The sequence below is a fragment of the Rahnella sp. CG8 genome (assembly GCF_023701875.1).
In the GTDB taxonomy this organism is placed as follows: domain Bacteria; phylum Pseudomonadota; class Gammaproteobacteria; order Enterobacterales; family Enterobacteriaceae; genus Rahnella; species Rahnella aceris.
Genome location: NZ_JABAED010000012.1, coordinates 57,672 through 157,537 on the forward strand (window position 1 = coordinate 57,672; position 99,866 = coordinate 157,537).

85 protein-coding genes and 4 tRNA genes (1 of these 89 only partly in view) are annotated in these 99,866 nt (G+C 50.4%); 41 read left to right on the plus strand and 48 right to left on the minus strand.

Translation table 11 applies throughout. From position 1 onward, the window contains the following. From HGO41_RS13135 to serB, 4 genes are all read right to left on the minus strand, one after another. Positions 1-1,330, minus strand: partial view of a DUF3300 domain-containing protein gene (locus HGO41_RS13135; protein WP_112197256.1) — the 5' portion only. It extends 209 nt beyond the left edge of the window; the window shows 1,330 of its 1,539 coding nt (coding positions 1-1,330); the start codon lies at positions 1,328-1,330; its stop codon lies beyond the left edge, outside the window. A 346-nt stretch (positions 1,331-1,676) separates the two neighbouring features. Next, positions 1,677-2,936: a multifunctional transcriptional regulator/nicotinamide-nucleotide adenylyltransferase/ribosylnicotinamide kinase NadR gene (nadR, locus tag HGO41_RS13140; protein WP_013577093.1), complete on the minus strand. Its 1,260-nt coding sequence runs from the start codon at positions 2,934-2,936 to the stop codon at positions 1,677-1,679. 72 nt (positions 2,937-3,008) lie between these two features. Further along, complete coding sequence (gene radA, locus HGO41_RS13145) at positions 3,009-4,391, minus strand: DNA repair protein RadA (RefSeq protein WP_013577094.1); 1,383 nt, start codon at positions 4,389-4,391, stop codon at positions 3,009-3,011. 20 nt (positions 4,392-4,411) lie between these two features. Continuing rightward, complete coding sequence (serB, locus tag HGO41_RS13150; protein ID WP_013577095.1) at positions 4,412-5,377, minus strand: phosphoserine phosphatase; 966 nt, start codon at positions 5,375-5,377, stop codon at positions 4,412-4,414. Positions 5,378-5,611: 234 nt separating this feature from the next. On the opposite strand from serB, the gene HGO41_RS13155 reads away from it, so the two are divergent. Continuing rightward, positions 5,612-6,400 (plus strand): YtjB family periplasmic protein, encoded by a 789-nt coding sequence (locus HGO41_RS13155; RefSeq protein WP_013577096.1) that lies wholly within the window; start codon positions 5,612-5,614, stop codon positions 6,398-6,400. Between the two features lies 1 nt (position 6,401). Here the strand turns inward: HGO41_RS13155 and yjjJ are convergent, their stop codons facing one another. The 15 genes from yjjJ to HGO41_RS13235 all read right to left on the minus strand — a co-directional run bounded on the left by yjjJ (position 6,402) and on the right by HGO41_RS13235 (position 23,879). Then, a complete protein-coding gene (gene yjjJ / locus HGO41_RS13160) occupies positions 6,402-7,748 on the minus strand; it encodes a type II toxin-antitoxin system HipA family toxin YjjJ (RefSeq protein ID WP_250981094.1) in 1,347 nt (448 codons plus the stop codon). Positions 7,749-7,921: 173 nt separating this feature from the next. Beyond that, positions 7,922-8,641, minus strand: a complete 720-nt coding sequence (gene deoD / locus HGO41_RS13165) for a purine-nucleoside phosphorylase (RefSeq protein WP_013577098.1) — start codon at positions 8,639-8,641, stop codon at positions 7,922-7,924. An 83-nt stretch (positions 8,642-8,724) separates the two neighbouring features. After that, positions 8,725-9,948 (minus strand): phosphopentomutase, encoded by a 1,224-nt coding sequence (gene deoB / locus HGO41_RS13170; protein ID WP_013577099.1) that lies wholly within the window; start codon positions 9,946-9,948, stop codon positions 8,725-8,727. An 88-nt stretch (positions 9,949-10,036) separates the two neighbouring features. Then, entirely contained in the window at positions 10,037-11,365 is a 1,329-nt protein-coding gene (gene deoA / locus HGO41_RS13175) for a thymidine phosphorylase (RefSeq protein WP_112151011.1), read from the minus strand. Between the two features lie 90 nt (positions 11,366-11,455). Beyond that, entirely contained in the window at positions 11,456-12,235 is a 780-nt protein-coding gene (gene deoC, locus HGO41_RS13180; protein ID WP_013577101.1) for a deoxyribose-phosphate aldolase, read from the minus strand. Between the two features lie 548 nt (positions 12,236-12,783). Beyond that, positions 12,784-13,569: a TatD family hydrolase gene (locus HGO41_RS13185; protein WP_037033489.1), complete on the minus strand. Its 786-nt coding sequence runs from the start codon at positions 13,567-13,569 to the stop codon at positions 12,784-12,786. Beyond that, on the minus strand, positions 13,566-14,744 hold the full coding sequence (locus tag HGO41_RS13190) for a patatin-like phospholipase family protein (RefSeq protein WP_447868357.1): 1,179 nt from the start codon (positions 14,742-14,744) through the stop codon (positions 13,566-13,568). The genes HGO41_RS13185 and HGO41_RS13190 overlap by 4 nt, the downstream gene beginning before the upstream one ends. A 273-nt stretch (positions 14,745-15,017) precedes the next feature. Then, positions 15,018-15,179, minus strand: a complete 162-nt coding sequence (locus tag HGO41_RS13195) for a DUF1328 domain-containing protein (RefSeq protein WP_013577105.1) — start codon at positions 15,177-15,179, stop codon at positions 15,018-15,020. A gap of 318 nt (positions 15,180-15,497) precedes the next feature. Further along, a complete protein-coding gene (gene osmY / locus HGO41_RS13200; RefSeq protein ID WP_013577106.1) occupies positions 15,498-16,091 on the minus strand; it encodes a molecular chaperone OsmY in 594 nt (197 codons plus the stop codon). A 423-nt stretch (positions 16,092-16,514) separates the two neighbouring features. Continuing rightward, complete coding sequence (locus HGO41_RS13210; RefSeq protein WP_285427201.1) at positions 16,515-19,070, minus strand: PKD domain-containing protein; 2,556 nt, start codon at positions 19,068-19,070, stop codon at positions 16,515-16,517. Between the two features lie 412 nt (positions 19,071-19,482). Further along, positions 19,483-21,072, minus strand: coding sequence for a peptide chain release factor 3 (prfC, locus tag HGO41_RS13215; RefSeq protein ID WP_013577108.1), 1,590 nt, complete (start codon positions 21,070-21,072; stop codon positions 19,483-19,485). 164 nt (positions 21,073-21,236) lie between these two features. Further along, the gene (locus HGO41_RS13220) at positions 21,237-22,496 is read right to left on the minus strand and encodes a type II toxin-antitoxin system HipA family toxin (protein ID WP_013577109.1); all 1,260 of its coding nucleotides are present in this window, start codon (positions 22,494-22,496) and stop codon (positions 21,237-21,239) included. Between the two features lie 2 nt (positions 22,497-22,498). Beyond that, on the minus strand, positions 22,499-22,822 hold the full coding sequence (locus HGO41_RS13225; protein ID WP_013577110.1) for a helix-turn-helix domain-containing protein: 324 nt from the start codon (positions 22,820-22,822) through the stop codon (positions 22,499-22,501). 231 nt (positions 22,823-23,053) lie between these two features. Beyond that, complete coding sequence (rimI, locus tag HGO41_RS13230) at positions 23,054-23,497, minus strand: ribosomal protein S18-alanine N-acetyltransferase (RefSeq protein WP_013577111.1); 444 nt, start codon at positions 23,495-23,497, stop codon at positions 23,054-23,056. After that, positions 23,466-23,879 carry a DNA polymerase III subunit psi gene (locus HGO41_RS13235; protein ID WP_013577112.1) on the minus strand — a complete coding sequence of 138 codons (414 nt, stop codon included), beginning with the start codon at positions 23,877-23,879 and terminating at the stop codon, positions 23,466-23,468. The genes rimI and HGO41_RS13235 overlap by 32 nt, the downstream gene beginning before the upstream one ends. Before the next feature lie 139 nt (positions 23,880-24,018). Between HGO41_RS13235 and rsmC the strand changes: the two genes are divergently transcribed. Next, entirely contained in the window at positions 24,019-25,065 is a 1,047-nt protein-coding gene (rsmC, locus tag HGO41_RS13240) for a 16S rRNA (guanine(1207)-N(2))-methyltransferase RsmC (protein WP_037033500.1), read from the plus strand. A 4-nt stretch (positions 25,066-25,069) separates the two neighbouring features. Here rsmC and HGO41_RS13245 read toward each other — a convergent pair whose 3' ends face one another. Further along, positions 25,070-26,062, minus strand: a complete 993-nt coding sequence (locus HGO41_RS13245) for an aldo/keto reductase (protein WP_153376522.1) — start codon at positions 26,060-26,062, stop codon at positions 25,070-25,072. Between the two features lie 125 nt (positions 26,063-26,187). On the opposite strand from HGO41_RS13245, the gene HGO41_RS13250 reads away from it, so the two are divergent. The 4 genes from HGO41_RS13250 (at position 26,188) to HGO41_RS13265 (ending at position 27,661) form a co-directional block, all read left to right on the plus strand. Further along, a complete protein-coding gene (locus HGO41_RS13250; protein WP_112151017.1) occupies positions 26,188-27,126 on the plus strand; it encodes a LysR family transcriptional regulator in 939 nt (312 codons plus the stop codon). A 194-nt stretch (positions 27,127-27,320) separates the two neighbouring features. Next, positions 27,321-27,406: transfer RNA gene (locus HGO41_RS13255), tRNA-Leu, on the plus strand. Between the two features lie 36 nt (positions 27,407-27,442). Further along, positions 27,443-27,528, plus strand: a tRNA-Leu gene (locus HGO41_RS13260). 46 nt (positions 27,529-27,574) lie between these two features. After that, a tRNA-Leu gene (locus HGO41_RS13265) sits at positions 27,575-27,661 on the plus strand. 115 nt (positions 27,662-27,776) lie between these two features. Here HGO41_RS13265 and HGO41_RS13270 read toward each other — a convergent pair. Further along, positions 27,777-28,061: a DUF1435 domain-containing protein gene (locus HGO41_RS13270; protein WP_013577116.1), complete on the minus strand. Its 285-nt coding sequence runs from the start codon at positions 28,059-28,061 to the stop codon at positions 27,777-27,779. 302 nt (positions 28,062-28,363) lie between these two features. Between HGO41_RS13270 and HGO41_RS13275 the strand changes: the two genes are divergently transcribed. Then, a complete protein-coding gene (locus HGO41_RS13275) occupies positions 28,364-29,458 on the plus strand; it encodes a GGDEF domain-containing protein (protein ID WP_250981107.1) in 1,095 nt (364 codons plus the stop codon). A 600-nt stretch (positions 29,459-30,058) separates the two neighbouring features. Continuing rightward, complete coding sequence (rhaT, locus tag HGO41_RS13280; RefSeq protein ID WP_131638380.1) at positions 30,059-31,093, plus strand: L-rhamnose/proton symporter RhaT; 1,035 nt, start codon at positions 30,059-30,061, stop codon at positions 31,091-31,093. 28 nt (positions 31,094-31,121) lie between these two features. Here rhaT and rhaR read toward each other — a convergent pair whose 3' ends face one another. Both rhaR and rhaS read right to left on the minus strand, forming a co-directional pair. Then, positions 31,122-31,994 carry an HTH-type transcriptional activator RhaR gene (gene rhaR, locus HGO41_RS13285; protein ID WP_013577119.1) on the minus strand — a complete coding sequence of 291 codons (873 nt, stop codon included), beginning with the start codon at positions 31,992-31,994 and terminating at the stop codon, positions 31,122-31,124. Between the two features lie 83 nt (positions 31,995-32,077). Next, on the minus strand, positions 32,078-32,905 hold the full coding sequence (gene rhaS, locus HGO41_RS13290) for an HTH-type transcriptional activator RhaS (protein WP_217244638.1): 828 nt from the start codon (positions 32,903-32,905) through the stop codon (positions 32,078-32,080). Between the two features lie 340 nt (positions 32,906-33,245). Here rhaS and rhaB point away from each other — a divergent pair, with 340 nt between their 5' ends. From rhaB to rhaM, 5 genes are all read left to right on the plus strand, one after another. After that, complete coding sequence (rhaB, locus tag HGO41_RS13295) at positions 33,246-34,730, plus strand: rhamnulokinase (RefSeq protein WP_250981096.1); 1,485 nt, start codon at positions 33,246-33,248, stop codon at positions 34,728-34,730. Further along, on the plus strand, positions 34,727-35,983 hold the full coding sequence (locus tag HGO41_RS13300) for an L-rhamnose isomerase (RefSeq protein ID WP_250981097.1): 1,257 nt from the start codon (positions 34,727-34,729) through the stop codon (positions 35,981-35,983). The genes rhaB and HGO41_RS13300 overlap by 4 nt, the downstream gene beginning before the upstream one ends. Before the next feature lie 52 nt (positions 35,984-36,035). After that, positions 36,036-36,860, plus strand: a complete 825-nt coding sequence (rhaD, locus tag HGO41_RS13305) for a rhamnulose-1-phosphate aldolase (RefSeq protein ID WP_013577123.1) — start codon at positions 36,036-36,038, stop codon at positions 36,858-36,860. Positions 36,861-36,996: 136 nt separating this feature from the next. Then, positions 36,997-38,145, plus strand: coding sequence for a lactaldehyde reductase (gene fucO / locus HGO41_RS13310; RefSeq protein ID WP_112198611.1), 1,149 nt, complete (start codon positions 36,997-36,999; stop codon positions 38,143-38,145). A gap of 214 nt (positions 38,146-38,359) precedes the next feature. Further along, positions 38,360-38,674 carry an L-rhamnose mutarotase gene (rhaM, locus tag HGO41_RS13315; RefSeq protein WP_013577125.1) on the plus strand — a complete coding sequence of 105 codons (315 nt, stop codon included), beginning with the start codon at positions 38,360-38,362 and terminating at the stop codon, positions 38,672-38,674. On the opposite strand, the gene HGO41_RS13320 is transcribed toward rhaM, so the two are convergent. Further along, positions 38,649-40,823: a YgiQ family radical SAM protein gene (locus HGO41_RS13320; RefSeq protein ID WP_013577126.1), complete on the minus strand. Its 2,175-nt coding sequence runs from the start codon at positions 40,821-40,823 to the stop codon at positions 38,649-38,651. The genes rhaM and HGO41_RS13320 overlap by 26 nt on opposite strands. Before the next feature lie 259 nt (positions 40,824-41,082). Between HGO41_RS13320 and HGO41_RS13325 the strand changes: the two genes are divergently transcribed. Next, entirely contained in the window at positions 41,083-41,814 is a 732-nt protein-coding gene (locus tag HGO41_RS13325) for a hypothetical protein (RefSeq protein ID WP_013577127.1), read from the plus strand. Between the two features lie 67 nt (positions 41,815-41,881). Here the strand turns inward: HGO41_RS13325 and HGO41_RS13330 are convergent, their stop codons facing one another. From HGO41_RS13330 to HGO41_RS13340, 3 genes are all read right to left on the minus strand, one after another. Further along, positions 41,882-43,534: a dihydroxyacetone kinase subunit DhaK gene (locus HGO41_RS13330; RefSeq protein ID WP_112197406.1), complete on the minus strand. Its 1,653-nt coding sequence runs from the start codon at positions 43,532-43,534 to the stop codon at positions 41,882-41,884. Positions 43,535-43,678: 144 nt separating this feature from the next. Then, complete coding sequence (locus HGO41_RS13335) at positions 43,679-45,046, minus strand: L-serine ammonia-lyase (RefSeq protein WP_037033510.1); 1,368 nt, start codon at positions 45,044-45,046, stop codon at positions 43,679-43,681. Between the two features lie 103 nt (positions 45,047-45,149). After that, entirely contained in the window at positions 45,150-46,433 is a 1,284-nt protein-coding gene (locus tag HGO41_RS13340) for an HAAAP family serine/threonine permease (RefSeq protein ID WP_121019685.1), read from the minus strand. 587 nt (positions 46,434-47,020) lie between these two features. On the opposite strand from HGO41_RS13340, the gene yfiR reads away from it, so the two are divergent. Genes yfiR through yfiB form a run of 3 tightly spaced genes read left to right on the plus strand, consistent with a single transcriptional unit; the run spans position 47,021 to position 49,404 of the window. Further along, complete coding sequence (gene yfiR, locus HGO41_RS13345; protein WP_228389031.1) at positions 47,021-47,608, plus strand: regulatory sequestration protein YfiR; 588 nt, start codon at positions 47,021-47,023, stop codon at positions 47,606-47,608. A gap of 2 nt (positions 47,609-47,610) precedes the next feature. Continuing rightward, a complete protein-coding gene (dgcN, locus tag HGO41_RS13350; RefSeq protein ID WP_013577132.1) occupies positions 47,611-48,891 on the plus strand; it encodes a diguanylate cyclase DgcN/YfiN in 1,281 nt (426 codons plus the stop codon). A 15-nt stretch (positions 48,892-48,906) separates the two neighbouring features. Continuing rightward, complete coding sequence (gene yfiB / locus HGO41_RS13355; protein WP_013577133.1) at positions 48,907-49,404, plus strand: outer membrane lipoprotein YfiB; 498 nt, start codon at positions 48,907-48,909, stop codon at positions 49,402-49,404. A gap of 1 nt (position 49,405) precedes the next feature. Here yfiB and HGO41_RS13360 read toward each other — a convergent pair whose 3' ends face one another. Then, on the minus strand, positions 49,406-50,278 hold the full coding sequence (locus HGO41_RS13360) for a LysR family transcriptional regulator (RefSeq protein WP_013577134.1): 873 nt from the start codon (positions 50,276-50,278) through the stop codon (positions 49,406-49,408). 104 nt (positions 50,279-50,382) lie between these two features. Here HGO41_RS13360 and budA point away from each other — a divergent pair, with 104 nt between their 5' ends. From budA to HGO41_RS13385, 5 genes are all read left to right on the plus strand, one after another. Next, positions 50,383-51,165 (plus strand): acetolactate decarboxylase, encoded by a 783-nt coding sequence (budA, locus tag HGO41_RS13365; protein ID WP_013577135.1) that lies wholly within the window; start codon positions 50,383-50,385, stop codon positions 51,163-51,165. Positions 51,166-51,192: 27 nt separating this feature from the next. Further along, positions 51,193-52,869, plus strand: a complete 1,677-nt coding sequence (gene alsS, locus HGO41_RS13370) for an acetolactate synthase AlsS (RefSeq protein WP_037033516.1) — start codon at positions 51,193-51,195, stop codon at positions 52,867-52,869. Positions 52,870-53,081: 212 nt separating this feature from the next. Then, positions 53,082-54,506 (plus strand): DNA cytosine methyltransferase, encoded by a 1,425-nt coding sequence (locus tag HGO41_RS13375; protein ID WP_285427202.1) that lies wholly within the window; start codon positions 53,082-53,084, stop codon positions 54,504-54,506. A 5-nt stretch (positions 54,507-54,511) separates the two neighbouring features. After that, positions 54,512-54,985: a very short patch repair endonuclease gene (locus HGO41_RS13380; protein WP_250981098.1), complete on the plus strand. Its 474-nt coding sequence runs from the start codon at positions 54,512-54,514 to the stop codon at positions 54,983-54,985. Continuing rightward, positions 54,978-56,210 (plus strand): type II restriction endonuclease, encoded by a 1,233-nt coding sequence (locus HGO41_RS13385; RefSeq protein ID WP_250981099.1) that lies wholly within the window; start codon positions 54,978-54,980, stop codon positions 56,208-56,210. Before HGO41_RS13380 ends, HGO41_RS13385 begins: the two co-directional genes overlap by 8 nt. Positions 56,211-56,276: 66 nt before the next feature. On the opposite strand, the gene HGO41_RS13390 is transcribed toward HGO41_RS13385, so the two are convergent. Next, complete coding sequence (locus tag HGO41_RS13390) at positions 56,277-57,413, minus strand: porin (RefSeq protein WP_250981100.1); 1,137 nt, start codon at positions 57,411-57,413, stop codon at positions 56,277-56,279. Positions 57,414-58,042: 629 nt separating this feature from the next. Between HGO41_RS13390 and HGO41_RS13395 the strand changes: the two genes are divergently transcribed. Further along, positions 58,043-58,378 carry a hypothetical protein gene (locus HGO41_RS13395; RefSeq protein WP_013577141.1) on the plus strand — a complete coding sequence of 112 codons (336 nt, stop codon included), beginning with the start codon at positions 58,043-58,045 and terminating at the stop codon, positions 58,376-58,378. Here the strand turns inward: HGO41_RS13395 and HGO41_RS13400 are convergent. Next, positions 58,356-59,276, minus strand: coding sequence for an alpha/beta hydrolase (locus HGO41_RS13400; protein ID WP_250981101.1), 921 nt, complete (start codon positions 59,274-59,276; stop codon positions 58,356-58,358). The two genes, HGO41_RS13395 and HGO41_RS13400, sit on opposite strands and share 23 nt — an antisense overlap. Positions 59,277-59,418: 142 nt before the next feature. Next, positions 59,419-59,503 (minus strand) — tRNA-Leu (locus tag HGO41_RS13405). A gap of 219 nt (positions 59,504-59,722) precedes the next feature. On the opposite strand from HGO41_RS13405, the gene ampH reads away from it, so the two are divergent. Then, entirely contained in the window at positions 59,723-60,862 is a 1,140-nt protein-coding gene (ampH, locus tag HGO41_RS13410) for a D-alanyl-D-alanine-carboxypeptidase/endopeptidase AmpH (protein ID WP_037033544.1), read from the plus strand. Between the two features lie 86 nt (positions 60,863-60,948). On the opposite strand, the gene lptG is transcribed toward ampH, so the two are convergent. Next, the gene (gene lptG, locus HGO41_RS13415; protein WP_013577144.1) at positions 60,949-62,019 is read right to left on the minus strand and encodes an LPS export ABC transporter permease LptG; all 1,071 of its coding nucleotides are present in this window, start codon (positions 62,017-62,019) and stop codon (positions 60,949-60,951) included. Beyond that, on the minus strand, positions 62,019-63,113 hold the full coding sequence (lptF, locus tag HGO41_RS13420) for an LPS export ABC transporter permease LptF (RefSeq protein WP_013577145.1): 1,095 nt from the start codon (positions 63,111-63,113) through the stop codon (positions 62,019-62,021). The genes lptG and lptF overlap by 1 nt, the downstream gene beginning before the upstream one ends. A gap of 278 nt (positions 63,114-63,391) precedes the next feature. Between lptF and pepA the strand changes: the two genes are divergently transcribed. From pepA to HGO41_RS13435, 3 genes are all read left to right on the plus strand, one after another. Beyond that, positions 63,392-64,903 (plus strand): leucyl aminopeptidase, encoded by a 1,512-nt coding sequence (gene pepA / locus HGO41_RS13425; protein ID WP_013577146.1) that lies wholly within the window; start codon positions 63,392-63,394, stop codon positions 64,901-64,903. Positions 64,904-65,018: 115 nt separating this feature from the next. Continuing rightward, a complete protein-coding gene (locus HGO41_RS13430; RefSeq protein WP_013577147.1) occupies positions 65,019-65,504 on the plus strand; it encodes a DNA polymerase III subunit chi in 486 nt (161 codons plus the stop codon). Continuing rightward, positions 65,497-68,352 carry a valine--tRNA ligase gene (locus HGO41_RS13435; RefSeq protein WP_112151030.1) on the plus strand — a complete coding sequence of 952 codons (2,856 nt, stop codon included), beginning with the start codon at positions 65,497-65,499 and terminating at the stop codon, positions 68,350-68,352. Before HGO41_RS13430 ends, HGO41_RS13435 begins: the two co-directional genes overlap by 8 nt. Before the next feature lie 89 nt (positions 68,353-68,441). Here the strand turns inward: HGO41_RS13435 and HGO41_RS13440 are convergent, their stop codons facing one another. From HGO41_RS13440 to HGO41_RS13475, 8 genes are all read right to left on the minus strand, one after another. Then, on the minus strand, positions 68,442-69,473 hold the full coding sequence (locus HGO41_RS13440) for a LysR family transcriptional regulator (RefSeq protein ID WP_205569701.1): 1,032 nt from the start codon (positions 69,471-69,473) through the stop codon (positions 68,442-68,444). 494 nt (positions 69,474-69,967) lie between these two features. Beyond that, on the minus strand, positions 69,968-70,924 hold the full coding sequence (locus HGO41_RS13445; RefSeq protein ID WP_162906081.1) for a fimbrial protein: 957 nt from the start codon (positions 70,922-70,924) through the stop codon (positions 69,968-69,970). 51 nt (positions 70,925-70,975) lie between these two features. After that, positions 70,976-73,546 carry a fimbria/pilus outer membrane usher protein gene (locus tag HGO41_RS13450; RefSeq protein WP_250981102.1) on the minus strand — a complete coding sequence of 857 codons (2,571 nt, stop codon included), beginning with the start codon at positions 73,544-73,546 and terminating at the stop codon, positions 70,976-70,978. Between the two features lie 47 nt (positions 73,547-73,593). Then, a complete protein-coding gene (locus tag HGO41_RS13455; RefSeq protein ID WP_112197436.1) occupies positions 73,594-74,283 on the minus strand; it encodes a fimbrial biogenesis chaperone in 690 nt (229 codons plus the stop codon). Positions 74,284-74,345: 62 nt separating this feature from the next. Beyond that, the gene (locus tag HGO41_RS13460; RefSeq protein WP_013577153.1) at positions 74,346-74,855 is read right to left on the minus strand and encodes a fimbrial protein; all 510 of its coding nucleotides are present in this window, start codon (positions 74,853-74,855) and stop codon (positions 74,346-74,348) included. A 54-nt stretch (positions 74,856-74,909) separates the two neighbouring features. After that, the gene (locus tag HGO41_RS13465; RefSeq protein WP_015690498.1) at positions 74,910-75,425 is read right to left on the minus strand and encodes a fimbrial protein; all 516 of its coding nucleotides are present in this window, start codon (positions 75,423-75,425) and stop codon (positions 74,910-74,912) included. Positions 75,426-76,179: 754 nt separating this feature from the next. Then, positions 76,180-77,205 carry a M48 family metallopeptidase gene (locus tag HGO41_RS13470; RefSeq protein ID WP_013577155.1) on the minus strand — a complete coding sequence of 342 codons (1,026 nt, stop codon included), beginning with the start codon at positions 77,203-77,205 and terminating at the stop codon, positions 76,180-76,182. 3 nt (positions 77,206-77,208) lie between these two features. Next, on the minus strand, positions 77,209-78,399 hold the full coding sequence (locus HGO41_RS13475) for a YjgN family protein (RefSeq protein ID WP_013577156.1): 1,191 nt from the start codon (positions 78,397-78,399) through the stop codon (positions 77,209-77,211). A gap of 260 nt (positions 78,400-78,659) precedes the next feature. Between HGO41_RS13475 and HGO41_RS13480 the strand changes: the two genes are divergently transcribed. From HGO41_RS13480 to HGO41_RS13495, 4 genes are all read left to right on the plus strand, one after another. Then, entirely contained in the window at positions 78,660-79,163 is a 504-nt protein-coding gene (locus HGO41_RS13480) for a GNAT family N-acetyltransferase (RefSeq protein ID WP_013577157.1), read from the plus strand. Positions 79,164-79,207: 44 nt separating this feature from the next. Further along, positions 79,208-79,948, plus strand: coding sequence for a MurR/RpiR family transcriptional regulator (locus tag HGO41_RS13485; RefSeq protein WP_013577158.1), 741 nt, complete (start codon positions 79,208-79,210; stop codon positions 79,946-79,948). Between the two features lie 147 nt (positions 79,949-80,095). Continuing rightward, entirely contained in the window at positions 80,096-81,628 is a 1,533-nt protein-coding gene (locus tag HGO41_RS13490; RefSeq protein ID WP_250981103.1) for a PTS transporter subunit EIIC, read from the plus strand. Positions 81,629-81,692: 64 nt separating this feature from the next. Next, positions 81,693-83,126, plus strand: a complete 1,434-nt coding sequence (locus tag HGO41_RS13495; protein WP_013577160.1) for a 6-phospho-beta-glucosidase — start codon at positions 81,693-81,695, stop codon at positions 83,124-83,126. Positions 83,127-83,162: 36 nt separating this feature from the next. Here HGO41_RS13495 and rraB read toward each other — a convergent pair whose 3' ends face one another. Next, positions 83,163-83,588, minus strand: a complete 426-nt coding sequence (gene rraB / locus HGO41_RS13500; RefSeq protein WP_037035103.1) for a ribonuclease E inhibitor RraB — start codon at positions 83,586-83,588, stop codon at positions 83,163-83,165. A 168-nt stretch (positions 83,589-83,756) separates the two neighbouring features. Here rraB and argF (HGO41_RS13505) point away from each other — a divergent pair, with 168 nt between their 5' ends. Together argF (HGO41_RS13505) and HGO41_RS13510 are read left to right on the plus strand one after the other, a co-directional pair. After that, complete coding sequence (argF, locus tag HGO41_RS13505) at positions 83,757-84,764, plus strand: ornithine carbamoyltransferase (RefSeq protein ID WP_013577162.1); 1,008 nt, start codon at positions 83,757-83,759, stop codon at positions 84,762-84,764. A 160-nt stretch (positions 84,765-84,924) separates the two neighbouring features. After that, positions 84,925-86,727, plus strand: coding sequence for a sugar phosphorylase (locus HGO41_RS13510; protein WP_013577163.1), 1,803 nt, complete (start codon positions 84,925-84,927; stop codon positions 86,725-86,727). On the opposite strand, the gene HGO41_RS13515 is transcribed toward HGO41_RS13510, so the two are convergent. Then, on the minus strand, positions 86,708-87,178 hold the full coding sequence (locus tag HGO41_RS13515; protein WP_013577164.1) for a NanQ anomerase/TabA/YiaL family protein: 471 nt from the start codon (positions 87,176-87,178) through the stop codon (positions 86,708-86,710). The two genes, HGO41_RS13510 and HGO41_RS13515, sit on opposite strands and share 20 nt — an antisense overlap. A 688-nt stretch (positions 87,179-87,866) precedes the next feature. On the opposite strand from HGO41_RS13515, the gene arcA reads away from it, so the two are divergent. The 8 genes from arcA (at position 87,867) to ridA (ending at position 95,196) form a co-directional block, all read left to right on the plus strand. Next, positions 87,867-89,087 carry an arginine deiminase gene (arcA, locus tag HGO41_RS13520; RefSeq protein WP_013577165.1) on the plus strand — a complete coding sequence of 407 codons (1,221 nt, stop codon included), beginning with the start codon at positions 87,867-87,869 and terminating at the stop codon, positions 89,085-89,087. A 22-nt stretch (positions 89,088-89,109) separates the two neighbouring features. After that, positions 89,110-90,021: a carbamate kinase gene (arcC, locus tag HGO41_RS13525; RefSeq protein WP_013577166.1), complete on the plus strand. Its 912-nt coding sequence runs from the start codon at positions 89,110-89,112 to the stop codon at positions 90,019-90,021. Positions 90,022-90,054: 33 nt separating this feature from the next. Further along, on the plus strand, positions 90,055-91,062 hold the full coding sequence (gene argF / locus HGO41_RS13530) for an ornithine carbamoyltransferase (RefSeq protein ID WP_153376721.1): 1,008 nt from the start codon (positions 90,055-90,057) through the stop codon (positions 91,060-91,062). Positions 91,063-91,114: 52 nt separating this feature from the next. Beyond that, complete coding sequence (locus HGO41_RS13535; RefSeq protein WP_013577168.1) at positions 91,115-92,518, plus strand: YfcC family protein; 1,404 nt, start codon at positions 91,115-91,117, stop codon at positions 92,516-92,518. 61 nt (positions 92,519-92,579) lie between these two features. Beyond that, entirely contained in the window at positions 92,580-93,086 is a 507-nt protein-coding gene (locus tag HGO41_RS13540) for an arginine repressor (RefSeq protein ID WP_013577169.1), read from the plus strand. A gap of 248 nt (positions 93,087-93,334) precedes the next feature. Next, entirely contained in the window at positions 93,335-94,270 is a 936-nt protein-coding gene (gene pyrB, locus HGO41_RS13545) for an aspartate carbamoyltransferase (protein ID WP_013577171.1), read from the plus strand. Between the two features lie 19 nt (positions 94,271-94,289). Next, on the plus strand, positions 94,290-94,754 hold the full coding sequence (gene pyrI / locus HGO41_RS13550; protein ID WP_013577172.1) for an aspartate carbamoyltransferase regulatory subunit: 465 nt from the start codon (positions 94,290-94,292) through the stop codon (positions 94,752-94,754). Between the two features lie 55 nt (positions 94,755-94,809). Next, positions 94,810-95,196, plus strand: coding sequence for a 2-iminobutanoate/2-iminopropanoate deaminase (ridA, locus tag HGO41_RS13555; RefSeq protein WP_013577173.1), 387 nt, complete (start codon positions 94,810-94,812; stop codon positions 95,194-95,196). Positions 95,197-95,278: 82 nt separating this feature from the next. On the opposite strand, the gene HGO41_RS13560 is transcribed toward ridA, so the two are convergent. The 5 genes from HGO41_RS13560 to HGO41_RS13580 all read right to left on the minus strand — a co-directional run. Next, a complete protein-coding gene (locus HGO41_RS13560) occupies positions 95,279-95,809 on the minus strand; it encodes a hypothetical protein (protein WP_112197440.1) in 531 nt (176 codons plus the stop codon). Between the two features lie 306 nt (positions 95,810-96,115). After that, the gene (locus HGO41_RS13565; RefSeq protein WP_228389047.1) at positions 96,116-96,469 is read right to left on the minus strand and encodes a hypothetical protein; all 354 of its coding nucleotides are present in this window, start codon (positions 96,467-96,469) and stop codon (positions 96,116-96,118) included. A gap of 491 nt (positions 96,470-96,960) precedes the next feature. Then, entirely contained in the window at positions 96,961-97,491 is a 531-nt protein-coding gene (locus HGO41_RS13570) for a hypothetical protein (RefSeq protein WP_015690501.1), read from the minus strand. Beyond that, positions 97,488-99,521: a M23 family metallopeptidase gene (locus tag HGO41_RS13575; protein WP_250981104.1), complete on the minus strand. Its 2,034-nt coding sequence runs from the start codon at positions 99,519-99,521 to the stop codon at positions 97,488-97,490. The genes HGO41_RS13570 and HGO41_RS13575 overlap by 4 nt, the downstream gene beginning before the upstream one ends. A gap of 72 nt (positions 99,522-99,593) precedes the next feature. Next, the coding region (locus HGO41_RS13580; RefSeq protein ID WP_250981105.1) for a DUF2345 domain-containing protein at positions 99,594-99,866 on the minus strand (273 nt) is incomplete at its 5' end.

Here is a 99,866-nt window from a genome sequence, read left to right on the forward strand (position 1 = left end):
TGTGTTGAGACAGTGGCTGGTGCTGCGGCACCTGACGACTGGCCGGATTATGCATACCGGCAGCCGGTGCTGAATGCGGCAGGTTTCGCTGCTGGGTATGCCCCTGTGTCTGCAGCGTATTCTGATGCTGATTCATCACCGATGCCGCCTGTTGACGGCGCTGATCCAGATTTTGATTCTGCACACCGCCGTTGTTACGCCCGACCGCGTTGTTGTCGAAACCACGATAGTTATTACGCTGCGCCGCCTTGCTCAGCACCTGGTTTTGTGTCGCACCGTTCAGGTTTGCGCCGTGATTTGGCAGCCCTGCGTTGTAGGTCGGATTGTGCTGCCAGCCCGTGGTATTCGCATTTCCAGCAGGGTTGATCCCATTATTGTTGCCCGAGATACGGTTGTAATTGTTGACGTTCACATTGACATAATTGTTCTGCGAACCACCGTGATGATCATAATCATCGTGATGATGATCATCATCGTCCCAGTCAATACTACCGAAAATGGCATAAGTCGCTGCCACACCGACACCAAACCCGATGCCAGACGCCACACCGTTAACAAACTGCTGTCCCGGAGGAGGTGGCAGATACACCGGCGGATAGGCTGGTGTCGGCCATGCGCCATACACCACATTCGGGTTGTAGCTCGGTACGTAAACAACCTGAGGATCCGCTGGCTCAATCACGATGGTTTGCTGCGCAGGCGCACTTTTCACCACAGTGGTTGAGCTGCTTTGTGCCGCCGGTTTAGGTTTGACTGTCACGGTCTGCTGCGGCGTGCTTTTCAGTGCCCCGCTGCTTTGTGCCACCTGACGGAATTTCTGCACGGTATTCATCACGTCGTCCGGTTGTGCCAGAAACGCGTTACCCAGATTCTGCACCCATGCCGGATCTTCTCCCATCAGCGCCAGCAATTGCGGGAAAGCCACCAGCGATTTCACACTCGGATCCCACGGCTCATTCGCCACCTGAGCGACGGCAGCGTCGCCCTGGTTTTGCGGATGGTCGCGTGACCATTGTACTGCCTGAATCACGTTAGTGGGATAAGTCGATGCCATGAGTACCTGTGAAAGCAGGCTGTCAGGATAAAGCGCAACAGGAGCCACCCACTGGTCGAGCTGAGCTTGTGTAAATGCCGCAGGTGCAACGGGTGCAGGAACCGGGGCTGCTGGCGGAGGAACGGCGGCTGATGCAGGCGGAGGCGCAGTCTGCGCCGTGGTTTCGGCCTGACTGCTGACCGGAAGCCAGCCTTGTATAAACATCACACTGGCCAGAGCAAATGCCCCTGCGCCGCACAATACTGCGATACCCCAGGGCTTGAATGATAAATTCATTCGGATCACCTTAGAAAGCCTCAGCGGGAATGAGAGGCAGATTGAATGAGTATAATCGGATAAATAAAACTCAACGGCCGCCACTGTATTTTTATTTCATGTCAGGGATTTACGCATAAAATGCGCAATAAAAAGCCTTAAAAAAAGCACACACACAATCCAATGAATAATAAGGATATTTAATTTTACAGTGTTACAAACTGAATTAATAAAATGACCAGAAAAGATAATCAGATCAATTAATTAATAACTGTGAGAGATAAATAATATATAAAACATTCATAGTGTGAATAATAAAAAAGCGCGTATTCCGGAGAACACACGCTTTCTTATTGCTGCTTGTTGATCAGCTCACAGGCGGCTCATTCAGCCGGCTGGTATCTGCTGCCAGCATATTCTGCACCAGCTCCACACATTCGAGAAAACGCTGGTCATAATCCGATGATTCAACGTGAACATAATCGACGTTGTTCTGTTTCAGCATGTCGATCAGCAGGTTCTGGAAAGACATCCGGTCAGACGTACTTCCCAGACTACGCAGGCCATCAGCGACCCACGGTGTATTGTTTTCAAGCAAGATAACCAGATCAAACCGGTATTCATCCATCAGCGCCTGCACGAACGGATGCTCACGCCCTTCATATTTTTTGCAGAAGGCCTGCGTGGTCAGAAAATCGGTATCAATAAACGCCACTTTATTGGCATATTTCACCGCGAAATCAATGTACTGCGCCTGACCGAGCGCGATTTTATCGTAATCTGAATATTGCAGCGCCATTTCGTCGCCACCAAGATGCGAGAAAACATAATCGCGGCCATATTCCCAGGCGCTGGTAGTGTTGAAGATATTGGCTAACTTGTTGACCAGCGTGGATTTTCCGCTGGATTCGCCACCTAAAATCGCCACGGTACGCACGAAGAACGGCTTCACTTCTGTCGGAATATAATCCCAGTAACGGAACGGATCCTGACGGATCTGGCGGCCACTGATATTCATAAAGGAGCGTTTCGGGTCAATCAGCACCGTTTCAATACCCAGATGTTCACGGTACTGCGGCGCATCAGCTTCTTCGCTGGAATAAATGGTATTGGGTTCAATGCCTTTCTGGCTCATGAACTCTTTAATGCCACGGCCCCAGACGTCCCAGCCGTGCGGATACGGCTCCATCCCCTCTTCGTTAAAGGCATGAATACGGATGTTTTTCTGGTATTTGAAGGTCTGTAATAACCAGCGCAGGCGGTCGCTGACTGTAGGCTGCTGAGACATCGAACTGTTCTCAAACAGCTCGCGATCACGCGGCTCGTCATAGCCCATGATGATATGCAGTTCATCAACCTGACTGCAGGCGCGCTGGATCAGATAGATATGGCCGGTGTGCAGCGGATAAAACTTACCGAACACCACGCCGATATTCTTCTCGCGACGGGGAAACTCAAGATCCAGAAAGCGGTGCAACGCCTCGAGCTTTTGGGCGCTGGGACTTTTTATCTTTGCATTCAACAACTGGCTGAGATAACCCTTGGTCATCCCGCTGGCTTCGGCCACCTGTTGCAGCGTGCGTCCCTGTTGTTTTATCGCGGTTTTTAGATAGTCGAACTGTGACATGCCTTGTCCTCAGGTTTTTTTTACTAAACAAAAAATAGCACAAAGGCACTGAGCTGCGACAGCGGTTAACCGTTACAAATCGTCGAGGATCGCCAGCGCATCAGCCAGTTTTTTGACGCCAAACACCTGCATACCGGCGGGCACTTTTTTTGGCACGTTCGCATGCGGCACAATGGCGCGTTTAAAACCGTGCTTCGCCGCTTCGGTGATCCGCTCCTGACCGCTCGGTACCGGGCGAATTTCCCCCGCCAGCCCGACTTCGCCGAACACCACTAAATCCTGCGGCAGCGGACGGTCACGCAGGCTGGACACCAGCGACATCAGCAGCGCCAGGTCAGCACTGGTTTCGGTGACTTTCACGCCGCCGACCACGTTAACAAACACATCCTGATCCGCCATCTGCAAGCCGCCATGACGGTGCAGCACGGCCAGTAATATCGCCAGACGATTTTGCTCAAGACCGACCGCCACACGACGCGGATTGCCCATCATCGACTGATCGACCAGCGCCTGAACCTCAACCAGCAACGGACGCGTCCCTTCCCACAGCACCATCACGGAACTGCCGGAGGTGATTTCATCGCCACGGCTGAGGAAAATCGCCGACGGGTTGCTGACTTCACGCAATCCCTGCTCGGTCATGGCAAATACGCCCAGTTCGTTCACGGCACCAAAGCGGTTTTTGTGGCTGCGCAGCGTACGGAAACGCGAATCAGCATCGCCGTCGAGCAGCACGGAACAGTCGATACAGTGCTCGAGCACTTTCGGCCCCGCCAGTGAACCGTCTTTAGTGACATGGCCGACCATGACGATCGCCACGCCGCGCGTTTTAGCGAAACGGGTGAGGTAAGCCGCCGTTTCACGCACCTGCGCAACCGTCCCCGGCGACGACTGGATATCCGCCATGTGCATCACCTGAATGGAGTCGATCACCATCAGTTTCGGCTGTTCTTTATCCGCTATTTCGCAAATTTGCTCGATGCTGGTTTCCGACAACATATTCATGTTAGCCGTCGGCAGACCCAGACGGTGTGCACGCATCGCCACCTGCTGCAAAGATTCTTCCCCGGTGACGTACAGGGTTTTCATGTTTTCGCTGAGATGACACAGAATTTGCAGCAGCAGCGTACTTTTACCTGCGCCGGGGTTACCACCAATCAGAATCGCACTGCCCGGCACTACGCCGCCGCCTAATACACGGTCAAACTCTTTAAAACCGGTGCTGAAACGCGGAAGTTCATCAAGGCTGATATCAGAAAGTTTCTGTACGCGGCTGACGCCCGCATCACCGGCGTAACCGGTGAGACGTTCATTACGCGCTACAGTCGGAGAAGCGGCCAAACGGATTTCAGTAATGCTGTTCCAGGCCTGACAGGCACTACACTGCCCTTGCCAGCGCGGATAGTCTGCGCCACATTCATTACACACAAATGCACGTTTTGCTGCTTTTGCCACAACTTACCTCTTTGTATTGATTAAGACTGACTACCACTTAAAATGCAGAGAACGCCAAGAAGATCGGCATGACGGATGCATACTGCGGCCTGTTCGTAGACTTTCGGTTTGGCGTGATAAGCAATGCCCATGCCCGCTACCGCCATCATTTTCAGGTCATTCGCGCCGTCGCCGATAGCGACGGTTTGCTCATGGGAAATACCCAGTTTTTCCGCCAGTTTCAGCAGGGTATCTGCTTTATATTGCGCATCGACGATTGGCCCGATCACACGGCCGGTCAGTTTACCTTCACGGATTTCCAGCTCGTTCGCGGCCACGTCGACCAGATTCAGCTGATCACGCAGGTATTCGGCATAATACGTAAAACCACCGGAAGCAATCGCCACATGCCAGCCCGCTTCCTGCAGACGCTGAACCATGACGGTCAGGCCCGGCATCAGCGGCAGGGTTTCACGCACCTGCTGGAGAATGCTGGCATCCGCATCTTTCAGTGTCGCGACACGCTGACGCAGACTCGCGGCGAAATCCAGTTCGCCGCGCATGGCGCGCTCAGTGACTTCAGCCACCTGCTCACCGACGCCAGCCAGTTTGGCAATTTCATCGATGCATTCAATCTCAATCGCGGTAGAATCCATGTCCATAACCAGCAGGCCCGGTGCACGCAGATACGGCACTTTCCCCAGCTGAGCAACATCAAATTCAAAGGATTCGGCGAGAAGCTGTACATCAGCGGTGAGTGAACCGGCCAGACGCACAACTTGATAACCTTCGACTGCCCAGGCGCTCACAATCACCAAAGCGCGGCCTAACCGGCGCTGGAACAGCGTAATACTCTTCTTATCGAGTTTTCTTCCATAAAGGAGCCATCCGGTATGCCCCGCCCGGTAATCCAGCGGCATGACTTCGTCACCGCTCAGTGAAAGGGGAAGTCCCGGCCATTGGTGGATCTCCGCAGGAAGATCGCAATAGGTCAGACTGTTTGGCATGATGGCTCCTGTAGGGCGTTATGGCATTAAGAAAAACAAATATCACGATTTACCCAAAATCATTCAGTTGACTCAAGGCAGCAACTGAATGCACCTCCGGGAACTGACACGGGTCAGTGACCGGTATAAATGAAAGCAGCAGCTTGAAGGATGCCGGGTAAAAACTGGCATCAAGCTACCTTATCGTAGCGGCTTCTGGCAACATAAAGTCATCGAAATACGCAAGGAAACAGAATGGCCAAGGCCAAACTTAAATTTCGCCTGCACAGAGCAGCTATCGTATTGATAAGTCTGGCATTATTAGTCATCCTGATGCAAGGCGCATCCTATTTCAGTCTGGGACACCAACTGGCCCGTTCAACGCAGGTGGAACAGCTTGCTCAGACGCTCGCCAGACAGGTGGCGTTTTCCCTCGCGCCACTGATGGACAGCGACAATGATGGCGCTGATATCGCACAAATTTCCACTATTTTGAGTCAGCTTACCGATAGCAGTCGCATTCTTGACGCCAGTGTTTATGAGTCCGACGGTTCTCTGGTGGCGCATGCCGGTGAACAGGTGCCGGTTCGCGACCGTTTGTCGCTGGATGGCAAACGTGCGGGCAGCTACTTCAATCATCAGATTGTGGTGCCGATCGAAGATAAAAACGGTCCGAGCGGATTTTTACGCATTACGCTGGATACGCACGTGCTGGCGACAGAATCCAAACAGGTGGATAACACCACCAACCTGCTGCGTCTGATGATGCTCGCCGCGCTGGGCGTCGGTATTATTCTGGCCCGCACCCTGTTGCAAGGCCGCCGTTCGCGCTGGCAGCAATCTCCGTTCCTGCTGACCGCCAGCAAGCCGGTGAAAGAAGATGATGAACAGGAAGAAGAGCCGGATGAATTCGGCCCGCCGCCGGTGCTGAACATTCCCGAGCCGGAATCTGAGGTCGCGCCGGCAAAACCTGCCACCGAAGCGCAAACGAAAGAAGCCGCACAAGCCGCTTACCGCAGCCTGAAACGCAGCAGACCGAAGTGATTCAGGCCAGCCGCTGAATAATTGATGTTAACCCTTCCACCTGCGCCAGCATTCCGCTGGCCAGTTGGCGAAATTCAGGACTGATTGCCATATCGTTTTCTACCTTCCGCCAGAACTCACTCGCCCAATCCTGTGCATTCAACCACTTTTCTTTAGACACTAAAGGGTCGGGCGTTAAGGGTAAGGTTTCACGACGCATGGAACCGGCGTTGGTCGGTGCAAAAGCCATCGGCAGCATGTCATACACAGGCGATATCGAAAGAGCCTGCTTTAAAGGGTCAATGGCAGGATCGATAAATGACAGATTTCCCTGGTGCATATCGCTGTTGGCGATCAGTTTTCCGAAGGCATAAATCTGCTCAATTTTGTCGACTGTAGCGGCTGTAATGACCTTGCTTTGGCGTAACCGCTGCGCGGTCAAAAACCAGTTGCTGTTTCCTCCGCCAAACTCAGCAGAGACGGCCTCAAGGGAAACCAGCCCGCGACGCCCGCGCTCACCTGTCCGGTCAAATCTTTCGACCTCAAGGAAAACCTCGCCCTTTCTGCCGGTAAAAATTTCGGCTGTTGCCGCCGGAATGCCGGCCTCCTGCAAAACGCTTAACGCATGAGCTTCAGAGCGCAGTAAATCGCCCCAGCGGGAGGCGTTTTCATTGACAGCCGGAGGCGAAAATTTAACTAGAACCTGAGAGGCGTCCCGGCCTGCATGTTCTGCATAGCAGCTGAATTTAGGCTGCTCGCCTCCCGCAGATGATCCGACTTCCTCCCCTGCCAGACTTCTCTGTGCCAGCCGTTCATACACCTGAATTTTGTCTTCACGGGGAACGGGAATATCTTCAGGTTTATGAAACCATCGCTGATAGGCCATTTCTCCAATGACAAAATTCCCGACCGTTTCATCCCCCGCTCTTGCGAGAGCCACCAGCGTCTGGGATTCGGTCCACCTTTTAATGTCATCCGGAAAATGCAGGGCAGCGTTAATATCACGTCCCCACGCCCGACCTAAAAAGCCCTGAGGCCGCATATCGGTGATAAACCACGGCAGACCGTCGTAAATCAGCGACTGGCCGCTGACAACTTCCACTGCACAACTTTCACCCGGCCAGATGGAATATAGCGTCCCGACCTTTTCGGCATTTCCTGCCTCATTAATTTGGTAAAGCGGGAAGCTCCATTGGCCTTCCAGCGGACGCGGCAGAATATAACGGGTCGAGCGGCTTTGCCCGATTTTGACGATCTCAGGAATTTTAGTCAGCCGCCTTGAGAGCGTTGACTGGGTGATGTGCAGTTGCTCCGTGATCTCTTTTGCCGTCAGACTGCCCTGACGCAGTAAATCTACAAGTTCAGACATGAGCGGCTCAGTGATGAATAGGAAAATGCATAGCTAATAGCATAGATAAAAAATGAAAATAAGTCGATATATCCTGAAGATATAAATATGAATACGCAAAAAAATACGAAAAAACGCATAGCAAAACGGGCGCCATCCGGCGCCCGTTTTAGTGACTGCAATATTTGCAGAATTTATTCTTTGTCGCCCAGCAGAACGGATTCCAGCGCGATTTCGATCATGTCGTTGAAGGTTGTCTGACGTTCAGCGGCAGTGGTTTGCTCATGCGTACGGATATGGTCGGAAACGGTACAGATGGTCAGTGCTTTCGCACCGAATTCTGCAGCCACGCCGTAGATACCAGCGGCTTCCATTTCCACACCCAGAATGCCGTATTTTTCCATCACGTCGAACATTTGCGGGTCCGGCGTGTAGAACAGGTCAGCGGAGAAGATGTTACCCACGCGGGCATTGATGCCTTTGGCTTTCGCCGCGTCAGCCGCGTTACGCACCATGTCGTAATCGGCAATAGCCGCGTAATCGTGATCTTTAAAACGCATGCGGTTCACTTTGGAATCGGTACAGGCACCCATGCCGATCACGATGTCGCGCAGTTTGATGTCGGCACGCACAGCACCACAAGAACCCACGCGGATGATTTTTTTCACGCCGAATTCAGTGATCAGCTCTTTGGCATAAATTGAGCAGGAAGGAATGCCCATGCCGTGGCCCATCACGGAGATTTTGCGGCCTTTATAGGTGCCGGTGAAACCCAACATGCCACGCACGTCGTTCACCTGCTTAACATCCTGAAGGAAAGTTTCCGCGATGTGCTTGGCGCGAAGCGGATCGCCCGGCATCAGCACGACGTCAGCGAAGTCGCCCATTTCAGCATTAATGTGTGGAGTTGCCATCTTCTTATTCCTTAATCAGCGAGGTGTCATATTCATTATAAAAAACGCGGCCAGTATAAGAGACTGGCCGCGTAAGAAAAGTATCAGAGCATGGATTTGCCGTAATCCATCGGTGACAGGTCGAAGTATTTAGCGACTGTCTGGCCGATGTCCGCGAAGGTTTCACGGTGACCTAATGAACCTGGTTTTACTTTCGGGCCATAGATTAAGACCGGAATGTGCTCACGGGTATGGTCGGTGCCGCGCCAGGTCGGGTCACAACCGTGGTCAGCGGTGAAGATGATGATGTCATCTTCTTTCACCAGTTCCAGCAATTCCGGCATACGGCGGTCAAACAGTTCCAGCGCGGCAGCGTAGCCTGGTACGTCACGGCGGTGGCCGTAAGAGGAGTCGAAATCAACAAAGTTGGTGAAGACGATGGTCTTGTCACCCGCTTCTTTCATCTCTTTGATCGTCGCGTCAAACAACGCATCCAGGCCGGTAGCTTTCACTTTTTTAGTGATACCAACCTGCGCGTAGATGTCAGCGATTTTACCGACAGACACCACATGGCCGTCTTTCTCATCCACCAGCTTTTTCAGGATGGTCGGAGCCGGTGGTTCAACCGCTAAATCATGACGGTTACCGGTACGTTCGAAGTGACCGGCTTTGTCACCGATGAACGGACGGGCAATCACGCGACCAATATTGTAGCCACCTTCAGTCAGCTCTTCACGGGCGATTTCACACAGTTCATACAGGCGATCCAGCCCGAAGGTTTCTTCGTGACAGGCAATCTGGAAGACGGAGTCGGCTGAGGTGTAGAAAATCGGCTTGCCGGTTTTCATGTGCTCTTCGCCCAAATCATCCAGTACCACGGTACCGGAAGAATGGCAGTTGCCGAGATAACCCGGCAGATTAGCGCGCTCAACCAGTTTATCCAGCAGTTCCTGCGGGAAGCTGTTGGTCGTGTCACTAAAGTAGCCCCAGTCAAACAGAACCGGCACACCGGCGATTTCCCAGTGGCCTGATGGGGTGTCCTTACCGGAAGACAGTTCGCTGGCATAAGCATACGCCCCGGTAATTTCAGCATTACCGTCCATGCCGTCAGGAATTTTACCGGTAGATTCTTCCGCAGCTTTCGCCAGCCCCAGACGGGTCAGGTTAGGCAGATTCAGAGGGCCTTTGCGGCCTTTGTCCGCATCGCCACGCGCACAGGCAGCTGCGATATGGCCCAGCGTGTCAGAACCGGCATCGCCAAAGCGCTCGGCATCTTCACTGGCACCGATACCGAATGAGTCTAACACCATGATAAATGTACGTTTCATTTTGCTCTCCTGCGAATGGTTACGCATTGGGTCACGCGGAACTGCCGCGCACCTGATCAATCTTAAATGGGGGCGATTTGGCCTGAAATCAAGCGTTACCACCGATCCGGCGGTAAACCACCGACGTGCTTTCCGGCGCTTTGTCGCTCAGGACAATGGCCGCACGCACTTCCTGCGCCGCCTGCTGCCAGGCCGCTTCACTGTTCGCGTGGATCATCGCCAGTGGCTGACGGGTATCCACTTGCTGGCCAAGCTGCGCCATATGGGTCAGACCGACGCTGTAGTCGATAGCATCGCTGGCGCGGCGACGTCCGCCACCCAGTGAAACGACGGCCATGCCCAGCGCACGGGTGTCCATCGCGCTGACAATCCCGTTGCCTTCGGCGTAAACCGGTTTGCTCAGCGTGGCCTGTTGCAGATAACGATCGTAATTCTCGATGAAATCGGTTGGGCCTTTCTGGGCGGCAATCATGCGGCCAAAGACTTCTGCGGCTTTGCCGTTATCCAGCACGGCCTGCAACTGACTGCGGGCGTCGGCGTCATCTTTTGCCAGCCCGCCGGACAGCAGCATTTCAACACAGAGCGCCATTGTCACTTCCAGCAGACGCGGATTCCGGTATTCACCCGTCAGGAAGCGCACGGCTTCGCGCACTTCCACCGCATTCCCTGCGCTGGATGCCAGCACCTGATTCATGTCGGTCAGCAGCGCCGTGGTTTTACAACCTGCGCCATTGGCCACATCGACAATCGCCTGCGCCAGATCTTCGGATAGCTGGTAAGTCGGCATGAAGGCCCCGGAGCCGACTTTGACGTCCATCACTAACGCATCAAGGCCTTCGGCCAGTTTTTTGGCGAGAATCGAAGCAGTGATCAGCGGGATAGAATCGACAGTTGCGGTGATATCACGTGTCGCATAGAAACGCTTATCCGCCGGAGCCAGCGAGCTGGTCTGGCCGATAATTGCCACGCCGACATCCTGAATGATGCGGCGAAAACGGCTGTCATCCGGGAAAATATCGAAGCCCGGGATGGCTTCAAGTTTATCCAGCGTACCGCCGGTATGACCGAGGCCGCGGCCGGAAATCATCGGCACATAACCGCCGCATGCCGCCACCATCGGCCCCAGCATCAGGGACGTCACGTCACCCACACCGCCGGTCGAATGTTTATCAACGATCGGGCCGTTGAGGTTGAGCGATTTCCAGTCCAGTACGGTACCGGAGTCACGCATTGCCATGGTCAGCGACACACGCTCATTCATGGTCATATCATTGAAATAGATAGTCATTGCCAGCGCGGCAATCTGGCCTTCTGAAACCTGACTGTCGCGAATACCATTAACAAAGAAACGAATTTCTTCATCGCTTAAAGGCTGACCGTCACGTTTTTTACGAATAATTTCTTGTGCGAGAAACAAGGTATCCCCCTGCCTGAGCTGAACGCTAAATGTAGATGCGAATACCGGACGCTGTAAAACAGCGCCACGGTATTCGCATAACAACAGTGATTAGTAGCTGCTGGTGGCTTTCTGGCCAGCGTGACCGAGAGTGGTGAGCAGGCTTGCCAGCAGACTGGATGCGCCGAAACGGAAGTGACGTGCGTCAGCCCATTCGCGGCCCAGCAGGCGATCAGCCAGTGCCAGATATTGCGCAGCGTCTTCAGCGGTTTTCACGCCACCGGCCGGTTTAAAACCGACAGCTTTGCCCACGCCCATCTCAGCAATCACGCTCATCATCAACTCAGCGCTGTGCAGCGTGGCGTTTTCTGGCACTTTACCGGTAGAGGTTTTGATGAAGTCAGCGCCTGCGTTGATGGCGATTTCAGAGGCTTTGCGGATCAGCGCATCCTGCTTCAGCTCACCGGTTTCGATGATCACTTTCAGCAGCACATTGGCAGCCGCACAGGCTTCTTTGCACTGTTTCACCATCTCAAAACCAATCTGCTCGTTACCGGCGATCAGCGCGCGGTACGGGAAGACCACGTCAACCTCATCGGCACCGTAAGCAATTGCCGCGCGGGTTTCTGCCAGCGCAATCTCAAGATCGTCATTACCGTGCGGGAAGTTGGTGACGGTGGCAATACGGATGTCCGGCGTGCCTTGCTCGCGCAGGGTTTTACGGGCAACAGGAATAAAACGAGGATAAATACAGACAGCAGCGGTGTTACCTGCCGGGCTTTTCGCCTGATGACAAAGCGCGATCACTTTTGCATCAGTGTCGTCTTCGTTCAGGGTGGTTAAATCCATCAGGTTCAGCGCACGTTGCGCTGCGGCGGTTAAATCGGTCATATAACTCTCCAACAATTTTCAATTCCAGCGACCGGCCGGGACTGAGCATACAGTCATGAATTCGTTCCGGCGTTTAACGTCGGCAAGAGAATTCTGCACGTTGGCGAGCGGACTTGGTTCCTTGAAGATAGCGTGCGTAAGCGGCGTGGAACGGCTTACGTGGCAACTGAGATCCTTCTCACCGCGCTTGGACTGGCTGACGCCAGTTCGTTGTGACTATTTGAACACGTCACATCAGGTTCCTGTGTGCATTATTTCACACAAAATGAAAACCGATTGCAACGTTGCTTGGCTAAATGAGACCTTGGTCACAATTCTTAGCCCTTATGCTCAGTATTCGACCCTTAATAAGAGTGTATACCCGAATCATGACAAACGGAGTTCGGGTGGCCACACCGCGATCACCAACCGGCGATCTTACGAGCAATGTTATAATAATAACATTTTAAAGAGAAATGAAATCGCAATACGCCAGAAACCCTTTCTGGAAAGGTTTCTATACGTCAGGGTAAATGTTATTTAAATCACAAAATTAAAATTTCGACGGTTTACCGGGAAGGGAGATTAAAGATGCGGCGGGTATTGTCGAGCAGTGCAAGAGCAATCTGTTCCGGCGTTTCACTGCGCAGGCTGCACAGAATGTCGAACACGGTTGCCGCCCGTTCCGGGCGATTAGGCTGCCCCTGAAACCCCTGCAACGGCATATCCGGCGCATCGGTTTCCAGCAACAATGACGAAAGCGGTAATTCTGCCATCACATGACGGGTTTTCTGCGCGCGTTCGTAGCTGATAGTGCCACCCACGCCTATCGCAAAACCCAGTTTGATAAACGCCTGCGCCTGAGAAAGACTGCCTGCAAATCCGTGCACTACCCCGGTTGCCGGCAGTTTTGCCTGACGCAGCAGCGCCGCCAGCTGATCGTGGCTGCGACGGGAGTGCAGGATCACCGGCAACATCTCACGCTTTGCCAGCGCGAACTGCGCTTTCAGCAACCGCTGTTGTTGCTCAAACTTCGGCGCTTCCATGTATAAATCCAGGCCGATTTCCCCGACTGCCACCAGGCGTGGATCCCGCTGGCTGAGCAGTGAATCCAGTAAATCCAGACAACTGTCTTTATGTTCGGCGATATAAAGCGGATGCAAGCCCAGCGCGGCGTGCAATTGCGGGAATTTTTCGGCCAGTGTGAGAATGCCGCTGAAACGGTCAGACGTGACCGCCGGAACAATAATCTGCCCTACACCAGCTTCTGCAGCGAGGCGCAGGCTTTCAGTTTCCGCACCGGTAAACGGCGGAAAATCGAAATGACAATGCGTATCGACGAAGGTGAAACTCACAGATTTTCGCCCTCACTGGACGGATAATTTTCTGATGACGCCGGACTTTCCGGTGGCGGCATGTCTGAGGATGCGTGCTGCGGTTGCGGTTGCGGCGCACTGACCACGTTGTCTTTAAATGCTGCCGGACGCACCATACCGCCGTCGGCGACCATATCCGTCAACACGGCTGGATCCAGAATGATTTGCTCAACCGTACTGACCGAAGCAGCCAGCGGGATCACATTTTCCGGTTCATCCTGCGGCACGATAACCTGTTTTGGCTGGCGGAATATCCGTGGTTCGATTTGCGGATGAGGGCGCTCGTTTTCACGCGGTAACAGCCAGTGTGCCGCAGCAGAAAGGAAGTACCGTCCGCAGCGACGGCCAAGATGGTAATCCTGATTAAGCGCAGGCAGACGACTGCCAAGCGCGTGGCTGGCCAGCGGTTTTGGCGGGAAGATTTCGAAAATACGCACATCGTCCGGCGGATTCTCAATAAATTGCTGAATGCGGTGATAACTTTCTTCGTGGTGCTGCATCATGCGCACCAGTTGTTGCAGGCTGCTTTCACTCAGCCATTGTTCCATGCGCTTCATCCATTGCGGTGTATAGAACATCGCCGAAGGCACGGTACGGATGACCACAATGGTATCCGCGCCACGGCGGTACGCTTCTTCAACTGGGATCGCGTCACTGATGCCTCCGTCCTGATAGCTGACACCATCCAGATCCACACCCATGCGGTAAAAGCCCGGAATAGCACTTGAGGCTTTGATCACGGGTAGCCAGTTTTCCCGCGTCGGCGAGAAATAATTGGCCGCATAATCATCACTGCGACAGGCGCACATCAGGAATTCCCGGCCGTCGATCAAAAGCTTTTCAGCACTGTCCATCGCCAGCGGCATGTTTTTAGCCGTTTCTTCAACCAGCCAGTCGAGATCGATAAGATGTCCGCCGCGCACAAAACGCAGCGGGTTGAAAAAGTCAGGGCTGGTGGTGTAGCGGGTGATCACCCTTCTGGCATAGCCGGGCTGCCCGCAGACGAAAGCAGAGAGATTTTGCGCACCCGCAGAGGTGCCCAGATATAAATCAAAGGGATTGAAACGCGCGCGCTGAAACTCATCCAGCACGCCTGCCGTAAAAATGCCTCTCTGCCCGCCGCCTTCGCACACCAGGGCAATCTTCCCCGGCATATAGGGTTTGTACGCCAGCGGTTCTATATTCCCCAGCGTGACAGGTATTCTGTATCCCAACGCATCGTCCTCACGCAAATGGCCCCACTCAGTTGGCCTTCATTTCAGAGCATACCTCGTCTTCCTGCTTTGCGTAGATTTCTTGCCAAAATCGGGCGACAAAATCGTTACGTCCTGTTAACGGCCAGATTGTACACATAAAAGAATCGCCCCCTTCAGTGAAGGGGGCGATGTCATTAATTAACACATTTTGGCATCACTGGAATGATGCGGTCAGAGTCGTTTACGACCGGTAAACAGGCTGACAAGAAACAGAATGATACCGACTACGAAGACGATTTTTGCAGCCCAGGCCGCTGTACCCGCCAAACCACCAAAACCGAGAGCCGCCGCGATCAACGCGATGATTAGAAAAATAATGCCCCAACGAAACATAAGCTTCTCCTTTACCCTATTTTCACTTTGCCATTTTAAAAGGTTGTGCCCCGCTTCGGGCCGGACTCATTGTGAAACATTTGCCTTATGACGCTTTATCAACCGGCAGCATGCCGGTAACAAAAAATGCTTACCTAATAAAGGTAGTCGAAAAATGAAAGTCTTAGCGTTTCCGACACAATATTTTTCCGACCGCAGGCAAATCTCGTCCAACACAAATCTTCAGCGGGCAACGTAAATGTAATTATGTGTTATTCAAAAAATGAAGCGCCCTGCCCGTGGGAAGGCGCTTCGTACAACAGACAGAGCACGTGATCGTTATGGTGCGACTTTCAGATCATTTTTGACGCTTTTCACGCCATCAACGGTTTTCGCAACGCTTTCAGCACGGTCAGACTGTGCCTGATCTTTCACTGCGCCTGAGAGCTGTACCACGCCGTCGGTCGTTTCGACTTTCACGTTACGTGACGGGACAATGTCATCCGCCAGCAATTTGGCTTTTACAGAAGCCGTGGTCGCGCTGTCACCGGCATAGGCTTTAACGCTTTGATCTTTGCTGTCTTTGGTATGCAGTTTGTCGCTGACGGATTTAACACCTTCAACTTTGGTTGCCGCAGCAACAGCCTGCTCGGCTTCAGCCTGCGAACCGACAAAACCACTCAGCGTAACAACACCGGAATTCGTCGTGACGGAAATATCGCTACTTTTAATGGCTTTATCATCTACCAGAGCACTTTTCACTTTCGCGGTGATAGCGCTGTCGCCCATGTAGTTATCAACTTTCTTCATGGAACTATCGATTTTTGCACCTGCGCTATCTGTAGTCGTCGTTGCTGCCAGAGCGCTACCGCTCATCAGTGCGGTACCCAGAACTACGGCCATCATTGAATAGGCAAATTTAGAATTTTTCATCGATTTCTTCCTTTTGGTTTATGAGCCTTGTTGCGACTCTGCACGCCACATTCTTGGTGACGCCTTATAACAAATTGTATTGCTGCTGTTTTTACTTCCGTTGTAGCAGAGTACATCGTTTTATTCTGGCTTTTAATCACCATCCGACATAACTCTCTATTGAGTGACTTTAAAGTAGTGCTTTAAGCCACCCTGTCCTGAACACACATTTAATATAGTCAAGAATGTTCAGATTAGTAGGGAGATCGTCGAATATGGCCTCTAATGCAGACAAGTCCGAAGGTTTACGCCAAAATTTGCGCAAAATATCGGCATGTTGATAACAAAGCGTAAGATCCGGAAGGATATCAGATAAAAAAATGGCTCCCTTTACAGGAGCCATTGGAAAATTATTGCGTTATAAATCAGTCTTCGGTGGTGAAATTACTGTTTATCCCACGCATCCTGCCAGTTAGTGCCGGTCGCAGGAGCATACGCCCAGGCCGCCTGACTACACCAACCGGAGTATGGGAAAGGCTTACATTGATAGATGCCACCATCACTGCCTAATACCCGGGTTCCCGCGACGTATTTCTCACTACTTTGCGGATAAACATACTCATAATCCCCTGCCGCTGTTTTGGCTTTCACCAGAATCGTGGTCGTTGCGGTATCGGTTAAACGGGTGTTATCAGTGACGGTCACGTCAACAGTAAAGCGCGTATCAACTGTCACTTGTGGTGCATTGATCACTTCAGTGTTGGATGCTGCCCCCTGAGCCGGTGCGACTGGCAATCCAGCCGGATTAGTCCACTGATAATGTAAATCAGCAGCCTGCGTATCCGGATCTGTCACTTTTGCTGTCAGCGTCAGCGATTCACCTGAAGTCACGGTATACGTGGATTCAAGGGTAACGGACGGTGCAACAGGCTTAGACGCATCAATCACATTCACGCTGGTTTGCGCTGTGGTGCGGCCTTCGCCGTCACTCACGGTCAGCGAGAAGGTATACACCGCATTGGTCACCGGTTGCGCCACGCTGAATGTCGCTTTTGCCGCGTCGCTGTTTTGCAGCGTCACTGCTGGCCCGGAAACTTGCTTCCACTGATACGTCAGGGTGTCGCCTTCTTTATCGGTGCTGGCTGAACCGTCAAGCGTGATAACAGCGGTTCCATTAACCTGCTGAGCAATACCGGCATTAGCGACCGGCGGCGTATTGGTTTCTACCGGTGCCGGTGAACCGCTGGTGATTGGCGCAAAGATTTCGCTGTAAGCGTACATCGGAGCCTGTTCCGGCGTCATACCACTGTGTTCCGCAGAAACTTGCCCTGAAACACCCGGCTGATCACGCGCCACAGACCACGCACCGATCATACCCAGGCCATAATCTTTTGCCTGCTGATAAACCAGACGCGCATCGGAAAGATAGAACACTTCTCCCTGCACATCGTTATAGCCAATCATCGGCGTTGTCCCCAGCATGGCGTAAACCTGTGCGGCGCTCTTCTCAGGGTATAAACCTTTCACCTGAGTGAACAGATTATCGATGGCAGAAGTGGCACATTTACCGTGAATATTCTGACCTTCAGTGTTGGCTGACTGGCATTGTACGTTGCCGTAATCCATCGCCATCACGTTAATCCCGGTCAGCACGACGCCCTGATCTTTGGCATCCTGCAACACTTCCATCCCTTCATGGGTTAAACCGGTTGGCAGAACAGGCAGGGTATACCAGACACCGATGTGACGGCCTTCGGCAGCCCAGCGATCCTGTACTAATTTGACGGCGGCATTGCGGCGCTGAATAGATTCTTTATCAGCCAGCCAGTTTCCTTCGATATCGAAGTCAAGCACCTGCAGGTTCAGGTTTTCGACAATGTCATAATAATGCTGTTGCAGATCATTCACGTTATTACAGGCTGCGGCCAGAGGCGCATTGTTCGCGCCGCCGATCGACACCATGATATCGCCGCCTGCTTCACGTAATGCTTTGATTTTGCTGTATTGCGCGTAGTTGGTAACACTGTAAGCGGTGCCCCACGTCGGTACACAGGTGTTAGCATCTTTAGCGACCATAAAGGCCATGGTGAAGTGGTTAACGTTCTGGTTTTTCGCCAGACCGACAAGGTCAGGCTGCATATTTAAGGTGAAATCGACATAAGGCGCATAGAACTGAGCAGGCCACGGATTTTTCGGCGTACCCACGCGCTCTTTCGTGCCGCTCCAGTCCATATACACAGCCCACGGTGAAACATCGTCAGGTTTAACTTTCTGAACTATTACAGAAGACTGATAATTTTTGCCGTTATATTTCACTAATGAATTAGCAGGATATAAGGTATCGATATTCAGCGTTGGCGCGTTATCAATTTGATCCTGAGAGTAGATTTGAACCGGACCTAGAGGTTTCCACGGATGGCCGTTATTTCCGTCCGGGTTCTGATTAGCCGTCAGCGACGGATCATTATTAATGGTGTAAAACAGAGCTTCATACATAACTCCGTCTTTCTGAACTTTATCGCCCTGATTATAGGTTGCACTGCTGCTCCAGATCGGTGTCGGTGCATACACTACCCACGGGTTATTTTCTGCTGGTGCGAAACTGTGAGCCGGCGTTGGTTTAGACGTTTTGTATGTCATGCCATTTGCCAGAACAATATCACCGGCTAAATAATCACGGCTGCTGTCATAATCGACATAATTATTCTGCGTGCCGTCACCGGCAATCTCACAAACGGTCGGGTTGCCATATTGGCTCATTTCAGTCGCAGATGCGTCGCGCACCTTACGCCAAGGGTTGGCACCTTGATCTTGTTCCGCTGTGCCCGGGCAGTTTGTCGCACCGACCCACCAGGCATTTGAGTAAACACTGCCGTCAAAGATGACTTCAAAGGTGTCACCCCCTTCCTGTCCGTTCCAGGCTTCAAGGGCAAAAGCGCTGGCTGAAGCCATCGTCAAACCGGCAACACAGAGCATCTGTGTGATTTTATTCATTCTCATAACTACATTCCTTATATATATATCATTGCCATGGCGGGATATTCATAGAATACATATATGTTTCGCGAGAAAACCTATTGTAATTCCTGTGAAATTAAGACTTTTGTTACTATTTCATAAACAAAAAATATTAATTACCCCCAAAACATATTAAATAAATATGAGGTAACTTATTCACCACACATAATGGCATATCTATTAAGGAATGGACTCATCTAAACATAACTAATCGCACTAATAATTAAAATTAAGATTATTTAATAAGTCAGGTATATTTTTCATCAAAAGGCATACAAATATATAATAAGTACTCTGCCTTAACAAAATAAATTAATATATGTTTTATTAATGCAAAATTAAGAAACAATAAAAAAGGCGACATCAAAGTCGCCTTTTCAGAAACAGGAATGAATTAATGTTCGCGTGTTTTACGGAATTTCACTTCAGGATAACGTTCTGAAGCCAGATTCAGGTTCACCATAGTGGGTGCGATATATGCTAAGTTATCGCCGCCATCCAGCGCGAGGTTGGTTTCGTTCTTGCGTTTAAATTCTTCGAATTTCTTCACGTCGCTACACTCCACCCAGCGGGCGGTCGAGACATTCACCGATTCGTAAATCGCTTCCACGTTGTATTCGCTTTTCAGACGCGCCACGACCACTTCAAACTGCAGCACGCCGACCGCTCCGACAATCAAATCGTTGTTGGCGATTGGGCGGAAGACCTGTACCGCGCCTTCTTCTGAAAGCTGTACCAGCCCTTTCAGCAACTGTTTCTGTTTCAGCGGGTCACGCAGGCGGATACGACGGAACAGTTCAGGGGCAAAGTTAGGAATGCCAGTGAACTTCATGTTCTCACCCTGAGTAAAGGTGTCGCCAATCTGAATCGTGCCGTGGTTGTGCAGACCGATGATGTCGCCCGGATAGGCTTCTTCAACGTGTGAACGGTCACCGGCCATAAAGGTCAGGGCATCGGAAATCACGACGTCTTTACCCGTACGCACCTGACGCAGCTTCATGCCTTTTTCATATTTGCCGGATACCACACGCATAAACGCCACGCGGTCACGGTGTTTCGGGTCCATGTTGGCCTGAATTTTAAACACGAAACCTGTGAATTTCTCATCATCAGCTTTCACTTCGCGCAGGTCAGTTTTACGTGGCATCGGCGCAGGAGCCCAGTCCACCAGACCATCAAGCATATGGTCGACACCAAAGTTACCGAGCGCGGTACCGAAGAATACCGGCGTCAGCTCACCTTGCAGGAAAGCTTCGTGATCGAATTCATGTGATGCACCCTGCACCAGTTCCAGTTCGTCACGAAGTTGCGCAGCCAGATCTTCGCCGACGGCAACATCCAGCTCCGGATTGTTCAGGCCTTTGACCACGCGAACTTCCTGGATGGTGTGACCTTTACCGGTCTGATACAGATACACTTCGTCTTTATAAAGGTGGTAAACCCCTTTGAACAATTTACCGCAGCCGATCGGCCAGGTAATCGGAGAACAAGCGATCTTCAGCTCGCGCTCCACTTCGTCCATTACTTCCATCGGATCGCGGATATCGCGGTCGAGTTTGTTCATAAAAGTCAGGATCGGCGTATCGCGCAGACGGGTCACTTCCATCAGCTTACGGGTACGATCCTCGACACCTTTTGCGGCGTCGATAACCATCAGACAGCAGTCAACGGCAGTCAGGGTACGGTAGGTATCTTCGGAGAAGTCTTCGTGCCCCGGGGTGTCGAGCAGATTAACCAGACACTGTTTGTACGGGAACTGCATCACGGACGTGGTGATGGAAATACCACGTTGTTTTTCCATTTCCATCCAGTCGGATTTGGCGTGATGGCTGGAGCCACGGCCTTTTACAGTGCCGGCTGTTTGAATGGCCTGTCCGAATAACAGAACCTTTTCGGTAATGGTCGTTTTACCGGCATCGGGGTGAGAGATGATGGCAAATGTGCGGCGCTTAGCCACTTCAAGGGCGTATTCACTTGGAGACATGTTTTTCACGTTTCTGCGGTTGGTCCGCCCTGCATAGGATTCACATCACGTCAGAAGGTGACGTCAGGCAAAGCGGTAATAAAAGTTATAGCCGGCTATTTTCACTGATTTAGACGGGATGGGCAATCAATGGTTTTTTTGTGTGGTGTGACTAAGAGAGCGCTTTAGAAACGGAAGTCGGTTGAAAGTGCGGCCCAGTGTTCTTGCAGAACTATTTTATGTTCTTCAAGCATCGGTAACTCCGTAAGCAAATCTGGCCAGCATTTACGCGCAATTTCAATGGCTTCATCAAGATGCACTTCAACGGCAGACCATGGTACACCAATTCTTTCAGCCCAGCGCTTGAAGGTCTGCATATTAATCACACTCCATCGTTTTTCTTTTGCCATATTCAAAGCCACACCATCTTCCCTCTTAACGTAGGGTTTGGTAGAAACAATGTCATAGGCAGGTGAAAGGACAGCGTCCACTCGATTGGGGTAGATCACCGTCCAGTTTTTTAGATGGGCATCCCCATTCGCCACTAAAATGTTCGCCAACATCCGGCGCGCCATCTGCTGAATATCGATGATTCCTCCTGCACCGACTCTATAAAGAGCACGACCAATATCGTCGTAGCTATAGCCCTTATATTTATTCCGCGCATAAACCTGAAAAATCTGTGCAAAATCCTCAGTATGCACGCGCCCTTCGTCCGTGCGGTCAAAGCGACGAATCGCGTAAGCATAAGGCTCATCAGGTAAAGGGATATCAGGTAAATTGACCAAATTTCGGAGCTCGACAAGCTTAATCTCAGGGATATTGACACCGATTACCTGCGCTAATTTCATCGCACTAAATTCATTCTCAGGCACTGCACGATGTGCCGTTGACGGAGTTTTGATAATCCAACTGTCTCCCCCGACAGCCGTACTCACGTTGAAACGGCCATCTTGTCGTAATGCAGAGAACTTCATCTGAACACCTGCCAGAGAAAATTTGTCGGTGCTATGCAAAACATCAATTTGAACGGCTTCCAGTTTGTCGCCACGAGATGTCAGCGCCCAGCCAGGTATTTCGCCCCCCTTAAGTGGCACGGCGGTTATCCCACCGGGCAGGTTATTACCGGCATAGGCCAGTAATGGGAACTCATCGTCATGATGGACTTTCAACGTCAACGCCATCCATTCTCGCAATGCGCCTTCTGACAACAAATTTGAAAGAACCGGGGGAAGCTTGTGAAAACTGATAAGCGGCTTATTGAGATATTCTGCCCGCACTTTTTGCGTCAATGTAAAAACGGGACGCTGACTGATGGGTAGTTCAAGATACTCCGGGGCAAAAGATAGGATATTTCGGCTGCCCGCATAATGTGCTAAAACCCCTACACACTGCTCATCAAGATACAGTGCTAAAGCCTCGACTGACTCCACCAGCTTCTCCATGTTTACTCCTTTAAATCACTTAAGATGTCATCCCAATCATTGTTAAGACTCTCTGGCTCCGGCTCAGATGGGCGGTTACCGTTACTAATTGTCGAATCAAGCAGCTCTTTAATCTCTTGTACACGCTGACGCGGCACCAACATGAGTTCCAGCTCCATGCCTTCCAGGATCCTCAGTAACGTTGAAAGACGGGGATCCGCACCCGCTTCAATTTTCTGATACTGCTGCTGAGTCATACCCGTTCTCATACGCATATCTTGTTGGCTCAGCCCTAACTGCCGGCGCCTTTGTTTTAATAAGGTCGGCAATTCATTGAGAGTTCTCATTAGCTATCTCCTGACAGACTACTTACAACAAAATAGCTGTTTTTCGGGTTATTTAACAACACATTAATTGTAATAATTAAAATTTACACTTAATTTGCTGTAAATAATTCTAATTACAACTCTTTAACTGTAAATATAATGAATTACACCTTTTTAATTGTAATTTTGGCGGAATACAACTAATTGGATGTAAATAGTATAAATTACAGTAAATGAGATGTTGTTACGGTATCACCCCAGCGGCAGCGCCATCATGATGGCATCTTCGCGGCCTTGTGCGGCGGGATAGTAATTACGGCGAATGGAAAGTTCATTAAAACCGAGGCTTTCATAGAGCGCGATCGCTTTGGCGTTGGAGGCACGAACTTCAAGCCATAATGTAAAAACATCTTTCTGTTCAAGTTGTTGTATCACTTCTTCCAGCAACGTACGGCCTAAGCCCTGACGCTGAAAAGCCGGATCGATAGCGATATTAAACAGTGTGGCTTCGTCGAGAACAATTTGAGTGATCGCAAAACCAGCCATCACTTCGCCCTGCATGATTTTGAGATTCAGATAGCGTTCGCCCTGATTGCTGGCAAGCGTATTTTCAGTCCACGGAAAGGCATGACTGGCTTGTTCGATGGCGAATGCGCGGGGAAGATCAGCGGGCGTCAGGATAGAAATGTTGTTCATTTTCACAGATCTGCTGCCAGAGCGCGCGTTTGGCGCCGGCGTCTTGATAGAGTTCGGCCAGGGCCGGAGTGGAGAGCTGCGGGCCAGTGAGAGTCAGCGGTTCGCTTACCCCCAGTCGCCAGATATTGCAGCGGGTATCTTCAGGTAACATAGTGACCTGTTCAGGCGTCAGGCGGTAAACTTCTGATTCTTTTAGCGTCAGGCTGCGCAAAACATCGCTGACCAGCGGATCATCTTCTGCTGGCGGAACGGCGGCGACGATAAGCAATTTAGTTCCCGCGGGCAGACTGACTGCCACTTCGCCTTGTAATACAGCAGGCCGGCGCAGCGTCCACTGGGTAATGCCCAGCTGTTGTAATAATGTATCTCGTCTGGATGCCATGCCTGATCCCTGCCGGTTGAAGTGCGAAAAGCCCGGCTATGCTAGCAAACACATCGAACATGCGCCAATAAAGCTCGATTACTCAATCAGAGACGAAGAGTATATAATCCCGCGTTCATTCCTGAGGAGCCTCACCCTGATGTCTGCATTAACTCCGGCCAGTGAAGTCATACTGCGCCATAGCGAAGAATTTGAAGGCCGCCGCGTCCTGTTCGCCGGTGACTTACAAGACAGCCTGCCAGCTGAAATTGACGCCGAAGAAGTTCGCGTCCACACCAATATGTATCACCACTGGCAGATGCTCAGCAAAGCGCTGGGAGATAACGTTCAGTTTGGCTTAGTTGCTGATGCTGAATTCATCACGCCGTGTGATGTGCTCGTCTATTACTGGCCAAAGAGCAAACTGGAAGCGAAATTCCAGCTGTTCAACTTACTGTCACACTTACCGGTCGGCATTGATGTGTTTGTCATCGGTGAAAACCGCAGCGGCGTTCGCAGCGCGGAAACCACGCTGGAAGGCCTGTGCGAACTGAGTAAAGTCGACAGTGCACGTCGTTGCGGTTTGTACCATGGACGTCTGGAAAAGCAGCCTGAGTTTGATGCTGACGGCTGGTGGGATCAGTACATGGTCGAAGAAGTGACCATAAAAACCCTGCCAGGCGTATTCAGCCGTGAAGGTCTGGACAGCGGAAGCCTGTTGCTGATCAACAGTTTCGAAGAGCCGGTTAAAGGTAAAGTGCTGGATGTTGCCTGTGGTGCCGGGGTACTGGCCTCGGTACTGGCCATGTACTCGCCGAAGATGAAAATCACGTTGAGTGATGTGAGTGCGGCCGCTATCGAAGCCAGCCGCGCCACACTGGCGGCAAACGATCTGCCGGGCGAAGTCATTGCCAGCAATGTCTATTCCGACATTGCCGGGCGTTTCGATATGATCATCTCCAACCCGCCATTCCATGAAGGTCTGCAAACCAGTCTGACAGCGGCGGAGCAGTTGATCCGTGGTGCGGTAAGCCATCTGAACATCGGCGGCGAACTGCGCATTGTGGCGAACGCCTTCCTGCCTTATGCCGCCCTGCTTGATGACGCCTTTGGCAGCCACGAAGTGCTGGCACAAAACGGCCGTTTCAAAGTGTACCGGGCCGTACGTGGACGTCCGCCGCGCGATCTGAAAAAGAAAAAACGTTAATCAGTCAGACGTTGAGGAAACGCATCAGTTCCGCGTTGTAGCGATCACCCGCTGCCACGCGGAAAGGAAACACTGCTTCGATCGCCGCGATTTCGGCTTCACTCAGGGAGACATCAAGCGCGGCGATGTTTTCCTCAAGATAATGACGATGTTTGGTGCCAGGGATCGGCACTATGTTATCGCTTTGCGATAATACCCACGCCAGCGCCAGTTGCGAGGATTTCACCCCTTTCTCCTGCGCCAGTTCACTGATTTTCTCCGCCAGTTGCAGATTTTTCGCGAAGTTGTCCCCCTGAAAACGCGGGCTGTCGCGGCGGTAATCATCCAAATCCAGATCGTCCACTGAACGGATTTGTCCGGTCAGAAAACCCCGACCCAGCGGGCTGTAAGGCACAAAACCAATCCCCAGACGCTCACACGCCGGTAAAATATCGGCTTCCACATCACGTGACCAGAGCGAATATTCGGTTTGCAGCGCGGTGACCGGATGCACTTTATGCGCCCGTTCCAGAATGCTCACAGGCACTTCGCTCAGCCCGATATAACGGATCTTGCCTTCCCGCACCAGATCGGAGAGCGCGCCGATGGTTTCTTCGACCGGCACCGTCGGATCCGGACGGTGCTGATAATAGAGGTCGATAACGTCGGTCCCCAGACGCTTCAGGCTGCCTTCTACCGATTTGCGGACATAGTCCGGATGGCCGTTTGTACCCCGCACCTGCGGATGGGACGGATCACGCACAATACCGAATTTGGTGGCTAAAAAAACCTGATTGCGACGCCCTTTCAGGAAACGTCCCAGCAGTTCTTCATTGGTATGCGGGCCATACATGTCGGCGGTATCCAGCATCGTGACGCCCAGTTCCAGCGCACGCTCCAGCGTTGCCATCGATTCTTTATCATCCAGACCGGTGGTATAGAAGTCGCTCATGCCCATGCAACCCAGCCCCAGCGCTGACACCATCGGACCCTTTTTACCCAGCTGACGTTGTTTCATCGGATTTTCCTTATGACACAGAGAGGAGAAGTAACGGGATAAAGTTTGGTTGTTCTTTCAGGAAAGATAAATCAGCGAAAACGTGCAACACTGTTCATAAATCGCAAACAATCATTGAGAACAGTATGGATCAAATTCAGGCGATGAAAATCTTCATCCGCATTGCCGAACTGGAAAGTTTCAGCCGGGCTGCGGAAGATCTTAATGTGCCACGCGCCACGGTCAGTACGACCCTGAAACGTCTGGAACAGCGACTGGGTGTCCGCTTGTTTCTGCGCACGACACGGCAGGTCAAAATCACCGATGAAGGCAAAATCTATTATCAACGCTGCCTGCAATTGATCTCAGCGCTGGAAGAATCTGACGCCCTGTTTGCGCATCACAAAAACCAGCCAGCTGGCATTGTCCGCATCGACATGCCGCATTCTCTGGCACGCGTGATGGTGATCCCCGCGCTGCCGACGTTTTACCAGCGCTATCCGCAGATAACCCTGAGTGTCAGTGCCAATGACAACGCCATCAATCTGCTCGATCAGGGGGTGGATTGCGTGGTGCGTGCATGGCCTTCGGAAGATGACAATCTGCAGTCGCGCCATCTGACAGACCTGAAACAAATCACCTGCGCATCGCCGGAATATTTAGCCAAATTTGGTACGCCGCTGACACCGGAAGATCTCACCGCACATCACGCCGTGGGCTATTTTTTTGCCCATCAGCGGGCAGATTCACATCTGGAATTCGTGACAGACGGAAAGATCGAAAAGCGACAACTTGCCAGCACGCTGACCGTCAGCGGCGCCGATGCGTACGTCGCCGCCGCAAAAGCGGGTTTTGGGCTGATTCAGGCCTCGGAACTGGCGATGACGCAGGAACTGGCACAGGGCGAACTGGTGGAAGTACTGCATCAGCATCTCCCGCCGCCAATGCCGCTGTACATTATGTATCCGCCCGGCCGCTTCCTGGCCCCGAGGATCCGCGTGCTGCTGGACTGGCTTATCGCGCTGTTTTCCAGCCCTGCTGACCCGGTGTGTAAGAACCTCATTATGGGAAAAATCGTTGATTAAACCATCGATTAACCTGACGACGTTCTGAGACATTGAACCATTCACCACGAATATGCTGTTTTTTACATCAAACGTCCGAAATGGGGGAAATAACTATTGACGCCTGTGGGAAAATCTCTAGAATTCGCCCCCGTGGTTGTGTTACTTGCTGATGACATTCCGATGAATGCGTCAACACAGTAATCAATTGGAACGCGATGGTGGCGGAATTGGTAGACGCGCTAGCTTCAGGTGTTAGTGTCCTTTGGATGTGAGGGTTCGAGTCCCTCCCTTCGCACCAATACAATCACAAGATTTATATTGCACGGCACGGTACGCGATGGTGGCGGAATTGGTAGACGCGCTAGCTTCAGGTGTTAGTGTCCTTTGGATGTGAGGGTTCGAGTCCCTCCCTTCGCACCACTCCGGTGATATAAATCGAATCCAGCAGTAAGCAGAAATCATCTGTGCGAAGGTGGCGGAATTGGTAGACGCGCTAGCTTCAGGTGTTAGTGTCCTTACGGACGTGAGGGTTCAAGTCCCTCTCTTCGCACCACGTGATTCTGTTCCTCAGTTTTTCCTTCCTGCAATACTTCTTTCAGTTTCAAAAAATAGAAAAGACCCGCAGCTTTACTGTGTTTCCTGTTTTTCATCTTAAAAAAATCCTTTTATTACAACAAACTAAAATTCAACGTTACCGCAGCCAGACTTCCTGCCAGCGCCATAAATGATGGCAGCAACATATAGTGTCGCAACGTACGGTGGAACAGCATGCCCAGCGTGATCAGCATTGCAACGACTATCAGCACGCGTAACTGATCGAGCGACATATGCGTCAGGGCAAGCAGCGGCATCAGTGCGCAAGGCAACAATACGCCCCAACCGCTGGTAAGACGTTTGCCAAACATCCACACAACCGCCCAAATGCCACATGCAATGGCCATTGCTGGTATCATAACCTTGCTCCAAATAATGGTAATGAGAACTAATATCATATAGGATTTTTTCTCATTTACCACCTATTTACAGTCCCACCCTTCGTTTGGGTGACACCTGACCGCAAAAGTGTTAGTTTTGTGGCAGTTAAACCACATTAGTACAGCCTCAATTAAGACAGTCACTATAAAAACAACATTTATTGCGTTCTAATAATTACATATTAGAACTATTAGCCTTCCTGCATGGAATAATTACGCGGTATAGGGCGATAAGACACTTTATCTATTCAGAACAACACACGCTAAATAGAGTAAATTTGATGATATCTCATTCCTATGATGAGCTGCTTAAAAGCAAACATCGGCTGGCGATGTTGCTATTCTTTTTTTTAAATAGTGCAACTGCATTATTTTCTATGGCTTACCCGCCAGAGAATGCAGTCTCTACGCCATTTCCGTTGGTGCTGATTTTTGTGCTTTGTTTTTCAGGGCTGATATTTTCTTTTTTCAGTAAGAAAAATTACTCTGCCCATCTTAATATGTGTTCAGTCGCCGTCGGGCTGTTATGGGCCTGGCAAATAACCTTACGCTTTGAAGAAATCGGCCATCTGGATAAAAATTATCTTTTAGTCAGCTTGCTCAGTATATTCTTTATCAGTGCCATCGCTTTATCAGATAATTTTCTGGCTTTTTGCCTGCATGCAGTACCTTCTACTCTTTGCGTCATCTTCTTAGACGATTTCCAACATGTCGAGCGCATCTTATTTACCGTGTCATTGCCGCTGATTGGCCTGTGGCTGCATCATCTGATGCTCAAACGCAGCGATGAATTTACGCGCAGAATGGTGTCCAATCTCTACAGCGAACGGGAAAAATTCAGCGACCTGAGTATGCTCGATCCGCTGACCGGCCTTTACAACCGCCGGGGTTTGCAGAATAAGCTGGAAACGCTGTTCAATCAGGATTCAGGGCACTACGTTATGCTGCTCGATATCGACCATTTCAAAGCCTATAACGACAACTATGGCCACTCGATGGGCGATCAGGCATTGGTGCGTGTCTCTGCCGCTATCCGCGATGCAGTGCGCTCGCGGGATGTGGTTGTCCGTTATGGCGGAGAAGAGTTCCTGGTACTGATGTCCAACGTTAAACAGGAACACGCGGTTCGCATGGCAGAGCGTATCCAGAATAAAGTCCTCGGGCTGAATATCCCGCATTTGTTTAATGTTGAGGTCTCCACCCACGTCACGGTAAGTGCCGGGCTGGCTGCGCTGGAGGACGGTGACTTTATTAAGACTTTAGGTAAAGCCGATGCCTCACTCTATAACGCAAAAAACAGCGGCCGTAATAAAATATTTTATGCCTGGGAAGAGACCAAGGAGATACAGCAAGCCGTGGAAGAAAAAATAGCCTGACGATGATTTATATATAGTATTAATAACAACACACTTATTGTTATTAATTTTTGCGAACAATGTTCAGCGTTTTACCGGTTCGTCATAAAGAAAGCCGTCATTCATTTTCACTGCATAATCATTCAACTTTCAGCCAGATTAATGGTTCTGGCTGAAAGTAAAGAAACTTGTTTACTATAATGAATGTTACTACTCCCTGTTACTTTTCAACTTTTTAAATCTACTTAAATATGCCTGCACACGTCCGCTTCACCACGAAATAAGCACAGATAAAAATAATCCTAAAAGACGTCTTGAGTCCATTTCCCACCCGCTATCGACCTCTTCTGCAACCACAATCCCTTTGTCTCTAAAAAGTCTCTAAAAATGTCCTAGTTTGTTGATTTAATGTAATTATTAATTCTCTTACTGGATTTGTGAACTGACTCATGTTCATCTTCCGGCGAGTGCCAGCGCTGATTTCTCTGTGGCACTGACCGGAAGGCTCCACTACCGGACACTTCTTACACTACCGCCACCCGCTGCTCATGTTTCTGAAGGATCAGTTAACAGCAGCGCTTTTGTTTATCTCATCACTCTACATAATAAAAGGTCCAGTGTATGAACAGTTCGATAGTGTTAGGGATTATCTGGCATCTGATAGGAGCAGCCAGCGCAGCTTGCTTCTATGCGCCATTCAAACAAGTTAAACATTGGTCATGGGAAACCATGTGGTCGCTTGGCGGCTTCTTTTCCTGGATCATTTTACCGTGGGCGGTCAGCTACGTGCTGTTGCCTGATTTCTGGGTCTATTACGGTTCATTCAGTTTTGCGACCCTGCTGCCCATTTTCCTGTTTGGCGCCATGTGGGGCATCGGTAACATCAACTACGGCCTGACCATGCGCTACCTCGGTATGTCGATGGGGATAGGCATCGCCATCGGCATTACCCTGATTATCGGGACGCTGATGACGCCTGTTTTACAGGGCAAAATTGGCATGCTGTTTGGCACAACAGGTGGCCAGCTTACCCTGCTCGGCGTATTTGTTGCGGTCATCGGTGTGGCAATTGTCAGCTATGCGGGTTTCCTGAAAGAAAAAGCATTGGGCATTAAAGCTGAAGAGTTCAATCTGCGAAAAGGGCTGATTCTGGCTGTAATGTGCGGGATTTTCTCCGCAGGGATGTCTTTCGCCATGAGCGCTGCGGTGCCAATGCACGAAGCAGCACGCGAACTCGGGATTGATCCGTTGTACGTTGCCCTGCCAAGTTATGTGGTGATTATGGGCGGCGGTGCGGTCGTTAACCTCGGTTTCTGCTTTATCCGTCTGGCAACACGTAAAACCATCTCTTTGCGCGCCGATATGTCGGTGGCGAAATCCCTGCTGCTCACCAATGCGGTCTTTTCCATTATTGGCGGCGTGATGTGGTATCTGCAGTTCTTCTTCTACGCCTGGGGCCATGCCAGCATCCCTGCAGAATATGATTACATGAGCTGGATGCTGCATATGAGTTTCTACGTATTGTGCGGAGGCATCGTCGGTCTGGTGCTGAAAGAATGGCTCGGGGTAGGCAAAAAACCAGTACGCGTTCTTTGTATCGGTGCGCTGGTGATTATTCTGGCGGCGAATATTGTCGGTCTGGGTATGGCACTGTAAGCGTTACGTTTCTCAACGACAGCAGAACTTATTCTGCTGTCGTTGAGGATAAAAGGATTTTGCCGGTCTGCTGTGTAAAACGCTGCCGGTAGTCCCGCGGCGAAACACCACTTGCACGACTGAACACCACAGAAAAATAGTTACTGTCATCAAAGCCGCATTCAGCGGCCACGTCACTGATCGTCATGTTGCCGTAGCGCAGCAAACTCATCGCCCGGCAAAGCCTCAACTGACGTAAATAATGGGTCACGCTCATGCCGGTGTACTGCTTGAACAGCGAACGTAAAGCACGCGGATTGAGCTGATGTTGCAGACAAAACGTTTCAAGATGGAAGGGAGCGGAGATATTTGCCCGCAGAGCCATCAGCAATAGATCCAGCTGATGCGCATCCGGTAACGCGCCACTGTCCGGCCGCTGACGAAAACGCAGTAACAACAGTGCCAGTTGCATCAACAGGGCTTCACTCAGCTGGATCGAAAGCGGCTCCGATTTCATACACTCTTTAGCAAGCTCATCCACTTTATCGCGCAAAACCGCCATGCCAAGCGTACTTAAACGCCAGTAACGTTGTTCCTGGCTGACATTTTCACCCGGTAATAATTGCGACCAGTCGGCTGCCAGCCCGAAACGCTCACGGCAAAACAGCACATTATCCAGTGCCAGTTCATTGACTGACTCATAGCTATGCCGGTCCCGCGAATTAATATAAAACAAGTCACCACAGGTGATGGGATAAGGGATGTCGTTCCAGACATGCAGACCATTACCACGCCAGACAATGACCAGTTCATCAAAATCATGGTCATGACTCGGAAAGTCGGCCTGCGGGTGACGTTCAGCCACCACGACCGAATTCATTTTGGTCAGGAAGAAGTCATTTTTATTCAATTTCAATGACATAGATGCAATCTCAAACCCGTTTGACGACAAAATAAACGAGGCAGTTCTCAGGTAAGAATACCGGAAACCGCGAGAGGTGCCGTTTAACGCAACTGATCACGCATGAGTTTTGGCGACACCGAAAACTCCCGACGAAACTGTGTCGAGAAGTGGTTACTGTCACTGAAGCCGCAGGCATAGGCGATGTCGGTAATACTTTGATCGCTATGATGTAAACGACGGCGCGCCTCCAGCAACCTCAGTCGGTTGAGATACCGCTGTGGCGTCATGCCGGTGTAATGCTTCATCTGACGATGTAATGTTCTCAGCGCCAGCGAAAAACGTTCTGCAGCCTCGGTCCAGTTGACGTCCTCACTGTAATGCGACTGGAGCCATTGCAAAAGTTGATTGACCCTGTTTTCCGAGGTATCTCGCAATTGTGACTGGAAACAGTCCTGATAAAGCAGGATCAGCAGTTGTAAAAACAGACTTTCACGGGTCGCGATGTGTTCCATTTCAACACTGTCAGGCAACGCTGCAAGCAGTGTGATGCAGTTCAGTACCTGCTGAAGCACGCACGGACTGAGCTGCCAGTGGACCTGTGACTGATAGTGATGTTCCTGAGGAAGGAAGTGGCCGACGTCCTGAATGAACCGGAACGCCTTCGGCGAGCGGAACAGCACATTGGTCAGCCGCAGGTTATCCACATTTTCAAACAGATGATGATCGCTGGCGCGCACGAAACAGACCGTACCGGCCGTCAGTGTATAAGGGTTGTCATTGAAGATATGCACACCCGATCCGCTTTCCACCAGCATAATTTCGTGGAAATCATGGTAGTGCTCCGGGAATACATCTTGCGGAAGCCGCCGCTCAACCGTCACAGTCAGCTCAGGTGCCGCAAAATAATCATCACCTCTCAGTAACGTCATGTATCACCTCCGGTTCAAAATCCTTGTGCTTCGGGAACCAACCCTACCCTGCGCCCTGCGTTTTTGCCTTCAAACCACGGCAGCAAAAGCGCCATAAACGGTCATATTTCAAAGATTCAGCCTGTCGTGATGCAGATCTGCGGCAAAGATCACAATCGCGTATTCCGGTTTACTCCGGCGCGGCAAAACCCTGTTTCAGTCAGCTTTGAACCGTTATGTGATCTGCCTCGCATCTACCTTTTTAATGCTGCCATCCCGCCAAAACCGGTGGCAATCACCGGAAGGTGTCCCTCAGGCGCCTCCCCTACACTGGCCACATATTCAATAAGGAATGGCCGCTATGAGAACACACCATCTTGCCGCTATTGACCTCGGCGCTTCCAGCGGCCGGGTGATGCTGGCGACGTTTACCCGTCAGGATCCCGATCCGGCAGCGACGCTGACACTGAAAGAAATCCACCGTTTTCCTAATAACCTGATCCGCGTTGATGGCCACGATACCTGGGACCTTGATGCGCTGGAGAAACACATACTTGAAGGGCTGAATCGCCTCGACGCGTCCGGCGTTCAGCTTGACGGTATCGGGATTGATACCTGGGGAGTGGATTATGTCCTGCTTGATGCACAGGGGCAGCGGGTCGGCTTGCCGGTTGCTTATCGTGACAACCGCACGGAAGGCGTGATGGCGCGGATGGAACAGCAGTTTGGCCGCGAGAATTTGTACCAGAAAACCGGCATTCAGTTCATGCCGTTTAACACACTTTACCAGTTGCGCGCGCTGAGCGAACAACAGCCTGAAATCGTCAGTAAAGCAGCCCACATGCTGATGATCCCGGATTATTTCCTTTACCGCCTCACCGGAAAACTGAACTGGGAATACACCAACGCCAGCACCACACAGATGCTCAATCTCGCCACCGGTGACTGGGATGAAGATTTGCTGAAACTTGCAGGTGTGCCGCGCCGCTGGTTGCAAAAACCTACACAGCCGGGTAACTCCCCGGGACTGTGGAAAAGCCCTCGCGGACGCAGCGTACCGGTATTCAGCGTCGCAACGCACGATACCGCCAGCGCGGTGGTTGCCGCCCCGCTGACCAGTTCACACAGCGCCTATCTCAGTTCCGGCACCTGGTCGCTGATGGGCATTGAAAGCCCGCACGCTTTTAACCATGCCCAGGCACTCCACGACAATATCACCAACGAAGGCGGTATCGACGGCAGCTATCGGGTGTTGCGCAATATCATGGGCTTATGGCTGTTCCAGCGGATTTGCCGCGAACTGAACATCCAGGATTTACCGTCATTAATCACGCTGGCTAAAAACGTCACGCCGTTCACTTATCTGATTAACCCGAACGAAGATCGTTTTATCAATCCCCCCTCTATGGTGGATGCCATTCGCGATGCCTGTCGTCAGGCGGGTGATCCGGTGCCAGAGTCGCCAGCTGAACTGGCGCGTTGTATTTTCGACAGCCTTGCCATGTTGTATCGCAAAATCGCCTTGCAACTTGCTGATTTACAAGGGAAACCGCTGGAAGATATCCACATCGTTGGCGGCGGCAGTCAGAACCAGTTCCTGAATCAGCTTTGTGCTGATGTCTGTCAGGTCAGCGTCAGCGCAGGCCCGGTGGAAGCTTCAACGCTTGGCAATATCGGCTGCCAGCTGATGGCGTTAAACGCCGTCAAAGATACCGCTGAATTTCGTCGCATTGTTGCCACGAATTTTGAGCAACACCACTACATTCCACGTATTCACGCGGATTTCGCTATTCACTGGCGCCGTTTTCAGGCGCTCTGTCACGTCAATGAGGAACTCGCAGTATGACTTCATCTATCGATCAAGCATGGACACTTGCCAAAGAACGCTTTGCACTGTTGGGTATTGATGCCGAAGCTGCAATCAAACAACTTGATACCCTGCCCGTTTCTATCCATTGCTGGCAGGGGGATGATGTCGCTGGCTTCGAAAACCCTGAGGGCAACCTGACCGGCGGTATTCAGGCGACCGGTAATTATCCCGGCAAAGCGCGCAACGCTCAGCAGCTTCGTGCTGACTTAGAACTGGCGATCTCCATGATCCCTGGCCCTAACCGGCTGAATCTGCATGCGATTTATCTGGAGTCCGATAAGCCCGTTGCCCGTAATGAGATTGAACCTAAGCACTTCACCGGCTGGGTTGACTGGGCGAAGAAAAACAAGCTGGGTCTGGACTTCAACCCGTCTTGTTTCTCACACCCGCTGAGCGCCGACGGCTTCACGCTGTCACACGCAAACCCGGAAATTCGCCAGTTCTGGATTGAACATTGTCAGGCCAGCCGCCGTGTCTCTGCCTCATTTGGCCGCGCACTGGGCACGCCGTCAGTGATGAATATCTGGGTGCCGGATGGCATGAAAGACATCACCGTCGATCGTCTGGCACCGCGCCAGCGCCTGATGAGCGCACTTGATGAAGTGATTTCTGAGAAGTTTGATATCACCGAACACATCGATGCCGTTGAAAGCAAACTGTTCGGCATCGGTTCTGAAAGCTACACCGTCGGCTCAAACGAATTCTATCTCGGTTACGCTGCCAGCCGCGGCACTGCGCTGTGCCTCGATGCCGGCCACTTCCACCCGACTGAAGTGATCTCCGACAAAATTTCTGCTGCGATGCTGTATGTGCCGCGCCTGCTGCTGCACGTCAGCCGTCCGGTACGCTGGGACAGTGACCACGTAGTTCTGCTGGACGACGAAACGCAGGCCATCGCCAGCGAAATCGTGCGCCATGACCTGTTCAACCGCGTTCATATCGGTCTGGATTTCTTCGATGCCTCGATCAACCGCATCGCTGCCTGGGTTATCGGCACCCGCAACATGAAAAAAGCCCTGCTGAAAGCCCTGCTCGAACCGACCGATTTACTGAAAAAACTGGAAGCCGAAGGCGATTACACCGCACGCCTGGCTCTGCTGGAAGAGCAAAAATCCCTGCCATGGCAGGCCGTGTGGGACATGTATTGTCAGCGTCACGATGTACCGGTTGGCGGTCAGTGGCTGGATACCGTCCGTCATTACGAAACCAGCGTGCTGGCAAAACGTTAATTGCCGCCGAACGCAACAGAAACGCATTCACCTTATTCGCAGGAAAGAACCGATGAAAACATTATTTAGCTCGTGGTTTGTGCAAGGCATGGTCAAAGCGACCACCGATATGTGGCTGAAAGGCTGGGATGAACGTAACGGCGGCAACGTCAGCATGCGCCTGTTACCGGAAGACGTCGCACCTTATAAAAATGATTTTTACGACCAGCCGCGCCAGGTTGAACTGACTCAGCATGCGCCTGATCTGGCCAACGAATACTTCATCGTGACCGGTTCCGGTAAGTTTTTCCGTAACGTGCAATTAGCCCCGTCAGAAGCGCTGACCGTTATTCAGCTTGATGACAAAGGCGCCAGCTACAAAATCCTGTGGGGTCTGACCGCCGGCGGTCTGCCAACCTCTGAACTGGCCTCACATCTGCAATCTCACGCTGTGCGTAAACGTGTCACCAACGGTCAGGATCGCGTGATCATGCATTGCCATGCGACCAACCTGATCGCACTGACGTACGTGCTTGAGCTCGACAGCGCCAAGATCACCCGCAAGTTGTGGGAATGCAGCACCGAATGTCTGGTGGTCTTCCCCGACGGCGTGGGGATTGTACCGTGGATGGTGCCGGGTACCGATGGTATCGGCGCAGCCACTTCCGACCGGATGCAACATCACAGCCTGGTGTTGTGGGCATTCCACGGTATCTTCGGTTGCGGCCCGACGCTGGATGACGCTTTTGGCCTGATCGACACTGCTGAAAAATCGGCGGAGATCCTGGTGAAAGTGATTTCTATGGGTGGAATGAAACAAACCATCCAGACCGATGAACTGATTGCGCTTGGCAAACGTTTTGACGTCACGCCTTTTGAGGCCGCACTGAAAGCCTGATCAGGCACTTTATGCTCCAGACTTCATAAATCCTGCACGGGGAACAGTGGATGTTTCCCGTAGCAGGAAATGGCAAAGACCGCGGAGCAGCGCACAACAGGACACCTATTTTACTTACTCTATAGAGGGAATTTTTATGAGTTTCATGTTGGCACTTCCTAAAATCAGCCTCCACGGTCAGGGCGCAATCGAAGATATGGTTGCGATGCTGGCGACTAAGCAACACGGCAAAGCGCTTATCGTTACCGATGGCCAGTTAATCGAACTGGGTCTGCTCGACAGTTTATTCTCCGCACTTAAACAGGCCGGACTGCCTTACGCTATTTACGGCGGCGTGGTACCCAATCCAACCTCTGCTCACGTTGATGAAGGTTTCCGTTTGTATCAGGAAAACCAGTGCGATTACCTGATCGCTTTCGGCGGCGGCAGCCCGATTGATACCGCAAAAGGCATCAAAATTCTGACCGCCAATCCGGGGCCCGCCACAATGTATTCCGGTGTCGGCAAAGTTACCAAACCGGGTGTCTTCCTGGTGGCGATTAATACCACAGCGGGCACAGCCGCAGAACTCACCAGCAATGCGGTGATCATCGACAGCCAGCGTCAGGTGAAAGAAGTGATCATCGACGCCAATCTGATCCCGGATATTGCAGTGGACGACCCGGCGGTTATGCTCAAAATCCCGGCCAGTGTCACCGCTGCTACCGGCATGGATGCGCTAACCCACGCTATCGAAGCCTATGTTTCTGTCGGCGCACATCCTCTGACCGATCCGACCGCGCTCGCCGCGATTTCAACTATCACGCAATGGCTGCCAAAAGCAGTCGATCACGGCGATGATATTGAAGCCCGCGAGAAAATGGCGCAGGGACAATATCTGGCCGGTATGGCATTTAACAGCGCAGGCTTGGGGCTGGTTCACGCACTGGCGCATCAGCCGGGCGCGACACATAATCTGCCGCACGGCGTCTGTAATGCCATCTTGCTGCCGGTTGTCGAAGAGTTTAACCGCGCCAGTGCACCTCACCGCTTTGCCGATATCGCCCGCGCGATGGGCGTACATACGCAAGGTATCAGCGAAACACAGGCCAGTATTGCGGCCATTGACGCTATCCGAAAATTGTCCACCCGCGTGGGTATTCCTTCCGGTTTCAAAGAGCTGGGGATTAAGGAAAGCGATATCGAAGGATGGCTGGATAAAGCGCTGGCTGACCCGTGCGCACCGTGCAATCCGCGCACCGCAACTCGTGAAGAAGTGCGCGAGTTGTATCTGAAAGCAATGTAGTTTCTTTGCTCCCCCTGAAAGGGGAGAACACGGAAACAGCTCGGTCTGCTCCCTCCCCTGCGAAGGGGAGGGTTGGGGTGGGGTATTAAATAAAAGCGAATGTGTTGAAGTGTACTTTGACGAGGCGTTTATCTTTAAAACCCCCTCCCAGCCTCCCCCTTCGCAGGGGGAGGAGCTTTCCCTCTACCCCCCGATAATCTAACCGGAGAAAAACATGATCCGTAAATCCTTCGTGATGCAGGTTAATGCGAATGCACACGATGAATATCAGCGCCGTCATTCGCCAATCTGGCCAGAACTGGCGGAAACCCTGAAAGCCCACGGCGCGCATCACTACAGCATTTTTCTTGATGAAAAACGTAATCTGCTGTTTGGCTATGTGGAAATAGAATCAGAAGAAAGATGGAACGCGGTAGCAAAAACGGAAATCTGCCAGAAATGGTGGAAGCATATGGCAGACGTAATGCCTGCCAATGCCGATAACAGCCCGGTCAGTAACGATCTTAAACCGGTCTTTTACCTCGATTAACCCTCTGCCCGGAGGGTTTTCCTTTTCCGGCAGACGGATTCTGCGCTTTTGAGGCGGTAAAACGCGTGGTGGCCGGTTTCGCTTTGCCTGAAACTGACGCCGCAAACTTCGGATCAAAACCGTCCGGCGGCACCAGACAATCAGGCCGGATGCCAATCAGACGGCGCATGCCCATCGCGGTCAGCGCCTCGCGGATCACCGGCCAGTTCACCGGATCGTGATAGCGCAGCAAGGCTTTATGCAACCGCCGCTGACGATCGCCTTTCGGCACCACGACGTCTTCACTTTTATAATCCACTTTACCGAGCGGATTCTTACCGCTGTAATACATGGTGGTGGCGCTGGCGAGCGGCGACGGGTAAAAGTTCTGCACCTGATCCAGCCGGAAGCGATTTTTCTTCAGCCACAGCGCCAGGTTGATCATGTCTTCGGTACGTGTCCCCGGATGTGCGGAGATAAAGTACGGGATCAGATATTGCTCTTTTCCGGCCTGTTTGGAATAGCTGTCAAACAGCTCCTTGAAGCGGTAATAGCTGCCCATTCCAGGCTTCATCATTTTGGACAGCGGTCCGGCTTCAGTATGTTCCGGCGCGATCTTCAGATATCCCCCCACGTGATGTTCGGCCAGCTCTTTGATATAACGCGGATCTTCTACCGCCAGATCGTAACGTACGCCCGAGGCGATCAGTATTTTCTTGATGCCCTTCAGGCTGCGCGTACGGCGGTAAAGGTTGATCGTCGGTTCATGGTTAGTGTCCATGTGCGTACAGATTTCCGGATACACACAGGACGCACGGCGGCAACTTTGTTCCGCTTTCGGCGACTGACAGCGCAGCATATACATGTTGGCGGTCGGGCCACCCAGATCGGAAATCACACCGGTGAATCCCGGTACATTGTCGCGGATCTCTTCTATTTCGCGGACGATCGACGCTTCCGAGCGGCTCTGAATGATCCGCCCTTCATGCTCGGTGATCGAACAAAACGCACAACCGCCGTAACAGCCACGCATAATATTGATCGAGAAACGGATCATGTCATATGCCGGAATTGTCGCTTTGCCGTAAGACGGGTGCGGTACGCGCTGGAACGGCAGGCCAAACACTTCGTCCATTTCTTCGGTCGACAGCGGGATCGCCGGTGGGTTGATCCACACATAGCGGTCACCGTGTTTTTGCATCAGGGCACGCGCACAGCCAGGATTGGTTTCGTGATGCAAAATGCGCGAGGTATGCGCGTAAAGCACTTTATCGGCCTTCACTTTTTCAAATGATGGCAACAGAACGTAGGTTTTCTCCCACGGTTTCGGCTTTGGCGCGCGCACCGTTACCGGTTGCGGGGCATCCGGCGCAGGCAACTCTCCTTCCGAGCACGGCAAATCCTCACCATACGGATTCATGATCGGCTCAATCCGCCCCGGCTTATCGAGCCGTGTGGAATCGACACCGCTCCAGCCGATAAGCGCCGTTTTGCGCATCACGGCAGTGTTACGCACATCATGAATATCAGTAATGGATTCACCGGCAGCCAGACGGTGCGCCACTTCCACCAGCGGCCTTTCGCCGTTGCCATAAATCAGCATGTCAGCTTTGGAATCCACCAGTACCGAGCGCCGCACGGTATCGGACCAGTAATCGTAATGTGCGATACGTCGCAGGCTGGCTTCGATACCACCGAGCAAAACCGGTACATCGCTGTAGGCTTCTTTACAGCGCTGCGTGTAGACCAGCGTCGCGCGATCCGGACGTTTTCCACCCACGTTACCCGGCGTATAGGCATCGTCATGACGCAGCTTCCGGTCGGCGGTATAACGGTTGATCATCGAATCCATATTGCCGGCAGTCACGCCGTAAAACAGATTCGGCTTCCCGAGCCGCATGAAATCTTCTTTGCTGGTCCAGTCCGGCTGCGCGATGATCCCGACGCGGAATCCCTGCGCTTCCAGCATGCGGCCAATGATCGCCATGCCAAAACTCGGATGATCGACATAGGCATCGCCGGTCACCACGATCACATCACAACTGTCCCAGCCAAGCTGTTCCATTTCCTCCCGGGTCATCGGGAAAAACGGCGCAGTGCCGTAGCATTCGGCCCAGTAACGTGGGTAAGAAAACAGGGTGCGATCGGGTTGGATCAGACTGACTGGCATAGTAAGGTCTTCGTTCGGCGGCAAATAATTGGCCGCAAATTATACGGGGACGGAAACTGCGGCGGGTGAGCAAATCGCTTAAAATTGTTTTAGATCAAATTATGTTTTCTGACTGAGCGCCGTATTATATCCAGGTTGCTCCGGCGCGGAGGGTCTCAGCAGATCCAGTATTTCTTAAGAAGTCATTTCCTTTATACGGGCAATAAAGAGTGCTCAAATAGTCCATTGCTGAATCAGGCTTTAAAGGAAAAATAGCGTTATGGATAATAAACGTTTCCAGAAATTACTCTTACCCAAGCTTACCGAAGCCATGCTGTTTACGCGTTCACGACTGTCGCTGAAATCTGCCAATAAGTTTTATCCGGATAAAAGAATGATTGATGGTCTGATGATGTCGGATCCTAAAAAATACCGGCTGCATTCACTGGGCGGCGACAGGGATCGGGGTGCCATGGTGCGGGGTCTGCGAAAGCTCAATCTTTCCTCCCAGCAGCTTTACCGGAAAGTTGAAGAAGATTATCGCAACGGGAAAGAAAATGCGGGCAACTGCGGCGAAAATGCCCGCGTCGCATTTTGTTATATCAGTGAAAACATTCAAAAATGGGAAAGGCTCGCCGGTACGCCATTAAAAGTGATCAGCATCTTCATTACGCGTCCGGTCGACCATTGCCTGGTATTAGTCGGCACCCAGCCTGTACATAACAACGGCAAAATCCTTGAGAACGCACTGATTTGCGATCCGTGGGCAAAGATCGTCTGCCCTCTGGCGCATTATTCTCTTGAGTGGAAAATGAAAATGAATAAATGGTCTAACCGTGGCCTGAAGGGGAAATATCCCGGCGGTGTTTACGACCATTTTGCTAACAGGGATTCCCGTGAAGCGATCCGTATCGGCAAGTTCGTTATTTATGAACAAAATCAGTACAAAATTTCACAGCGGATCCATGATAAAAAGCTTTATTCGCTGATTGATCCCAATGCGATTACCTGACGTTTTCATTGCCATAAAAAAGGCCTGCCGGTTTCCCGCAGGCCTTTCTTTTTTGCTGAGCTCAATCTTATTTTTTCGCCAGCGCCTCAAACACTTTTTCAACGGCCACTGCGCCGGGATCTTTCACCCCTTTCAGGCTGTTGCTGCTGAGATAAGAAGAGCGCCCCGCATTGGCTTTCTTCATGCTGGCCGTGTCTTTGGCCCCTTTGGCTGCCGCTTTAGCCGCCCCTTTCAGCGCATCTTTTTTGCCAAGGGCTTCCAGCGCCGGTTGCAGTGCGTCGATCATCGTGCGATCCCCGAGATCTGCCCCGCCGTAATGCTTCATGCGTTCGAGACCGGACAGCAACGCTTTCGGCAACTTCTCACCCTCACCGACTTTCTTACCGGCGGCGGTAAAGAAGATCGACATCAGCACGCCGCTGGATCCGCCCATGACGGTCGCCAGACGATCGCCGACAACGCCCAGAAGATCGGCCACATTATTCAGCGGTAATCTTTTGCCTTTGTTTTCTTTCTGGATATCGCGCGCGCCGGTGGCAAACGTCGAACCGGTATCGCCGTCACCGACTTTGGCATCGAGTTTATTCAGCTCATCTTCCAGATCAGAAAGTGTCTGAGTAATGGTTTCAACGATTTTGCCAACCTGCGCATTGGACGAGGCTTTTACCGTTTTCTTATCGCTGATTTTCTTGCCTTTTTTGATCGCCAGTTTCTCAAGCTTCACCAGAGGCTGCCAGCCGGAGGCTTCCACTTCTGCCAGCAAGGCTTCCTCAATGCCGCCTTTAAGGGCAATCACCGAGAGCGAGAACCCTTTCATATCCAGCGCACTGACCAGCGATGCGGGGCCAATCAGATAACGGATCGAACTGCCGAGCGCAGAATGCACCAGCTCTTTGGTGATCTGATTCATTTCGAGCGGAGAGACGCCGCCGAGGTTATTGATCAGCACCGCCAGCTTGTCGCTTTTCTTCACATGTTCCGCAAGCTTGCCGACCAGCGTATCCACCACTTTTTTGCTGTTCTGGGTTTTCATGGTCGACACACCCGGTTCGCCGTGAATACCTAATCCCAGCTCAACGTGGCCCGATTCGATACGTTGCTCTTCTTCATCTTCACCGCCTCCCGGCAGGCTGCACCCCGCCGCCGCGACACCAATACTGGCGGTCGCATTAATCGCCTGCTGGGCGATTTTGGTGACATCTTTCAGGGATTTGCCCTGCTCAGCCGCGTAACCGGCAATTTTATGCACCAGCGCCGTACCGGCGATGCCGCGCGGCTGCTTGTTTTCCGGCAGGGAAATGTCGTCGGAGACCATCACCAGCTCGACGTTATAGCCCATACCTTTTGCTTTCTCAGCGGCCAGACCAAAGTTCAGACGGTCGCCGGTGTAGTTTTTGACGATCAGCAGACAGCCCGCTTTGCCGGTAACCGCCACAATCGCGTTCAGCACGGCGTCCACGCTCGGAGAAGCAAACACTTCGCCACACACCGCCGCCGTGAGCATGCCTTTGCCGACAAACCCCACGTGCGCCGGTTCATGACCCGAGCCACCGCCTGAAATCAGCGCAACCTTTTTCTTATCCCAGTCACGCCGCACGACAACGCGGATTGCCGGATCGATGTCCAGTTTTGCCAGGTTTTTGTAGGGAGAGGTCAGGATCACCCCTTCAATAACATCGTTAATCAGAGTCTTGCGGTCATTCATAAAGAATTTAGACATACCGGACCTTTCCTTTTAACTGTTTTCCAGGTGAAAAAAGAGCTTCTACGCAGTATAGATAACCCAAAACATAACACAGGGAAAAGTAACGAAGGGGGCGGGAAAGGCGGTTTCCCGCCTTTTAGGAAATGATGAGAAAAGAAATCAATTGCAGGCGAGAACCTTGATAGCCAACCCGCCTGTCGAGGTTTCACGGTATTTCGAGTTCATGTCCTTGCCGGTTTCGTACATGGTTTCGATGACTTTATCGAGGCACACACGCGGTTCGCTGGTGCGGCGTAATGCCATACGCGACGCATTGACGGCTTTCACAGCCGAAATGGCGTTACGCTCGATGCATGGTACCTGAACCTGTCCGGCCAGCGGATCACAGGTCAGCCCGAGGTGATGTTCCATCGCGATTTCTGCCGCCATAAACACCTGCGCGGTGCTGCCGCCCAGCAGTTCGGTCAGACCTGCCGCCGCCATAGAACAGGCCACGCCCACTTCGCCCTGACACCCCACTTCCGCACCGGAAATCGAAGCGTTCATTTTGAACAGAATACCGACCGCGCCGGAAGCCAGGAAGAAGCGGCTGTACGAATCAGGGCTGATCGGGCGGATAAACTGATCGTAATACGTCAGCACGGCAGGAATAATGCCACACGCGCCGTTGGTCGGTGCAGTGACCACACGCCCGCCTGCCGCATTTTCTTCGTTAACCGCCATCGCGTACATGTTGATCCAGTCAACAACACCCATCGGATCGACATTGTTCTTATCCTGCGTCACCAGAATGCGGCGCAGTGCGGCGGCACGGCGGTTGATTTTCATCGGTCCCGGCAGCAAGCCTTCGGTATGAATGCCGCGCGTAATGCCTTCGCTCATCACATTCCAGATGGCCGCAAAGTGATCGCTGATTTCTGTGCGTGTGTGTCCCGCCAGTTCGTTTTGCAGCATCAGTGCCGACAACGACAGGCCGGTGTCCGTACAGTGTTTTTGCAAATCGCTGGCCGAACGGAACGGATACGGGCGCACCACCGGATTTTCATCCTGCATACCAAATTTGCTGGCTTCGACAATAAAGCCACCGCCGATAGAGTAATAAGTTTGGGTATAGAGCAGTTCATCGCCGCTGAACGCACTGATTGTCATGCCGTTTTCATGCAACGGCAGATTACCGGAATGGAAATTCATGCCTGAGCTGGCCGGGAAATCCACTTCTTTTGCGCCCTTGCCCAGCATCAGACGCCCGGTATTTTCTACCTCACGGATAAACGCCGGGATCGCATCGATATCCACATCATCCGGCATATTCCCCGCCAGCCCCATGATAATAGCCAGATCAGTGTGGTGACCTTTACCGGTTAATGATAATGATCCGTAAACATCAACCGCCACGCGGGTGGTTTGGGTTATATGGCCTGAAGAGATAAGTTCATCAGTGAATATTTTCCCGGCTTTCATCGGGCCAACAGTATGCGAACTGGAAGGACCAATACCAATTTTGAAAATATCGAAGACGCTGATCACGGTGGGTACTCCAAGTGAAATTATTTACGGGCGGAATAAACAGAAAAACGGGAGAGAAAGGAGCGGGATATTCCCGCTCACTTTATTTCAGAAGCTTTAATCATTAACCCATCAGGCTGAATACAATGGCTGACATCGCAATCAGACCCATTACAGCAACGAAGACATTACTGATATGGCCGCTGTATTTTTTCATCGCCGGAACTTTACGGATGGCATACATTGGCATCAGGAATAACAGCATCGCAATAATCGGACCGCCCAGCGTTTCGATCATACCCAGAATACTTGGATTCAGGGTTGCCACTAACCAGGTGGTTAATAACATGAAGATACCGGTATAACGGTTCAGCGTTGGCAGGGCAATTTTCTTGCCTTTACTGCGCAAAGATTTAATCACCATGCCGTTAAAACCTTCGCGTGCGCCCAGATAATGGCCGAGGAAAGATTTAGTAATGGCAATAAAGGCAATAAATGGCGCGATATATTCAATGACCGGGTTAGAGAAGTGGTTCGCTAAATAAGACAGAATAGACACGTTTTGCGATTTGGCTTCCATCAGGTCGGCCGGAGACAGGCTCAGGACGCAGCTGAAGACAAAGAACATCACCGTGATCACCATCATGATGTGGCTAAATGCCAGAATGCGCGAACATTTTTTCTCAGCGCTATCACCGTATTCTTTGCGTTTTGCCACTGCAAAAGAGGAGATAATAGGCGAGTGGTTGAACGAGAACACCATCACCGGGATCACCAGCCACAGCGTCATCAGCATACCGTGACCTACGCCGTTACCGGAAAGCGAGGCGTTTGTAAACACTGACATATTCCAGTTAGGAATAAGGTAAAGCGCCAGCGCCATCAGCACCGTCACAAACGGGAATACCAGAATACTCATCGCTTTCACGATCATATCCTGACCAAAATGCACCAGTGTCATTAATCCGAGGATCAGGATCAGTGACAGCAACGCACGCGGTGGCGCATTCATATGCATCTGGTGAGTAATAAAACTCTCAACCGTATTAGTGATCGCCACGCTGTAAACCAGCAAAATAGGATAAATGGCGAAGAAATACAGCAGTGTAATTAATTTACCGGCCGTAATACCAAAATGTTCTTCCACGACTTCCGTAATATCTTCACCGGCATTTTTACCCGATAAAACAAAACGGGTTAATCCGCGGTGAGCGAAGAAAGTCATTGGGAAGGCGAGAATCGCCATAATAATTAACGGAATTAATCCGCCAATACCGGCATTAATAGGAAGAAAAAGAACACCCGCACCAATTGCCGTTCCATATAAACCTAACATCCACATGGTGTCAGTTTTACGCCAGGAACTTATTGATTTTTCAGACAGCGTCCCGATTGTTGTATTATCCATGATTCCTCAGCACCTAATTATAAAAATAATTCCGTTTTCCCCAGGAATGGTTGATGTTTTTTTACTGCACCCGTCATCGAAAAAACCACCCTGACGGTTAAAACATACCATTAATGCGGGCATGATACCTATCAGCAGCATAAAAATCTGACTAACGGTGTGGCTTTGAGATCATGGTCACGAATATAGCTAAAATGCCGTCTATTATTCCTTTAAATTCCAATCTATTAACATTTCCTGCAATTTAAATTCATCAAACGGTGATTACGGTAACATTTATTTTTTGTCATATTTTGTTATGACCGTGACTATTATTTTAATAACGGTTGAAATAACACCAATGTGTATTATTTATCGACGCCGCCTCTCTTATCGTTGCTCAAAAATCAACCACGCTCATTAACCTAAACATTCATTAGATTCTCTTCAGTATTCGCTGTTTTCCTGGTTTCTGTAAAAAATTCTACACAAGATGCGTGTTGTTTCAGGGTGAAAAACTTTTTATTGACGCTTTCAGAAATCATGCCGATAAAGTTATTCTTATTCCGGTGAAACAATTTCAACCGGAAGAAACACAGAGTGACGCTATGGAAAAAGCCCGATCACCTTTTTACCTGTTAGTGAAGATACGTGTCGGCCATTTTTTTAAGGCTGCGTATGGCTTCGCCCTGCTGATGGTGCTTCTGATCGCTCCGTTAAAACCGGTTATCGCAGAAACCAGCGAGACGTCACCCGACGCCGCCGTCGCCCAGACCGTTAACGGTATCCTCAGTTATTCGCGCTGGCCCGACAAAACGACCTCGTCTTCTTTAACACTTTGCATCATTCAGCCAGTTAAATACGCGGCGCTACTCACGCCCGATGGCAGCGCTTTTGCTGGCAGACCGCTCAAAGTGATGACGTTGCCTTTTGACAGCCCGCTGCTGACCGCGCAGTGCGATGCCATTTATTCCGGCAGAACAACGGCTGAGCAGCAAAACGATTTGCATCAGCGCCTGGAAGGCCATGCCATTTTAACGATCAGCGAAGAAGACGAGACCTGCGGATTACTGAACGCTTTTTGTCTGGTAATCACGCCCCTTCACACCGGATTCAAACTGAATCTGGATACGCTGTCCCGCAGCGGTGTGCGGGTTAATCCCGCCGTATTACAACTTGCCAGGGAAAAGGAGTAACCATGGAAAATAAAATTCCTGTTCCTGACACAGAACAGCCGCGCCAGCGCCCGACGCTAAGCGCCGCACTGAACAGAATCCATGTGATTGTGATTTTGACCGCGATTGGCCTTGCCGGTTTTTTACTGATCTTGCTGGCCCTGATCGCCCTGCGTTCGCATGCCGAAAATAATCTGCAACTGACCGCACGCGCTATCAGCTACACCACCGAAGCGGCGCTGGTGTTTAATGATCCTGCCGCCGCGCACGAGTCGCTGGAGTTCATCGCTAAACGCGGCGATTTCACGCAGGCTAAAATTCTGACCCCCGCCGGTGCAACGTTCACGGAATGGCAGCGGCCGGTGAACAGCAACTGGGACAAGCTCGGGCAGTTCGTCGGCCACCTGGCTTTCCCGGAGCCTGTCACGATGCCGGTGAACCATTCCGGTTCGCTCATCGGTACGGTCTGGCTCGCCGGTAATGGCGGAACCCTGGCGGGTTTCCTGCTGGAAACGGTGCTTAGCCTGATCGGCTGTCTGGTACTGACGGCCCTGGTGGCGCTGTATTTTTCCCGCCGGATGCAAAAAGGTATTGTCGATGCTCTCGGCCACATTACGCGCGTCACTCATGACGTCAGCGCTAACCGTTCGTTCAGCCTGCGTGTCCCTTCTGCGCCGATTGCCGAGCTGCACACGCTGAGCCAGGACTTCAACAGCCTGCTGACGGAGCTGGAAGCCTGGGAAAACCATATGCGCAACGAGAACGTCTCACTGACCCAAAAAGCATTGCATGATGGATTGACCGGCCTGCATAATCGCGCGTTTTTCATTGATACGCTTAATCAATGCTTTAACCCGATGCGCCCGGCGCTTTCACTGGCGTTGCTGTTTATTGATGTCGATAACTTTAAAGAGATCAATGACTCACTCGGTCATGCTGCCGGGGACCGCGTGCTGATGGTGATTGGTGAACGGCTGGCGAAAACACTGCGAAAAGGCGATGTGCTGGCGCGTCTGGGCGGTGATGAATTTGCCATCTTGCTTGAACCGATGGTTTCCACCGCAGAGGCCGTGGCTTTTGCCGAACGCATTGTTGAAATCATGAAAACCCCTGTCATCCTGCTCAATAACAAGACGCTGGATGTTTCTCTCAGTATCGGTATCGCGCTGTCGCCTTCTCAGGCCACTAACGCGAAAGAGTTACTGGATAAGGCCGATGAGGCCATGTACCGCTCGAAAAAAATTTCCGGCAGTTGCTGGCATGTTTCTTCAGGCATGCCGCTTCCTGTCGTGATGAAAGACTAAAAGGAATTAATGACAATGAATACCTGCAACACTTTCAAGACCTGGTTTCAGTTCGCCGCAATGGGGCTGTGCATTCTGCTGCTGGCCGCCTGTCAGACCAAACCGGCGGGATTAACGCCGGAACAGATCGCCGTACTGCAAAAAAACGGCTTCTCGCAGACAGCCGAAGGCTGGGAACTCGGGCTGGATGCCAAAGTGCTGTTTGGCAATAATCAGGCGACGCTTTCGACAGAAAGTAAGCAGTCGGTGGAAAAACTGGCCAGTGAACTGCTGCATGTCGGGCTGAATAAAGTCAATCTCGACGGCCATACCGACAACTACGGCGACGCCGGTTACAACAACGATCTGTCTCTGCGCCGCGCCAACACGGTTGCCGCCGCCTTTGCCGATGCCGGAATGCCACGCGCCAATATCCATACCCGCGGATTAGGGCAGAGCCAGCCGGTCGCCAGCAATAAAACCCAGGCCGGACGCGCCCAGAACCGTCGCGTGTCTGTGATTATTGTGGTGTAACTTACAACAACCCCACCATATGCAGCGCCGCCTTGCAGTTATCCGTTCTGCGCCAGGCGAGCGCGATCTGCGTCGTTAATGTCTGCCCTGCCAGGGGCAGACAGCGCACATTGGTTTCATCAATCTTACTTAGCGACGCCGGCACCAGCGCGTAACCAAATCCTGTCGCCACCATACTCAGCGCCGAGGTAATTTGCGGACACTGCTGCCCGTAGCGCGGCGAAAATCCCGCCTCTTTACACGCCTGTGTCACGGCATCATAAAGCCCCGGCGATAAATCGCGGGGAAAGGTGATCAGCGTGTCGTGGCGCAGCGCTGCCAGCCGGACTTCTTTCCCCTGACTGAGCGGATGCTTCTTCGGCAACGCCACCATCATTTCCTCAATATCCAGCACCTTATAACTGAACTCCTTGCTGCGCTCGCAAGGCAGACGGATAAACGCCGCATCCAGCGCGCCCTCGCTCATCGCGGTCATCAGCCCCGCCATATCTTTTTCCTGCGGCTCCAGCACCATGCCCGGGTACTTGTCACGGAAGCGATGCAGCAGCTCAAACACCTGCGGATTGAAGGCCGTTGAGGTGGCAAAACCGATGCGCAGCGTACCATTCAGGCCGCGTGCCACCGCACGGGTACGTTCAAAGGCGGCATCGGTCAGTTTGATGATGGTTTGTGCGTCGTCGTACAGCACTTTTCCGGCTTCGGTAAGCTCGACGCCACGGGTCAGACGCTTGAGTAAAGGGGTTCCGATTTCATGTTCGAGCCGCTGGATTTGCTGACTCAGGGGAGGCTGGGATATTCCCAGGAGTTCGGCAGCACGGGTGAAGTGGCCCGCCTCGGCTACCGCGACAAAATAACGCAGATGACGAAGTTCCATATCAAAAACGTCTCAAAGTAAACACCTCCTTATATTGGAACTCAGGACGGAATGGGGTCAACCTTTTAGTTAGCAAAGTTAATTATTCGACGGAGACCCCCTGCATGAAAAGCCATTCTGAGTCCTGTTCCTGCGTCGCCGATATTGCCCGCACGGCGACAGCGTTTAAACATCAGCATCCTGACCGCGTGCTTTATCAGTCGTCACTGATGAGCGCCTTGCTGAGCGGCGTCTATGAAGGCGACACCACGATGGCAGACCTGCTGAAACACGGCGATTTTGGCCTCGGCACCTTTAACCATCTCGACGGCGAACTGATCGCATTCAACAGTAATATCTTCCAGTTGCGTGGCGACGGCAGCGCCCGGCGCGCCCTTCCTGAACAAAAAACGCCCTTCGCCGTCATGACATTCTTTAACCCGACTAATGAATACGTGATTGACCGCCCGCACAGCCGTGAACAAATCCACGCCGTAATTGATAACGCCGTCGCCAGCCAGAACACCTTCTGCGCATTGCGCATTGATGGTGAGTTCAGCCGCGTCGAGACTCGCACCGTACCGGAACAGCACCGCCCTTATAAACCGATGCTCGAAGCCATCGAAGCGCAGCCAACATTTCATATTGAAAACAGCCAGGGCGTGCTGATTGGCTTTCTGACACCTGCGTATATGCAGGGCATCAACGTGGCGGGCTATCACGAACATTTCATCAATCAGACACGCAGCAGCGGCGGCCATGTGCTGGATTACCAGGTTGAGCGCGGCGTGCTGACTTTCGGCACGGTCGAAAAGCTGTTGATCGACTTTCCGCAGGACAGTGATTTCCTGCACGCCAACTTATGCCCTGACGATTTAAATGATGCGATTCAGTCCGTTGAAAGTTAACAGTCCGCAGACAAAAGGAATAAAGCCATGAAAAATTCAGACAGCCAAAGCGAATGGAAATGCGGTGCGGATCTGGTCGTCGCGCAGCTTGAAGCACAGGGTGTCAAACACGTGTTCGGCATTCCCGGCGCAAAAATCGATCGTGTTTTCGATTCGCTGGTCGATTCCCGCATCAAAACCATTCCGGTGCGTCACGAAGCCAACGCAGCCTTTATGGCCGGTGCCGTCGGCCGCCTGACCGGGAAAGCGGGCGTCGCGCTGGTCACCTCCGGCCCCGGTTGTTCGAACCTGATCACCGGCGTTGCCACCGCGACCTCCGAAGGCGATCCGCTGGTGGCTTTAGGGGGCGCGGTGAAACGCGCCGACCACGTTAAACAGGTGCACCAGACCATGGACACCGTCGCGATGTTCCGCCCGGTCACCAAGTATTCCGCCGAAGTCACCTCGTCTTCCGCACTGGCCGAAGTGCTGGCGAATGGTTTTCGCGCCGCCGAGTTCGGGCGTCCGGGTGCAGCATTTATCAGCCTGCCGATGGATATCGTCAATGAACCGGCCAGCGGCAAACTCCTGACCTCGCAACCGCCGGTACTGGGCAGCGCGCCGCACGACGCGATATTGCAGGTCGCACAATTACTGAAACAGGCCAAAAATCCGGTCCTGCTGCTCGGCCTGATGGCCAGCCAGCCGCGCAATGCCGAGGCGATCCGTCGTCTGCTGCATAAAAGCGATCTGCCGGTCACCAGCACCTATCAGGCGGCAGGCGTTATCGATCAGGCTTCGTTCCATCGCTTCGCCGGTCGCGTCGGTCTGTTCAACAATCAGGCCGGTGACCGCCTGCTGCGTAACGCAGATCTGGTCATCACCATCGGTTACAGCCCGGTCGAGTATGAACCGGTGCAATGGAGCAACGGCAGCGCCGAACTGGTCCACATCGACGTGATGCCCGCCGAAACCGACAGCGACTATCTGCCGGACGTCGAACTGGTGGGCGATATCGCCGACACACTGGATCTGCTGACGGAGCAGATCCCGCAGCGCATCGACCTGAGCGCCTCCGCCATCGCGATCCTCGAAGATCGCCGCCAGCAACGTGAACTGCTGGCCCAGAAAGGCCGCAGCCTGAACCAGTTTGCCATCCATCCGCTGCGTCTGGTGCGCGCGATGCAGGACATCGTTAACAGCGACGTCACCCTGTGCGTTGATATGGGCAGTTTTCACATCTGGATCGCCCGTTACCTTTACAGCTTCCGTGCGCGTCAGGTGCTGATTTCCAACGGTCAGCAAACCATGGGTGTCGCGCTGCCGTGGGCGATTGGCGCTGCGCTGGTCGATCCCAGCCGCAAAGTGGTTTCCGTATCCGGCGACGGCGGCTTTATGCAATCAAGCATGGAACTGGAAACCGCCGTACGCCTCGGCGTCAATCTGCTGCACATCATCTGGGTCGATGAGGCCTACAACATGGTGGCGATTCAGGAAGAGAAAAAATACCATCGCACCTCCGGCATCCAGTTCGGCCCGATTGATTTCAAAGCCTACGCCGACGCCTTCGGCGCCAAAGGTTTTGCCGTCACCTCCGCCGAAACGCTGGAAAGCACCCTGCGCGCCGCCATGGACGTACAAGGCCCCGCCGTTGTCGCCGTCCCGGTGGATTACAGTGATAACGCGTTACTGATGGGGCAACTGGAGATGGGAAGGATTTTTTAGAGGGGATTTCAGGATGTTAGTTGCAGCTTTTACATTTCAGTATTGCGAGGCATCCTGGAAAGTTAATGTCCCTCATTAAGAGACAGGACTCTTCTGGGTTGCTAAATTAAGTCAGCCCAGAAACACTGTACACATGTACAGATTTCATTTTTGCCTCTGGGTCAAACGAGTGATAAAGTGTCACTCATTCTTCCCTAAATCGATACTGCGAAATGAAAACCACTGAAGCTTCAACTATAGAACAAATCAAAAAAGCAGAAGAAAGCATGAAGGTTCAGCTTGAAAACGATAAGTTGCTGGTCCGACGTTTGCTTGAAATATATGACCAAAAGGCTATTGCTGAAAAACTCCGTGCATATAACAACGACTGGTCACGTGAATCTTTAAACCGCTGGCTCAGCGGCAAAGCGACTCAGCGTGCGCTTACCGAGTGTGAAATTATCATTCTGAATAGTATGCTTCCGAATCCACCAAAATATCACCCTGATTATAAATTCCGCTTCATTGATTTGTTTGCGGGGATCGGCGGTATACGCAAAGGATTCGAGGACATTGGTGGTAAATGTGTCTTTACCAGTGAATGGAACAAAGATGCCGTTCGTACATACAAAGCAAACTGGTATAGCGACCCACATGAACATGTATTTAATTCAGATATCAGAGAAATCACGCTAAGCGACAATCAGGAAATCGACGTTGAAGAAGCTTATCAAAACATCGATAAACAAATTCCCGACCACGACGTACTCTTGGCTGGCTTCCCGTGCCAGCCATTCTCACTTGCTGGTGTGTCAAAGAAGAATTCTTTGGGCAAAGCCCATGGTTTCGAATGTGAGGCTCAGGGTACTTTGTTCTTTGATGTAGCCCGAATCATCGTAGCGAAGCAGCCATCCATTTTCGTGCTTGAGAACGTTAAAAACCTCAAAAGTCACGACAAAGGAAAAACGTTTAAAGTCATTATGGAAACACTTGATGAACTGGGTTACGACGTCGCCGACGCTGATATCACAGGCTCCAGCGATCCAAAAATTATCGACGGGAAACATTTCCTTCCTCAGCATCGTGAACGAATTGTATTGGTTGGATTTCGCCGTTCTCTGAACATTAGTAAAGATTTTACTCTTAAAAATATCAGTCAATTCTTCCCCCAGGAGCGCATCGCCTTTAAGCAACTCCTTCAGACCGAATATGATAAAAAGTATGTTCTCACCCCGCTTCTCTGGAAGTATTTATACAATTATGCCAAGAAGCACCAGGCCAAAGGGAATGGTTTTGGTTTTGGATTAGTTGATCCAGAAAACCCAACGGTGGTTGCAAGAACACTCTCCGCTCGTTATCACAAAGACGGTTCTGAAATCTTAATTGACAGGGGCTGGGATAGAGAATTAGGTGAAACTGAATTTGATAATCCAGAAAACCAAATCAACAGACCACGCCGTCTAACGCCGAGAGAATGTGCTCGCCTTATGGGCTTTGAGCAGCCGGGCAAAGAATCTTTCCGTATCCCTGTTTCTGACACACAGGCATATCGACAATTCGGCAACTCGGTTGTAGTCCCTGTCTTTGCGGCGGTTGCAAAATTACTCGCGCCCTACATTGCGAAGGCTGTTGCACTTAAATCTGATAAGGCAGCTTAACTCCAATGGCTGATGTCCACGATTCAAAAACGCGAAGCAAGAATATGCGAGCAATTAAGAATCGTGGTACTGCCATTGAAAAAAAAGTTGCAGATTTACTTCTTGAGTCTGGTTTCACATTCAGGGAGCAGGTACAGGATTTGCCTGGTAAACCAGATTTTGTGATTGATGATTACAAGGCAATCATCTTTGTACATGGGTGTTTCTGGCATCATCATAATTGCTATCTTTTCAAAGTTCCCGCGACCAGAACTGATTTTTGGATGAACAAAATTCAAAAAAATGTGAAAAATGATCAGAGTACTATGCGAGAACTCTCATCAAGTGGATGGCGAATTTTGATAGTTTGGGAATGCTGTTTGAAGGGACGGTTAAAACTACCTAACCAGGAACTGATGACAAGAATTGAGGAATGGCTTTGTGCAGCGTCAAGCCATGCTGACATGGATATTAAAGGGATACATCAATTAAATGTTTGAAAAATTGAGTGATTACTTTGACGGTGCCGTTGGTAAATACCTGACTGCTGTTGATGCAGACCCTAAGAAATCTAACCAACATGAAATTGGTGGTTTGATTAAAGCAGGATTTGGCCAGCACCTTGGCCTGCCCAAAGATGGCGAAGCTTTATTATTCAAAACTACGATGATTTATATATCAGACGAAGATGCTGAGCCTATTTCCTGTGATATGACTTCAACGTGGTATGACACGCGATTTAACGATCCGACCCGGGGCGCAGAATTCCGCCTGTATTATCAAACCAATACTGTATCGACCCTTATGGCAGAGGGAGATTTTTTTCTTATTATCAAGAAGAAAGATGGGTCTTTAATCATGGTGATTACACCATCTTCATCCTCCGTAGAGCAGCAACTGGCTGCACTTTTTAGTATTACAATTACTCAGAATGGTTTTGCCAAAGCCAAAATTAATCAACAACAGATTGTGCTACCAATCCGAATGTTATTTGAAAGTATTGGCATTGAAATTGAAGAACCTGAAAGTCGCTCGCAAGACCTACTTGCTCTCCTCCTTGATCATTTTCCTGCCGGTTTTCCTAAAGCAAAAGAGTTTTCGCAACTCGCAAGGGATCTCATACCGGGAGATCCGCACAATGAGCCAGATACAACTCTCATGCTATGGCTTGAACAAGAAGAAAAGTTGTTCCGAACCTACGAACGCTTTGAAGTCGCTAAGAAGCTTCAAAGTGGCTTTGGTGAGGAGCGGAATGATGTTGATGACTTTATCCAGTTCTCGCTTAGCGTCCAGAATCGTCGAAAAGCACGTGTTGGATTTGCTTTTGAAAACCATCTAAATAAAATTTTCACCCTTCATAATCTGAATTTTGAACAAGGGTCGTCAAAATTAACGACTGAAAATAAAGCAAAACCAGATTTCTTATTTCCGAGTTTTTCTGCTTATCATGACATCTCATTCCCTGTGGAAAACTTAAGATTGCTCGGTGCGAAGACAACCTGCAAGGATCGCTGGCGTCAAGTTCTTGCCGAGGGTGATCGAGTTATTAAAAAACATCTGGTGACGATTCAGGCTGGCATAAGCGAATCACAACTATCTGAAATGAAAAATAAATCACTTCAGCTTGTTGTGCCAAGTTCTGTTCAAGTTTCCTATCCTTCTGCTCACATTCCAGATTTACAGAATCTCAGAGATTTCATTCTGGAAATTAAAAGCTGTCAGTAGAAAGATTCACAGACGTAAAAAAGCCAGCGCAAATGCGCTGGCCTGATGATCCACGAGGCATGTGAATTAGAAATCGTAGAAGACGGTAACCCAGGTGGCGTCAGCTTCGTCGTCTGTGGTGTGCGCTAATGTGCGTTCCACGTAAACAGACAAACCGTAACCGATGGTGGTACCCGCGCCCAGATAAACGTGGTTCGCGTGATATTCTTCGCCGCCTTTCAGTTGCAGGGAATCGGCTGCAACGTATGGCTGGATAGATTTCAGGAACGGCTTGTCGATATTAAAGGTATAACCGACGAAACCTTCCACACCGTAACCGCTGCCTGCGAAGTAATGATCGACAGGATTTTCACGGGTGCTCGGCACGAAATCTTTGTAATAGCTGCCGGTTCCGACGATGTACCAGTTATTTGGCTGCCAGGTTAAAGCCGTACCAGATAACTGTTGATGATAATCTTTTTCGTTATATTGATTATCTTTAACCGTGGCATCAGTCAGGCTATAAGCCGCACTCCAGACTAAATCTCTGGTGAGTTTATAATCGAACCCTAAACCGCCACCATTATTGCGGCGATAATGCTGATTCTCGCCCGCCTGAATTTCGTCTTCCGGCAATAAATAGTTGGCATATAACGTCACAGGGCCAAAGTCGTTGGTATATTTCAGGCTACTTTTCGGCTTATTCGCGCCATCGTAGCTGCCGTTAATACCAATACCCGTGCCGCCCGCATGACCATCGTTATCCCAGACGTCACTTTTAATCCCGACAACGGAATAATAAATACCGTACTGGTGGCCGTAGGTTAATGTCCCGTAACGATCGTCTTTAAAGCCCGCATATAACTGACGCTGAGTATCACGCTGACCGCCTTCCGGATAATGATCATTCATACCCAGAAGGTTCGCCATGTCCACACCCAGCTCGTAGTAAGCGATGACGGAGGTGTTTTGCGTCAGTTTATAATCACCACGGAAGCGGAAACGGGTGCCGCCATCGTGACCATTTTTATAATAACCCGGCTCCGGACCGTTATTGAAAATCCACTCAGGACGGATGCTCCCGCCGACCTGCAAGCTTAATGGCGCCAGCAAAGCATTACTTTGAGGATTTTTATCTAAAACAGTAATCTCGGCTTGCGCACTGGCAGATAATACCGACAGCACGACGCCGCCAATTAAGATTGACGCTTTTAAATTGCTCATTATTACCCTGTCTTTATTATTTATGTGATGTGTGTGCGGTCTTGCGCCGCGTATAAATAATTAACATAGGTATGACGGAGGACAAAGTGAAAATTCAGAAAGTTCCCTATAAGAGAAAAATATGTTTAGGTGAATTATTAAACAAACAGGTTTTTAAATGTAACTCATAGAAACATTATTTGTATTATTGATTAAACAGGTATCAATACGATGAGTAATCCATCAATCGTAAACGATAAGAATGCCAGAATTGAAATATTTAATAACAATTACATCAGAAAAATAGCATCAATAAGTAAATCATGCCAGCGTGATAATAACACTACGTGACAACCCCCCGCTTTCATTATTTTAATTTGAGTGGTTTTCAACATCGCCAGAATAATATCCGGTAAATACTGTTATTCATTCACCCATTTCAATTTTTATCTCATGAATAGCGTTCTGGTGGTGAATATCCCCAATTCCCGGAACGGATTTTGCGAGACACATTCCAGATCTGACAACAAAACACTGTAAATATAAACAGGTTATTTCTTTGGCGTACGAACAGGCATAGAGTTCTCTGGCAGCGGCAATCACCTCGCCAGTACCGGGGGCCTCGACTCACTGACAATGGAATGACTTGTATGACTGATTCTGATAACCACACCGCGTTCACTACTAACTCTATCTCCGTCTTTCGCTCGCTTATCGCCGGGCTGGATTTCAGTCACTTTGATGATGCTCAGCTGTATGACCTCAATGCGCTGGCGTCAGAATCCGCCGGCGGGTTATGTCAGGGGCTGTTGTGCTTAAGCGAAGGACTGGAGAACAGCGAGATATTACTCCCGGAAGGGATTTCGCAGGTCAGCGATTATCTGAAAGCTTCCGCTCACCTGATCCCTGTGCTCTTTGAATTATGCGAGCAGGCCAACAGCGGGCTCGCAAGAAGCAAAAAGCTTACGGTGTATCCGATGAACTGACACGCGCGGCGATATCCTGCATCACATTACGCGCTGTCTGGCTGATTCCACCGAGTTGGAAAAAACCGTGGATCACCCCCAGATAGCGCTGTGCGGTGCAATTCACGCCCTGCTCTGTCAGCCGGGAGAACAGCGCTTCACCTTCATCGCATAGCGGATCGTATTCCGCCGTGATGATGTGAACCGGCGGCAACCCAGAAAAATCATCACGCCATAACGGGCTGACTTCTGGATGCATGAAATCCGTTTGCGGATAATAAGCTTCGAACCCGCTGAGCAGCGTGTCGCTGGTCAGCACGTAATCATCGCCATTGCGCTTGTGGCTGTCAGATGCTGCCATCGCGTCCAGCATCGGGTAAATCAGTACCAGCAGATGCGGCAGCCACTGCCCGGTATTTCGCAGGCGCAGCGCGGTGATCAGAGCCAGATGTCCGCCTGCGCTGTCGCCCATCAGCGTTATCCGGCCAAGCTCTATGCCAAGCCTTTCAGCATTCTGCCAGATAAAATTTGCCGCCAGTTCTGCGTCGTCATGCGCGGCGGGGTAGGTGTGTTCAGGCGCTAAGCGATATTGCACCGCAATCACCCGACTGCCGCTGTAAAAAGCAAGCTGACGGAGTTGATTATCATGCGTTGCAAAACCGCCACTGACAAAACAACCACCGTGATAATAGATAACGGCAGGCAGTGCGCCTTCTGCATTCAGCGGAGAGAAGATGCGTAACGAGATGCCGTCGATAACCATATCCTCAACCTCTGCACGTGGCTCAATATCACCCGCTAAAACTGTGCTGGCGATATATCCGGCGCGGCGCTGTGCAAAAGTCTGACTGCGCGACGACGGGCGACCTGCAGCGATGAAGTCATTAACAAGCCCGGCGATTGCGGGTTCCAGTGCCATGAAGAATTTTCCTGATTTGGGAGCGGGTAATTATTACATCAGTGTAAATCGCATGAGAGGGGGTGGAAAGTGCACAAAAAGCCCAAATGAACTGATTTTAGGCATAAAAAAAGACCTCAGTTGAGGTCTATTTACATACTAATGGTGCCGAAGGCCGGACTCGAACCGGCACACCTTGCGGCGGTTGATTTTGAATCAACTGCGTCTACCGATTTCGCCACTTCGGCACTGAAAGTAGTATGCGGAAAACGTGGGCATTATACCCAGCCCAGCCGGTCACGCAATAGTTATCCCGCCTTGTTCGGTTTAAGTGTTGAAAAAACAGTCATACACCGCAGCTCAGTGAGGATTTGCTGACAAAAATCTTCTGTTTACCCACGTTTTTCCAATGCCGTTTCTCAAACTTCGCATTAGTATACAAATCACGAATAGATCTTGCCCTGTTGATGGATACCAGCTTGTTGAAAAAACTCTCACTTTCGCTCCTCGCGCTGGCCTTCGCCAGTACGCCTTTATGGAGCCACGCGCAGCAGAATGCGCGTCTGGCGTCGCAGGTCGTGGATGACCATGCAGAACACATCTTTTACGGCAGCGGCGCGATGGGAATGGCGCTGGTTGTCGTTGATAACAATCAGCAGGTTTTCCGCAGCTTCGGGGAAACCCGTCCCGGTTCCGATTTGCGACCGCGTGAAGACTCTGTGGTGCGTATCGCCTCGCTGACCAAACTTATTACCAGTGAAGTGCTGGTAAAAATGGCGCAGCAGGGCAAAGTCAGTATTAACGATCCGTTGCGTAAATACGCCCCGGCCGGTGCCCGCGTTCCTGCTTACAGCGGCACAAATCCGATCACCCTGTTGAATCTCGCCACCCACACCAGCGGTCTGCCGCGCGAGCAGCCGGGCGGTGTCGCACATCGTGCCGTCTTCACCTGGCCGACTAAAAGTGATCGCTGGAGCTGGCTGAGTGTCGCCAAACTGACTGTGCCGCCGGGTGCACGCGCCTCTTACTCAAATCTGGCGTTTGACCTGCTGTCCGATGCATTATCGAAAGCCGCTAATCAGCCTTATACCCAGTTACTGCGCGAGCAAATCACTCAGCCGCTCGGCATGGTCGATACCACGCTGACGCCAAACGCCAGCCAGTGTTCACGCCTGATGGAAGGTCTGCGTCCGAGCCCGTGTATCAACACTATTGCGGCAGCAGGCAGCGGGGGGCTTTATTCCACGCCTGCCGATATGGGCCGCTGGATGCGTCAGTTCCTCGGGCAACGCACTACAACCGCCGATATGGCGCAGAAGATGTACTACAAGCGTACGGATCTGGTCTCGCTCAAAGGAATGGATGTACCGGGAATGGCGGACTCGCTGGGAATGGGCTGGGTAACGATGGCGCCGACGCCGTTGCTGCCACGTATCATTCAGAAAACCGGCGGCGGTGGTGGCTTTATCACGTATGTCGCGATGGTGCCGCAGCGCGGTGTAGGCGTGTTCGTGGTTGTGACCCGCAGCGAACTGACCAAGTTTAAAAATATGAGCGATGGCGTAAACAATCTGGTGGCCGATCTGGTGCGTAATAACGAGATCTGACGGCTCAGTTCTCAATATTCAGAATTTAGATGTAAAAAGCAGGCCTCTGTAAAGAGCCTGCTTTTTGTTTATCTGTACTGCCGGATTTAGCGTTTTTTCAGCAGTAAGAACATGCTGATGACGAAGAACAGCCCGCTCGGCAGCAATGCGCCCAGAATCGGCGGAATGCTGTAAACCAGGCTTAACGGGCCAAATATCTGGTCAAGCACGTAGAACAGAAAACCGAAGCAAATACCGGTCACCACGCGCACACCCATCGGTACGCTGCGCAAAGGCCCGAAGATGAACGACAGCGCCATCAGCATCATCACCGCAACCGACAGTGGCGAGAAGATTTTACTCCACATATTCAGCTGGTAACGTTTTGCTTCCTGCCCGCTCTGCTTCAGGTATTTCACATAGTTGTGCAGGCCGCTGATCGACAACGCGTCAGGGTCGAGCGCAACCACACCGAGTTTGTCCGGCGTCAGGTTGGTTTTCCATACGCCGGTCAGCGTCTGCGAACCGGTGATTTGCAGTTGATCCGTCAGATCAGATTCATCCACCTGAGAGAGTTTCCACTCACCATTATCAAAGGTCGCGGATGACGCATAACGGACTGACTGCAGTTTATTCTCTTCATTGAAATGATAGATGTTGACGCCGGTCAGCTCTTTTTCACCCGCCACGCGTTCGATGTAGATAAAATCGTGACCGTCTTTTGCCCACACTCCGTTTTGCGTGGAAAGCAGTGAGCCACCGTACATCTGTTGCGCACGGTAGTTACGCGCCATTTGTTCGCCCTGCGGCGCAACCCATTCACCAATCGCCATGGTCAGCAACACCAGCGGGATCGCCGTTTTCATCACGGAGGCGGCAATCTGCATGCGGGTGAAACCGGATGCCTGCATCACCACCAGCTCGCTGCGTGTTGCCAGCGTGCCGAGGCCCAGCAATGCGCCCAGCAGCGCTGCCATCGGGAAGAAGATTTCGATATCCTTCGGTACGCTCAGCAGGGTGTATAAACCTGCGCCGGCGGCGGAATATCCGCCCTGCCCGACTTTACGCAACTGATCGACAAACTTGATGATGCCGGAGAGTGACACCAGCATGAACAACGTCATCATGATGGTGTTGAAAATAGTGCGACCAATGTAACGGTCTAATACGCCAAACATCAGGCAGCTCCTCTCAGACGCGCGCGGATCTTGCGAACCGGCAAGGTGTCCCATGCATTAAGCACCAGTGCCAGTGCAAAGTAGAGCAGGTTGGTTCCCCACATCCAGAGCATCGGATCCAGCTTACCTTTGGCACCGTTGGAGCGCAGCGAGGTTTGCAGCAGGAAGAAAATCAGATACAGCAGGATCGCTGGCAGCATACTGAGTACACGCCCCTGACGAGGATTCACCACGCTGAGCGGAACCACCAGCAACGCCATAATAAAGACTGAAACGATCAGCGTTAAACGCCAGTTCAGCTCTGCCCGCGCTTCCGGTTCGTTGGAATTCCAGAGTTGCGTCATGGTCATCTGATCCGACTGATTAGGGTCAAGCTGTACAGCCTGATGCCCGATAACCGCCAGATAATCGGTGAAATCCGTCACGCGGAAATCACGCAACAGCGCAGTGCCTTCATAACGGGTGCCTTTATCCAGCATCACCTGCTGGGAACCGTCCGCACGCTGCAACATATGTCCTTTATCAGCGACCACAACGGAAGGCCGCTGGTTGCCGTTCGGCCGCAGTTGAGCCAGGAAGACGTTATGGAATTCCTTCCCTTTAACACTGCCAACGAACAGCACCGCATTGCCGTTCTGGGCTTGCTGGAACTGGCCTTCGACCATCGCGGCCATGCTCGGGTTGGCTTTCGCCTCCGCCAGCACTTCATCCTGATGTTTCGACGACCACGGGCTGAGCCAGATCGCATTCACGCCGGCAAAAACTGACGTAAATAGCGCCAGAACCAGCGCGGCGATGACCAGTGACCGTTTTCCAAGACCACAGGCGTGCATGACCGTGATTTCACTGTCGGTATAAAGTTTACCGAGCGTCATCAGCAGGCCGAGAAACAGACTGAGCGGCAGAATAAGCTGCGCCATCTCCGGAACGCCAAGGCCCAGAAGTGAGAGAACTAAATTTGTTGGGATATCGCCATCGACCGCTGCTCCGAGCACTCTGACCAGCTTCTGACAGAAGAAGATGAGAAGCAAAATGAACAGAATGGCAAATTGGCTCTTGAAGGTTTCCCTAACCAGATATCTAATGATGATCACGCTTAATACGCCTGTGAAAACTTGTCTTTTTGAAGGAAAATCGCTAGTTTCATCGCTAATCCGTCATTTATTCTCATCATATGGCAACCTTCGCAGCTAAAATAGTATTACAACACCGAGAATTGGGGTGTCCTATAGGAACTTGCTTATAGCCGCCAAAATAAAAACTAACGCCGTTTAAGGTTAACACAGGTCGTTAACACAATGACGGGAGAGTGTCTCCGGCGACTCATTCTAGCCGTACCTCCCGCCCTTGTCTTTAAGATTCAGGAGAGTGCATGGAGTTCAGCGTAAAAAGCGGTAGCCCGGAAAAACAACGCAGTGCCTGTATTGTAGTCGGCGTTTTCGAACCTCGCCGCCTGTCACCGATTGCCGAACAACTCGATAAAATCAGTGATGGCTACATCAGCGCCCTGCTTCGCCGTGGCGAACTTGAAGGCAAAGTGGGCCAGACCCTCTTACTGCATCATGTACCGAATATTCTTTCAGAACGCATTTTGCTGATTGGGTGCGGCAAAGAACGCGAGCTGGATGAGCGCCAGTACAAGCAGGTTATCCAGAAAACCATTAACACCCTGAACGACACCGGTTCTATGGAAGCCGTTTGCTTCCTCACCGAGCTGCACGTAAAAGGCCGTAATACTTACTGGAAAGTGCGTCAGGCGGTCGAAACCTCCAAAGAGTCGCTTTACACTTTCGATCAGTTGAAAAGCAACAAAACCGAGCCGCGCCGTCCGCTGCGTAAAATGGTGTTCAACGTGCCGACCCGCCGTGAACTGACCAGCGGTGAGCGCGCCATTCAACACGGTCTGGCGGTGTCAGCCGGTATTAAAGCCGCGAAAGATCTCGGCAATATGCCACCGAACATCTGTAACGCCGCATATCTGGCGTCACAGGCCCGTCAGCTGGCAGATGCGTTCAGCACCAACATCACGACCCGCGTTATCGGCGAGCAGCAGATGAAAGAGCTGGGAATGAATGCGTATCTGGCGGTGGGTCAGGGTTCGAAAAACGAATCACTGATGTCGGTGATGGAATATAAAGGAAATCCTAACCCGGACGCTAAGCCTATCGTGCTCGTGGGTAAAGGTCTGACCTTCGATTCCGGCGGTATTTCCATTAAGCCCGCCGCGGATATGGATGAAATGAAGTACGACATGTGTGGCGCCGCAGCCGTTTACGGTGCGATGCGTGTGGTGGCTGAACTCAATCTGCCACTGAACGTCATTGGCGTGCTGGCAGGCTGTGAAAACATGCCTGGCGGCCAGGCATTCCGTCCGGGCGACATTCTGACCACCATGTCCGGCCAGACTGTCGAAGTGCTGAATACGGACGCCGAAGGCCGCCTGGTGCTGTGCGATGCACTGACCTACGTTGAGCGTTTCGATCCTGAGCTGGTGATTGACGTCGCTACGCTGACCGGTGCCTGCGTGATTGCGCTTGGCCATCACATCACCGGTTTGCTGTCGAATCACAATCCGCTGGCGCATGAACTGATCGGCGCGTCCGAACAGGCGGGTGACCGTGCATGGCGTTTGCCGCTGGCTGATGAGTATCAGGAACAGCTGGATTCTAATTTTGCGGATATGGCAAACATCGGTGGCCGTCCGGGTGGTGCTATCACCGCCGGTTGCTTCCTGTCGCGTTTCACCCGCAAATACAGTTGGGCACATCTGGATATCGCCGGTACCGCATGGCGTTCAGGCAAGAACAAAGGCGCAACCGGTCGTCCGGTTGCGCTGTTGTCACAGTTCCTGCTCAACCGTGCAGGGCTGGATGGCGATGAGTGATTCCTCTGCTAAATAAGATATAATCTCCACTATCAGGGGCTGGTTCGCCAGCCCCTCCACAGGCGGGCGCACCAGTTGCGCCCCTGTTTTTTCTCAGCAGCACAGTGAACTCATCATGAAACAGGCAACCTTCTTTCTTCTCGATGCGCCGGACGCCAGTGGCGAGCTCAGCTCGCACGAAGCACTGGCCTGTCTGGTCGCCGCTGAACGTTACCGGATGGGCAAACGTGTTCTGCTGGCCTGTGAAGATCAGAAACAAGCTGAGCGCCTGGATGAAGCGCTCTGGCAACGCGAGCCGAACCACTTTGTGCCCCATAATCTGGCCGGTGAAGGCCCGCGTTTTGGTGCGCCGGTAGAATTATGCTGGCCGGGAAAACGCGGCAATGCGCCACGCGACTTGCTCATCAGCCTGCTGCCTGAGTTTGCAGATTTTGCTACTGCTTTCCATGAAGTGGTAGACTTCGTTCCTTACGAAGATTCCCTTAAACAACTTGCGCGCGAACGCTACAAAGCCTATCGCAGCGTGGGTTTCTCTTTGACGACGGCCACGCCGCCCTCAGTCACCACATTGACCGACGAAAATACGAAGCGAAATGGATAAGACATATAACCCGCAAGACATCGAGCAGCCGCTTTACGAGCACTGGGAACAACAGGGCTATTTCAAGCCACATGGTGACACCAGTAAAGAAAGCTTTGCCATCATGATCCCGCCGCCGAACGTCACCGGCAGCTTGCACATGGGTCATGCTTTCCAGCAAACCATCATGGACGCCATGATCCGCTATCAGCGCATGCAGGGGAAAAATACTCTGTGGCAGGCGGGGACTGACCATGCGGGTATCGCAACGCAGATGGTGGTTGAACGTAAAATCGCCGCTGAAGAAGGCAAAACCCGTCACGATTACGGCCGTGAAGCGTTTATCAACAAAATCTGGGACTGGAAAGCAGAATCCGGCGGCACCATTACCCGCCAGATGCGCCGCCTGGGTGATTCCGTGGACTGGGAGCGTGAACGCTTCACGATGGACGAAGGCCTGTCTGACGCCGTGCGCGAAGTGTTCGTTCGTCTGTACAAAGAAGACCTGATTTACCGCGGAAAACGTCTGGTGAACTGGGATCCGAAACTGCGTACCGCGATTTCAGATCTTGAAGTGGAAAACCGCGAATCCAAAGGTTCCATGTGGCACCTGCGTTATCCGCTGGCTGACGGCGCGAAAACCGCTGAAGGCAAAGATTACCTAGTGGTCGCCACCACGCGTCCGGAAACCGTGCTCGGTGATACCGGCGTTGCCGTTAACCCGGAAGATCCGCGTTACCGCGATCTGATCGGCAAAGAGATCATTCTCCCGCTGGTAGGCCGTCGTATTCCGATTGTTGCCGATGAACACGCCGATATGCAAAAAGGTACGGGTTGCGTGAAGATCACCCCGGCGCATGACTTTAACGACTATGAAGTCGGTAAACGTCACGGCCTGCCGATGATCAATATCCTGACTTTCGATGGTGACATCCGCCAGACCGCTGAAATCTTCGATACTAACGGCGAAGAAAGCGATGCATGCGCCAACGATATCCCTGAGCAGTTCCGTGGCCTTGAGCGTTTTGCCGCACGTAAAGCCGTGGTCGCCGCCTTCGACGAAGCCGGTTTGCTGGAAGAAATCAAACCTCACGATCTGACCGTGCCTTACGGTGACCGTGGCGGCGTAGTTATCGAACCAATGCTGACTGACCAGTGGTACGTGCGCACTGCACCGCTGGCGAAAGTTGCGGTGGAAGCCGTTGAGCAAGGCGACATTCAGTTCGTGCCGAAGCAATACGAAAACATGTACTTCAGCTGGATGCGTGACATTCAGGACTGGTGTATTTCCCGTCAGCTTTGGTGGGGACATCGCATTCCGGCGTGGTATGACGCCGAAGGCAACGTGTTTGTTGGTCGTGACGAAGCGGAAGTGCGCAGCGAGAACAACCTGGGCGCAGACGTCGTGCTGACTCAGGACGAAGACGTGCTCGACACCTGGTTCTCTTCCGGTCTGTGGACGTTCTCCACACTGGGCTGGCCAGCACAGACACCTGACCTGAAAGCTTTCCACCCTTCAAGCGTGGTCGTCAGCGGCTTCGATATCATCTTCTTCTGGATCGCGCGCATGATCATGATGACCATGCATTTCGTGAAAGACGAAAACGGTAAGCCACAGGTTCCGTTCCACACCGTGTATATGACCGGCCTGATCCGTGACGACGAAGGGCAGAAAATGTCCAAGTCCAAAGGTAACGTTATCGATCCGCTGGATATGATTGACGGTATCTCGCTGGAAGATCTGCTGGAAAAACGTACCGGCAACATGATGCAGCCGCAACTGGCAGAGAAAATCCGCAAGCGCACCGAGAAGCAATTCCCGAATGGCATCGAACCGCACGGTACTGATGCCCTGCGCTTCACGCTGGCGGCACTGGCGTCTACCGGCCGTGACATCAACTGGGATATGAAGCGTCTTGAAGGCTACCGCAACTTCTGTAACAAGCTGTGGAACGCCAGCCGCTTCGTGCTGATGAACACCGAAGATCAGGATTGTGGCCTGAACGGCGGCGAACTTGAGCTGTCACTGGCTGACCGCTGGATCCTGGCGGAATATAACCGCACGGTGAAATCTTACCGGGAAGCGATGGATAACTACCGCTTCGATCTGGCTGCCAGCATTCTGTATGAATTCACCTGGAACCAGTTCTGCGACTGGTATCTTGAGCTGACCAAACCGGTCATGAACGGTGGCAACGAAGCGCAACTGCGTGGCACCCGTCATACGCTGGTGGAAGTGCTGGAAGGTCTGCTGCGTCTTGCGCACCCGATTATTCCATTCATCACCGAAACCATCTGGCAGCGCGTGAAATCGCTGAAAGGCATCACAGCAGAAACCATTATGCTGCAGCCTTTCCCTGAGTTTGATGCAGCAAAAGCGGACGAACTGGCGCTGGCCGATCTCGAGTGGATCAAGCAGGCGATCATCGCTATCCGTAACGTGCGTGCCGAGATGAACCTGTCTCCGGCCAAGCCACTGGAACTGCTGTTGCGTGGCGCGAGTGCGGATGCACAACGTCGTGTGGAACAGAACCTGAGCTTTATTCAGTCTCTGGCGCGTCTGGAGTCCATCACCATTCTGCCTGCTGGCGACAAAGGCCCGGTCTCTGTTACTAAGCTGGTGGAAGGTGCGGAACTGCTGATCCCAATGGCCGGTCTGATTGATAAAGATGCCGAGCTGGCACGTCTGGACAAAGAGATGGCGAAACTGGACGGCGAGATTGCTTCCATCGAAGGCAAGCTGTCTAACGAAGGTTTTGTGGCGCGTGCGCCGGAAGCGGTTGTCGCCAAAGAGCGCGAACGTCTGACGGCCTGTGGTGAAGCGAAAGTGAAACTGGCGGAACAGAAAGCCACGATTGCTGCGCTGTAATCTCAGCCAGATGTAAATGTTAAAATCTATAAAAACAGATGCCAGTCAGGGAAACCTGACTGGCATTTTTTATTCCTGCTACACCCTGATTAACGCGGGGAATTATTCTGAAATTCCTGCAAAAAAGTATCTGTCATTTTTCTCACCAGCGTTGAGAAAAACTGGTTATTAAGTGCTGCTTTATTGTAAACCATATAGACCGGTTGAGAAGGCAACGTCATATCCGTCGACAACTTCTGGATATCAAAAGCATTTTTCATTTTTTCATAGAAACGTTCTGTGATAAAAGCCAGCATGTCGGATGTTTCTACCATCGAGATAATGGAGAGAAATGAAGGGCTGATAAACCGACATTTCCTGTCAACTTGCAGCAAAGTATTAACATCCAACCTGTTAGATAAAAGACTAGTACTCTCGGAATCAACGAAAATATGGCTCTCTTGCGCAGCCTGCTCCCTTGACAGGCTCCCTCTAAGGCGAGGATGCGATCGGCGGCAAATCATCACCGGCACTTCGCTGGAAATATGCTGGCTAACCCGGGAATGGCTAACGTGCGGATGAACGTCAAAAATGATGTCAGCCTTACGGAAAATCAGAGCATCTTCAGTTTCAGCAATCGAATTGCCGCTCGTGCTGTGCACTATTTCACAGTCGGGTGCAATTTCATCCAGTACCTTGCGCATCACGTTTATCGTAAACATTGAAATGTAAGGTGAGCAGTGAACAACAAGTCGGGTCGGCAGAGAATCAAACGAGATATTCTGCAATTTCGCCACTAAATTGTCGTAAGCCTCCGCCAGGCCTTCGTGTATCCCGATCGCAACGGTGGTCGGTGCCAGTGCCTTACCATCCCTGATGAACAATGCATCATTATAATGAACACGTAAGCGCCCCAGTGCCTGACTGACAGCAGAAGGCGTGATGCCAAGGGCATCTGCGGCTTTGGTTCCGCTACGATGAATAAAAACAGCCTCAAACGTAGTCAATAAATTGAGATCAAAATTTTTCACCATTTTAAAACGATCGGTGAGTGTGTTCTCTTTCATCCTGTCCAGTCCCCTGACCTCTGGTGAAATACGAGAGTTCGTATTCTCAACATCAATCATAGTCAAGATACTCAATTTTGGTCTCCTTACCAGCAATTAAATTTCATGTATCACTCTGTAAAAATAAGGTTTTTGTCTAAAAAAACAAATAATGCCTTTCATTAACACCACGGTATATAAAGTAAATAGCAGGCTGCAAGACAGTTTTAGTTAAACCTTACTTAACTATACCTTTAACAAAGTTAAAGTAAAATCCACTTTTTTTTATAAAATATATTTTTTTCTTATAAATTTTCTATGATTCAAAAAGATATAACCATAATTAACTTTTCTGAAAAATATATTCAGCAAATAACACGAATTGAACCTCATTTTAAGCATTGTCGTTTTCGCCAATACGACTCGTCTCCTGTCCATCCCGATAAATGGAAAAATAAGGCGTGTTATCGGGACGAGTGTGATTTACTCATCTGCCATTTGGGGCGGGTGGTGGTGTGTACGAATCTTCACATTGAAAAAGAAACAACGAAGCCCCCAGTTTTCACCAGGGGCTTCGTTGTTTACCGCAATTAATTATACTGGATAACAAATGCTGCAGTGGCTTTCAGTTCGCCCCCCGTGATCTGCTCGTCAGTTTGTACATAACGTGCCTGCAACGGAATAGTGACATCCATTTCCCGGGTTGTGTTAACAATATTATAAGAAGTATTAAAATCCAGATCCTGACCATTCATTGCCAGACGGATCCCAAGTCCTTTTGCTTCACTATCTGAAGAAACAGGAATGATATTATTGCGACCTTCATTATTGAATACGCGGAAATAGACCGGAGTATTGGCACCGCAGGTAAGACGGATATTTGCATTAGCCGTTTTACTCGATTCACTGCCGATACCATCAAAGTCCTGATTACTCACCGGCGGCATAGGAACCGAGATGGATGAGGAATCGATAAAATCACAGCCAATTTCACTAATTGTCGCAAAAAAATTGTATGACCCTACTTTGTATTGGTTGCCACTATCATCATGTAAATACACGCTAAACAAAACGCCAATTATCCAACCCGGCGTAACCGTGCCGGTTTTCAGAAATTCAATATTGACCTGAGGTGACATGAGAGGTGAAACCGCGCTCGTTCTGACAACGGTTGAATCATTGTTGACCACCTCTCCGTCTATTTTAACTCTGAAACCGATTCCTTCGGCACTACCTTCACCGGTCCCGCTTCCGAAAATATTATTTCCCATAGGCGTACGTGTGGCTTGCGTTTTAATAGTATAGAAGTAGGTACCAGTGCAAGAATCGGCAAATTTCTTCCCCCCTGCCGGATTGGCATTGGTATAGAAAACACTGCCTATGGGTGTTTCACGAGTTATTGGCAAAGTGCCTACACTCGTACTGAACCTATTTTCAGATTGCACATTCTGACACCCCGCGCTTGCGGCAAAACAGGTCAAAGCAATGGCAATGAATAACCCCAGATTACATATCGATTTCAATAAAGGAATATTCTGTCTGTTCATTATCTTTCTCATAATTATTTGCATTGTGCAGAGGCTTGCTTGATCAAATCTTCAGCAGTTTCCGGGGTGCTCGCGAGTTGATAACTGGCATAGCATTGCTTCTCTGTGCCATTTCGCCAACAAGCGCCCTTGTGCTGCCAGCCCGGTCAGATAGACCTCGCCATTCTCACCAACAATGCCTGTATTGTCTGTTTCGCTGTCCATGACAGAAACTACAGTACCGAACGGCAATGGTGCACCTGCGTAAGTCATCGTAATTAACGCACGATCGCCTACTTTGGCATTATATTTCGCCAAGACGACTGCGCCCTTGGTCGGTATAACGGTTAATGAAGGTTCTGCAATATCCAGTTTCGAACCCATACTTTCGGTTCTTAGCCTCACTTCATTTTTCTTGTACGGCTGAGCGTAAGGTACGACAGCATAACCACGCCAGTCGGTACTCACACCCGTACTGTTTTCAATGTAAACATCAGATGCCCCAGGTGCTTTAACAAGCGTCACACTGTCGCCCATATATTGAGAAAGCGTTACACCATTTTCATGTACTAATACGCCACCTGACAGGCCATAGGTCATTTGTTTATTTTGATCGGTATAGCTATACCCCACCAGCGCTTCACCGGATGAACCTTTATAATCTAATGAGGAAGACCCTGAGGCACCGCCGCCTTTATTTTCATAACCTTGTTGAACGCTATAACTAAGGTTATTATTTTCAAGTAATGTTCCATTAACACCCGCTTGCTGTGTTGTTGAACCATCTTTACGCGAAGTCATATTATAACTTGCCCAGGCCTGAGATGAATTCATGAATGCGCTGAACGGAATAGACATATTAAATGCCAGAACCTGATCGGATTCATCAATACCCGGGTTTTTGGTATAACTATAATTCAGGCCGTAAGTCATACCTTTAAATGAGCTGGTTAATCCGGTTTGTAATGATAGTTCTTTGCCATCGCCTCCCCAATAATCTTGTTCACTGGCGCTAAAATAAATCGTAGCAAGGTCGGCGATATTCTGATTAATGCTGGCCTGAATTTTACTGCGAGCATTATGGGTACGATTAAACTCGTCCAGCCCGTCTTCCGTTTCTGCGCTAAATTTCTGCACATCGTCAAAGGAATAATATCCTTTGGTGGAATAACGATAACCAGCAAGTTGCAAGTTGGTATCGGTTTGATCGATATTTTTCGCATACATGAGGCGGTAGGATTGCCCGGTCTTATCACCGATACCCTCAAGGGTACTGACTGCATGGGTGACGTCTAAAGACAACGCACCAATTCGGCCCATATCCATACCCAGGCCCGCCGATGCGGCCTTATAATTATCGGCAAACTGTGTGCCACCATAGGCGGTGATGTTTGACGAAAGACCATAAATTGCGGTCAACTGGCCAAAATAAGGCTCTTCTACATCTTCCACGCCAGAACGATAGCGACCTGCCGTGGCGCTGTATTTCAGACGCCCTTCACGTTGCAGGATTGGCACTGAACTGGTGGCCTGAGTGTATTGCGTTGTCGACCCATCGGCCTCTTTGATTGTTACTTTCATATCCCCACCGTTACTGGAGGGATAGAGGTCAGTAATCGAAAACGGTCCAGGTGCCACGTTCGTTTGATAGATGGTGTAGCCATCCTGCTCGATAGTCACCTGAGCGTTACTGCGCGCGATACCGCGAATTATCGGCGCATACTGGCGTAAACGGTCCGGCAGCATATTGTCATCAGAAGATAATTGCGCACCAGTGAACTGGACACTGTCGAAAACTTCACCCGGCGAGGAGTATTCACCGAGCGTCAGTTGCCCGCCCTGCAGGAAACGCACATCGCGTTGCAAATAGGTTTGAATTGAATCCCATGATTGCGTTTTATCGCCATCATCATTGGTATTATCAGCATAGGTTGAATAATTACGTAAACGCCATGCACCAAGGTTAATTCCGCTACGCAGGTTCAAATAGTTAGATTGCGAGTCACCGCTGATCTCATCGTCAGTATCGGAGCCGGAATAGTTATAGTTCACCATTAACGCAGGGATACCGTCATCCCAAAGAGAGGGATCTACAGCATTTCGGATATGTGGCCGAACGCCGATTTGAGGGACAGTAATGTAATACTTCCCCCCTGCCAGATCGAGTTTTTCTGTGGCGTCTGGTATATAGGTTACCAGCGGTTTTTCCAGCGTCTGACCTGGAGATTGCGTTTTTAATGCCGGGAAAACGTCGTCTTTTACACCATACTCATAGAGTTGCGCAGGCGTCACTTTACCGAAAATCTTCCCCGGTGAATCAGGAACATCAACGAAGATAACAGAGCGTCTTTCAATTAACTCATTATTCAGGAAGACATCCACAGAATAAGTGCCAGGTGCTTGCCCACCTTCATTGGCAAAATAATTAAGATCGACGCCATCCATGTTACCGCCGTTGCCGACAGCTTTGAGCATTTCCGCACTAAATTCTTCTGCTGCAAAAGAATTATAATTAAATGCCAATAAAATTAATAAGGGCAGACTTTTTAGTTTGAATATCTGCTGTACTCCGCAATGATTAACAGTCCCGAAAAAAAAAGAGTGTTGTTTTTTCCTTGCAGAAAATCCTTTTTCGTCCTGCATTATTCTTCCTTATTAAAAATGGTGTTGAGCGATCTTATTTTTCAAATTTAAATTTTGGCATGACTTAGTTTTGAGATTCCGCCGTAATCATCAATAACCGTCCAGGAGACGTCATTACCCATAGGCGCTTTTTTTATTTTCGTACTTGCCAAAGGCGGAACCATAACACTTTCAGTTACTGGTGAGTTGTTTACAGTAATTTTACCGAATGAGACGTAATATGGCGTAGGGTTAGTCACAGTTAGACCTTCGCCCGAGCGGCTGAATTTAACCTTTGAATATATATCTTTTAAATCTTGATTGTTTAACGCGGCAGGACGATAAATCAATTTCAATCGGTTATTCACTGAGAACTGTAAGCTACCGCCTTCATCACTTTTCTTTTGTGATGGTGGTATCACCAGAACATTCATCCAGTAAATTGATTCCCGATCTTGTGGCAAACCAGCGGCAGATTTCAGCGCAATACGAATAATGCTATTTTGGTTCTTTTCAATTCTGAAAAGTGGCGGGGTAGCGATAAAGGGTATGCTTGCTTTACTTTCATCCTCAAAATTGCTGACCCAGGAGCGGACCAAAAAAGCTGAGTCGATGCCTGTATTATTAACAGAAAGCGATGTTTCTTTCATATCACTGGAGAAAACAACTCGCGTAGCACCCACTGTTACACCAGCGGTAGCCTGAAAAATAAAACATAACCCTAACAGGCCACATATAAAAATGGCTGCACGTTTCATACAATACCTCGAAAAAAAACGGAATAAGTCACCTTATTCCGTATATTTATTAAGATTCAAAATTATTGATAAGTAATTTCGAACGGAAGATTAAGAGTCCAGGAGCCGGTGCCAACATTACTAGTCTTGGTACGAGTCAGAGCAGCAACATAGTTAAGGGTGTTATCCCCTTCAACCAGGGCAGCCGGCATATCAGTATTTGGAACCTGAAGAGTACCATCGGCTGCTTTGATGATAGTACCTACAGCACTAGGAGTTGCATCAGTAAACTGGTTAGAGGTACTTGAGTTGCCTTTAAACTTCACGTTTGCGCTCGTCACGGATGCAGGGCAACCACGCAATACCAGACTAAATGGCTCTGATGCACCCGGAGTAGTTTCACCAACAGCTAATGCATTAAGGGTAGATGCTGCTACTTTCTCAATAGTTACAGTCAAATCTTTTGACTCCAGAGAACAAGCAGTAGATTTAACGGTACCGGTAAAATTAAGTGTACCATCAATAGCGAATGCAGCCTGAGAACTCAGTGCAGCAAATACAAATACAGCTGCTGAAACCATTTTCATTTTCATGAGATAATCCTTTATATATTCAAATATCAGCGAATTAAAAATTCACTTATTTTATTAATTGTAAGACAGAGTGAAACTGGTCGTTGCATCAAATGCGCCACCAGTTACAGATTCGCCCACTTTAACCGGAGCTGCTTTCAGGTTAATTACTGCGGTACCCAGTTCTGGATTTACAGCCACTGGGTTCGATTCTGTCTGAACTGCCAATTCGCTGCCATCTTCGTTATACAGACCAATACCAAAGCCCGTTGCTAAAGAAGAATCAGATAATTTCAGTAATTTATTGTTGGTGACGTCTTTATCACCGTTGGTGGTCAACTTCACATTCGCTACGGCCGGGCAACCGGTCAGGTTAATCGTGATGTCTTGTTTTGCAACGGAGCCATCAACAATTGCACTGCCTGAAACATCACCAAATGCGATCGGTGCAAGTTCACCATCAACCGTACATGCACCGGCAATAATTTCACCTTTGAATTTCAGGCTACCAGACTCATCTGCCGCATGAACACTTGCAGCAGCCAGGCCTGCAGCTAACAGACCCACTTTAAAATAGGTATTCATTTTCATCAACATATCCCTTTGCTTTTTGAGTTTACATTTCATAGACAGTACTGTCCGATTTAATAAAGCAGTAAGTTCTGTAAAATAATTACGCGCCCTTACTTCTGGGGCAGATAATAGTGCATCACAGGGATAACAATACAGCCGATCTCCTTAATTAATATTTTAGTAAAGTTAACGAACAATGTTTTAACCTTGAATTACATGCAAAAACCTATATATTCGCAAACAAAAATACTAGTAATTAAATAACTTTAGAACATACACCACATTAAATGTACAGACTAAACAATACCAGTACCTCGCATTATCCAGTTGAAATATAATGGGATATTTCATAACAGCGCGGGAGGCAATCCGACGAAAAAGTATCAACGGACATGACAGTAAAAAAATTAGCGGAGTGCCTAAAAAACAATATGTTATTAAAGCTGGCCAATCAAAACCGGAAATAAATGTTTATTATAAATAATAATAATTATAAAAATCATCAGAGGAAATAGAAAATAGGATGAAAAGATAATAAAAACAAAAGCACAGTTCTGGAAGTAACGCTGATACCCGCAAGTCTTATTAACGACCTGATCAGTTTTTCCAAATTGTTATCTTCGCCCGACTTTGCTTTTTCATCTGAAGTCGTTGAGTTGAAGATACTTAATGCTATCGGCGAATGCAGTCGCGAATTTTACGGTGACCTACGAGTAAGACTTCACGTTCTGACGGGTTCTTTCGCGGACCCGTCAGAGGTTTTAGATCATCACTACTCCTTTGCCGCATCCCTGATATGCCCGATACGTGACTGCATCGCAGGATGTGTGCTGAGCCAGTCAGGTAACACGCCGTCCGCTTTCTCCTTCTGCGATTCTGCGGATACCCTGCTGTATATTTCCGCCATTTGCTCAAGCGAGCGCCCTTCCCGCTTCATTTCTGCTATCGCCCAGTTATCCGCTTCACGCTCCATACCGCGGGAAAATTGCAGTTCATTCGCCAGCGATGCCGTTTGTAATAAGGTATCGCCAATGCCGCTGACATCGCCGGTCATCCATAACAGCGTGAGGGACACCAGCGAGGAACGCACCAGCATGCGCATGGGATGCCGGTAAGCGTGATGTCCCATCTCATGCAGCATTACCCCTGCCAGCGCGTCATCACCCGGGCTAAGCGCCACCAGTTTATCGCTGAGGATCAGCGTGCCGTCCGTCAGCATGAAAGCGTTAGCCACATCGGGAATATTCATCAGCTTCAGCCGGACCGGCGTACGGTCGGTGCGTAATGACGGCGGGATCACCTGCTGGAAAAGCTGCTGAAGTGCTTTCTGTTTATCGGCAGGCAACGCCGAATCCCGGAAATCACTGGCGCTGAGCAGTGTCAGCGTATGACGCCCGAGGTTTTGCTCAACAGTGGTGGGAATTCGCTGCGCAATCACATTGCTGGCCCACGGCAATAAACCGTAGATATAAAAGAAAATCAGCAGGCAGGTCGCCAGTAAGGTGAGGAGCACCCCGCGCTTATGGCTTTCCATGCGGTATACCCAGCCGGGCCGGCGATGCTGCCGTAACCAGTGACGAAATGCACCGTCATCGGCAGGCACAAAACGGCCACCATCGGGAAAAGTGAGAAACAGCGGGATCGTGCCCAGCGCATCAGAAACCTCGATCTCGCTGAGAGAAAAAGTCGGGTTCAGGTTTTCAGCTTCCAGCGTCAGACACGGGTCGCCGCCCAAAAAAAGGCGGGCAGCCTTGCGAGCTGCCCGTCCAGGAGGCTGATAAAAGCCTTCAATGATCATGCATTACATTCCGACGCCAAGGTCGAACGCCTGAGTCACTTCTTCTGCCACTGCCGTGTTGGCGGTGTCAGCATGCGCCTGAACTTCCAGCAGGGATAAATCACCGGTCACCGCCGTGCAGGCTGCCATATAGCGGGCGGAACGGACATGGGCGACAGGCGTTGCCAGCCCCAGCGAGCAGACCACAATCAGCGCATTGGTGAACAGCAGACCCAGATAAGACATCGTTTTCATGGATGAACGCAGTTTCACGCGGTCACCGATTTGCGTCTGGTTAAAGACGTAATTGCGCACAGCCACCACCTGATAGCTCGCCACCACCAGCGCGCCGACAAACATGATGATGAAGGCCAGAATGAAGCTGAATAAATTGCTCATCAGCATCATGCCCGCCATGTCTTCAGACATGCCCCCCATATAAGCCATCTGTAACAGCGTAGTGAAGAAGGAACCCATCAGCCACAGGGCGATGATCAGGAAAGGCAGGAATAACACAATGCCCAGCAGGCTATATTTAATAAATGCGGCTTTTTTCAGATCAGCGCGGAAAGCGGTATTGCCGAAAAAGAGATTATTCACATACAGATCGTGTGTCATGGCGCTGATAATACCCTGCACCGCTGCCACACCCGGTACCAATGCCACCGCCACTAATACCACGCTGATCAGAATCGCGCTGATACTGGCCATCTGAACGGCAATTAATACCACCGCAGTGATCGGAATATACAGCGCCAGCATTAACAGAATCGGACACAGATACATTGTCCAGTACGCACGGCCTGTTTTGCAGTGATAGTTAAAACGCACACCACGGTAACTGGTCATGATCGCGTTATAACGCCAGCTGCGGATAATCACCCAGGGCAATAGCGCGAGGAAAACCAGCGCAATCAACAGAGCCAGCTGAGGCAGCAGTGCGGCCAGAATATAAAAGACGATAATGCCGCCAATCACCAGCAAACGTCCTTTCAATATCTGAACGGGTTTTGCGTGGTAATCAAAACGGTCGCCATTAATTTCGGTATTACCGAGGAAATAACGACGACGGCGAACGGTCGCCCATGCCGAATAAATCCCCAGAGTGATGATGGTTAATAATGCATTAACCAGCCATATTGCGAAATACTCTCCGCCCTTGCCATGAAAACGTACCTGATGCAGGTTATCGTTATATTGATTATTATCTGACATTTTTATCTTTCGTCCTGAAAGGAATGGGAAGCCGCCCTTCTTAAAATAAAGAAAGGTGGCAGAGCACATTGTGTAACGATGAAGATTTAATCATGTCTCTGACCTTTCAGGCAACGAATTATTCCCTCTGCCAATGAAAAAAATTCGCATTTGGGATAAGTAAAATCATCGGGAAACGCCTGCGGCGTTGCATCAGCACGCCCTAAAATGGTATTAAAACGGTCTGTTTGTTTGCCTGTTATTGAAACTGAGTGAGTAACATGACGACCTCCCTTCCTGTCAGCGTGCGGGTGCGCCCGATACGCCATGAAGATAACGCTGCCATCGCTAACGTGATCCGCCACGTTTCTGCCGAATTTGGCCTGACCGCCGATAAAGGCTATACCGTCGCTGACCCGAATCTGGATCACCTGTTTGAAACCTACAGCCAGCCCCGTTGTGCCTACTGGGTGGTAGAACTGGACGGGGTGGTCGCGGGCGGTGGCGGCGTCGCACCCTTATCCGGTGCAGATAACGATCTGTGTGAATTGCAGAAGATGTATTTTATGCCAGCACTGCGCGGTCAGGGGCTGGCAAAACGACTGGCCTTACAGGCCATTGAACATGCACGCCAGCAGGGCTTTGCCCGCTGCTATCTGGAAACCACCGCCAGTCTGACCCAGGCGATTGCGCTGTATGAACGTCTGGGTTTCCATCACATTGACTGCGCCCTCGGCAACACCGGCCATGTCGATTGTGAAGTGACGATGTTAAAACACCTCTGACACCGTTGACGTTCTTTATTCGCGCTTTGCAAACAGGCATCTGAATGTTCACACATAAAGCCATTTCAGCGTTAAACGAACTGGAACTGACGGTCTACAACTACATCGTCAAAAACGGCGATAAAGTCATGTACATGACCATTCGTGAACTGGCGGATGCCGCAGGTGTCTCGACCACGACAGTTTTGCGCTTCTGCAAGAAAATGGATTGCGACGGTTATTCCGAATTTCGTATCCGTTTCAAGTTGTTTTTAGAGCATGAAGAAAAGCCGCCGGTGTCGTTTGGCATCAGTGAGATCATCAGTTATTTCAAAAGTATTAATAACAGTGATTTTGATGAATTATTAGAAAAGGCCGCCCGCCAGATTGCCAATGCGCAGCGTATTATATTTGTCGGCGTCGGGACATCAGGTTCATTAGGAAAATACAGCGCACGCTTTTTCTCTAATGTCGGAAAATTCAGTACCTTTATTGATGATCCTTATTTCCCGATCAACAGTGATATGTATAAAGACGCTATCGCTATTATTCTTTCTGTCTCGGGTGAAACGGAAGAAGTGCTGCGTTTTGCTACGCAGTTCAGCCAGCATAATTGCAAAATCATCAGCCTCACTAACAGCGAGAACTCAACACTGGCGCGGCTTGCAGACCTCAACATCTCTTATCACATGCCGCAAATAGTCCTCGAAGGACAATATAATATTACTACGCAGATCCCGGTACTTTATATTATTGAGACCATCGGCAAGAAATTACCGTTAATAAAACGTGACTCAGCGCAATGAAAAAACAGGGTGTTTTTAATAAGTAACAAATCACCCGATTTGATTTTTGTTATATCGTGACAATACCTTTTCTTTTGCTACACTCCTGCCGACGAGTAAAAAAACAAAAAAGCTCACCTCTGTATTCCCGCAGGAGAATAATAAACAATGGCTATTGATTACGCTCAGACCGCTCAGGATATTGTTAAATATATTGGTGGCGATAATAATGTGATTAGCATCACACATTGCGCCACACGTTTACGCTTTGTTCTGAAAGATAATAAAGCCGTCGATAAAGAAGAATTAAAACGAGTGAAAGGCGTTATCACCGTTATCGAGGCCGGCGGACAAATGCAGGTGGTGATTGGCAATCACGTGAGCGACGCGTACAAGCAGGTGCTGAAACTGATCCAGATTGATGAAAATGCACCGGTTTCTGCACCGAATGTGGGTATTGTCAGCCGCGTCATGGACGTGATATCCAGCATCTTTACGCCTTTCCTTTATCAGCTTGCCGCCTGCGGTATTTTGCAGGGGATTATTTCCTTCCTGGCTGCCATCGGCATTATGGACGCCAGCAGCGGTACCTACCGTATTCTTAATTTTGTGTCGTGGACGGCCTTTACCTTCCTGCCGGTGATGATTGCTTTCACCGCCGCGAAAAAATTCAACGTCAATCCTTTCACCGCAGTCATTACAGCCTGCGCGCTAATCAGCCCCGATTACATGAATATGCTGACGGCCTTTAAGATCACGTCGATCAACTCCGCCGATCCGGCCATGCAGCAACTGATGCGTGAAGCGGTCAGTAATCCTGATATTGCGAATATCCTGCAGAACGTGGTCGGTATTCCGGTTTCCGCACCAACGCTCGATTTCCTCGGTATTCCGGTGAAATACCTGAGCTATACCGCGTCCGTTATCCCGATCATTCTGATGGTCTGGGCAATGTCTTACATCGAGCACTTCTTCAATAAAGTGCTGCCGGTGGTGATCCGCAACCTGTTCACGCCTATGTTCTGTATCGCCATTATGGTGCCGATGACCCTGCTGGTGTTTGGCCCGGTCGGAAACCTGATTGGTGGTGCGATTGGCGGCGTTTATAACACTCTCTACCACCTGAGCCCGACCATTGCAGGTTTCGTGGTGGGCGCATTCTGGCAGCCGCTGGTCACACTTGGCGTTCACTGGGGCATTACGCCGGTCACCGTCGGCAACTACGCGACGCTGGGTTACGACACTTTTACCGGCCTGCAGGCTTCTGCCGTCTTCGCGATGACCGGCAGCATGTTTGGCGTGTATCTGAAAACCCGCAGCCGCGAAATGAAAGGGATCTCATTGTCTGCGGGCGTCACCGGCCTGTTCGGTATCACTGAACCCGCTATTTATGGTGTGGCGCTGCGCCTGAAAAAACCGTTCCTGTGCAGTTGTGTCGCAGGCGGGATTGGCGGTGCGATTGCCGGTTCCTTTAACGCCGTGTCATGGAGCTACTGTCTGCCGGGGATTGCCGTACTGCCGGTGTTCTTCAAAGAAGGTCATATGCCACAGTTCCTCGGTTTCCTGCTGTCCATTAGCGTCGTCTTTGTGCTCGGTGCGTTGTTCACCTGGCTGGTCGGTTTCAAAGATGAACCCGATGTTACCGCGACCCAAAAAGTACCGGCAGAAACCCGTCGGGCTGCGCAGGCTGAAATGAATTAAATCTGACATTACGATCTACAGGGCAGAAGCAATCTGCCCTCATCAAGTATCCAGGGAGAATCAAATGAATCATCAGTTACCGAAAGATTTCTTGTGGGGCGGCGCGGTAGCGGCGCATCAGGTGGAAGGCGGCTGGAATCAGGGCGGCAAAGGCATCAGCATTTGCGACGTCCTTTCCGGCGGCGCGCACGGCGTTGACCGGGTGATGACCGACGGCGTGCTTGACGGCTACAGCTATCCGAACCACGAAGCCGTCGATTTCTACTCGCACTACAAAGAAGACATCGCGTTGTTCGCCGAAATGGGTTTCAAATGCTTCCGCACCTCGATTGCCTGGACGCGTATCTTCCCGAACGGTGACGAATTACAGCCAAACGAAGCCGGTCTGCAATTTTATGACGATATGTTTGATGAGCTGCTCAAACACAATATTGAGCCGGTAATCACCCTCTCCCACTTCGAAATGCCGTGGCATCTGGTGAAGGAATACGGCGGCTGGAAAAACCGTCAGGTCGTCGATTTCTTTGTGCGTTTCAGCCAGGTGGTGATGGAGCGTTACAAAGGCAAAGTGAAATACTGGATGACCTTCAACGAGATCAATAACCAGCGTAACTGGAAATATCCGCTGTTCGGTTATTGCTGCTCCGGCGTGGTATTTACCGAGGAGGAAAATCCGGAAGAGACGATGTATCAGGTGCTGCATCATCAGTTCGTGGCCAGCGCTAAAGTGGTGAAACTTGGCCATGACATCAACCCTGATTTTCAGATTGGCTGCATGATCGCCATGGTGCCGCTCTATCCGTTCTCCTGCCATCCTGACGACGTGATGTATTCCGTTGAAGCAATGCACGAACGCTTCCTGTTCAGCGACGTCCATATGCGCGGTTATTACCCGGCGTATGCGCTGAAAGAGTGGGAACGTCGCGGCTTCAACATCAAAATGGAAGATGGCGATTTACAGGCACTTCGCGATGGCTGTGCGGATTACATCGGCCTGAGCTATTACATGAGCAACGCGATTTCAGCGCACAATCCGAGTGATGATAATGGCTTGTCAGGTTTTGCGGGCAGCGTGCCGAATCCGCATGTGAAAGCGTCTGACTGGGGCTGGCAGATTGATCCCGTCGGGCTACGTTACACCCTGAATATTTTGTACGAGCGTTATCAGAAGCCGCTGTTTATTGTCGAGAATGGCTTTGGTGCGATCGACAAAGCGGGTGATGACGGCGTCATTCACGATGATTACCGCATTGCGTATCTGAAAGCACACATCGCGCAGATGAAAAAAGCCGTGCTGGAAGACGGCGTGGATCTGATGGGTTATACGCCGTGGGGCTGCATCGACTGCGTGTCGTTTACCACCGGGCAGTACAGCAAACGTTATGGCTTCATTCACGTCGATAAAAACGATGATGGCAGCGGCACCATGGCACGCTCGAAAAAGGAGAGTTTCGGCTGGTATCAGAAAGTGATTGAGAGTAACGGGGACGTGCTTTAATTAACGCCTCCCCCTGCGAAGGGGGAGGCATTCAGATTAATGACGTTTTCCGTCATCATCTTCATCAACGAAATCTTCGTCTTCGCCTTCTTCACCTTCTTCGTCGTCATCGCCTTCGAAGTAAGTGCCCCAGCCGTCATAGTTGACGCCGTTGGCCTCGGCCAGATTCATCAGTTGCTCAACCTGGATGTCGATCAACTCCGCTTTCAGCGCGATTTCACTGATCACGTCGCAGCACATCACGGTTGAACCATCTTCCACTTCCAGTTCTTCAGCGTCAGTGACTTCATAACCCAGTTTGAATGCTTCAACTGCTGCTTTCTCCAGAACTTCAAACTTCTCTGAAGATAAGTGGTGTTCGATAGTGTAAAGCGCGTCAGGATCACTGCCATCATCCAGCAGTTCTTCGATGATTAAGCGAGTCTCTTCACGTTGTTCTTCCAGCAATTCACGGTTTGCCATATCTCTGTCCTCAATCAATGTGACGTTTGTACGCTATTTTCACACACCGCAGGGCGCGTCTCCACTATAAACGACAAAGTTTTTGCTGCGGGGTTGTATTTGCATATTCATCCAGTTAAATTGAATTTAAATTCAATCCGAAATGCTTACGCGCTATGGAGCGACATCATGAGTTTGTTGAGTAAACGTCATTTTCTCAGGTTACTGGATTTTACCCCGTCAGAGATTTCGTCACTGCTGAAACTCTCCGCAGAATTAAAAGCGGCTAAGAAAAACGGCACCGAAAAAGCCCGCCTGCAAGGCAAAAACATCGCGCTCATCTTCGAAAAAGACTCAACCCGCACCCGATGCTCTTTCGAAGTTGCCGCATACGATCAGGGGGCGAAAGTCACCTATCTCGGCCCAAGCGGCAGCCAGATCGGCCACAAAGAATCGATGAAAGATACCGCCCGCGTCCTTGGCCGCATGTACGACGGTATTCAGTATCGCGGTTACGGTCAGGATAAAGTGGAAATTCTGGCGCAATATGCCGGTGTTCCCGTGTGGAATGGCTTAACCAACGAATTCCACCCGACGCAGTTGCTGGCTGACCTGCTGACCATGCAGGAACACCTGCCGGGCCAGCCACTGAAAGGCATGCGTCTGGCCTATCTGGGCGACACCCGTAACAATATGGGCAATTCGCTGCTGGAAGCCGCCGCATTATGCGGTCTGGATTTGCGCCTTGTCGCACCGTCGGCCTGCTGGCCGGAAGCCGAACTGGTCGCCACCTGTGAGCACCTGGCGAAAGAAAATGGCGGCAGCATTACCCTGACCGAAGATATTGCGACCGGCGTGAAAGATGCTGATTTCCTGTATACCGACGTGTGGGTTTCCATGGGCGAGCCGAAAGAAGTCTGGAAAGAGCGTATTAATTTGCTACGCCCTTATCAGGTCAACAGCGCGATGCTGGCGCTGACCGGCAATCCGCAGGTGAAATTCCTGCACTGTCTGCCAGCCTTCCATGACGACCAGACCACGCTGGGCAAACAAATGGCGGAAGAGTATGGCCTGCACGGCGGCATGGAAGTCACCGATGAAGTCTTTGAATCCAGCCACAGCGTAGTATTTGATCAGGCTGAAAACCGTCTGCATACCATCAAAGCGGTGATGGTTGCCACCCTCGGTAACGACTGATTTCCCCCGGGCGTGCAGCAAGGATACACTTCCTGCACGCTGCAATCTTTACATCGTTTTGCACTTTATCCCGCCCGTTCCCGCCAGAAGACTGCATTTTCAGCTAACCTTTTTAAAGCGCTTTGGTCAAAAAAACAAAAATGCAGAAGAAGGAACCGATATGAGCTCAGTCAATCTTGAGTATGTTCTGCGGCTGGAAAGCCTGTTAAGCAGGATTTACCCCCGGGAACACATCGCCGACCTGCTGAAAAAAATCCTGCATCTCGCCGACAAATGGAATTACGGCAAACACCGCACCACCCGCTGGGTGGATGGTACCAATATTTATCTGATTACTTATGGCGATAATATCCGTCACGGCGAGCAACCGCCGCTGGCGACGCTCAATCATTTCGCTAACACTTATCTGCGCGACATTATCAGCGACATCCATATTCTGCCGATGTATCCGTACAGTTCAGACGACGGCTTTAGCGTCATTGACTACCGGCGGATCGATGAACATCTTGGTGGCTGGTCAGATATTCATCACCTTTCGGCCAATTTCAACCTGATGTTTGATTGCGTGATCAACCATATTTCCCGCTCAAGCGAATGGATGAAAGGCTATCTGCATGACGATCCGTATTACAAAGATTACTTTATTGCCGCTAATCCCGAGCTGGATTACAGCCGCGTCGTGCGCCCGCGCGCTTCGCCGCTGCTCTCGCCATTTATCAAAACCGACGGCACCGAACTGTATCTGTGGACGACGTTCAGTGAAGATCAGATCGATATTAATTTCAAGAATCCTCAGGTCTTGCTGGAAAGCATTGATGTGCTGTTGCAATACGCCGCCAGCGGCGGACAGTCGATCCGCCTTGATGCGATTGGCTATATCTGGAAAGAAGCCGGGACGCGCTGCATTCACATGCCACAGGCGCATAACATCATTAAAGTCTGGCGCACTATTCTCGATGAAGTGATCCCCGGCACGCGGATCATCACTGAAACCAACGTCCCGCATCACGAAAATATCAGTTATTTCGGCGAAGGTGACGAGGCACACATGGTGTATCAGTTCCCGCTGCCACCGCTGACCTTGCACGCTTTTTTGCGTCAGGACACCACCACGCTCACCCAATGGGCGCAAAGCCTGAATGCGGAAGCCCGTTACCCTGACACCACCTATTTCAACTTCCTTGCCAGCCACGACGGCATCGGTTTACGTCCGACCGAAACCTTCCTGACCGATGACGAACGTAAATACATGGCGCAGGAAACGCTGCGCAAGGAAGGCCGCGTGTCCTATAAAGACAACGGCGACGGCACCCATTCGCCTTACGAACTGAACATTAATTACCTGAGCGCGCTGACCGAACCGGAAGATAATACCGAGATGAAAGCCCGCAAGTTTCTGGCGGCACAGGCGCTGTTATTGTCGTTTATCGGCGTCCCGGCGATTTATATTCACAGCCTGCTGGGCAGCGAGAACGATCTCGACGGCATGCATCAGTCCGGGATCAACCGCCGCATCAACCGTAAAAAGCTGGATCTGATGGATATTGAAGCTGAACTGGAAAAAAAAGACGGCTTACGCGCCCGCATTTTTTACGGATTACAGGCACTCATCAGGCACCGCCGCGAGCACCCGGCATTTTCACCGCAGGCTGGCCAGCGCGTGTTTGATCTGGGCAAATCGCTGTTTGCGATGGAACGCTATGATCCGAAAACCGAAGACCGGATCAGCTGCATATTCAATATCAGCGATCATTCGCAGATGCTGAAGCTGGCGGTCGAAGGGAAGGATCTGATTAGCGGAGAAGTATTTAACGGCCAGATGCGTCTCCAGCCGTGGCAGGTGGTGTGGATCAAACACAAACTCAAAGCGCCGGAACGTCTCGGCAGGCTGCGTCGCTGGCGGATGAAGCTGATCAAGCGCACAAAGCGCTACACAATAAGCATTAAGCGGACAATGCGCTGACGTTCATTTTCACCACGGCTTTACGCACATTGGCCGGTTCGCCGACGGCGCACAGCGGTTTATGCACTTCGCCCGGATAAAACACCACGAAATCGCCGGTCTGCATGATCATGGTTTTTTCCTGCTCACCGGCAGCCAGGAACGCGATGTCTTTCTCTTCCAGCCAGTCGGTATCGACATATCCTGCCGGTAAGTTGCTGAACGTCATGCCTTCGGTGCCGTTGAGGATAATCTGGATATCCAGATTACGTGCGTGGAACTCGGCACGGCGTTCAGCCTGTGGCGCAGTGGAATCATTGGAAACCAGCACAAAAACGTCGTTGCCGCGGATATCGTGTTTACCCAACGGGGTGTCCGGCGTGATGTGTTGTTTAACGTATTCAATGGCCTCGCGCAGCTCAGCGGGCAGATAAGGGACGAGATGCAGTGCGTGGATGTTTCCTGTGATCATCATAACCTCGGGTTTGTAATGCATGAGTGAAACAGCGTTTCATAAATACTAATCCTGTTTGCTGTCTGCTTGCCAGAGCGGGATCAAAATTTTGACTTTCTGGGGGATATTTTTGTGGCTGAACATCACCCGTAGCCGGTAAACAATGGTTATGCAGTCAGATTGCATAAACCCTGAAAACGTATTCAGTGTGGCCCTTTCATCCTGTTGGTATTACGGATTTTTTATAAAAACTCACTCACAGATCACAAAGTTAATTAAACCGAAAACACCCCAAATAAATCATAGTTATTTAAGGTTTCAGAGTATTTATAAATATTTAATCATGAAAAAAGACATTCTATGCAGACGAGAAATAAACCCCTTATTTTTTAGCGGATTATAACTGAGTAAACATTATCTCAATCGGTCATTTACTGTCAGGATAAATAATTACGCTGATATTTCGTTTATTATTCACTTTACTGCGCCCGCTAATAAATAAAACAATGACGCTTATCAATCAACATATAACCTCTTTCATCCGTTTATTCTGATGCGATCTGAATCACATATTAAATGCCTGAGCGGAATATTATTCACTCCGTTGCGGGCACATTCCATTTCAGGTTGAATATATTATTTATTCTCCGCGTAATTCATTTGCCCAAAACATTATTTGGTCTTCTTTTTATAAAAAGGGATAAATATGAAACGGCATTATGTAGGATCCGAAATAGGCCAACTTCGCAGCGTGATGCTTCACCGGCCAAATTTAAGTTTACAGCGACTCACCCCGTCGAATTGTCAGGAATTATTATTCGATGACGTACTTTCCGTTGAGCGCGCCGGAAAAGAGCATGACGTCTTCAGTCAGACCTTGCGCCAGCAAGGTGTGGAAGTCTTATTGCTCACTGACCTGCTGACGGAAACCCTCGATAACCGCGAGGCCAAAGACTGGCTGCTCAGCCGGCAAATCTCGGATTACCGGCTTGGGCCACAATTTGCCGAAGAGATTCGTGGCTGGCTGGCCGATCTTCCTCACCGGCAAACGGCCCGGTTTATGAGCGGCGGATTAACATACAGTGAAATTCCCGATACATTCCATAATATGGTCACAGATACGCATCAGTTAAATGACTTCGTGATTAAGCCTTTACCCAATCATTTATTTACCCGTGATACCTCCTGCTGGATATATAACGGCGTATCAGTTAATCCGATGGCAAAGGAAGCACGTAAACGGGAAACCAATAATTTACGGGCCATATATCGCTGGCACCCGCACTTTACCGATAACGAATTTATTACTTACTTTGGCGACGACGAATTTAATTACGACCACGCCACGCTGGAAGGTGGCGATGTTTTAGTCATTGGCCGTGGCGCAGTATTAATTGGTTTATCAGAACGCACGACACCGCAGGGTGTGGAGTTCCTCGCGCGTTCACTGTTCAAACATCAGCAAGCCACCAAAGTGATTGTGCTGCAATTACCGAAACACCGTTCCTGTATGCACCTTGATACCGTCATGACACATATCGATCTGGACACTTTCTCGGTGTATCCGGAAGTGGTGCGCGACACCACGTTGTGCTGGACGCTGACCGACAATGGTCACGGTGGCCTGCGTCGCACCGAAGAACCACAGTTCGTCCGGGCAATCGGCAAAGCACTGGGCATTGACGACATCAGACTCATCACCACCGGTGGCGACAGTTTTGAAGCCGAACGCGAACAGTGGAATGACGCCAATAACGTCCTGACCGTGCGTCCCGGCGTGGTCATCGGCTACGAACGTAACACCCGGACTAACGAAAAATACGACAAAGCCGGAATCACCGTTCTCCCCATTCCGGGTGATGAACTGGGAAGAGGTCGCGGCGGCGCGCGTTGCATGAGCTGCCCGCTTGAACGCGACGACATCTGATCACCTATACCGGGAAAATTTCATGAACAAACCTGTTCTGGTTGTCGCCCTCGGCGGCAACGCATTGTTGCGCCGTGGCGAACCGCTCGAAGCCGAACTGCAGCGCAAAAACATCCGTCTGGCGGCCGAAACGCTGGCTGCGCTATGCCAGAAATGGCGCGTCGTGCTGGTGCACGGCAACGGCCCGCAGGTCGGATTGCTGGCGCTGCAAAACAGCGCTTATCCGGCAGTCGCGCCCTACCCGCTCGATATTCTGGTGGCACAAACACAGGGGATGATCGGCTATCTGTTGCAACAGGCGTTGAAAAATTGTCTGCCTGAGAGTCGCGTCTGCACCCTGCTGACGCAGGTGGAAGTCAGCCTACTCGATCCGGCATTTGATAAGCCGACGAAATACATCGGTCCGGTTTATACGCAGGCGCAGTCGGAAAATCTGGCCGCCGAAAAAGGCTGGGCGATGAAAGCCGACGGGCAGCATTTCCGCCGCGTGGTCGCCTCTCCTCAACCGCAGCGCATCCTCGAGATTGATGCCATCCGTGACTTGCTGGAAAAGCACTATCTGGTCATCTGTAACGGCGGCGGCGGTGTGCCGGTTCATCAGACCGCCGACGGGCTGGCAGGCGCAGAGGCCGTCATCGACAAAGACCTTTCGGCGGCGCTGCTGGCGCGTCAGTTACAGGCCGACGCGCTGCTGATCCTGACCGATGCCGATGCGGTGTACCTCGGCTGGGGCACGCCGGAGCAGCGTCCGCTGCATCAAATCACTACACGGGATCTCGCCGGTATGACCTTCGACGCCGGATCCATGGGGCCGAAAGTCAGTGCCGCCTGCCAGTTTGTCGACGCCTGCCACGGGCTGGCGGGGATCGGCGCACTGGAAGAGGGTGAAGCCATTCTGGCCGGTCTGAAAGGCACCTGTATCCGCGCGGAATAACCCGCCCTCACTTGATTATTTCAGGATGATGTTATGACTACCACATTGAAAAACCGTCATTTTCTTAAACTTCTTGATTTCACACCGGAAGAAATTCAGCAACTGATCACCCTGGCGCTGACGCTTAAAGACGATAAGCAAACGGGTCAGGAACGCCCTTGTCTGCGCGGAAAAAATATCGCGCTGATTTTTGAGAAAACCTCGACCCGCACCCGCTGTGCGTTTGAAGTCGCCGCGTTTGATCAGGGCGCACACGTGACCTATCTCGGCCCTGGCGGCAGCCAGATCGGACACAAGGAATCCATGAAAGACACCGCCCGCGTGCTGGGGCGAATGTATGACGGCATCGAATACCGGGGTTTTGCACAAAAGACGGTGGAAGAACTGGCGGAATTCTCCGGCGTACCGGTGTGGAACGGGCTGACCGACGAGTTTCATCCGACCCAAATCCTTGCCGACCTGATGACCATGCTTGAACACTCGCCGGGTAAAAAACTCTGTCAGATCAGCTTCGCTTATCTGGGCGATGCCCGAAACAATATGGGTAATTCCCTGATGGTCGGGGCAGCAAAAATGGGAATGGATATCCGTCTGATCGCGCCAAAATCCTTCTGGCCGGAAGAGACACTGGTCGCGACCTGCCGCGATATCGCCCGCACTACCGGCGCAAGGATCCTGCTGACAGAGCACGTTGATGAAGGCGTACAGGGCGTCGATTTTCTTTACACCGATGTCTGGGTGTCAATGGGCGAAGCCAAAACCGCCTGGGCAGAACGTATCAGTCTGATGACCCCGTATCAGGTTAATGCGGCGGTGCTTAACGCCACCGGCAATCCTGACGTCAAATTCATGCACTGCCTGCCCGCCTTCCATAACGAAGAAACCACCCTCGGCAAAGAACTGGAAATCGCTTACGGCATGAAAGGGCTGGAAGTGACGGATGACGTTTTTGAGTCCCCGCATTCCATCGTTTTTGATGAAGCCGAAAACCGTATGCACACCATAAAAGCGGTCATGGTCGCCACCCTTGGCGATGACTAAGCCCCTTGCGTGAAGGCGTTTTGCCTTCACGCTTTTTTTAAGGATTACGTTTATGCGTACATTCAAATTCCCTTCTGCCTACACCATTTTGTTTGTGCTTATCGCGCTGGTTGCGGGCCTGAGCTGGATTATCCCCGCCGGTCAGTACGACATGGCGATGAATGTCGGGCTGGGTAAAGAAGTTCCCGTCTCAGGCACCTATCACGCCGTTACCGGCAACCCGCAGGGGCTGGTGGATATTTTCCTCGCGCCCATTGATGGCCTGTACAACCACACCACCGGCCAGGCTGGCGCAATTGATGTCGCTTTATTTATTCTGATCATCGGCGGTTTTCTGGGCATCGTCACCAAAACCGGGGCAATCGACGCCGGAATTGAACGGGTGACTGTCCGGCTTAAGGGCAAAGAAGAATGGATGATCCCGATCCTGATGGCACTGTTCGCCGCCGGTGGCACCATTTACGGCATGGCCGAAGAGTCATTGCCATTTTACACCCTTCTGGTACCGGTGATGATGGCGGCCCGTTTCGACCCGCTGGTCGCGGCGGCTACCGTACTGCTGGGCGCCGGGATTGGCACGCTCGGCTCAACGATCAATCCTTTCGCGACAGTGATTGCCGCCAATGCTGCCGGGATCCCCTTCACCCACGGGATCGGCCTGCGCGTGGCGATTCTGATCGTCGGCTGGCTGATCTGCGTGATCTGGGTGATGCGCTATGCCCGTAAAGTGCGCCGCGATCCCTCGCTTTCTGTTGTGGCTGATCAGTGGGACAGCAACCGCGCCCACTTTCTCGGTAACCGCAGCGATGAACTGCTGCCCTTTACCGGCGTACGTAAAATCATTCTGCTGATCTTCGCGCTGGCTTTTGTGGTGATGATTTATGGCGTATCGGTAAAAGGCTGGTGGATGGGGGAAATCTCCGGCGTTTTCCTGGCCGCAGCGATCCTGGTGGGGCTGATTGCCCGCATGAGTGAGGAAGAACTGACCTCGACATTCATTGATGGTGCACGCGACCTGCTCGGCGTGGCACTGATCATCGGCATTGCCCGTGGCATCGTGGTGATCATGGACAACGGCATGATCACCCACACCATTTTGCACAGCGCAGAAGGCATCGTTTCCGGATTATCCAGCGTGATTTTCATTAACGTCATGTTCCTGCTCGAAGTGGTGCTGTCGTTTCTGGTGCCCTCTTCATCCGGTCTGGCGGTGATGACCATGCCGATTATGGCGCCTCTCGCCGATTTCGCCCACGTCGGGCGTGAACTGGTGGTGACCGCTTATCAGTCGGCATCGGGGCTGGTGAATCTGGTCACGCCGACCTCCGCCGTCGTCATGGGCGGTCTGGCCATCGCGCGGGTGCCCTATGTCCGCTGGCTGAAATGGGTCGCACCTTTGATGGGAATTTTACTGGTATTGCTGATGTTCGCGCTAAGTCTCGGTTCTTTGGTTTAACTCTTTGTAGAAAATGATTTTTTTGCCATGTTGACGTCCTTTATTTACCGGGAACATAACCATGAAAAGAACGTTGTCTACACTTGAAAAAGAACACCAGCAACTGATCCTCTGCCATCAGCTTATTGCCAGCCGGAGTTTTTCATCACAGGAAGAACTGCGTGTGGAATTCCAGCGGGCGGGATACCGCAACATCGGCCAGTCCACCATTTCTCAATTGCTGAAAATACTGGGCGTCGTGAAGGTACAGAATGCCAAAGGCAAAAAGATTTACGCCCTCAATGAGCAATCTCAGCTTATCCCTGATGCCCTGAGGCCAGTGAGTGAAATGGTCACCGATGTGGATCACAATCCTCAATTTGTCGTGGTACATGTCATGCCGGGCTATGGTCGCGCCGTGGGGCGGATTATCGATCAACACCGGTTGCCGGAGGTGCTCGGCGTGATCGCATCGAGTACTTCCGTGCTGGTTGCGCCACGGGAAATGACAGAGCTGGACAGAGTTTGCAGGATAATCAGGCGAATACTGGCGATAAAGGAAAACCACGGCAGCAACCGTTTGCCTTAGGCCATTTTTCCGCTTGATGTCGTCAATGACCCGCGTATAATGCGCCACAATTTGTCGGGAGAACCCATGAACAATCGCCAGGTTTTGTGCTCAGATGATCGACCAAACACCGTGCCATCAGGCAGCCCGCTGCCGTTGTTCTTCCGTGGTATTACCGTTTTACTGAAAGCCCCTCATTGAGGGGCTTTTTTTTGTCCGGAATTTGAGCGCCACACTTTTTACGCGTAAAGAACAGGAGAATGACGACTATGGCCAATCCGCTGTATCAGAAAGACATCATTTCTATCAACGATCTCAGCCGCGAAGAGCTGGAACTGGTACTGGATACCGCTGCCAGCCTGAAAGCCAACCCGCAGCCTGAATTGCTGAAACACAAAGTGATCGCCAGTTGTTTCTTCGAAGCCTCAACCCGCACCCGTCTGTCATTTGAAACGTCGATGCATCGTCTGGGCGCCTCGGTGGTGGGTTTCTCCGACAGCAGCAACACCTCGCTCGGCAAAAAAGGCGAAACGCTGGCCGATACCATTTCGGTCATCAGCACCTACGTTGATGCGATTGTGATGCGCCATCCGCAGGAAGGCGCGGCGCGTCTGGCGACCGAATTCTCCGGCGGTATTCCGGTGCTCAACGCAGGCGACGGAGCGAACCAGCATCCGACGCAAACCCTGCTGGATTTGTTCACCATTCAGGAAACTCAGGGCCGTCTCGACAACATCAAAATCGCCATGGTCGGCGACCTGAAATATGGCCGCACGGTGCATTCCCTGGCACAGGCACTGGCGAAATTTAACGGTAACCGCTTCTACTTTATCGCGCCGGACGCGCTGGCGATGCCGGGGTATATCCTGACGTTGCTGGAAGAGAAAGGCATCGAATACAGCCTGCACAGCAGCATTGATGAAGTGGTGTCTGAAATCGACATTCTGTACATGACCCGCGTGCAAAAAGAGCGTCTGGATCCATCGGAATACGCCAACGTGAAAGCACAGTTTGTCCTGCGGGCTGCCGATCTGACCCATGCTCAGCCGCACCTGAAAGTGCTTCACCCGCTGCCGCGTATCGATGAAATCACGCCGGATGTGGATAAAACGCCTTATGCCTGGTATTTCCAGCAGGCCGGTAACGGAATTTTTGCGCGTCAGGCTTTGCTGGCGCTGGTTCTGAACGCAGACACTGCACAGTAAACTTGAGGAGAAAACGATTATGACGCACGACAACAAACTTCAGGTTGAAGCGATCAAATGCGGTACGGTCATCGACCATATTCCGGCACAGGTCGGATTTAAATTACTGTCGCTGTTCAAGTTTACCCAGACGGAACAACGTGTGACGGTCGGCCTGAACCTGCCTTCCGGCGAGCTGGGCCGCAAAGACATCATCAAAATTGAAAACACCTTTCTGACCGACGAACAGGTCAATCAGCTGGCGGTGTATGCCCCGCGCGCGACGGTGAACCGCATCGACAATTACGACGTGGTGAAAAAGCTGATGCCGACGCTGCCGGACCGGATTGTCGGCGTACTGCGCTGCCCGAACGGCAATTGCATCAGCCGTTTTGAACCGGTGGATTCCAGCTTTGCGGTGAAACAACGCGCAGACGGCGTGCACCTGAAGTGCAAATACTGCGAAAAAGAGTTTGAGCATCAGGTGGTGCTCAATAACGACTGAGCCTTTATACTGGGGAACAATTTCTTGTTCCCCTTAACGCAAATCAGGAGACATTATGTCCCGCGAAATCAGCACTGAAAACGCCCCTGCCGCTATCGGTCCTTATGTTCAGGGCGTGGATCTGGGCAGTATGATCATCACTTCCGGCCAGATCCCAGTGGATCCTAAAACCGGCTCTGTGGCTGACGACATTTCTGCACAAACGCGCCAGTCACTGGAAAACGTACAGGCGATCGTTGAAGCCGCTGGCCTGAAAGTGTCAGATATTGTGAAAACCACCGTTTTCGTGAAAGATCTGAATGACTTCGCCACCGTTAACGCCACGTATGAAGCCTTCTTCACCGAGCACAACGCGCCATTCCCGGCCCGTTCTTGCGTTGAAGTCGCCCGTCTGCCAAAAGACGTGAAAATCGAAATCGAAGCCATCGCCGTCCGCCGTTAATTCGCGTCAGTGATGCACCAGACCAGCCTGCGGGCTGGTTTTTTTTGCCGAAATCAACACCTGACCATGACTTTAATTACCATCATTGCGGATGTGAGCAACTTTTTTTGGCCAAGTTCACATAAAAGCCATAGCTATAATCAATTTTTCTTTTTGTTGGAGGATAACTTGACAACCTTCCCTTTTCAGCCTCACCAGGAATTAATGTATAATCGAACTTATAATAAACCCCATTGATTTTAATAATGCTTTCATACATGTCAGTTAAAATACCATCTTCATTAAATATGCTGTAATTATAAAGAAAACTGTTAACCCAATGCGGCGCGCTTATTATTTTTAATGCATCTCCATTTGTATCAAACTCTAACAATCTAATTTTATAAATTTTTCCCAAGTTATTTTCAATCCACTCCCTATCGATTATACTCATTTCAGCCTTATCCTTTTTATATAGCGTATCTATTTCACAATTTATATAATAGTCCTTACTATATGAATCAACCACTTTATAGCCTAGTGGGCCAGAAGATATAATATATCTTGGCCACATATAATATAAACCTAGCAATAAAAAAACCAACCCCAGTGCTATTTTAATATTTACTTTCATTTTGGAAGGTAATCCTTATATTCCTTTGAAAGATTATAGGGCGTGGTGCCTACTCCAACATCATTCAATGCCCCATCAATGTTATATGAAGCCCGCATATTTTTATATTCATCTCACACTCTGAGGAAAGCATCTCAAACCAAGGGGTTTTAATTACCTTACTAGGTAAATATTACGACCCTGACCCCATGTATTCTCGTAATTACCGATGATAATAAACCCACCACAGGAATACTAAAATAACTCGCCTTTTCATACCCGGCCCTCCTTAGAGATAGGAATAGAACAATAACGTTGAAATTAACATCATTGCGGATGTGAACAACTTTTTTTTGCTAAATCAACATCAAAGTCATAACTATAATTTTTTCTTTCCGTTGAAGGTCTGAAACTTGCGAAATAGCCTTTCTGTATATCTCCTTTTCTGGGAGTATATTGAAAATGATAATACAATCCACTTATGAAAAATATACTTTCATAGGTATCACCATCAACATCACCACTCACATCAAAAAATGTGTATTTATACTTAAATGAGTCAATCCATAAGCCGCTTGTAATTGCTTTATAATAGCCTGTACTTTGGTCAAACTCCTTCAACTCATCTTCATATATAACATTTGTGTTATTTCTTAACCAATCTTTCGTTCTTTCATCCATTTCTGGGGCTTTTTTTTGTATAATGCTGGTCTTTCACAGTCTATGTAATATTCCCTTGCATATGAGTCAGCTATTTTATAGCCATAGTCATCTGAATGTATAATATATTTAGGGAAAAACAAATAACCTAAAATACAAAAAGAAACAAAAATAAAGATAGCTATCTTACTCTTCATTTTGGCATGAATTCCATGTAGTCTGGCCCGAAATGAATTATTACAGGCGTTGTCCCCGCAACAACATCATGTAAAGCGCCCTGGACATTATATGCGGCCCTACAGTAGTTCACACTCTCATCGCGTTCTCGGCTCAACTCATTAAATAATTCGTCTTTTTTTATCTTACTTTCCAGACGTTCCATCCTTGTTCCCCATGCATTCTTATGATTACCGCAAATAATAAATCCCCTACGGGAATACCAAAATAAACTGCCATTTTCATACCCAGCCCTCCTCCGAGAGGAGAATCGAGCGATAACGTTGAAATTAACATCATTGCGGATGTGAGCAACTTTTTTTTGCCAACCCCACATTAAACTCATAGCTATAATTAGTTTTCATTATTGAAGGAGTTAGGCTTGAAAGAACGCCAGAGTTCACACTTCCATTTCTAAACGAATATTGAAATTTATAATAACGGCCTGACATGAAAGTTATGTTTTCAAAAGTATCGACTAAATCCCCATCATAATCGAATAAGCTGTGCTTGTACAAAAAACCATCAACCCAATGATTGGATGTTACCACTTTTAAATAATTCCCGTCCTTGTCAAACCTCATTAACTCATCTTTATATAAATCAAGAACATGGTTTTCTATCCATTCTTTTTCAGATGGAAGCATAATGATAGGTTTTTTTTTGTATAGAGTCGCAGTCTCACAATCAATAAAATATTCCTTAGAGTAAGAATCCACCACTCTGTATCCTAACTTACCTGACTCTATTATATAATTCGGAAAAATTAAATATACGAAAAAAATAATAAATAATAAAATTATAAATAATATTTTATTGGCTTTCATACTGGAAGAAACTCCATGTATTCATCTGTCAAATTATATGGGGTAGTTCCTGCCCCAACATCATTTAGTGCGCCATCAATGTTATATGAGGCCCCGCATAATTTTATATTAACCTCACGCTCTAAGGAAAGCTTCTCAAACCAAGGATCTTTAATCACCTTACTAGCTAAACGTTGCGACCTTGCCCCCCATGTATCTGCATAACTACTCCGAATAACATATGCAAAAACTGGAATATCAAAATAATTAGCCATTTTTTGCGCTAAACTTTCATTTATCTTGGGTGTGAATTCATAATCACTATGTCCATCAAGTCTTCCCATAGCAGTACGGCAAGCATAGGAATTAATTCTTCCCAACCGACTAAATATATTTTCATTTATCATTGTGTAGTTCTGTAAGTTCACACTCAACTTTTCTGAAACAGCATATTTATATCCAAATGCAAACTCACTTTGCAAACCGTGACAAAAAATAGATAACTGTTTGACGGGAATGCAATGCCTGTCACTGCCTTCATTTAGATATTTAAATAAATTAGTATTGCATTCAATTTTCTTATATTTAAAGCCAAACTTCATCGCTGATGATTCAAGCATAGCATAATGTTTATCTTCATAACCCTCTTCAAATATCAATACAGTGTATACTCCACGATTGCCTTCCTGCATATACTTCCTCATATACCTCACCGCCTGACCGATAAAAGACAGTTTATTTGCTGGGTCATTGTGTATTTGCGTCCCAACCACTGCAATATACTCAACCTGTGAGGCCTTATTGATATGCATAATAAAAGCAGCAGGGTTGAAATGCCAGACCCTTCCTGATAATGCTGTCCGGGCGTCAGCAGGTAATTTGCCAAAAAAGCTGAGTGCATTGGCATGATTAAGAAATTTATCCCAGGAAGGAGGATTAAAAGCAGGTTGCACGAATTTATTATCCTGCTTTAACCAACTGAACCGTGAGTCAACGGTGGTTTCATCCCATTCAAACGGGAACCGGCAAATCGCGTAAAAATATTTTTCTTTTAAGCTTTTTTCATCTTTTATTTGCTGCTGCCATTGCTGAATAACCGGTGAATCACACTGGCTGTCTGCATTACTGTCATCATCAACAAGTGACCACCCCGTCCAGTGAGGAAAATCGGCATCAGAGTATTGATTAATACCCGGTGCAGTCATTTTCACCCACCCCGAACCGCCGGGATAATTAGCACAAATCCATTCAGCTTCATTCCAGGTCACTGTTTCGCCGTAATCCCTTGCCGGTACGGCAGGCAAACGGACACCCGCCTCACTGAGCTTCGTGTAAATGCTGCTACCTGCCGGATTTTCCTGACGGGTAAAGACCTTCTTATTCGTAAAAGTGACGAAAAGCTCAGTGTCGCTGATATACAGCGGGGGTCTTGTCGCTTTCTTTTCGTCAGGAGAGGCCATAAAAGGCGTGCCGGAGGGCAAATAATAATGCTTATCACCATAGGTGATATCGCTGCGCCCAGGTTTGCTGATATCAAGATTGCCTGTGCTTCTCCCCGCAAGCTTTTGCAGGTTCGTATCATCACAGCAAATCTGAAAATGGAATCCGTTCTTGCCGTCTACGCGTCCGGATGTGCCCAATATCGTGCCTTTTTTAATGAGGGTTCCCACGCCTTCCAGTACATTCCTTCTCACCTGTTTCAGGTGCTGACACAACGAATAGAAAACGATGTTCACTTCGGGGTCACCCAGCGTCAGAGTGTGACGCAACAGCACCACCCCGTCGTCTGTCTCCCCCAGATAGCACAACGGATCCTCACTAATTCTGTCGGAAGGATAGCGACAAAAAACAATTTCTCCTTCCGCAATCGCCCTGACCGGATTGGCAGTCCCCCCCGCATCGGTATGAGGAATATGCACACCACCGTGCCAGGCCCCGAGATTATTTACGGGGAAGTCCCTGTATTTATCGACGTGAATACATCGCCTGACCCAGTCATCGTCAGTTTCTGTTTTTCGCTGTGAAAGTAAAATCGGGGGCGCTAATAACATATTTTCATCCTTGTTCAGCTTTCCGCTTGCTGGAATGTTTATTGCGATACTCGTGGGTTATATACCCTGTGCTCAGGAAATTCCGGCGCGGGTTATATCGTTTGCAGGCTCATTCTCTGCTTCCTGTTCCGTTAATCCGCTTATCACCGGTGGAACCGACGGAAAGTCATGCGGCATCGTTTCCGCCACCGTCAGCACCGTGTGCGGCGTTTTCCTGAAATACTCACCGGCCGTGCCGTACTCAATTTTGCCGTCCTGCAGGATGAGGTAGCTGCCGCCGCCTATCAGCGTGATGCGCTTTTTCGCGCTGAACAGGATGTCGCCGTCCACCGCCGTGAGGCTCAC

Excerpts from the sequence above, each read along its gene's own strand:
- nadR (WP_013577093.1), bottom strand. The coding sequence starts at position 2,936 with ATGTCACAGTTCGACTATCTAAAAACCGCGATAAAACAACAGGGACGC.
- serB (WP_013577095.1), bottom strand. The coding sequence starts at position 5,377 with ATGCCAAACAGTCTGACCTATTGCGATCTTCCTGCGGAGATCCACCAA.
- HGO41_RS13155 (WP_013577096.1), top strand. The coding sequence starts at position 5,612 with ATGGCCAAGGCCAAACTTAAATTTCGCCTGCACAGAGCAGCTATCGTA.
- yjjJ (WP_250981094.1), bottom strand. The coding sequence starts at position 7,748 with ATGTCTGAACTTGTAGATTTACTGCGTCAGGGCAGTCTGACGGCAAAA.
- deoD (WP_013577098.1), bottom strand. The coding sequence starts at position 8,641 with ATGGCAACTCCACACATTAATGCTGAAATGGGCGACTTCGCTGACGTC.
- deoB (WP_013577099.1), bottom strand. The coding sequence starts at position 9,948 with ATGAAACGTACATTTATCATGGTGTTAGACTCATTCGGTATCGGTGCC.
- deoC (WP_013577101.1), bottom strand. The coding sequence starts at position 12,235 with ATGACCGATTTAACCGCCGCAGCGCAACGTGCGCTGAACCTGATGGAT.
- HGO41_RS13190 (WP_447868357.1), bottom strand. The coding sequence starts at position 14,744 with ATGCCGGGGAAGATTGCCCTGGTGTGCGAAGGCGGCGGGCAGAGAGGC.
- HGO41_RS13195 (WP_013577105.1), bottom strand. The coding sequence starts at position 15,179 with ATGTTTCGTTGGGGCATTATTTTTCTAATCATCGCGTTGATCGCGGCG.
- osmY (WP_013577106.1), bottom strand. The coding sequence starts at position 16,091 with ATGAAAAATTCTAAATTTGCCTATTCAATGATGGCCGTAGTTCTGGGT.
- HGO41_RS13210 (WP_285427201.1), bottom strand. The coding sequence starts at position 19,070 with ATGAGAATGAATAAAATCACACAGATGCTCTGTGTTGCCGGTTTGACG.
- prfC (WP_013577108.1), bottom strand. The coding sequence starts at position 21,072 with ATGTCTCCAAGTGAATACGCCCTTGAAGTGGCTAAGCGCCGCACATTT.
- HGO41_RS13220 (WP_013577109.1), bottom strand. The coding sequence starts at position 22,496 with ATGGAGAAGCTGGTGGAGTCAGTCGAGGCTTTAGCACTGTATCTTGAT.
- HGO41_RS13225 (WP_013577110.1), bottom strand. The coding sequence starts at position 22,822 with ATGAGAACTCTCAATGAATTGCCGACCTTATTAAAACAAAGGCGCCGG.
- rimI (WP_013577111.1), bottom strand. The coding sequence starts at position 23,497 with ATGAACAACATTTCTATCCTGACGCCCGCTGATCTTCCCCGCGCATTC.
- HGO41_RS13235 (WP_013577112.1), bottom strand. The coding sequence starts at position 23,879 with ATGGCATCCAGACGAGATACATTATTACAACAGCTGGGCATTACCCAG.
- rsmC (WP_037033500.1), top strand. The coding sequence starts at position 24,019 with ATGTCTGCATTAACTCCGGCCAGTGAAGTCATACTGCGCCATAGCGAA.
- HGO41_RS13245 (WP_153376522.1), bottom strand. The coding sequence starts at position 26,062 with ATGAAACAACGTCAGCTGGGTAAAAAGGGTCCGATGGTGTCAGCGCTG.
- HGO41_RS13250 (WP_112151017.1), top strand. The coding sequence starts at position 26,188 with ATGGATCAAATTCAGGCGATGAAAATCTTCATCCGCATTGCCGAACTG.
- HGO41_RS13270 (WP_013577116.1), bottom strand. The coding sequence starts at position 28,061 with ATGATACCAGCAATGGCCATTGCATGTGGCATTTGGGCGGTTGTGTGG.
- HGO41_RS13275 (WP_250981107.1), top strand. The coding sequence starts at position 28,364 with ATGATATCTCATTCCTATGATGAGCTGCTTAAAAGCAAACATCGGCTG.
- rhaT (WP_131638380.1), top strand. The coding sequence starts at position 30,059 with ATGAACAGTTCGATAGTGTTAGGGATTATCTGGCATCTGATAGGAGCA.
- rhaR (WP_013577119.1), bottom strand. The coding sequence starts at position 31,994 with ATGTCATTGAAATTGAATAAAAATGACTTCTTCCTGACCAAAATGAAT.
- rhaS (WP_217244638.1), bottom strand. The coding sequence starts at position 32,905 with ATGACGTTACTGAGAGGTGATGATTATTTTGCGGCACCTGAGCTGACT.
- rhaB (WP_250981096.1), top strand. The coding sequence starts at position 33,246 with ATGAGAACACACCATCTTGCCGCTATTGACCTCGGCGCTTCCAGCGGC.
- HGO41_RS13300 (WP_250981097.1), top strand. The coding sequence starts at position 34,727 with ATGACTTCATCTATCGATCAAGCATGGACACTTGCCAAAGAACGCTTT.
- rhaD (WP_013577123.1), top strand. The coding sequence starts at position 36,036 with ATGAAAACATTATTTAGCTCGTGGTTTGTGCAAGGCATGGTCAAAGCG.
- fucO (WP_112198611.1), top strand. The coding sequence starts at position 36,997 with ATGAGTTTCATGTTGGCACTTCCTAAAATCAGCCTCCACGGTCAGGGC.
- rhaM (WP_013577125.1), top strand. The coding sequence starts at position 38,360 with ATGATCCGTAAATCCTTCGTGATGCAGGTTAATGCGAATGCACACGAT.
- HGO41_RS13320 (WP_013577126.1), bottom strand. The coding sequence starts at position 40,823 with ATGCCAGTCAGTCTGATCCAACCCGATCGCACCCTGTTTTCTTACCCA.
- HGO41_RS13325 (WP_013577127.1), top strand. The coding sequence starts at position 41,083 with ATGGATAATAAACGTTTCCAGAAATTACTCTTACCCAAGCTTACCGAA.
- HGO41_RS13330 (WP_112197406.1), bottom strand. The coding sequence starts at position 43,534 with ATGTCTAAATTCTTTATGAATGACCGCAAGACTCTGATTAACGATGTT.
- HGO41_RS13340 (WP_121019685.1), bottom strand. The coding sequence starts at position 46,433 with ATGGATAATACAACAATCGGGACGCTGTCTGAAAAATCAATAAGTTCC.
- yfiR (WP_228389031.1), top strand. The coding sequence starts at position 47,021 with ATGGAAAAAGCCCGATCACCTTTTTACCTGTTAGTGAAGATACGTGTC.
- dgcN (WP_013577132.1), top strand. The coding sequence starts at position 47,611 with ATGGAAAATAAAATTCCTGTTCCTGACACAGAACAGCCGCGCCAGCGC.
- yfiB (WP_013577133.1), top strand. The coding sequence starts at position 48,907 with ATGAATACCTGCAACACTTTCAAGACCTGGTTTCAGTTCGCCGCAATG.
- HGO41_RS13360 (WP_013577134.1), bottom strand. The coding sequence starts at position 50,278 with ATGGAACTTCGTCATCTGCGTTATTTTGTCGCGGTAGCCGAGGCGGGC.
- budA (WP_013577135.1), top strand. The coding sequence starts at position 50,383 with ATGAAAAGCCATTCTGAGTCCTGTTCCTGCGTCGCCGATATTGCCCGC.
- alsS (WP_037033516.1), top strand. The coding sequence starts at position 51,193 with ATGAAAAATTCAGACAGCCAAAGCGAATGGAAATGCGGTGCGGATCTG.
- HGO41_RS13375 (WP_285427202.1), top strand. The coding sequence starts at position 53,082 with ATGAAAACCACTGAAGCTTCAACTATAGAACAAATCAAAAAAGCAGAA.
- HGO41_RS13380 (WP_250981098.1), top strand. The coding sequence starts at position 54,512 with ATGGCTGATGTCCACGATTCAAAAACGCGAAGCAAGAATATGCGAGCA.
- HGO41_RS13385 (WP_250981099.1), top strand. The coding sequence starts at position 54,978 with ATGTTTGAAAAATTGAGTGATTACTTTGACGGTGCCGTTGGTAAATAC.
- HGO41_RS13390 (WP_250981100.1), bottom strand. The coding sequence starts at position 57,413 with ATGAGCAATTTAAAAGCGTCAATCTTAATTGGCGGCGTCGTGCTGTCG.
- HGO41_RS13395 (WP_013577141.1), top strand. The coding sequence starts at position 58,043 with ATGACTGATTCTGATAACCACACCGCGTTCACTACTAACTCTATCTCC.
- HGO41_RS13400 (WP_250981101.1), bottom strand. The coding sequence starts at position 59,276 with ATGGCACTGGAACCCGCAATCGCCGGGCTTGTTAATGACTTCATCGCT.
- ampH (WP_037033544.1), top strand. The coding sequence starts at position 59,723 with ATGGATACCAGCTTGTTGAAAAAACTCTCACTTTCGCTCCTCGCGCTG.
- lptG (WP_013577144.1), bottom strand. The coding sequence starts at position 62,019 with ATGTTTGGCGTATTAGACCGTTACATTGGTCGCACTATTTTCAACACC.
- pepA (WP_013577146.1), top strand. The coding sequence starts at position 63,392 with ATGGAGTTCAGCGTAAAAAGCGGTAGCCCGGAAAAACAACGCAGTGCC.
- HGO41_RS13430 (WP_013577147.1), top strand. The coding sequence starts at position 65,019 with ATGAAACAGGCAACCTTCTTTCTTCTCGATGCGCCGGACGCCAGTGGC.
- HGO41_RS13435 (WP_112151030.1), top strand. The coding sequence starts at position 65,497 with ATGGATAAGACATATAACCCGCAAGACATCGAGCAGCCGCTTTACGAG.
- HGO41_RS13445 (WP_162906081.1), bottom strand. The coding sequence starts at position 70,924 with ATGAACAGACAGAATATTCCTTTATTGAAATCGATATGTAATCTGGGG.
- HGO41_RS13450 (WP_250981102.1), bottom strand. The coding sequence starts at position 73,546 with ATGCAGGACGAAAAAGGATTTTCTGCAAGGAAAAAACAACACTCTTTT.
- HGO41_RS13455 (WP_112197436.1), bottom strand. The coding sequence starts at position 74,283 with ATGAAACGTGCAGCCATTTTTATATGTGGCCTGTTAGGGTTATGTTTT.
- HGO41_RS13460 (WP_013577153.1), bottom strand. The coding sequence starts at position 74,855 with ATGAAAATGAAAATGGTTTCAGCAGCTGTATTTGTATTTGCTGCACTG.
- HGO41_RS13465 (WP_015690498.1), bottom strand. The coding sequence starts at position 75,425 with ATGAAAATGAATACCTATTTTAAAGTGGGTCTGTTAGCTGCAGGCCTG.
- HGO41_RS13470 (WP_013577155.1), bottom strand. The coding sequence starts at position 77,205 with ATGATCATTGAAGGCTTTTATCAGCCTCCTGGACGGGCAGCTCGCAAG.
- HGO41_RS13475 (WP_013577156.1), bottom strand. The coding sequence starts at position 78,399 with ATGTCAGATAATAATCAATATAACGATAACCTGCATCAGGTACGTTTT.
- HGO41_RS13480 (WP_013577157.1), top strand. The coding sequence starts at position 78,660 with ATGACGACCTCCCTTCCTGTCAGCGTGCGGGTGCGCCCGATACGCCAT.
- HGO41_RS13485 (WP_013577158.1), top strand. The coding sequence starts at position 79,208 with ATGTTCACACATAAAGCCATTTCAGCGTTAAACGAACTGGAACTGACG.
- HGO41_RS13490 (WP_250981103.1), top strand. The coding sequence starts at position 80,096 with ATGGCTATTGATTACGCTCAGACCGCTCAGGATATTGTTAAATATATT.
- HGO41_RS13495 (WP_013577160.1), top strand. The coding sequence starts at position 81,693 with ATGAATCATCAGTTACCGAAAGATTTCTTGTGGGGCGGCGCGGTAGCG.
- rraB (WP_037035103.1), bottom strand. The coding sequence starts at position 83,588 with ATGGCAAACCGTGAATTGCTGGAAGAACAACGTGAAGAGACTCGCTTA.
- argF (WP_013577162.1), top strand. The coding sequence starts at position 83,757 with ATGAGTTTGTTGAGTAAACGTCATTTTCTCAGGTTACTGGATTTTACC.
- HGO41_RS13510 (WP_013577163.1), top strand. The coding sequence starts at position 84,925 with ATGAGCTCAGTCAATCTTGAGTATGTTCTGCGGCTGGAAAGCCTGTTA.
- HGO41_RS13515 (WP_013577164.1), bottom strand. The coding sequence starts at position 87,178 with ATGATCACAGGAAACATCCACGCACTGCATCTCGTCCCTTATCTGCCC.
- arcA (WP_013577165.1), top strand. The coding sequence starts at position 87,867 with ATGAAACGGCATTATGTAGGATCCGAAATAGGCCAACTTCGCAGCGTG.
- arcC (WP_013577166.1), top strand. The coding sequence starts at position 89,110 with ATGAACAAACCTGTTCTGGTTGTCGCCCTCGGCGGCAACGCATTGTTG.
- argF (WP_153376721.1), top strand. The coding sequence starts at position 90,055 with ATGACTACCACATTGAAAAACCGTCATTTTCTTAAACTTCTTGATTTC.
- HGO41_RS13535 (WP_013577168.1), top strand. The coding sequence starts at position 91,115 with ATGCGTACATTCAAATTCCCTTCTGCCTACACCATTTTGTTTGTGCTT.
- HGO41_RS13540 (WP_013577169.1), top strand. The coding sequence starts at position 92,580 with ATGAAAAGAACGTTGTCTACACTTGAAAAAGAACACCAGCAACTGATC.
- pyrB (WP_013577171.1), top strand. The coding sequence starts at position 93,335 with ATGGCCAATCCGCTGTATCAGAAAGACATCATTTCTATCAACGATCTC.
- pyrI (WP_013577172.1), top strand. The coding sequence starts at position 94,290 with ATGACGCACGACAACAAACTTCAGGTTGAAGCGATCAAATGCGGTACG.
- ridA (WP_013577173.1), top strand. The coding sequence starts at position 94,810 with ATGTCCCGCGAAATCAGCACTGAAAACGCCCCTGCCGCTATCGGTCCT.
- HGO41_RS13560 (WP_112197440.1), bottom strand. The coding sequence starts at position 95,809 with ATGAAAGTAAATATTAAAATAGCACTGGGGTTGGTTTTTTTATTGCTA.
- HGO41_RS13565 (WP_228389047.1), bottom strand. The coding sequence starts at position 96,469 with ATGGATGAAAGAACGAAAGATTGGTTAAGAAATAACACAAATGTTATA.
- HGO41_RS13570 (WP_015690501.1), bottom strand. The coding sequence starts at position 97,491 with ATGAAAGCCAATAAAATATTATTTATAATTTTATTATTTATTATTTTT.
- HGO41_RS13575 (WP_250981104.1), bottom strand. The coding sequence starts at position 99,521 with ATGTTATTAGCGCCCCCGATTTTACTTTCACAGCGAAAAACAGAAACT.